Source organism: Corynebacterium simulans, assembly GCF_001586215.1.
Lineage (GTDB): Bacteria > Actinomycetota > Actinomycetes > Mycobacteriales > Mycobacteriaceae > Corynebacterium > Corynebacterium simulans.
On sequence record NZ_CP014634.1, the window covers coordinates 2,246,428 to 2,361,770 of the forward strand.

104 protein-coding genes, 2 tRNA genes, 1 other RNA gene and 1 pseudogene (2 of these 108 only partly in view) are annotated in these 115,343 nt (G+C 59.4%); 67 read left to right on the top strand and 41 right to left on the bottom strand.

Annotated features, from left to right (window positions below; all coding sequences use genetic code 11):
- Window positions 1–197 carry the end of an ABC transporter ATP-binding protein gene (locus tag WM42_RS10515; RefSeq protein WP_158510275.1) on the top strand. Its footprint begins 643 nt before the window's first position, so only the last 197 of its 840 coding nucleotides appear in the window; its start codon lies beyond the left edge, outside the window; its stop codon occupies window positions 195–197.
- A 93-nt stretch (window positions 198–290) separates the two neighbouring features.
- Here the strand turns inward: WM42_RS10515 and WM42_RS10520 are convergent, their stop codons facing one another.
- On the bottom strand, window positions 291–2,219 hold the full coding sequence (locus tag WM42_RS10520; protein WP_062038012.1) for a hypothetical protein: 1,929 nt from the start codon (window positions 2,217–2,219) through the stop codon (window positions 291–293).
- Window positions 2,220–2,245: 26 nt separating this feature from the next.
- Complete coding sequence (wecC, locus tag WM42_RS10525; protein ID WP_062038015.1) at window positions 2,246–3,499, bottom strand: UDP-N-acetyl-D-mannosamine dehydrogenase; 1,254 nt, start codon at window positions 3,497–3,499, stop codon at window positions 2,246–2,248.
- Window positions 3,500–3,795: 296 nt separating this feature from the next.
- Here wecC and WM42_RS10530 point away from each other — a divergent pair.
- Together WM42_RS10530 and WM42_RS13725 are read left to right on the top strand one after the other, a co-directional pair.
- A tRNA-Ile gene (locus WM42_RS10530) sits at window positions 3,796–3,869 on the top strand.
- Between the two features lie 93 nt (window positions 3,870–3,962).
- Window positions 3,963–4,484 carry an excalibur calcium-binding domain-containing protein gene (locus WM42_RS13725; RefSeq protein WP_082787690.1) on the top strand — a complete coding sequence of 174 codons (522 nt, stop codon included), beginning with the start codon at window positions 3,963–3,965 and terminating at the stop codon, window positions 4,482–4,484.
- A gap of 73 nt (window positions 4,485–4,557) precedes the next feature.
- Here the strand turns inward: WM42_RS13725 and WM42_RS10540 are convergent, their stop codons facing one another.
- On the bottom strand, window positions 4,558–4,800 hold the full coding sequence (locus tag WM42_RS10540; RefSeq protein WP_061923861.1) for a hypothetical protein: 243 nt from the start codon (window positions 4,798–4,800) through the stop codon (window positions 4,558–4,560).
- A 242-nt stretch (window positions 4,801–5,042) separates the two neighbouring features.
- Here WM42_RS10540 and WM42_RS10545 point away from each other — a divergent pair, with 242 nt between their 5' ends.
- The 4 genes from WM42_RS10545 to WM42_RS13105 all read left to right on the top strand — a co-directional run bounded on the left by WM42_RS10545 (window position 5,043) and on the right by WM42_RS13105 (window position 6,827).
- Window positions 5,043–5,570 (top strand): hypothetical protein, encoded by a 528-nt coding sequence (locus WM42_RS10545; protein ID WP_062038018.1) that lies wholly within the window; start codon window positions 5,043–5,045, stop codon window positions 5,568–5,570.
- 67 nt (window positions 5,571–5,637) lie between these two features.
- The gene (locus WM42_RS10550) at window positions 5,638–6,120 is read left to right on the top strand and encodes a helix-turn-helix domain-containing protein (protein ID WP_062038021.1); all 483 of its coding nucleotides are present in this window, start codon (window positions 5,638–5,640) and stop codon (window positions 6,118–6,120) included.
- The gene (locus WM42_RS10555) at window positions 6,113–6,532 is read left to right on the top strand and encodes a hypothetical protein (RefSeq protein WP_145915065.1); all 420 of its coding nucleotides are present in this window, start codon (window positions 6,113–6,115) and stop codon (window positions 6,530–6,532) included. Before WM42_RS10550 ends, WM42_RS10555 begins: the two co-directional genes overlap by 8 nt.
- Window positions 6,533–6,611: 79 nt before the next feature.
- Window positions 6,612–6,827, top strand: a complete 216-nt coding sequence (locus WM42_RS13105; protein ID WP_082787691.1) for a tryptophan-rich sensory protein — start codon at window positions 6,612–6,614, stop codon at window positions 6,825–6,827.
- A 13-nt stretch (window positions 6,828–6,840) separates the two neighbouring features.
- On the opposite strand, the gene WM42_RS10560 is transcribed toward WM42_RS13105, so the two are convergent.
- Together WM42_RS10560 and WM42_RS10570 are read right to left on the bottom strand one after the other, a co-directional pair.
- The gene (locus WM42_RS10560; RefSeq protein ID WP_062038027.1) at window positions 6,841–7,479 is read right to left on the bottom strand and encodes a hypothetical protein; all 639 of its coding nucleotides are present in this window, start codon (window positions 7,477–7,479) and stop codon (window positions 6,841–6,843) included.
- A gap of 122 nt (window positions 7,480–7,601) precedes the next feature.
- Window positions 7,602–8,174: pseudogene (locus WM42_RS10570) on the bottom strand (transposase); the annotation flags it as partial.
- Window positions 8,175–8,213: 39 nt separating this feature from the next.
- Here WM42_RS10570 and WM42_RS10575 point away from each other — a divergent pair.
- Complete coding sequence (locus WM42_RS10575) at window positions 8,214–8,810, top strand: hypothetical protein (protein ID WP_235591258.1); 597 nt, start codon at window positions 8,214–8,216, stop codon at window positions 8,808–8,810.
- Between the two features lie 48 nt (window positions 8,811–8,858).
- Here WM42_RS10575 and WM42_RS10580 read toward each other — a convergent pair whose 3' ends face one another.
- The 6 genes from WM42_RS10580 to WM42_RS10605 form a co-directional block, all read right to left on the bottom strand.
- On the bottom strand, window positions 8,859–9,995 hold the full coding sequence (locus WM42_RS10580) for a DUF3322 domain-containing protein (RefSeq protein WP_062038033.1): 1,137 nt from the start codon (window positions 9,993–9,995) through the stop codon (window positions 8,859–8,861).
- Window positions 9,982–13,350 carry an ATP-binding protein gene (locus tag WM42_RS10585; RefSeq protein WP_062038037.1) on the bottom strand — a complete coding sequence of 1,123 codons (3,369 nt, stop codon included), beginning with the start codon at window positions 13,348–13,350 and terminating at the stop codon, window positions 9,982–9,984. Before WM42_RS10585 ends, WM42_RS10580 begins: the two co-directional genes overlap by 14 nt.
- The gene (locus tag WM42_RS10590; protein WP_062038040.1) at window positions 13,343–13,993 is read right to left on the bottom strand and encodes a DUF4194 domain-containing protein; all 651 of its coding nucleotides are present in this window, start codon (window positions 13,991–13,993) and stop codon (window positions 13,343–13,345) included. Before WM42_RS10590 ends, WM42_RS10585 begins: the two co-directional genes overlap by 8 nt.
- Window positions 13,990–15,462, bottom strand: a complete 1,473-nt coding sequence (locus WM42_RS10595) for a DUF3375 domain-containing protein (protein ID WP_062038043.1) — start codon at window positions 15,460–15,462, stop codon at window positions 13,990–13,992. Before WM42_RS10595 ends, WM42_RS10590 begins: the two co-directional genes overlap by 4 nt.
- 142 nt (window positions 15,463–15,604) lie before the next feature.
- Entirely contained in the window at window positions 15,605–16,024 is a 420-nt protein-coding gene (locus tag WM42_RS10600; protein WP_062038046.1) for an organic hydroperoxide resistance protein, read from the bottom strand.
- A gap of 183 nt (window positions 16,025–16,207) precedes the next feature.
- Window positions 16,208–17,446: a hypothetical protein gene (locus WM42_RS10605; RefSeq protein ID WP_062038049.1), complete on the bottom strand. Its 1,239-nt coding sequence runs from the start codon at window positions 17,444–17,446 to the stop codon at window positions 16,208–16,210.
- Window positions 17,447–17,800: 354 nt separating this feature from the next.
- Here WM42_RS10605 and WM42_RS13110 point away from each other — a divergent pair, with 354 nt between their 5' ends.
- Entirely contained in the window at window positions 17,801–18,064 is a 264-nt protein-coding gene (locus tag WM42_RS13110; RefSeq protein WP_235591259.1) for a sugar phosphate isomerase family, read from the top strand.
- Here WM42_RS13110 and WM42_RS10610 read toward each other — a convergent pair.
- Window positions 18,061–18,363, bottom strand: a complete 303-nt coding sequence (locus WM42_RS10610; RefSeq protein WP_062038052.1) for a YrhK family protein — start codon at window positions 18,361–18,363, stop codon at window positions 18,061–18,063. The genes WM42_RS13110 and WM42_RS10610 overlap by 4 nt on opposite strands.
- Window positions 18,364–18,424: 61 nt before the next feature.
- Here WM42_RS10610 and WM42_RS10615 point away from each other — a divergent pair, with 61 nt between their 5' ends.
- Together WM42_RS10615 and WM42_RS10620 are read left to right on the top strand one after the other, a co-directional pair.
- Window positions 18,425–18,823 (top strand): helix-turn-helix domain-containing protein, encoded by a 399-nt coding sequence (locus tag WM42_RS10615; protein WP_062038055.1) that lies wholly within the window; start codon window positions 18,425–18,427, stop codon window positions 18,821–18,823.
- A gap of 60 nt (window positions 18,824–18,883) precedes the next feature.
- A complete protein-coding gene (locus WM42_RS10620; RefSeq protein WP_158510276.1) occupies window positions 18,884–19,876 on the top strand; it encodes a DUF3039 domain-containing protein in 993 nt (330 codons plus the stop codon).
- Window positions 19,877–20,071: 195 nt separating this feature from the next.
- Here WM42_RS10620 and WM42_RS10625 read toward each other — a convergent pair whose 3' ends face one another.
- Entirely contained in the window at window positions 20,072–20,725 is a 654-nt protein-coding gene (locus tag WM42_RS10625) for a hypothetical protein (protein WP_062038061.1), read from the bottom strand.
- 90 nt (window positions 20,726–20,815) lie between these two features.
- The gene (locus WM42_RS10630; protein ID WP_062038064.1) at window positions 20,816–22,171 is read right to left on the bottom strand and encodes a lipase family protein; all 1,356 of its coding nucleotides are present in this window, start codon (window positions 22,169–22,171) and stop codon (window positions 20,816–20,818) included.
- A gap of 219 nt (window positions 22,172–22,390) precedes the next feature.
- On the opposite strand from WM42_RS10630, the gene WM42_RS10635 reads away from it, so the two are divergent.
- The 9 genes from WM42_RS10635 to WM42_RS10675 all read left to right on the top strand — a co-directional run bounded on the left by WM42_RS10635 (window position 22,391) and on the right by WM42_RS10675 (window position 33,825).
- Window positions 22,391–23,326 carry a sugar-binding transcriptional regulator gene (locus tag WM42_RS10635; protein ID WP_062038067.1) on the top strand — a complete coding sequence of 312 codons (936 nt, stop codon included), beginning with the start codon at window positions 22,391–22,393 and terminating at the stop codon, window positions 23,324–23,326.
- 104 nt (window positions 23,327–23,430) lie between these two features.
- Window positions 23,431–24,180, top strand: a complete 750-nt coding sequence (deoD, locus tag WM42_RS10640; RefSeq protein ID WP_062038070.1) for a purine-nucleoside phosphorylase — start codon at window positions 23,431–23,433, stop codon at window positions 24,178–24,180.
- A 20-nt stretch (window positions 24,181–24,200) separates the two neighbouring features.
- Window positions 24,201–25,610, top strand: coding sequence for an MFS transporter (locus WM42_RS10645; RefSeq protein WP_062038073.1), 1,410 nt, complete (start codon window positions 24,201–24,203; stop codon window positions 25,608–25,610).
- A 10-nt stretch (window positions 25,611–25,620) separates the two neighbouring features.
- Window positions 25,621–26,268, top strand: a complete 648-nt coding sequence (gene deoC / locus WM42_RS10650; RefSeq protein ID WP_061923817.1) for a deoxyribose-phosphate aldolase — start codon at window positions 25,621–25,623, stop codon at window positions 26,266–26,268.
- A 27-nt stretch (window positions 26,269–26,295) separates the two neighbouring features.
- A complete protein-coding gene (locus WM42_RS10655; RefSeq protein WP_061923814.1) occupies window positions 26,296–27,873 on the top strand; it encodes a phospho-sugar mutase in 1,578 nt (525 codons plus the stop codon).
- A gap of 326 nt (window positions 27,874–28,199) precedes the next feature.
- Window positions 28,200–29,126, top strand: coding sequence for a PRC and DUF2382 domain-containing protein (locus WM42_RS10660; RefSeq protein WP_061923810.1), 927 nt, complete (start codon window positions 28,200–28,202; stop codon window positions 29,124–29,126).
- A gap of 171 nt (window positions 29,127–29,297) precedes the next feature.
- Window positions 29,298–30,434, top strand: a complete 1,137-nt coding sequence (locus tag WM42_RS10665) for a trimeric intracellular cation channel family protein (protein WP_061923808.1) — start codon at window positions 29,298–29,300, stop codon at window positions 30,432–30,434.
- A gap of 132 nt (window positions 30,435–30,566) precedes the next feature.
- On the top strand, window positions 30,567–32,153 hold the full coding sequence (locus tag WM42_RS10670) for a peptide ABC transporter substrate-binding protein (RefSeq protein ID WP_070456102.1): 1,587 nt from the start codon (window positions 30,567–30,569) through the stop codon (window positions 32,151–32,153).
- Window positions 32,154–32,211: 58 nt separating this feature from the next.
- A complete protein-coding gene (locus tag WM42_RS10675) occupies window positions 32,212–33,825 on the top strand; it encodes a mechanosensitive ion channel domain-containing protein (RefSeq protein ID WP_062038076.1) in 1,614 nt (537 codons plus the stop codon).
- A 153-nt stretch (window positions 33,826–33,978) separates the two neighbouring features.
- Here the strand turns inward: WM42_RS10675 and WM42_RS10680 are convergent, their stop codons facing one another.
- Window positions 33,979–35,685 carry an alkaline phosphatase D family protein gene (locus tag WM42_RS10680; protein WP_062038079.1) on the bottom strand — a complete coding sequence of 569 codons (1,707 nt, stop codon included), beginning with the start codon at window positions 35,683–35,685 and terminating at the stop codon, window positions 33,979–33,981.
- 129 nt (window positions 35,686–35,814) lie between these two features.
- Here WM42_RS10680 and WM42_RS10685 point away from each other — a divergent pair, with 129 nt between their 5' ends.
- Both WM42_RS10685 and WM42_RS10690 read left to right on the top strand, forming a co-directional pair.
- Window positions 35,815–36,618 carry a serine hydrolase domain-containing protein gene (locus WM42_RS10685; protein ID WP_062038082.1) on the top strand — a complete coding sequence of 268 codons (804 nt, stop codon included), beginning with the start codon at window positions 35,815–35,817 and terminating at the stop codon, window positions 36,616–36,618.
- Between the two features lie 258 nt (window positions 36,619–36,876).
- The gene (locus WM42_RS10690) at window positions 36,877–37,275 is read left to right on the top strand and encodes a hypothetical protein (protein WP_062038085.1); all 399 of its coding nucleotides are present in this window, start codon (window positions 36,877–36,879) and stop codon (window positions 37,273–37,275) included.
- Window positions 37,276–37,291: 16 nt separating this feature from the next.
- Here WM42_RS10690 and WM42_RS10695 read toward each other — a convergent pair whose 3' ends face one another.
- Window positions 37,292–38,074: an HAD-IIA family hydrolase gene (locus tag WM42_RS10695; RefSeq protein ID WP_061923793.1), complete on the bottom strand. Its 783-nt coding sequence runs from the start codon at window positions 38,072–38,074 to the stop codon at window positions 37,292–37,294.
- Window positions 38,075–38,076: 2 nt separating this feature from the next.
- Window positions 38,077–38,376, bottom strand: a complete 300-nt coding sequence (locus WM42_RS10700; RefSeq protein WP_061923789.1) for an acyl carrier protein — start codon at window positions 38,374–38,376, stop codon at window positions 38,077–38,079.
- A 53-nt stretch (window positions 38,377–38,429) separates the two neighbouring features.
- Between WM42_RS10700 and WM42_RS10705 the strand changes: the two genes are divergently transcribed.
- Window positions 38,430–39,440: an alpha/beta fold hydrolase gene (locus WM42_RS10705; RefSeq protein WP_061923786.1), complete on the top strand. Its 1,011-nt coding sequence runs from the start codon at window positions 38,430–38,432 to the stop codon at window positions 39,438–39,440.
- A gap of 352 nt (window positions 39,441–39,792) precedes the next feature.
- On the opposite strand, the gene aceE is transcribed toward WM42_RS10705, so the two are convergent.
- Window positions 39,793–42,549 carry a pyruvate dehydrogenase (acetyl-transferring), homodimeric type gene (gene aceE / locus WM42_RS10710; protein ID WP_061923784.1) on the bottom strand — a complete coding sequence of 919 codons (2,757 nt, stop codon included), beginning with the start codon at window positions 42,547–42,549 and terminating at the stop codon, window positions 39,793–39,795.
- Between the two features lie 184 nt (window positions 42,550–42,733).
- On the opposite strand from aceE, the gene WM42_RS10715 reads away from it, so the two are divergent.
- The gene (locus WM42_RS10715; protein ID WP_070497700.1) at window positions 42,734–43,171 is read left to right on the top strand and encodes a DUF3052 domain-containing protein; all 438 of its coding nucleotides are present in this window, start codon (window positions 42,734–42,736) and stop codon (window positions 43,169–43,171) included.
- 65 nt (window positions 43,172–43,236) lie between these two features.
- Window positions 43,237–43,312 (top strand) — tRNA-Val (locus WM42_RS10720).
- A gap of 458 nt (window positions 43,313–43,770) precedes the next feature.
- On the opposite strand, the gene WM42_RS10725 is transcribed toward WM42_RS10720, so the two are convergent.
- The gene (locus WM42_RS10725) at window positions 43,771–44,760 is read right to left on the bottom strand and encodes an SURF1 family cytochrome oxidase biogenesis protein (protein WP_062038088.1); all 990 of its coding nucleotides are present in this window, start codon (window positions 44,758–44,760) and stop codon (window positions 43,771–43,773) included.
- 9 nt (window positions 44,761–44,769) lie between these two features.
- Entirely contained in the window at window positions 44,770–45,258 is a 489-nt protein-coding gene (locus tag WM42_RS10730; RefSeq protein ID WP_062038091.1) for a low molecular weight protein-tyrosine-phosphatase, read from the bottom strand.
- 115 nt (window positions 45,259–45,373) lie between these two features.
- Between WM42_RS10730 and WM42_RS10735 the strand changes: the two genes are divergently transcribed.
- From WM42_RS10735 to WM42_RS10755, 5 genes are all read left to right on the top strand, one after another.
- The gene (locus tag WM42_RS10735) at window positions 45,374–46,204 is read left to right on the top strand and encodes a Nif3-like dinuclear metal center hexameric protein (protein ID WP_062038094.1); all 831 of its coding nucleotides are present in this window, start codon (window positions 45,374–45,376) and stop codon (window positions 46,202–46,204) included.
- Window positions 46,205–46,238: 34 nt separating this feature from the next.
- Entirely contained in the window at window positions 46,239–46,952 is a 714-nt protein-coding gene (locus tag WM42_RS10740; RefSeq protein ID WP_062038097.1) for a zinc ribbon domain-containing protein, read from the top strand.
- A complete protein-coding gene (locus WM42_RS10745) occupies window positions 46,952–48,130 on the top strand; it encodes a bifunctional RNase H/acid phosphatase (protein WP_062038100.1) in 1,179 nt (392 codons plus the stop codon). Before WM42_RS10740 ends, WM42_RS10745 begins: the two co-directional genes overlap by 1 nt.
- A gap of 15 nt (window positions 48,131–48,145) precedes the next feature.
- Window positions 48,146–48,586, top strand: an RNA gene (gene rnpB, locus WM42_RS10750) — RNase P RNA component class A.
- Window positions 48,587–48,613: 27 nt separating this feature from the next.
- Window positions 48,614–50,017 carry a ribonuclease catalytic domain-containing protein gene (locus WM42_RS10755; RefSeq protein WP_062038103.1) on the top strand — a complete coding sequence of 468 codons (1,404 nt, stop codon included), beginning with the start codon at window positions 48,614–48,616 and terminating at the stop codon, window positions 50,015–50,017.
- Between the two features lie 23 nt (window positions 50,018–50,040).
- Here WM42_RS10755 and WM42_RS10760 read toward each other — a convergent pair whose 3' ends face one another.
- Window positions 50,041–51,309 carry a galactokinase family protein gene (locus tag WM42_RS10760; RefSeq protein ID WP_062038106.1) on the bottom strand — a complete coding sequence of 423 codons (1,269 nt, stop codon included), beginning with the start codon at window positions 51,307–51,309 and terminating at the stop codon, window positions 50,041–50,043.
- Between the two features lie 199 nt (window positions 51,310–51,508).
- On the opposite strand from WM42_RS10760, the gene WM42_RS10765 reads away from it, so the two are divergent.
- On the top strand, window positions 51,509–51,694 hold the full coding sequence (locus WM42_RS10765; protein WP_061923761.1) for a hypothetical protein: 186 nt from the start codon (window positions 51,509–51,511) through the stop codon (window positions 51,692–51,694).
- 9 nt (window positions 51,695–51,703) lie between these two features.
- On the opposite strand, the gene WM42_RS10770 is transcribed toward WM42_RS10765, so the two are convergent.
- Window positions 51,704–53,470, bottom strand: coding sequence for a CYTH and CHAD domain-containing protein (locus WM42_RS10770; RefSeq protein ID WP_062038109.1), 1,767 nt, complete (start codon window positions 53,468–53,470; stop codon window positions 51,704–51,706).
- Between the two features lie 96 nt (window positions 53,471–53,566).
- Window positions 53,567–54,652 (bottom strand): DUF2786 domain-containing protein, encoded by a 1,086-nt coding sequence (locus WM42_RS10775; protein WP_062038112.1) that lies wholly within the window; start codon window positions 54,650–54,652, stop codon window positions 53,567–53,569.
- 181 nt (window positions 54,653–54,833) lie between these two features.
- On the opposite strand from WM42_RS10775, the gene WM42_RS10780 reads away from it, so the two are divergent.
- The 6 genes from WM42_RS10780 to WM42_RS10805 all read left to right on the top strand — a co-directional run bounded on the left by WM42_RS10780 (window position 54,834) and on the right by WM42_RS10805 (window position 61,201).
- Window positions 54,834–56,165 (top strand): glutamine synthetase family protein, encoded by a 1,332-nt coding sequence (locus WM42_RS10780; protein ID WP_062038115.1) that lies wholly within the window; start codon window positions 54,834–54,836, stop codon window positions 56,163–56,165.
- A gap of 22 nt (window positions 56,166–56,187) precedes the next feature.
- On the top strand, window positions 56,188–59,259 hold the full coding sequence (locus WM42_RS10785; protein WP_062038118.1) for a bifunctional [glutamine synthetase] adenylyltransferase/[glutamine synthetase]-adenylyl-L-tyrosine phosphorylase: 3,072 nt from the start codon (window positions 56,188–56,190) through the stop codon (window positions 59,257–59,259).
- A 59-nt stretch (window positions 59,260–59,318) separates the two neighbouring features.
- The gene (locus tag WM42_RS10790) at window positions 59,319–59,678 is read left to right on the top strand and encodes a hypothetical protein (protein ID WP_061923747.1); all 360 of its coding nucleotides are present in this window, start codon (window positions 59,319–59,321) and stop codon (window positions 59,676–59,678) included.
- A 33-nt stretch (window positions 59,679–59,711) separates the two neighbouring features.
- Complete coding sequence (locus tag WM42_RS10795) at window positions 59,712–60,137, top strand: hypothetical protein (protein WP_062038121.1); 426 nt, start codon at window positions 59,712–59,714, stop codon at window positions 60,135–60,137.
- Between the two features lie 116 nt (window positions 60,138–60,253).
- Window positions 60,254–60,472 (top strand): hypothetical protein, encoded by a 219-nt coding sequence (locus tag WM42_RS10800; RefSeq protein ID WP_062038124.1) that lies wholly within the window; start codon window positions 60,254–60,256, stop codon window positions 60,470–60,472.
- Window positions 60,473–60,481: 9 nt separating this feature from the next.
- Entirely contained in the window at window positions 60,482–61,201 is a 720-nt protein-coding gene (locus WM42_RS10805; protein WP_062038127.1) for an AAA family ATPase, read from the top strand.
- Here the strand turns inward: WM42_RS10805 and WM42_RS10810 are convergent.
- Entirely contained in the window at window positions 61,198–62,499 is a 1,302-nt protein-coding gene (locus WM42_RS10810; RefSeq protein WP_062038130.1) for an MFS transporter, read from the bottom strand. The genes WM42_RS10805 and WM42_RS10810 overlap by 4 nt on opposite strands.
- 38 nt (window positions 62,500–62,537) lie before the next feature.
- Here WM42_RS10810 and thrC point away from each other — a divergent pair, with 38 nt between their 5' ends.
- The 5 genes from thrC to pyrG all read left to right on the top strand — a co-directional run bounded on the left by thrC (window position 62,538) and on the right by pyrG (window position 67,495).
- The gene (thrC, locus tag WM42_RS10815) at window positions 62,538–64,004 is read left to right on the top strand and encodes a threonine synthase (protein ID WP_062039424.1); all 1,467 of its coding nucleotides are present in this window, start codon (window positions 62,538–62,540) and stop codon (window positions 64,002–64,004) included.
- 3 nt (window positions 64,005–64,007) lie between these two features.
- A complete protein-coding gene (locus WM42_RS13475; protein ID WP_162839576.1) occupies window positions 64,008–64,160 on the top strand; it encodes a hypothetical protein in 153 nt (50 codons plus the stop codon).
- 28 nt (window positions 64,161–64,188) lie between these two features.
- Window positions 64,189–65,088, top strand: coding sequence for a trypsin-like serine protease (locus tag WM42_RS10820; RefSeq protein ID WP_235591260.1), 900 nt, complete (start codon window positions 64,189–64,191; stop codon window positions 65,086–65,088).
- Between the two features lie 48 nt (window positions 65,089–65,136).
- The gene (locus tag WM42_RS10825) at window positions 65,137–65,667 is read left to right on the top strand and encodes an NUDIX hydrolase (RefSeq protein ID WP_061923922.1); all 531 of its coding nucleotides are present in this window, start codon (window positions 65,137–65,139) and stop codon (window positions 65,665–65,667) included.
- 193 nt (window positions 65,668–65,860) lie between these two features.
- A complete protein-coding gene (gene pyrG, locus WM42_RS10830; RefSeq protein ID WP_062038136.1) occupies window positions 65,861–67,495 on the top strand; it encodes a CTP synthase in 1,635 nt (544 codons plus the stop codon).
- A 102-nt stretch (window positions 67,496–67,597) separates the two neighbouring features.
- Here the strand turns inward: pyrG and glnA are convergent, their stop codons facing one another.
- Window positions 67,598–69,031, bottom strand: coding sequence for a type I glutamate--ammonia ligase (glnA, locus tag WM42_RS10835; protein ID WP_062038139.1), 1,434 nt, complete (start codon window positions 69,029–69,031; stop codon window positions 67,598–67,600).
- Between the two features lie 139 nt (window positions 69,032–69,170).
- On the opposite strand from glnA, the gene WM42_RS10840 reads away from it, so the two are divergent.
- A complete protein-coding gene (locus WM42_RS10840; protein WP_061923726.1) occupies window positions 69,171–69,644 on the top strand; it encodes an RDD family protein in 474 nt (157 codons plus the stop codon).
- A gap of 96 nt (window positions 69,645–69,740) precedes the next feature.
- Here WM42_RS10840 and WM42_RS10845 read toward each other — a convergent pair whose 3' ends face one another.
- The 7 genes from WM42_RS10845 to sucB all read right to left on the bottom strand — a co-directional run bounded on the left by WM42_RS10845 (window position 69,741) and on the right by sucB (window position 79,575).
- Window positions 69,741–70,523, bottom strand: a complete 783-nt coding sequence (locus WM42_RS10845; protein WP_062038142.1) for a DUF4191 domain-containing protein — start codon at window positions 70,521–70,523, stop codon at window positions 69,741–69,743.
- Window positions 70,524–70,553: 30 nt separating this feature from the next.
- A complete protein-coding gene (gene lipA / locus WM42_RS10850; protein ID WP_061923719.1) occupies window positions 70,554–71,618 on the bottom strand; it encodes a lipoyl synthase in 1,065 nt (354 codons plus the stop codon).
- A gap of 88 nt (window positions 71,619–71,706) precedes the next feature.
- The gene (lipB, locus tag WM42_RS10855; protein WP_061923716.1) at window positions 71,707–72,510 is read right to left on the bottom strand and encodes a lipoyl(octanoyl) transferase LipB; all 804 of its coding nucleotides are present in this window, start codon (window positions 72,508–72,510) and stop codon (window positions 71,707–71,709) included.
- A 158-nt stretch (window positions 72,511–72,668) separates the two neighbouring features.
- Complete coding sequence (gene gcvH, locus WM42_RS10860) at window positions 72,669–73,058, bottom strand: glycine cleavage system protein GcvH (protein ID WP_061923713.1); 390 nt, start codon at window positions 73,056–73,058, stop codon at window positions 72,669–72,671.
- 66 nt (window positions 73,059–73,124) lie between these two features.
- On the bottom strand, window positions 73,125–74,237 hold the full coding sequence (gene gcvT, locus WM42_RS10865) for a glycine cleavage system aminomethyltransferase GcvT (RefSeq protein WP_062038145.1): 1,113 nt from the start codon (window positions 74,235–74,237) through the stop codon (window positions 73,125–73,127).
- A 39-nt stretch (window positions 74,238–74,276) separates the two neighbouring features.
- A complete protein-coding gene (gene gcvP / locus WM42_RS10870) occupies window positions 74,277–77,141 on the bottom strand; it encodes an aminomethyl-transferring glycine dehydrogenase (RefSeq protein ID WP_062039427.1) in 2,865 nt (954 codons plus the stop codon).
- A 370-nt stretch (window positions 77,142–77,511) separates the two neighbouring features.
- A complete protein-coding gene (sucB, locus tag WM42_RS10875) occupies window positions 77,512–79,575 on the bottom strand; it encodes a 2-oxoglutarate dehydrogenase, E2 component, dihydrolipoamide succinyltransferase (protein WP_062038148.1) in 2,064 nt (687 codons plus the stop codon).
- Window positions 79,576–79,714: 139 nt separating this feature from the next.
- Between sucB and WM42_RS10880 the strand changes: the two genes are divergently transcribed.
- Window positions 79,715–80,107 (top strand): hypothetical protein, encoded by a 393-nt coding sequence (locus tag WM42_RS10880; protein WP_061923587.1) that lies wholly within the window; start codon window positions 79,715–79,717, stop codon window positions 80,105–80,107.
- A gap of 22 nt (window positions 80,108–80,129) precedes the next feature.
- Here the strand turns inward: WM42_RS10880 and WM42_RS10885 are convergent, their stop codons facing one another.
- On the bottom strand, window positions 80,130–81,629 hold the full coding sequence (locus tag WM42_RS10885; RefSeq protein WP_062038150.1) for a leucyl aminopeptidase: 1,500 nt from the start codon (window positions 81,627–81,629) through the stop codon (window positions 80,130–80,132).
- Between the two features lie 121 nt (window positions 81,630–81,750).
- Here WM42_RS10885 and WM42_RS10890 point away from each other — a divergent pair, with 121 nt between their 5' ends.
- Complete coding sequence (locus WM42_RS10890; protein WP_061923579.1) at window positions 81,751–82,857, top strand: branched-chain amino acid aminotransferase; 1,107 nt, start codon at window positions 81,751–81,753, stop codon at window positions 82,855–82,857.
- Between the two features lie 21 nt (window positions 82,858–82,878).
- On the opposite strand, the gene WM42_RS10895 is transcribed toward WM42_RS10890, so the two are convergent.
- Together WM42_RS10895 and WM42_RS10900 are read right to left on the bottom strand one after the other, a co-directional pair.
- Window positions 82,879–83,892, bottom strand: coding sequence for a nicotinate-nucleotide--dimethylbenzimidazole phosphoribosyltransferase (locus WM42_RS10895; RefSeq protein ID WP_062038165.1), 1,014 nt, complete (start codon window positions 83,890–83,892; stop codon window positions 82,879–82,881).
- Window positions 83,893–83,946: 54 nt separating this feature from the next.
- Entirely contained in the window at window positions 83,947–84,648 is a 702-nt protein-coding gene (locus WM42_RS10900; protein ID WP_062038168.1) for a DUF3043 domain-containing protein, read from the bottom strand.
- Window positions 84,649–84,801: 153 nt separating this feature from the next.
- Here WM42_RS10900 and WM42_RS10905 point away from each other — a divergent pair, with 153 nt between their 5' ends.
- Window positions 84,802–85,146, top strand: coding sequence for a HesB/IscA family protein (locus tag WM42_RS10905; RefSeq protein ID WP_061923570.1), 345 nt, complete (start codon window positions 84,802–84,804; stop codon window positions 85,144–85,146).
- A gap of 170 nt (window positions 85,147–85,316) precedes the next feature.
- Here the strand turns inward: WM42_RS10905 and asnB are convergent, their stop codons facing one another.
- Window positions 85,317–87,239, bottom strand: coding sequence for an asparagine synthase (glutamine-hydrolyzing) (gene asnB / locus WM42_RS10910; protein ID WP_062038171.1), 1,923 nt, complete (start codon window positions 87,237–87,239; stop codon window positions 85,317–85,319).
- A gap of 410 nt (window positions 87,240–87,649) precedes the next feature.
- Between asnB and ctaC the strand changes: the two genes are divergently transcribed.
- The 14 genes from ctaC (at window position 87,650) to WM42_RS10980 (ending at window position 103,112) form a co-directional block, all read left to right on the top strand.
- A complete protein-coding gene (gene ctaC, locus WM42_RS10915) occupies window positions 87,650–88,726 on the top strand; it encodes an aa3-type cytochrome oxidase subunit II (RefSeq protein ID WP_061923561.1) in 1,077 nt (358 codons plus the stop codon).
- A gap of 23 nt (window positions 88,727–88,749) precedes the next feature.
- Complete coding sequence (ctaF, locus tag WM42_RS10920; protein WP_061923558.1) at window positions 88,750–89,181, top strand: aa3-type cytochrome oxidase subunit IV; 432 nt, start codon at window positions 88,750–88,752, stop codon at window positions 89,179–89,181.
- Window positions 89,182–89,766: 585 nt separating this feature from the next.
- Window positions 89,767–90,378: an aa3-type cytochrome oxidase subunit III gene (ctaE, locus tag WM42_RS10925; protein WP_431732860.1), complete on the top strand. Its 612-nt coding sequence runs from the start codon at window positions 89,767–89,769 to the stop codon at window positions 90,376–90,378.
- A 71-nt stretch (window positions 90,379–90,449) separates the two neighbouring features.
- The gene (gene qcrC, locus WM42_RS10930) at window positions 90,450–91,337 is read left to right on the top strand and encodes a cytochrome bc1 complex diheme cytochrome c subunit (protein ID WP_062038174.1); all 888 of its coding nucleotides are present in this window, start codon (window positions 90,450–90,452) and stop codon (window positions 91,335–91,337) included.
- Complete coding sequence (gene qcrA, locus WM42_RS10935; RefSeq protein WP_062038177.1) at window positions 91,334–92,554, top strand: cytochrome bc1 complex Rieske iron-sulfur subunit; 1,221 nt, start codon at window positions 91,334–91,336, stop codon at window positions 92,552–92,554. The genes qcrC and qcrA overlap by 4 nt, the downstream gene beginning before the upstream one ends.
- Window positions 92,554–94,176 (top strand): cytochrome bc1 complex cytochrome b subunit, encoded by a 1,623-nt coding sequence (qcrB, locus tag WM42_RS10940; protein ID WP_062038180.1) that lies wholly within the window; start codon window positions 92,554–92,556, stop codon window positions 94,174–94,176. The genes qcrA and qcrB overlap by 1 nt, the downstream gene beginning before the upstream one ends.
- Before the next feature lie 824 nt (window positions 94,177–95,000).
- Window positions 95,001–95,624, top strand: a complete 624-nt coding sequence (locus WM42_RS10945) for a C40 family peptidase (protein ID WP_062038183.1) — start codon at window positions 95,001–95,003, stop codon at window positions 95,622–95,624.
- Between the two features lie 169 nt (window positions 95,625–95,793).
- Window positions 95,794–96,903, top strand: a complete 1,110-nt coding sequence (locus tag WM42_RS10950) for a C40 family peptidase (protein ID WP_235591261.1) — start codon at window positions 95,794–95,796, stop codon at window positions 96,901–96,903.
- A 10-nt stretch (window positions 96,904–96,913) separates the two neighbouring features.
- Complete coding sequence (locus WM42_RS10955; protein ID WP_062038185.1) at window positions 96,914–98,035, top strand: glycosyltransferase family 4 protein; 1,122 nt, start codon at window positions 96,914–96,916, stop codon at window positions 98,033–98,035.
- An 83-nt stretch (window positions 98,036–98,118) separates the two neighbouring features.
- Window positions 98,119–99,072, top strand: a complete 954-nt coding sequence (locus tag WM42_RS10960) for an ROK family protein (RefSeq protein WP_062038188.1) — start codon at window positions 98,119–98,121, stop codon at window positions 99,070–99,072.
- Between the two features lie 21 nt (window positions 99,073–99,093).
- Window positions 99,094–99,840 (top strand): lysophospholipid acyltransferase family protein, encoded by a 747-nt coding sequence (locus tag WM42_RS10965; protein WP_062038191.1) that lies wholly within the window; start codon window positions 99,094–99,096, stop codon window positions 99,838–99,840.
- Window positions 99,841–99,843: 3 nt separating this feature from the next.
- Complete coding sequence (locus WM42_RS10970) at window positions 99,844–101,061, top strand: acyltransferase family protein (RefSeq protein WP_082787693.1); 1,218 nt, start codon at window positions 99,844–99,846, stop codon at window positions 101,059–101,061.
- 108 nt (window positions 101,062–101,169) lie between these two features.
- Window positions 101,170–101,679, top strand: coding sequence for a polyadenylate-specific 3'-exoribonuclease AS (locus WM42_RS10975; RefSeq protein ID WP_062038194.1), 510 nt, complete (start codon window positions 101,170–101,172; stop codon window positions 101,677–101,679).
- A gap of 44 nt (window positions 101,680–101,723) precedes the next feature.
- Complete coding sequence (locus WM42_RS10980; RefSeq protein WP_061923528.1) at window positions 101,724–103,112, top strand: class II 3-deoxy-7-phosphoheptulonate synthase; 1,389 nt, start codon at window positions 101,724–101,726, stop codon at window positions 103,110–103,112.
- A 16-nt stretch (window positions 103,113–103,128) separates the two neighbouring features.
- On the opposite strand, the gene WM42_RS10985 is transcribed toward WM42_RS10980, so the two are convergent.
- Together WM42_RS10985 and WM42_RS10990 are read right to left on the bottom strand one after the other, a co-directional pair.
- Window positions 103,129–104,493: a protein kinase domain-containing protein gene (locus tag WM42_RS10985; protein ID WP_062038197.1), complete on the bottom strand. Its 1,365-nt coding sequence runs from the start codon at window positions 104,491–104,493 to the stop codon at window positions 103,129–103,131.
- A 171-nt stretch (window positions 104,494–104,664) separates the two neighbouring features.
- Window positions 104,665–105,881, bottom strand: a protein-coding gene (locus WM42_RS10990; RefSeq protein ID WP_115021451.1) for an IS3 family transposase whose coding sequence is annotated in 2 segments (ribosomal slippage) — window positions 104,665–105,620 and window positions 105,620–105,881 — 1,218 coding nt in all. Because the reading frame shifts where the segments join, the coding sequence is not laid out codon by codon here.
- A 67-nt stretch (window positions 105,882–105,948) separates the two neighbouring features.
- Here WM42_RS10990 and WM42_RS11000 point away from each other — a divergent pair.
- Window positions 105,949–106,272 carry an Rv2175c family DNA-binding protein gene (locus WM42_RS11000; protein ID WP_062038200.1) on the top strand — a complete coding sequence of 108 codons (324 nt, stop codon included), beginning with the start codon at window positions 105,949–105,951 and terminating at the stop codon, window positions 106,270–106,272.
- Here the strand turns inward: WM42_RS11000 and WM42_RS11005 are convergent.
- The 3 genes from WM42_RS11005 to WM42_RS11015 are packed head-to-tail and all read right to left on the bottom strand — an operon-like array spanning window position 106,269 to window position 109,525.
- Window positions 106,269–107,828: an alpha-(1->6)-mannopyranosyltransferase A gene (locus WM42_RS11005; RefSeq protein ID WP_062038203.1), complete on the bottom strand. Its 1,560-nt coding sequence runs from the start codon at window positions 107,826–107,828 to the stop codon at window positions 106,269–106,271. The two genes, WM42_RS11000 and WM42_RS11005, sit on opposite strands and share 4 nt — an antisense overlap.
- A 5-nt stretch (window positions 107,829–107,833) precedes the next feature.
- The gene (locus tag WM42_RS11010; RefSeq protein ID WP_235591262.1) at window positions 107,834–108,925 is read right to left on the bottom strand and encodes a polyprenyl synthetase family protein; all 1,092 of its coding nucleotides are present in this window, start codon (window positions 108,923–108,925) and stop codon (window positions 107,834–107,836) included.
- Between the two features lie 36 nt (window positions 108,926–108,961).
- Entirely contained in the window at window positions 108,962–109,525 is a 564-nt protein-coding gene (locus WM42_RS11015) for a GNAT family N-acetyltransferase (protein WP_062038209.1), read from the bottom strand.
- A 217-nt stretch (window positions 109,526–109,742) separates the two neighbouring features.
- Between WM42_RS11015 and WM42_RS11020 the strand changes: the two genes are divergently transcribed.
- The 6 genes from WM42_RS11020 to WM42_RS11045 form a co-directional block, all read left to right on the top strand.
- Window positions 109,743–110,183 carry an SAV_6107 family HEPN domain-containing protein gene (locus WM42_RS11020; RefSeq protein ID WP_061923512.1) on the top strand — a complete coding sequence of 147 codons (441 nt, stop codon included), beginning with the start codon at window positions 109,743–109,745 and terminating at the stop codon, window positions 110,181–110,183.
- Between the two features lie 216 nt (window positions 110,184–110,399).
- Window positions 110,400–110,771, top strand: a complete 372-nt coding sequence (locus WM42_RS11025; RefSeq protein WP_061923507.1) for a DUF3040 domain-containing protein — start codon at window positions 110,400–110,402, stop codon at window positions 110,769–110,771.
- A 735-nt stretch (window positions 110,772–111,506) separates the two neighbouring features.
- Entirely contained in the window at window positions 111,507–111,941 is a 435-nt protein-coding gene (gene mraZ, locus WM42_RS11030; protein WP_061923504.1) for a division/cell wall cluster transcriptional repressor MraZ, read from the top strand.
- A gap of 155 nt (window positions 111,942–112,096) precedes the next feature.
- Complete coding sequence (gene rsmH / locus WM42_RS11035) at window positions 112,097–113,143, top strand: 16S rRNA (cytosine(1402)-N(4))-methyltransferase RsmH (RefSeq protein ID WP_062038212.1); 1,047 nt, start codon at window positions 112,097–112,099, stop codon at window positions 113,141–113,143.
- A complete protein-coding gene (gene ftsL, locus WM42_RS13480) occupies window positions 113,140–113,949 on the top strand; it encodes a cell division protein FtsL (RefSeq protein WP_235591263.1) in 810 nt (269 codons plus the stop codon). The genes rsmH and ftsL overlap by 4 nt, the downstream gene beginning before the upstream one ends.
- A 466-nt stretch (window positions 113,950–114,415) precedes the next feature.
- Window positions 114,416–115,343 carry the 5' portion of a peptidoglycan D,D-transpeptidase FtsI family protein gene (locus WM42_RS11045; RefSeq protein WP_062039437.1) on the top strand. The gene runs 905 nt beyond the window's last position, so only the first 928 of its 1,833 coding nucleotides appear in the window; the start codon lies at window positions 114,416–114,418; its stop codon lies beyond the right edge, outside the window.

Here is a 115,343-nt window from a genome sequence, read left to right on the forward strand (position 1 = left end):
TAATTTGGCTACACGACGGCAAAATTATTGCCGATGGTGACGTCGATGCAATTACGTTGCTTTACAACAAGTGGACAGCGAGAAGCGCACGTAAGAATTTTGAAGCTGCGAATGATCTAATTAAAAACGTGCGCAGTGCGTACTCGAAACCCAACGTGTTGCTTCAGAGCGAAGTCACACCGTACCTAGGTGGATAAGCGTCGGCAGCGGGCACTAAGGGCTAATTAGACGAAAATTAAAGACCTCGTTAGCGATTAAACAATCACTAACGAGGTCTTTAATTTTTGAGTTTAGGGGAGGTGTAAAGGATTGGTCGATGAAATATCCAGATCAGTCTCGGCTTTAGCCTCGTATTCCTTCCAGGAAATCAGTCTCGTCTTACTGACGTTAGACCATGCCTTTCCGACTGAGCGCGTCGGGCGAATTCCGGCGTCTACGGTATCGCCGCATTGCAGACCGCGGATAGTTACAGTCCAAGGGGCGTTGCCGTTGCCTAGGTAGCTCGCGCCGAGCACCTTGTCATTTACTCTTACAAAGAGTTCCAATGCATTGGCTTCTCGGCCAATGTCGTAGCTATTCTCCAACGTGAACTGCAGTGAACCCTTTGTATTTTTAAAGTCTCCTTGAAAGAACACCTCAAATCCCGATTCCAATTCAGGCTCTTCGAGCTGAATGACATCAGGTAAGTTCTGCTCCCTAACATTCGTACTTGAGCTATGGGGGTGCCGCTCGCATACGCTTACGTTGGGGGTCAGATCGAAAGCAGATTGGAAGAACGGCTTTCCGTTTACGTCGAATGCCGCGATAGGGGGATACACAGTCGCGATGAACTTTCGAGCGAAGAGGTTGTTCTTTCTGTCATAGAAGTTCATGTCTTGAGCGGCTTCGAAAACTTTCCTAATCGCAAGGGGATTAATAGGTAGGAAAGCGGTAGATTGACAATTGATAGCTTCTGACTGGAAACGACCAGCTCGAAGCTCCCAGAATAGACAGTTGGCTATTGGAAGGCCGCTATCGCGAACTCGGTTGAAGTCGTACTTGTTCCAAAACTCCATTGCTTCTTCTGGTGCAAGGGTGTGCCCGCGCTTTTGCTCCGAAAAGCCAGCAATGCTACCTACCAGCCTTTTGAAAATTTCCTTGCTGGACATCGGTTTGGCAATGCTTACAAAGTAGTCTTTGAAAATTTCCATTCCACTGCCTACATAGCAAACTGAAGGTTGCTTACCAAGAATATTCTCGTAAAGGCCCTGGAAATTAAGCGCGTGTTTGCCGATGTAGTTTTGGGAAAGAGTATCCCTTTCTGCTTGCGAAAGGCGATGATTTCCTGCTTCTTCGATTGGCAGTACGACGTTCGGAACCTCCAATGCCGTCGCGATGCGATTCGCCATTTGAACGTCCTGTTTATAGGAACGGGCCGTCGTTGCATCGTCTGCAGATGGTGCACTAGTGCTGCCATAGGTTACGAAAGTCAGGTCTTTCGTCACGGACAGAGCAGCAGCGGCGCAAAGACGCGTGTCCATTCCTGCGGTTAAAGCACAGTATTTTTTCTCCGGACGGGACTGCCAGTACCGAATGGAATTGCCGGCAAGCAAAGTAGCTTGCTCCAAAACTTCGGTTGCGGAAGAATCGCCTATCTTTGTCTCCGAGTGTGGGTAAAAACGGACGATTTTGTTTTCTGTGAAATCGTATTTGAAATTCGGGGGAATTGCACAGACCCTGGGATCTTCTGTTTCGTCCCATAACTTGTGCTGTCCGAGTTGCGTCAGTTCAGCAGTCGGATATCCGCGTGCGTCGATCTCTTTGGAGATGAGCGGCAAATGGGAACCAATCAGGAAGGACTCTTTGTGTACATACACGGGCTGGCTTGCAAGCGTGTCGTTGTAGACGAAGTATTGTCCGTCCATTGCGACACAGCATGCCCAGCGCCCAACTACAAAGTCAAGGAATTGTTCGAACTCCCCAATCCCTTTAGACAGAGCTGAAAAGGCATCAACAATGATGTGCTCGCTATTTAATGAATTTTGAGCATTCGTTGCGTGACCAAGCCAGACTATCCCTCGTTCTGAGTCACCTTTAACGGCGACGGGCTCGTCATTTTGAGCGTACAAAAATAGTTTGTCGAGGACTTTGGACTCAGTAAACCCCATAGTTTCGAAATTTTCCAAAGACAGTGGGGCGTCTGTGAGAACGAAGCCGAACGGGTATAGGCGAATGGCCACGGGGGAGCTCCTATTGCGTGTGTTAGTTAGTTCCAAAGACCCTTTGTATCCACAACGGCCTTTCCGGTCAGCTGTGCGCTGGAAAGTTCCTTGAACTCCTTGTGATCGACGAGCAGGACGATGACGTCGGCCTGCTCGAGAGCGTTGGTGTAGCTGACCAATTCGACGTTATCGAAGCCCTTGAGTCGCTTTGGAAGCTCGCTAACGTTTGGCTCGACAGCGAGAATCTGCTTATCCTCGAGTTCTTCTGCAAGATCGACGGCGATGTTAAGAGCCGGGGACTCGCGCAGGTCGTCGATATCTGCCTTGAATGCCAGACCGAAGACAGCAACCTTGGAAGCGTTGGACTCTGCCACAGCCTCCTTGACCTTCTGCTTAACCCATTCCGGCTTACCGTCGTTTACCTTGCGGGCGGTGTGGATCAGCTTCGAGTTCTCCGGGTCAGCGGCAACGATGAACCACGGATCGACTGCGATGCAGTGGCCACCGACGCCAGGGCCTGGCTGCAGGATGTTCACGCGTGGGTGGTGGTTTGCAAGGTTAATGAGCTCCCAGACGTCGATGCCTAGTTTGTCGCTGATGAGGGAGAGCTCGTTCGCGAACGCGATATTGACGTCGCGGAAAGAGTTCTCCGTAAGCTTTGCCATTTCGGCGGTGACATCGTTGGTCGGCAGAAGCTCGCCCTTGCAGAAGGTTGCGTAAATCTCGGTTGCGCGGCGGGTGGCCTCTGGGGTTTGGCCGCCAATAATACGGTCATTCGTGCGCAATTCTTCCATTGCGTACCCAGGGAGGATGCGCTCAGGGCAGTGTGCGAAATATATGACTGGCTTGTCATCAGGATTGTCGGCGCCATCAGCAACGAGGTCAGTGCGGATTTCGAGAATACGCTCAGCCATCTTTGCGGTGGTCTGTGGAGGAGAGGTGGACTCGAGAACAATGAGTTCATCGCCAACAAGCTGAGGGGCGATTGCCTCTGCCGCCGAGTAGATGAACTTCATGTCAACGTCGTAGGAATCGGTGAACGGGGTTGGAACCGCGATGATGTAAGCATCGGCGTGAACCTGCTCAGTGGTAGCGCGGAAACGACCGGAAGAAAGTGCCTCATTCAATTCTTCCTGGAGGCCTGGCTCGACGATAGTCACTTCACCGCGGTTGATTTTCTCCACGTTTGCAGCATTTACGTCGACTCCCGTTACGTCAACACCGGAGTTTGCCATTACTACAGCCGTTGGAAGGCCAATGTAGCCAAGTCCGACGAATGCAACTTTCTGTTTTGTCATTTTGGAGTTCCTAACCTACCTGCGTGCAGTTTTGAAACCGAGTCCCGTGTGGAAGAAACGGCTAACAGGAAGAACTTAGCACTTTTTATTCGTCTTTTTTGATTTAGGGAGAAAATGAGGTGACGAGCGCTCGGAACTGTTAGATGCTTTGTGTCACTGGGTTAATTCGGCTTAAACAATGCCTTAAGGCGGGGGATTCAATTCTGAGATTTTATAACGGGCAGGCAGTTTAAGGGTCGTGTGTGGGAGTCTTACACCGTGCATGTATTCTAGGTGAGCATCCCAGCATGCAATTAGGGGCTATAGCTCAGTCGGTTAGAGCCGCGGACTCATAATCCGCTGGTCCCGGGTTCGAGCCCCGGTGGCCCCACCCTTTGGGATTCTTATCACAAAGTGCCAGCGCACAGGGGGAGCCTTTGTAATCTGAAGAAGATTTATTTCTTCTCTTTCGGAGGTTCTCCCGATGTCTCGCTCTCTTGGTTTGATGGTAACTACTCTGGGCGCTGCCACACTACTTGTAGGCTGCGGTGGAGGAGATTCAGATTCTCAGCCCACGTCGGAGCCAACGACAACGGCGACGACATCGCAGACCACCATTTCCTCCTCTAGCTCGGCTACTTCCACGACTTCTTCTTCTACGCCAGCTTCTGAAGGAACCCCCTCACCGACGGAACCGGCAGCACAGCTAGAGGTAAGTCCGGCTCAGGTAACGGAAGAAACCGTCCAGCAACAAGAAGCATTTTTGGCTCCACCAGCGGGCGTCGATGCAAATGTCGATCCTGATGCAGGCGCCTACGTTGAACAGCCGGCTCCGGAAGCACCAGCTGTTGAGGAACAGCAGGCTCCAGCGCCGGCGCCAGCGGCTGCTTACTATCCGAACTGTGCAGCGGTTCGTGCTGCTGGTGCAGCCCCGATCTATGCGGGAGATCCTGGCTACAGCTCCGATCTCGATCACGACGGTGACGGCGTAGCTTGTGAAAAATAGCTAAACGGTAACTGTGAAGGAGAGGGCATTTGCGCGGCGTCGCCAAGCATGTGCCCTTTCTTGTTGTGTCTGCCTAGTTGATAAACAGTGGCAGCAGGAACGCCATGCCTGTGTTCCTGACAAGGTGGATGTTCCAGACAAGGTGGAGCGTGGTGGCGGAGATGAGGTTGCTGGCGCGGCGGGCTTCGAGTGTGGCGATGCCGCCGATGAGTACAGATATCACGAGCAGTAGGGGAATGCCCATGGCGACGGTCACGGCGATGTAGAGGCCGACCTGCGCAATCAGTGATGCAATGGGCTGGTGCGTGAGTGGCATCGACGTGCGGTATGAAGGCCTTTAACAGTGGGGAAATCAAAGAGGGGCTCGACGCGGGAGGTCATTATTTAGTGTAATCGCGTACTGTCGAAAGTATTGACAACATCGCACTCGTCGACGTGTGCCGGGGCCAGGAGAAAACATGAATAACGATACCGCTGTGCAGGCACGGCTGGCGCTTGTCACGGGGGGAAGGTGAGATTTGAAGGGCATATCTGCGTAGGGGAGTTCGGGAGGAACTAGTGGATGATTTCGAGTTTCCGGAGATGCCTCACGTGTATCTGCCGGCAGTCAATGCGGACGAGGGGCTGACGCGTTGGGAGTTCTTGCCGGGGGCGTTGGATGAGTTTCAGAAGCTTGAGGGAATCGATGAAGATGCTTTTCTCGAGATGCAACAACTTTTGCTGCGTTGGGGTGAGCGTGGCGCCCGAGAGGATGACGTTGCATTGGTGGAGCCATCGGGCAGGAGGGTTCTCAATGAAATTCTGAACCCGCCATGGTTAGGCGAGTTGAAAGGGTGGGGAACTGGTGGCAATGGCGAGGACCGTCATTTTCGACTGTACTTCCTCGATATCTCTTTGAGGCCGGGTGAACCGGCCCACCAGATGCTTGTGAGCTTGTGTAAAGAAAAGCGGATCTTTGATGACACGCGTCAGGGGGCTCGTAAGACTAACGAGGCGCAGGATCGAGACATTTTGCTGGCTATGCGTCTAGGTAAGCAATGGTGTCAGAAAAATCGGGTCACTTTTCGGCAATGGCCGCCGAAATAGGGATGTGCATTAAAATGCACATAGCTTATGATGGGATGAAACATAGGGAATCAGGGGTGAATTGGTAATGGCGAAGTTAACGATCAAGCCGAAGGATGCGTTGCCCGGGGACCTCATCGGGTCGCAAATGGACCTCATTGAGCAACTCGTGGAGTTTCGAAAACTGCGAGGCATGACGCAAAGCGAGGTGGCATCGCGCATGGGTGTCGATCGCTCTGTTGTCACCAAGTTTGAATCATTGGTGGGACTTGGGAAGAAGAACCACACAATGAAGATGATTCGTGCGTACGCAAACTCTGTTGAAGCGTATGTGGCGCACGTTGTGGTAGATGGTCGTATCCAGCATGGACGTGCTCCCTATGCCGAGCTTAAAGAAGAAATTGCTCGGCGGATTACTGCTTTGGCAAACGCGAATGAGGCTCACGAACAATTCTCTGAGGCTGGCCGTGGTCAGCTGGAAACGGACTTTGTATTCGCTGCCCCGGTAGAGTCCGCTGAAACAGGAGTACTGCAGCAGATGGACTACACAATGGAGGGGACTCTTGTCTAAAGAACAACGGGCTGGCTATGCGACGTGGCAGTTGCTTCGCGCTGAGGGGCAGCGCATCGGGGAACAACAGTCGAAGGATGTAGTGCAAACGAAAGGCCAAGTATCTTTCCAGGTTTCGCAAGGTCAGACTCGTGAGACTCTGGTGCTTGAAGTTCGCATTGATGTTGACGTGCCGGCGCGCGCGAAGTTGGCGCTGGCCCTGCGTGGTAACTGGCCAAAGCCGGAGCATAAAGAGTTAACGCCGGAAGAATTGGCTCAGCTTCTCTTGGGCTACAAGCTTGATGAGCTCGTTGCCGTGGTCAATTACGAATTGCAAAACCTAGCGCCTAAGTTTGGCGTGTCAGCACCCTCGATTCCGCAAGAGAAATTGGAAGCCCTACGCCAAGACGCTTCGGACAAGGAAACGGAGTAGTCCGTGCCGTTCCTTGGGATAAGGCGGATGGCCTTTCCAAGCGCGCAAGCATGCCGCGGCTCTCGGTGCGAACCTCGCATTGAACGCCGGCTGGAGCGGCCTCTTCTTCCGCTCGAAGCATAAGAGACTGGCCACCGCTTGGGCCGGCGCCCTAGGCGCAAGCTCCGCAGACCTCGTGCGCCGCGCCTGGAAGTCTGCACCCGAGCGCGGTGCGTTGCTAGCACCCTATGTGGCATGGACGGGCTTTGTCACCGTGCTCAGTGCGGAGATTGCGCGATTGAATCGCAGACACTAGCACTGCGACTGCGCTAGAGGATTGTGACCCGGCCATGCCAGAACGGCCCGCTATTTACGGTAAATGAGGCGCCGGAGTTGTGATCACCGTCTTTTTCGCAGCCAAGGGTGTCGCCAGCGGAACCGATGCTGCAATCGACGTTGTAGGTCTGGCCAGTGGTTGGGCTGGTGACTGTCACGGTCGTTTTCGGGACGGAAGTGACTTGAGGTTTGTATGGACCATAGGTGTAGGTCGCTGCGGTTGCTGCCTTGTAGAGCTCCGCTACATAGGCACAGGAACTCATGCTGCCAGGGCGAACGGTGATGTCTGCGGGGAAGTCGTAGCAGTCGGTTGAAGCGATGGCATCGCCGTTGGGATAGATGTTGCTGCCAGACTGGGTATCTGGATTTGCGGCAGCCCCGCTAGCGTCTTGGGCGTTGGCGCCCTCGCCGCTATTGCCCAGAGTTGGCTGTGGACCTTGATGTTCCTTTGCAGTGTCTTCGCTGGAGGTTGAACGGGCATCGGATTGCGTAGCGCCGGCAGCTTGAGAGAAAGAGGTTTCGGGCAATGCTTCGGAGGAATGCTCGCTGTTGTCGCTGCCATTGCTACAACCGGTCAAAAGAAGTGTTGCGGCAAGGGGCAGGGAAAGTAGGAGAGAAGAGAGTTTGTGCATAGGTGTATTCTAAGGCGATTGCCCAGCGCACTGCGGGAAACGGGGAATCTTCCCCTATGTGCGTTCCTTGCCTAAATTCGGCTTCGCGGAGCGTGTCAAGTTTTGTGTGGGGTTTGGTTTTCTTAGAGGTATTTATTGAAGCGGTCGGGGTATGCCACAGCCATTTGGTTGCTGGCTTGCTTCCAGCCGGAAGCCTTTCCGCCCTCGACAAGTCGGCTCGCTGACGCTGCGGCCCGTTTTCCTTTCTTGGCGCGTTGATCAGCGCGTTTGTCTTCAATAGTGCAGATCATCAACTACAGTGTCTATAGCGCGGATTCGTCGTTGGTAGGTTGCACTCGGTTGCGGGTGGCTTTACGCAGCTCATTGTTAAACGACTCGATAGAGTTCGTCGTGTAGATGACTTTCTTCAACGCCGCTGACACTTTCTTCCGGTCCCCGTAGGCTACCCACCGGTTGGCGGCACGTATCAGGTGCACGACACAGGTTTGCACCATGAAACCAGGCGACCGCGTCAGGTAAGCCTTCAGCCCATCACAGCAGACAATTAAGACGTTCTTAACCCCACGGTTCGACAAGTTAGAGCTCACTTGTGCCCAAAACGACACTCCTTCTTCTTTAGCTATCCATAGTCCCAAGATGTGCTTGATTGCTTCGATATCAACGCCGATGGCCATGTAGGCAGACTTGTTGATCACCCAGTGAAGTGCCCCGAGTTTTGTTCCTAGGCATTTGCCTTGATTTCTATTATTTCCTGTGGCGGGATCTACTTCCAAAAGGTCAAGTCCGCGTCCGTGGTTCGGGCGCTTGCCCGCATCAATATTTTTGTTTTCGTCCCACGCCGCACCCCTGCAGACGCTGGTAGCGTTTATACATACCGCAACCGACAGCCACGGGAGGCCTATTCTATGGACGGCGATGTTACTGTGCTGCTTGTATGCGCCGGGTTAGTGCTTGTCATGGTGCTCTACTGGACCTACTACATTAGGTGCGTGCGGAGGCAACCCAGATCGGAAAAGTGGTACGACGATGTCGACTTTGTAGGCGCAGAAAGTGATGGGGTCCTTTTCATTTATCCTTACTGCTCGCTCATTATGGGCGCTGGCGGCGCCATGGGGTTGGTCGCAAGTGCCAACCCTCCCGAGTTTGTCTACACGGTGCTGAAGGTTCCGCTCGTGGCAGCTTTCGTTGTCGGAGTCATTGGATTTACGGGCGCGGTCGGGGTTCCGCTTCCGTGGCCTTTTGTTCCTCGTTGGGTCGTCGATATCCGCAAAGCAAAGCGTGCCCGAAGGCGTGAGCGCAGACAAGCCAGAAAAAGGGAAAAGGAAGAATAGCTACTGCAGGAAGAGGCCATTTTGTGCAGCGTTCGCGGGGTGGCAGCGTCACGCTGCTGCGAGCGTTGCATGAATCACCGCATTCACATGAGCAAATGGAATCCGCTCCTGCTCAATGCGCAGCCGGCCCGCAGTGAAGAGAAGGCGGTAGGCGCGCTGCTCTTCGGTGGTGAGGTGGGTAAGGGTGGCGGAGCCGTCGCCGGGGTCGGGGACAGCCAGGTGCTGGAATTCGGTGACGGTGGCTGTGTCCATGAGCAGTGACGTCGTGTGGGGGAAATGGGCGCGCACGGCGTTGAGGATGGCAAAGCCGGCGGCGTCGAGGTCGCCCCAGTAGGTGATGTCGATGAGGTTAAGCCAGTCCAGTGCGTGGAGTTGGTGGGCGGCGGTGCCGGCACCGAGGAGGGCGACGGTGGGAGGGGAGGTGTCCGGAAGCGTGGGCAAAGCCAGGAAGGTTTGTTTGTTCTCCACGATGAGGACGCGGGGAGGGGTATGCGGGAAAAGCGTGGCGGCGTGAGCTAGGGGGATTTCGATATCGCTGAGCGCTGGAGCGTGGTTGAGGTAGCGCAGGCGGATTCGGGCGTCGCTGCGGCGCAGGCCTAAGTCTGTGATGCCAAACGGCGCGAGGAGTGTGAGGAGTAGGCGGCGGTGGGTACCAATCCATTTGCCGTCCACACCTTTGACCGGCACGGCGCGCTCCCACTCGCCGGAGTCAGGGTTGGCGCGCAGCCAGGTCAGGCACGGTTCTAGGCATTTCAGATCATAGGCGCTTAAATCCTTCCATTGGGTATAGCTGCGGCGGACGGTGTGGGCGAAGTCGGGGGAATCGGGAAAGACGGCAGCGATGCTGTGCGCTCGTTCACGGGCGCGGGCGTACTCGAGGTTAAGGCCCGCGGCGGTGGCGATGCGTTCGGCACCGTTGATTGTGATGCGAGCCGGTATGTTGTTCGTGCCCAGGCCCGCGCGCGACCAATTGCGGGACTCGTAGATGACGTCCTCCTGGTGGGGCCAGCGCTGCCAGGCACGGATAAAGCCCTGCGTGGCGTCGATATCGCGGGCGGCAGCAGTGGCAGTGGGCGGGTGCAGGGGCCAGTCGACGCGCACAGAATCCGGGTCAGCCAGTGCTTCGGCAAAGTGATTGCGCAGGTATTTTGACGCGTGTGCTTGCAGGTCTTTAGGGCTGCGCATAGTCGGGGTCCTGGTAGGTGGAGGCGTCGATAAGCGAATAGCCCGTGCGCGCCCGCGGGCGGCCATTGATGATGGGCTCATCGTACTTGACCACAATCGTGCCATCCACGTAAGGAGACAGCGTCTGGATGAGCTTGAAAGGCGTGGCCAGAATCATGTGGAAACCAAAAGACGTAAAGACGGACATGGCAGTGCGGGTAAAGGTGGGATCGGCGCGGTCAAAGGCCTCATCCAGAATGATGGAACCATAGGTGGGCACGTCTTGGTCCGGCTCCGCCAGCCGGAAGCGCAGGGCCGCAGCCAGGCAGAAGAAGACGAGCTTTTGCGCTTGGCCGCCAGACAGCGAGGCGGAATCCTGATAGGTATTGGCTGTCGTTCCGTCGGGGTACAACTCACGGCCGATAAAGCTCACGTGCCGGCGGGTATCTAGCACCACGTTGCGCCAGCGGAGATCCTCTGGCTGGCTCGAGCCCAAACGGCTCAAGATCTTGTCCAACGCGTGGTAGCGCGCAAGGGCAGCCTCTGTATCATCGGAGCCGAATTCGCCCAAGCTGTGGGAGGTGGCGGCATCAAGATCCCGCTGGAAATCCTGGACCACCTGGCCGCGAGCATCCTTGACGTCGATGCGCAGGGTGCGCTCACCGTTGAAGGGAGAGCGCTCCAGGGACTTGTTGATGAATTCCATGCGCCTCTCAATATCACTGCGAGCACGGCGCAGGTCTGTGGTGAGGTGGGAGAGGTTTCGCACGGTGGAGCCGTTGAGAAGCTCGAGGAAGCGGGCGCGGAAATCCGCCAGGCGGTCGGCGCGTAGGAACTTGAGCTTCTCGATGCCCTCGCCAGCGAAGCTCGCCTGCGGCTCAAGGTCCGCGGCCTCCGCCGGCCACTGGGCCAGATATGTGTGGAGGACAGAGACAATTTTGGCGTTGGCGTCTTCGATGCGCCGCGTGGCGGTGCGGGCGGTGTTCTGAAGACTAGCCTGCACCTCATCGCGCCGGGCATCGATGTCATCAATGGTGAGCTTGCGCTTGCCCTTGTGCAGGGCATCTTCGACTGCTTTCGCGATGTCCTGGTCCTCGATGGCGGGCACAATACCGATGCTACGGCGGCGCTCGGTTGAGCGCTCAAGCTCGCCTTCGACGTTGCCCAGGTTCTTCTGGGCGGCGTTCAGCCTGGCGCGTGCGGCCTTGAGCTTGGCCTTGGCTTGCTCGTGGGCTGCGGCGAGGGCTTGGGCCTCCGGGGAGGAGGCCAGCGAGTCATACTGCTCCTGCAGATCCTGCCGGTGAGCCTCGGCGGAGGCGGTGTCGATATCCGGGAAGGAGGTTTCCAGCACCTGCTGGGCTTTATCGCGCTGGGAGCGCAGAACGTCCATCTTCCGGTTGAGGTTCTGGACCTGCTTGGCCGTGGCACGAGCAGTGGCCTTGGCCTGCGTGAGCTGGGCGCGTAAGAGCTCAATCTTGGCGGTGTTGGTGGAACCCACCCGGTACCAGGTAGTGCCGCTAAAACGCTTGCGGTCATCCTTGATGAAGCGGGTTGAGCCGTCTTTATCCTTGGGGCGGCTTTCCAGGCCATCGCGCGTTACCGCCGGGGTGGTGGTGACATGGTCCAGTTCCGCAACCGAGTCCACACACTCGTAGTTGAAGCGGCGCGAAATATGTTGGCGAATCCAGTGCGCCATGGCGTGGTCTTGGAATTCCAGTTTGTGGATAAGCTGCCGCGGGCTGTGCGCGGAGGCCTGCGGTGATGCAAACTCCGGAATGGTGCGGTACTCCAAACGGGTGCCCACGTTGCGCGAATTGACCCACTGGTTGATGGTGTCGCGGGCAGCTTCAGGAACGAGCAGGGTGGCGGCAAAGCCGTGGAGGAGCTTTTGAATCACCGGCTCCCATTCGGCCTGCTGCGGGCTGATATCGATGAGCTCGCCGGCGAAGGGAAGCTCGGATTCGCCATAGCCGGTATCGCGAGCCAGCTGCGCGCGCAGTTCAACTAGAGCCTTGTCGATGTTGGTGCGCCGCGAGCTAAATGAGCGCAGCTCGCTATCGAGCGCGGCACAGGCGGTGGCAGCGTCCCGGGCGGCCACGCCAGCTTCTTGTTGCTCGTTGATGAGGTTGGCGAAGTCAACCTTAAAATCTGCGATGCGCAGCTTCGCGGTGGCCTGCAGCTCGGCGAAGCCGTGTGGACTGAACTCGTAATCATCAGTCCACGCTCCAGCGGCCGCAGCCAACCGTTGGAATTCCTTCGTGCGGTGCTCAATTTCTTTGTCCGCAGTTTCTATCTTGGCGCTTAAGGCATCGAGCTCGCCAGCGCTGAGCTGGGTAACAGCCACCGCGGCCAGGCGCTCGGCATCATCCAGGTGTGCGACCTCAGCGTTGAGGGTCTCCGACTGCGACTGGGCCTCCGATAGCTGTGCTGTGAGCGCACGGATGCGGAAGTCTAGTTCCTCTGTCACCAGGCGGGCGCGTACGGCCGGCAGCGCCTCACTCATCGCCTCTGCTTTCTCCTTATCCGCTTCAGCACTAGACCGCTGAGAGTGAAGTTGGGGCAGCGGCCCGAGCGTATCAATCTGCGCCTTGACGTCCTCAACCCGCAGGTAGGCCTGGCGCAAATCCTCAAACTGTTCCACGGCCTCATCCGCTCTGGTGAAGGTATCCGGCACATCCAGCATGTAATCCCTAAAGAGCTGGTCCAGGCTGGACAGGGACTTCGCGGATTGAGTGCGGTGAAGAAGAAGCTGGCCCTCCACATTCTTAATCCCCAAGCGTTTGCGGAAGCGGTCCGCAAACGTGGCATAGGTCGGCGTAAAGAACGCGCCGGGGCCCTTATACAGGGCCCTGATCTTGCGGCTATCCAAGCTGCGGGTGAGCAAGGGGCTGAGCTTATCGATGTCCTCATCGCCCGGCACCAGCCCATACAACTTCTTGATCTGGCCTACGGAGTTCTCACCGCCGTTGAGGCGAAAAATGGCGATGAGGGTGTGCTGCTTGCCCTGGCCATTGTCGTAAGTCAACGCCACCACTGAGTTGGTCGCACTTTCACGCAGGTATTCCGGGGTAATCTCACCAGTCTGTGTATTCTCCTGCTGCCGCCACGCTCCGCGCACGTAGGAGACCAAGTTACGGCCGTTGTGCCGACCGAGGTCTTGCTGCGAGGCGGCGTTGAACTTCACGTGATTCTGGGGGACAAGGACGGCTGACATGGCATCCAGCAGTGTGGATTTACCTGATCCTGAGCCACCCGTAATGAGGAAACCTTTCCGCGCTACCGGGATGGAAAAATAGCCATGGAAGGTGCCCCAGTTAATCAGCTGGATGCGGCTGATGCGATACTGGCCTGGGTAAAGCTCCGTGTGCTTAGTCATCTGAGGTGTCCTCCTCGGTATCCTCGGCTCGCGCCAGGCGGGCGTATTCATCCCGGATGGCGGTGACCGTGGAGGCATCGAAAAGCTGGCGCAGCACCGGCGAGACCTCCAACCGGCCTTCTGTCTCCGTGGTGCTGAGCAGGGAATAGTCATTCTGGATGCGCTTAATAGCCGCGTTGAAGCGCTTGGTGAATCCGGCCTCGTCGCGGTTATCCACCGCGCGGACATAGCCGATGCTCTCCCGGAGATCTTCTACGTCCACGATGACGCGCTCGCCGGGCAGAGCCAGCCCCAGCTCCTGGCGCAGGTTCAACAAGATAGCGGTATCGATGTGCTTGAGCTTGTCCGTGCGCAGCACCTGCGGGATGCTCAGGCTGTCTTCTTCCACCATGCGGGTAAAGGCAAAGCCCTCGGTCTCATCGATGACGAGCTCCAAAAATACCTCGTGCAGCCTGGCACGCAGATTTTCTTCGTCAGAGATAATTGCTGACCACAGCACTGGTTCCTTCTGCACGCGGATAAGTGGTCCTTGGAGCAGCTGCACTAAGGCGCGGCGCGAGTGGTAAGTCAACGTTCCTTTGTCGTGCTCCCATAGCGGGGGCTCGTGCGTAGAATCCACGCGGGGGCTGTTGGCGGTGGTCACTGAAGCTCCTCAACGGTTGTGTGATCGAAATACATAGTGGGAATCTGTGCGGCACGTACAGCACCGTCTTCTTCAGTCCACGTGATTTTTTCTTGCGACTCCCGTACAGCAGGCAGCGGATGTTGATCAGCAATATGGACCAATCCCACCACGCTGGCTAGGCCTTGTGTTGGGGGATGAGCTTGCAATACCTGCGCAATGGTGCACGGGCCAGAGTCGCTCACTGTCTGCCGAATCGCCTCGTGCAACTCCTCAAAGTCGATCTCGGACTCGCGTACCAGCTCATAAAGGGCGTGTGCGTCGTCCTCGCCCGGTTGGTAGGCCACGGGTGCTTCCTCCACGACCTCCCGTCCAGGGTTAGCCAGACGAATGCGGGAGACCGAGTGAATAGACATGCCGATGCGCTGTAGCGGCGTGTCCATCCGGTGGAAGGCCTTGAGTTCTGAGCCTTGCGCGGCATCAATAGCCATGCCGCGGGCTTCTCGCAGCAGCTCAATCATGCGCCGGTCCTCCGCGAACTGCTCCGAGGACACGTAGTGGCGCAGACTCCGTGCCAAGCCCGTCATGGTCTGGTTGACCTCAAAGCTGGTTTCTTCCATATCGCGAAAGAGACGACGCAGCTGCCGTCTTCTCTCCGGTGCCACATCTTGGCCCGCTTCACTATCGAGCACCTGTTCAATCCACTGGTCCAACCAGACGCTGCGTTCCCTATCCATAAGGAGGGAATAAAAGCCTTGGAAGCTGCGGCCCGCATCTGATTCTGCGATGTGGTCTACGCCGTTGAAGATCTCCTCCAACACATCACCGCGGTAGCCTTCCGGATCCAAAAGCTGCCGGCGCAGCTGGTGGTTGAGCGCTTCAAGATCGTGGCGAACTCTGGCGAAATCGCTCGGCACCGCCATAGCCATATTGAGCACATCCTGGACTCGTTCCTCAGTCTCGGCGGCGGTGAGCCTTTCAAACTGACCCAGCTGTGCTTTTTCAATCTCGCGGTCAATGCGCGCGCGTTCTGCCTCCAAACTGGCCACGCGGCTGGCGATGTCCTCATTGGTATCCCGCGCCAACCTCTGCAGAGCCGAGCTAATGGATTCAACACGCGAGGCCGTCACCGTGGTCACCGGTTGTTCCCAGCGCTCAATGGCTTCCAACGCGGATAGGGCTTCCTCGCTGGGCTCGAGTGTTTCACCACGCGAACTCCTTCCGGATTTACGCACTAGCCAACCGGCCTTGACCCAGTCATTGCAATAGTTTTGTGGGGTGCGCGGCATGGGAAACTCGCTGGCAATCACTTCGAAATCGGTGACCATGAGCTCATAGACTTCCGCCGCCGGACGCGCCCGGGTGCCGCGTGGAAAGTACTCCGCAATCAGCGCCAGAATCACCGGCGCATTATCCGCGGCGAGGAGCCGAATCGCGGCGGAATCATGCATCAAGCGCCGGAGTGACAAAGCGCGTGCTTCAACAGACATGACTCGATTCTGACAGGTGGGACGGACATATGCAGGGAAATATGGCTCAATAGTTCGAACAACACCCTGCCATGATAAGGGTCCACTTGTGAGTGAAAAGCGCGAGGCATTGAAAGCTCTCGCGCGTCAGTAGACCACCTTCTTAGTCCTGTGCAACACCAACGTTGACTTCGATGTTGCCGCGGGTGGCCTTGGAGTAAGGGCACATCTGGTGTGCGGCGTCGGCAAGCTCCTGTGCCTTGGCGTCCTCAACACCTGGGATGGTGACCTCGAGGTCGACGCCGAGGTAGAAGCCCTCGTCGTTCTTGCCCAAGTTAACGCGGGCACCGACGGTGGAATTCTCGGCATCTACGCCCTTGTCCTTGGCCACTGCCTTGAGCGCGGAGTGGTAGCAGGCGGCGTAACCGGCAGCGAAAAGCTGCTCGGGGTTGGCGCCCTCACCGCTGCCGCCCATTTCCTTTGGAGCGGTCATGGTGAAATCCAGATCGGAATCCTTAACTACAGCTCGGCCGTCGCGGCCTGCGCCGGTGGAGAGCGCTTCGGTGCTATAAACGGCGTCCATAATGACTCCTTTTCTATCGGGTCTTTGTACGTCCGCCGATTGTACGCAAGAACGCTAGTCTGAAAACCTGGGGCACTTCACGTAGTGGATGTTGAGTTTGCTGGGCACGGCAGTCAGGTCGAAAAACTTCCATAAGTGTGAGAGGTGTGCGCCGGAACCTGTCTAATCCTCGAAGAGGGGGGTTCAATTCGACCTCGGGGTGGTGCGCTCGATGCGAATACGCCAGGGGATCTTACCGAGTGCTTCGTTGTAGGTGTCGACGACGCCGTCGCCGGCGCGTTCGGCGGTGCGTTTGATGGCGTCGCTCCAGCCGGTCGACTCTATGGACTCGCGGGTGTAGGCGTCGATTCCGGCGACGGTAGCAAACTCATTGAGCTGGTGGACGAGGCGGTTGCCCGCTTCGGCGGCCTTGGTATTGCCGCCGAGGCGGAGGACGAGTTGAAGATCCTTGAACGTGGCGGAGTCGTTGGCTTTGTCGGCGATGGCGTTAAGAGCGTTGATGATGCGTTCCTCACGCTTGGCCTTTGCTTCGGCGATGCCCTGGCGGTGTTGCTCGAGGTGGTCGGGTTCGCTGGCGGCGACGCGGTTGAGCTCGAGAATATTCAGCTGATTTTGGAGAACCATGACTCGGGCAAGCTGGAAAATCCAGTACGTGGCGTTTTCCTCGGCCTCAGTGAAAGCCTGGTAGGCCTTCTTGGGATTGGTGGCCTTCTTCGCAATTTCCTTGGCTACTTCGTCGAGTTCTCCAATGATCTGTCCCTGAAGCCGTTTGAGGTCGACATCGAGGTCATCGACCTTGCTCCACGTCACGGCGCCGACTTCGCCGGTCTTTTGGAGCAGACTGAACGCCTCTTCGATGGCCTCAGTGAAGCCGTTGATATCGCCGTTTACTTCGGTCTTGCGTTGCTGGATGAGCTTCTGGACGTTCTCGGAGACTTCTTCGAGGTAGTCGAGCACCTGGTCCATTTGTGCTTGTGCAGCGCTTTCTTCGAGGATGGCGGCGACCGCGAGAGGAGCCGCTGGTGTGGCGAGAAGTGCGGTGTTTTCGAACTTCAGGTGCTTGACGATGGACCCGGCATTTCCTTTGGCGCCGGGGAGGTCGCCGACGCGGAGGACACCCGCGCGGATCTTTTCGGCGGCTACCTTGTTCTCTTTGAGGAATTGCGCACTGTCCTTTGAGAGTTTGAGGTAGCGGCCGCTGTTTTCTTGGAATTGGCTCAGCGTGCGGGCGGACTTGCTCAGGTTATGCGCCACCTTCGGGGCGACGCGAGCGAGCTTCTCCTGAGGAGAAGACTCATCGAGTCGTGTCAGAGCGGATTCAGAGCCGAGGAACATGAGTGAGTCCCCGTGGAGGATGACCTGGAGTTCGGCGTCGCTCGCGCCAGGATTCTGGGGAAGTGCGGAACTTGGTGAATCAGACATGGGGTAAGGTTCCTCGGTGCGTGAGACTTTTTAAGGGGATGTATGTAGCTTACTGGAGCTGTGCGCCTGGATACTAAGTTGTCGAAAGTAAACTCGCGGGCCTTGTTCGCCGTTTCGGCGATGTCCGTGTGGAGCGCGGTCGGCACGATTCGTTGAGGGACACCCCGGTGAACGTGCAGCCAAGGTGGTGGAGGCGAAGCGCCGCGCTATCGGCGTCGGCAGTGCAGACTGCAGCCTGGATGGGATCGGGGGCTTGAGGGACCGGTTGGTGTGGCAGGATGAAGTAAGCGTGACGGTCGCACACATGGTGGGGCGCGTCGGGTCGAGCGGCGCGGGACGCCTAAGCCTTTCAGGGTGCGGCAGGCAGAAGACTCGGAGGCGAAGGCGGCGATCGCGCGGGCGGCATCGGAGTTAATTGGAGATGACGACGCGGTCATTTTTGACAACGGCACGACGGCGCAAGCCATTGCACAGCGGCTGGCTGGCCGGCCCATTACGGCGATATCGAGGATCTGCATCAGCTGGTCACGACCACGGACGCGCCAGCGGAGCTCCTCGCGCAGATTCGCGACCTTGGGGTGCAGGTCATTACTGTGCCCGCGGGTAAGTAAGGCTTAGTAGTAGGAGCCTTCCTCGTTCGTGACCTCGCGGTCGGCGCCGATCTTTTGCAGGTACATGCGGCGGTGTAAGCGGATGGCGGCGCGGGCGGCCATGGCGAGGCTGTCCAGGAGGAAGAAGACGGTTCCTACCTTGGTGAGGCTGAACAAGAAGAGGAGGGAACCTGCGATAAAGACCACGGAGATGGAGACATCGACGGCGATGGAGGCCGTCTCAAAGCGGTTGCGGATAACGAATTCGTTGTGGTGGGGTGTCGCGTCACTTTGCTTTACACTTTCCCATCTTACCGGTAGTGTCACTTACGACAGATAGTGTAGTGAGATTGCTACACACTATGTTGTGTTGAAGCAGAGGTTGACCATGCGTATTCTCCAGGACGAAAAGCTGACTCCTCAGCAGCTGGAGGAGTTTGATGCGCTTGCGAAAGCGAGCGAATCGCCGGTTGTACGTACTCTTATGCAGAACATCGCAGAGGTGCTTCGTAACGGTGGCAATTTGCTGAGTGCAGAGGAAGATGCTGCGTTGTCGCCGAATGAAGCAGCTAAGCAGCTCGGCATGAGCCGTACATTTCTCAATCGCCTCCTTGATCAGGGAAAAATCCCCTACTTTAAGGTGGGGACGCATCGACGCATCCGTGTAGTCGATCTCGCTCTATTCGAGCAGCAGCGCGATTCGGATCGTATTGAATTGGCACAGCGTCTGGCACGCCAGCAGCAAACCACGCGTGCAGTAGACGCGACGATTGCGGACTTGCTCTAGTTTTGGTTCTGCGGTACGAAAAGGGCTATGCATAGTAGGCGCGGGCGTCCCACGCTTCGAGTGCTTAAAGAGGACTTGAGGGACGGATGGCAAGAACCGTTCGTCATGCGTGCGGTGGGTGATGAGCGTTACGAAGATTTGTTGCCGTTAAGCGAGCTTGCACATCCTATCGTAAGGAAGACCGCTGATTCCTTCACCGACACCGCAGCCGCCGATAACTACGTGGGAGCTATTGGGAGTGCTGTCTCCATTCGTCTGCTAGAGATTAAGCAGTCCCAGTGGCGAGGCGGGGTGTGGACCGATCCTGAAACTGGAGTGCGCTGGCTGGTTGCTGCAGGACTTGCAAAAGGCGGTCATGAGGACAATGACGATTTCTATAAATTTGTGGAGCGTGAGGAACACAACGGTACTATTACTCGGCTATTGCCGACAGAAGACGATAAACGCTTGCTGAAGTTGGAGACGGCGGCGCGTATTCGTACGGAGTGGGAACTCAATATCCAGCGTGAGGTGCTGGCTGCGTTGCAGGAGATTCGCGGCGGTGGGGCAGCGCGCTTTGACGTAAACCATCCGCTAGCACGATTGGGTAGGTTCGCTACCATCGAGTTATACGTGGAATTGGTGCGGGGCGAGGACCGCATTGCCACAGATGAAGTCATCGTTGAGTTCTTTCCGCAGCGTGGAGTCAACTTCAGCGAGGAGCTCTACTGGCAGCTCATCGTTCGTGTATTAGCTTCGGTCTACCCGCCCGCACAGGGCTGGGATCGTGCTGGGGACGAGTTTCACCAAATGGAAGAATCGGGGAGTCTCGACAAGCGCATTTCCGAGCTAGAAACGCATGATGTGAAGCGCACCCTCGCGGAGGTTGAGCTCGGAGCCGTCGCACACTTCACCCACCGTGAACATTTAGCAAGCAAGATCATAGATGGGACTGGTGTGCGTTCCTTGTGCGGAGTCTATTTTGTTCCCGCACAAGACGCAGACTCGTTGCCAACATGTCCGCAGTGCGACGTGCTGTATGCTGCATTGCCGAAGCTACCCTTGGGCGATTAGCGGCGAAAATGTCACTCTCCGTAGTGCATTCGGTGTCTCAGCTACTTGCGTTCCTGGGGGGGAGGACCGTTCCTTCGTAGTGAACCGCATTGTGGATGAATTTGAAACTACCCCGCGGCGGCAGTGATTTACTGCGCCGCGGGGTGGCTATCTGAAGAAGAAGTACTTTCGTGCTTTGTCTGACTTTCTGCCGCTTTAGCGGTCGGCGGTCAGGGTGATGCCGTTGGTCTCGGCGGTCTGCTGCAGTGCAGTGAGAGCCTTGGCGTCCTTTTGCAGGTCGTAGGTCTCAGCGAAGCCAACATGGACGTGAGTTGAATCGTTGACGTCCAGCTCGAACAGCTTGTGGCCGGCTTCCTGCTCCAGCTGTGCGGCCTTGTGCTTCAAGGCGTTGATGCCGGTTGGCAGGTTCTCCTTGTTGGAGTCGGTGTTTTCACCGGCGTTGTCGCCAGCTTCGGCCTGCCCGTCGGTAGTGGCGGCCTGTGCCTGGGCGTCGGTGTTACCGCCGAGGAGCTCAGAGAAGTCCGGGCGGTTGCCGCCGAGCAGGGAGCTGCCTAGCTGCAGGAGGGCAGCAGGGTCGGCAGAGGACAGCTGGTTCAGCGGGGTGTCCGCGTCGATGCCTGCGGTGTTAGCAGTGCCAGTGGCATCGGAGTCTGCAGCCGGATTTGTTGCGGCGCCGTCGGCAGCCGGCGCGGTTGCGGTGGTGCCGGTGGTGGTGGCGGCAGCCGGGTTTGTTACGGCGCCGTCGGCAGCGGTGGTCTCAGCGGCGGTGGCGTTGGCGGCACCGGCGATTACAACTGCGGGAAGTGCGGCGGCAATGGTTGCGCGGCGCAGGGCGTTCATGGAACGCATAGGATAAATCCTTTCTATCGTTGCGGTCTTTCGGACCACGGGTGATGTTAGGAAGCGTTTCTGTGGCGAAGCTGGCTTCTAGCTGTCGGCTTATTGCAAAGCAGACTCGATTGCTTTCAGGGATTCCTTGATGTGCGGGATGGTGCCTGCCACATGCGAGCCGGCATCGTTCGGGATGAAGGTGACGTTGCCGCCGCGCTCAGACCACTCCTTGGCCAGCTGCTCAGCAGTGGAGAAAGGAATCACATCGTCGCCGCGGCCGTGGGTGATGACCACCGGGATGGATGGGGCGTCGTAGCCAATGTGCTGGTCGGCCAGGATCTTGTCGTAAGGTGCCTCAGCGATGAACTCGTCGACGTTCTTGCCGTCGATGCTGACGTCTTCAATCTTCTTGCCCGCGAAGCTGGTCAGACCCAAGGTGCAGGAGTTGGTGGCGTTCTGCAGGACGGTCTTGCCCTCCTCATTGAGGTGGGAGTACAGGTCCTCGTCGTAGGAGCTGCTCAGACCCAGCAGGGCGAAGGACTCGAAGAGGAAGTAAAGCGTGCCGTCGAGAGCCGGCGGCAGCAAGGTCAGATCCGCAGGAGCGGCGCCGACGGTGGCGAGCTTGACGTTGAGCTCTGGGGCGTAGTCGTCGTAAAGCTCAGCGGCAGCAGCGGCGGCGCCGCCGCCCTGCGAGTAACCGTTGATGATGACCGGGTTATCGGCGTTGATATCCCAGCCTTCTAGCTGGCGGGCAGCGCGGGCGCTATCGAGCACGGCGTGTGCCTGCGAGACACGGTCCATGTAGGTATGCATGCCCGGGGTGCCCAGGCCCTCGTAATCGGTGACCACGACGGCGTAGCCCTTCTTCAGGTACTGCTCAAAGAAGAGCTGCTCGTAGTCACCCACGCCGTCGGCAATCTTGCGTGAAGGTGCGCAGCGGTCGGCCACACCCTGGGTTCCCGGTGCGAAGGCGATGAGCGGGCGTGGACCGTTGCCGGTCCACTCCGCCTTCGGCTCAATCACGATGCCGCTGACCGGAATCTTCTCACCCTTGCGGTTGGTGGAGGAGTACAGGATGCGCTGTGCCTTGTACGGGCCCACGTTGGTAATGCCCAGCGTGTTGGCGGGGTTGCGCACGGCATCGGAGCGGAAGAGCTGGCCTGGCTCAGAGCCTTCGAGCTCAACTGGGTCGTGGTAGAAGGCCTTGTACTCGTCGCCGACATTGTTATCGGAAGGTGCCTCGGTGCTTGGCGCGGCGTCGTCAAGCTCCTTGGCGTCGGTTGCGATGTCGGAGGCCTCAGCCGGGCTCTCGTCAGCGACTGGATCTTCGAGGGCCTTTTCAATGAGGGCGCTTTCAGGCAGCTCGGTGTTCGGAGCATCGGCAGCGACGGCGGCGGGGCAGATGCTGAAGGTCAGGCAAGCAGAAGCAAGCAGTGGCAGGTAGGTGCGCAGTGATTTTTGCACGGCAACGTCCTTTCTAGAGATCGGAGGAGTCTTAGTGTTTGTCTGGCTACGCCGTTAGGGGGCGGGGAGAGCGCTGCGCGGTGGAGCTGACACCGATTATTATTGGTTTAATTTTGCTAACTAACAATGGGAAAATGAATTTAATCCGTTTGTACAGGCCCGTATAGGGGTGTACACCGTTAGCATTACGTTTCCGGGCGGGCGTGCTTGAATGGAATCATGATTGATGCGCGCGATAGTCAGGCCCTCGATGTGGCCAAGCTGTACTACAACTCGCACCTATCCCAAGCGGAGGTAGCGCAGTGTCTGGGTATTTCGCGCCCTACCGTCTCCAAGCTTTTGCAGCATGCGCACGACCAGGGCTTCGTGGTCATCAGCATCAACGATCCTCGCGAACGCTCCGATGAGCTGGTGCGTGAGCTAAAGGAGCACTTCGCGCTTGCCGACGCCCGCGTGGTCACCACCCCACGCGGCGGCAACCTCATGCAGGACCTAGGCGCAGCTGGCGCCGCGCTGCTCGAAGAGCTCGTCCACGACGGCTCCAGCGTCGGCGTGTCCTGGGGCCAGACCATGTCCGCCGTGGCAGAGCACCTGCGCCAGCTGCCGCTCGAGGGGGTAAAGGTGGTGCAGCTCAAGGGCGGGCACTCGCACACGCGGCGCTCCACCAAGGACTTCGCCACCCTCCAGGGCTTTGCGCGCGCCTTCAATGCGGAGACCTTTATGCTGCCGCTGCCTGTCATTTTCGATTCGGCCGAGACGAAGCAATGGGTGGAAAAAGATCGCCACATTGCCCACATCGTGGAGATGGGCTCTCATGTCGACGTCGCGGTGTTCACGGTGGGCGCGGCCGCGCGCGAGTCTTTGGCGCTGAACCTGGGCTATCTCAGCGAAGAAGAAACGCAGCTTATCTTGGAGCGCGCGGTGGGGGATGTCTGCTCCCGCTTCTTTGACACTGAAGGCCGCGTGGCCGTGCCCGAGGTGGACGCGCGAACGGTGAGCATTACTTTCGACGCCCTGGCGGCGCGGCCGGCACGCGTCCTCGTTGCCGGCGGGCCGGAAAAGGCCGGCGCCATCCGGGTAGTACTCGAGCAAGGATTGGCCACGCATTTGGTCATCGATCACAACACGGCGCAGCGCGTTCTGACAGGGGAGTGAGTCGTATCATAAAGGTGAACAAATGTAAATAGCGTCATTGACATTTGTGCTGGCTGGAGTAGGGTAATGCCTGAAAGTCATTATCCTTCCGATAGGAGTTCACCGTGTCTGAAGCCGCACACGCAAACGAATTTTCCACCGAAATCGCCACCCCGCACATCAACCCCAAGGGCGCGGAAATCGCAGAGACCATCCTGCTGCCAGGTGACCCACTGCGTGCAAAGTTCATCGCCGATACCTTCCTAGAGGACGTCGTCCAGTTCAACGAAGTCCGCAACATTCTCGGATTCACCGGCACCTACCAGGGCCACCGCGTCTCCGTCATGGGCACCGGCATGGGCATGCCTTCCATCGGCATCTACTCCTGGGAGCTCATCCACAACTACGGCGTGAAGAACCTCATCCGCGTCGGCTCCATCGGCGCGCTGCAGGAGGACATCGACCTGCACGACGTCATCGTCGCCTCCGCCGCTTCCACCGACTCCAACTTCCTGAGCCAGTACAACCTGCCGGGCCAGTACTCTCCGACGGCTTCGTGGAAGCTGCTCAAGGGCCTTGTCGATGAGGCAGAAAAGCAGGATGCCCACATCCACGTCGGCAATGTCTTGAGCTCCGATGTCTTCTACAACTTCGACCAGACCGTCAATGACCGTTGGGCACACATGGGCGTGCTCGGCGTCGAGATGGAATCCGCTGCGCTTTATGCCACCGCTGCCGAGGCAGGCGTGAACGCCCTCGGCCTGTTCACCGTCTCTGACAACATTGCTGCCGATACCCACCTTTCGGCTGAGGAGCGCCAGACCGCATTCCACACCATGATGAAGCTCGCGCTGCCACTGGCAGGCCTGGACTAGGAAGGATGGCTTAAAAAGCCATGTCAAAAGCTACAAACGCTAAGCCATCGGGCGTCGTAAAGCGCGGCGTCGATGCAGCCCTCAACCCTAAGGCAGCCGTACCGGTGCTGCTATTCTGCTTCGTCTTTTCCCTCGTGGTGGATAATGGTTTTAAGACCATGACCATGCCGATTGCGCAAGGCTTGGGCATTGATGACAACACCGCCTCGCTGCAGGCATCCCTTGCCGGCGTCATCATCGGCATCGGCGCCGTCGTCTACGCGGCGCTGGCGGACTCCGTGTCCATCCGCAAGCTCATGATCACCGGTGTGCTCCTCGTGGCCGTCGGCTCGATTATTGGTTTCGTGGGCTCAGGCTCTTGGCCCATCGTGCTGGCCGCCCGCCTAATCCAGACCACCGGCCTGGCCGCCGCGGAAACCCTGTACGTCATCTACGTGACCAAGCACCTATCTGAAGCAGACCAAAAGACCTACCTCGGCTTTTCCACCGCCGCCTTCCAAGCTGGCCTGCTGATTGGCGCGCTGACCTCCGGCTTTATCTCCACCTACATCTCGTGGACCGCGATGTTCCTCGTGCCGCTCATCCTCGTGCTGTGCATCCCGGCCATCCACAAGATGGTGCCCGAGGACGAAGCAGTGGAGTCAAACCTGGACGTGCTCGGCCTTATCCTGGTGGGACTTTTCGCCACCGCGCTGACCATGTTCATGCAGGCGTTCAACTGGAAGTGGCTCCTCCTGGCCGTCGTGGCAGTGATTGGATTTACGCTGCACATCCGCTCCGCTAAGGCGCCCGTGGTGCGCCCGGAATTCTTCACCAACGGCCGCTACGTGTGGGCAATCACCCTGGTGTTCTTCATCTACTCCACGCAGCTGGGCTACATCTTCCTGTTGCCATTTGCGGCCAACGAGCTGCACGGCATGAGCATTGACCGCGCCAGCCTGCTGATGATTCCGGGCTACATCTGCGCCATCTTGGTCGGTGTCTTCTCCGGCAAGATCGGCAAAGTCCTGAACTCCCGCCAGACTATCTACACCGCAATTGTCATGATCGTCGGCTCCCTGGCCGTAGCCGCTCTCTTCGTGCAGGAGCACGTCGCCGTGCTGGCCGTGACCATCGTGACCTTCGCTTCTGGCTTCGCGCTGATGTATGCACCGCTGGTCAACACTGCGCTGCAAAATATCCCGGCCGCGAAGTCCGGCATTGCCATCGGCTTCTACAACCTGACCATCAACATCGCCATCCCGCTCGGCATCGCGTACACCGCAAAGCTCATTGACGTAAGCGATGGCTTCAACCTCGCCCTCGGCGTGCTGACCGCCGTTGGCGCATGTGGCGCCGTCCTCTACGTCGTGGCCGACCGCATCATGGCCCGCAAGGCGCGAGATGTTTCTCGCGCGAAATCTGTAGATGCTTCCGAAACACTCGCTTAAAGGAGAAGAAATGTCATCCAACGTCGCATCCATGATCGACCACACCCTGCTCAAGCCGGAAGCCACCGCGCAGGACGTCGCCGCACTCATCGAGGAAGCCCAGCGCCTGGGCACCTACTCGGTGTGCATTTCCCCGTCCCAGCTGCCGGTCGAGGTTCCCGAGGGTCTACACGTGGCAACCGTGGTGGGCTTTCCCTCCGGCGCGGTCAAGCCGGAGATCAAGGCCGCCGAGGCAGGCCTTGCCGTGGACAATGGCGCCGAAGAAATCGACATGGTCATCAACATCGCGCTGGCCATTGAGGGCCGCTTCGACGCACTCGAGGAAGAGATCCGCACCGTGCGCAGCGCCTGCCAGGGCAAGGTCTTGAAGGTCATCATCGAGTCCGCCGCGCTTTCCGACGACGCGATTGTCGCCGCCTGCCGCGCCGCCGAGGCTGCCAGCGCTGACTTCGTCAAGACCTCCACCGGCTTCCACCCAGCCGGCGGCGCCAGCGTTCACGCAGTAAAGCTCATGGCAGATACCGTGGGCGGCCGTCTCGGCGTGAAGGCCTCCGGCGGCATCCGTACTGGCGCGGACGCGCAGGCGATGATCGACGCCGGCGCCACCCGCCTCGGCCTGTCTTCCTCCGCCGCGGTGCTGGCGGACCTAGAAAACTAGTGGCTTAGAAGCTGAATCGAGGAAACAATGTCACTTGTTGAATACGCTCGCACGTGGGCCGAACACGACCCAGACCCGTTAACCCGTGACGAGGTCTTGGGCTGGATTGAAGCTGGCGACGAAGCCGCGCTGTCCGGCGCCTTCGCCGGCCCGCTGGCCTTCGGCACCGCCGGACTGCGCGCCGCCGTTGGGGCAGGCGAGTCCCGCATGAACCGTGCCGTGGTCATCCGCACCACCTATGGTTTGGTTTCGTGGCTAAAACAGCAGGTTGAAAACCCAGTCGTGGTCATCGGCTGCGATGCCCGCTACGGCTCGGCCGATTTCTACCAGGATGCTGCGGAGGTTATCTCCGCTGCCGGTGGCCGTGCCCTGGTGCTGCCCAAGCAGAACCCCACGCCGTTGACCGCCTATAGCGTGCGCGAGCTCGGCGCCGACGCCGGCATCATGGTCACCGCCTCCCACAACCCTCCAGCCGATAACGGCTACAAGGTTTACCTGGGCGGCCGCGTGGCCACCGGTGACGCCAACGGCGTGCAGCTTGTCTCCCCGGCGGACGCAGAGATCTCAGCGGCGATTGCTGCGGCGCCGTTTGCCAACGAAGTCCCGCGTTCCACAGACAACATCGAGGAAGTCGATACCCGCGCGCAATACCTCGAGCGCGCCGCCAAGCTGGTGGGGGAGTCCACCAGCGCCAAGATTGCGCTGACTGCCATGCATGGCGTGGGCGCAAAGCTGGGCACCGCGCTGCTCGAGAAGGTCGGCTTCGAGGTTTCCCTCGTGCCGGAACAGGCCGAGCCGGACCCGGATTTCCCAACCGTTTCCTTTCCCAACCCGGAAGAGCCCGGCGCTCTGGACCTGGGCAAGGCGCACGCGGAAAAGATCGGCGCAGACATCCTCATCGCATACGATCCGGATGCTGACCGTTGCGCGGCCGCCATTCCGACGCACGGTGCGCAAGGCGGCGTCGTCTGGCGTCAGCTCACCGGCGACGAAACCGGCGCCCTGCTGGGTGACTACCTGGCGCGCCGGGGCGTGGGCGGAACGTTTGCAAACTCGCTGGTTTCCTCGCGTTTGCTGGGCCGCATTGCCGCGCACTACGGCCTGCCGCATGAGGAAACGCTCACCGGTTTCAAGTGGATTGCCCGCACGCATGACTTGAGCTTTGGTTACGAGGAAGCCATCGGCTTCTGCCCCGACCCGCAGGCCGTGCGCGACAAAGACGGCGTTGCCACCTCGGTGGTTCTGGCCAGCCTGGCCTCGGAGTGCAAGGACGCAGGCATCACCCTGCAGGACCGCCTCGCGGAGATTTACTCCACCGTGGGCCGCCTGGCCACCGCTCCGCTGACCTTCCGTGTGGAAGACCTTTCGCTGATTACCCGCGGCATGGAAAAGATCACCTCGACCCCACCGACTCAACTGGCGGGCTCGGAGATTGCAAAGGCAGAGAAGTTTGCCCAAGGCATGAAGCTCTACACCGTGGACGATGACCGCGTCATCGTGCGCCCGTCTGGCACCGAGCCGAAGCTCAAGTGCTACTTGGAGTCCCCGGATCCGGCCCGCCTGGATGCCATTGCAGAGGATCTGCGGGTCTTCTTCGACATGTAGCTGCAAGTTCTTTGCCCTAGGCCGTGATGCCTGGAAGGAGATGGGGCGTAACGCTGAGTGCGTTACGCCCGCTTTTCGCGTCTGGTGCCATTAATTTTAAGAAATTTATGGGTTGTGACCTAACCGTTATCTAGCCCTATAAGCTGGCTTTTAACGCCTAAATGAAGACATTTCACAGGTTTATGACAGGCGATGTTCACACATTGAGGTGGCGGAATCTCGCGACTTCCGTACTGTGGGTTTCGGCGCCGTAAAGAGAGCTAGCACAAACGCTTAGTTTTTCCAAACGGCCTGATAGTTGCCCATTTTTAAAGGAAGAGGAAATTATGACTAACCAGAATGCACGCGATATCAAGGACCTGTTCAACAAGACCGCATACGACGTAAACGGCGACAAGCTGGGTTCCGTCAAGGAAGTATTCGTTGATGACAACTCCGGTCAGCCAACCTTCGTTGAGGTTAGCCACGGTCTGTTTGGTATGAGCGAGTCCATCGTTCCGATGCGCGGCCACAAGTTCGCTGGCGAAGACGACCTCATCCTCGCATTCGACAAGGAGCGCATCAAGGATGCTCCAAGCGTTGACACCGACAAGGCTCTTAGCGCAAACGACCAGAACGAAATCTTCCGCCACTACGGCGTTGACACCATGAAGGACGAGCAGGCCTACACCGGTGGCCGCCACGACGTTTCCGATAAGAACAAGGCTGGCCTGGCTGCTGGTGCAGGTGCAGGTGCAGGCGTTGGCGCTGCTGCTGGTGCAGAGCACGCTGCTGGTGCAGAGCACAAGGAGCACGCTCACAAGGACCACGTTGCTGGCACCGAGGCTGCAGACCACACCAAGAACGCTGGCCACACCCACGCTGACGTTGATGGCCGCGATTCCCTGGTTCGTTCCGAGGAGCAGCTGGACGTTAACAAGGAGCGCGTCGAGACCGGTGAGGTTCGCCTGCGCAAGTATGTCGTAACCGAGACCGAGAACGTTGAGGTTCCGGTTACCCGCGAAGAGGTTCGCGTCGAGCGCACCCCAATCTCCGAGGAAGAGGCTGCTTCCTTGCGCGGCAAGAATAACCTGACCGATGACGAAGCATCCGTCACCCTCCACGAGGAGCGCGTCCGCGTTGAGAAGGACACCGTTCCGGTTGAGAAGGTTGAGCTGAACAAGAAGCAAGTTACCGACACCGAGCGCGTCTCCGAGGATCTGCGCAAGGAGCGCATCGAGACCGAGGGTGTAGACGGCAAGACCACCAAGTAAAAACTTGGATAGTACTAGGTAGCTAGTACCTAGTACAGACACCTCCTAAATAGGCCGCTGGCAGTATTGCCGGCGGCCTATTTGTCTTTATGTCTTTCTCGCTTCCTCCCGCGTTCGGAAAAGACTAGGAACTTCCCTGCCGTAGGGCGCCTCTGCCCATAGACTGGAATCATGAATGTTGAGGTGGATCCGCTGATTGAGGCGCTGTACTACTGGTCCGACGTCAGCGGCGTGTTATTGATGGGGATCATCGGTGGCACGCTTGCTCGCCAGCGCGGCTATGACATTGTGGGCTTTTTCTTTATCGCGATGTTCTCAGCCTTGGGCGGCGGCATGATCCGTGACGTCCTCATCAACCGCGGCACTGTCGCTGCCATGTCGCAGCCGGAATACCTCTACCTTGCTTTCGCCGGCGCGCTGATTGCACGATTCTTCTACTTCAAAGGCAGAACCTGGGACTATATTCAATCTCACGGGGATGCCATAGTCTCCGCGCTGTGGGCAGCCACCGGTACCGTGAAGGCGCTGACCTATGGCCTGCCGCTTATCCCATGCGTGATGATGGGCGTGTTTACTGCAACGGGCGGTTCCATGATCCGTGACATCAGTATGGGCCGCGAGCCAGCCGTCTTCGGCGATAATCAGCCCACGGTGATCCCCGCGGTGGCCTGTGCCGCAGTGGTGCTCGTGGCCGATTCCTTCGACCACCTGGCCACTGGCATGCTGGTGGGGCCGGTCGTTTCCTTCATCCTGACCTTGTTCGGCATCTGGGCCGGCTGGCGCATTCCTGCCCGCCAGGAATGGGCGCCGCTGAACGATACTGCGGCGCAGGTCATGCTGCTCGCGCGTAAGGCCGAGAACAAAGGCCGGGCAGTGGGGCGTCGCCTAGAGCCCACCAAGGTGCGCAGCTGGCGGCACCAACAGATGGAAAAAGCCCTGCAGCGCCGCATCGAAAAGCAAGTGCAAAATGGTCGCCTCCGTGCGGCCGCCACCAGCGATGCCACCGAGCTGCTTGAGTCCTTCACCGACACCATGGAGCAGCTCCACGGCGAGGCCATCCCAGCCACCGACTCCGATTCTGCCGCGAAGAATGAGGAAGCTCTAAGCCAAGAATCCAAGGGCATCCTGCAGGAAATCGGCGTGGACTTAAGCGGCGATTCCTATGAGGACTATGACGAGGATGAACCGCTGCTCGATCCAGAAATGCTCAAGGAGCAGCGTGAGAACCTAGACATCGTGCTCTCGGATGAAAAGCTGACCGATGAGTTGGTGGAGCACTTAGTCCAGCGCTATAAGAAGCAGAATTAAAAAGTGGATACTTAAGTGTAAAAACTCACCTTTTCTTCTGCTTTAGCTGGGCAATCATATAAGCTTATGCGGTGGAATCATTCAGGACTTTCCGAGGCGATTCCTTATATAAGTGGAAAGGGGGAAAACGTCATGTTAAAGCGCGTATTAAGCGTTAGCGCAGCCGCCACCCTGGTATTGGCATTATCGGCGTGTGTTCCCCCAGACCAGACCCCGGATATCTCGGGCGTTGACTTCATCACCACTGACGGCGCGGAGCCGCAGAACCCGCTGCTGCCAGCGGATATCAACGATGTGCCGGCCGCGACCATCGTTAATCTCATCTACTCCGGCTTGGTCTACCTCAACGAGGAAGGCGAGGCGGAATACGACGTTGCTCAGAAGATTACCCAGACCTCGCCTACTGAATACGACGTCGTCTTGCGTGAGGATGCGAAGTTCTCCGACGGCTCTTCAGTTCGTGCGCGTGACTTCGTGGATTCCTGGAACGCAGCTGTTCAAAACAACATGCTTTCCTCCTACTTCTTCAAGCCGATTCTGGGATTTGGGGAGGGCGAGCCCACCATGCGTGGTCTTAAGGTAACAGGCGATAGAACCTTCCACATTGAGCTGGCCGAGCCTACCGCGAACTTCGTGAAACGCCTGGGCCATTCGGTCTTTTTCCCCATGCATCCTTCAGCCGAGAAGGGCTATGACGCATATGGCATGAACCCCATCGGCAACGGTCCGTACCGCCTGGCGCGCTGGGATAGGGATGAAAAGATCAACCTTATCCCAAACGCGGAATATGTCGGCCCGCGAAAGTCCCGTAACGAGGGGCTGGAGTTTCGCTTTTATGAGACCGAAGAGGAATCTTATGCTGCCCTGCAGCGCGGCGAGCTGGACTTGGTCACGGATGTGCCGATCACGCATATCCACCGCTTTGAGGAGGAACTGGACGGGCGAAGCTTCAACGAGACTTCCGCCATGTTCAGCTTCATCACCATCCCGGCCAATGACCCGATGTTCCGCGGAGAGGCCGGCGCTTTGCGACGCCGCGCCATCTCCATGTCCTTCGATCGCACCCGCATCGCGCACGAAGTCTTGGACGATACTGTCACTCCGGTTACATGTTTTGCCACCCAAAAATATTGCCCTGAGATGGGGATGATTCCGGGTCAGGAAGTGCTGGTTTATAACCCAGAAAAGGCACGCGAACTGTGGGCAAAGGCTGATGCCATCTCGCCGTGGACGGGGCCATTTCTTCTGGGATATAACGCGGATGGCGGGCATGCGGAATGGGTCGATGCGGTAACTAAACAGGTTTCAGAGACACTTGGTATCGAGGCTTATGGCCGTGCTTTCTCGACCTTTAAGAAGTACCGGCAAGCCGTAACGGACCGTCAGATGCGCGGTTCCTTCCGTTCCAGCTGGCAGGCTGCGTACCCCTCGGAGGTCAACTTTCTGGAGCCGGTCTTCGCATCTAGCTCGTTGCTCAACGAGTCCGGCTTTAATAACCCGGAATTCGACAGGCTGCTCAAGGAAGCCAATTCCGAACTCGATAAAAAGGTCCAAGAGCAAAAACTGCTTGCAGCGCAGTCCATCCTTTTGCATGACCTGCCGGCGCTGCCGCTGTGGGAATCCAACGTGGTTGGCGGCTATGACACCGATATCGCGCGTCCACATTTCAGCTGGAAGGGAAAGCCGTTTTACTTTGAGCTGACTCGCGACAAAGGCTAACAGCGCATTTTTAGCTTTTAGCCGGTTGTCGTTGCGGAATCCTGGCTAATCTAAAAATATGAACCTCGTTGGCTACTTCTTTTATCGGATGTGGCAGGTCGGAATCGACCATGTCCTGCCGCTTGTCGCGTTGTTGCTGCTGGGCATGTTGGTGCCGCGGCTGGGTCGGCTGGCCATCCGCGTCCTGGAATCGCGGCTCGAGGAAGGCGAAGAGTCCACGAAGGCGCGCCTGGCCTTGGGCGGAGCTTTGGTCTACGTATTGCAGGCGGTGGCATATTTCTTGCTCGTGCTGGCCGCACTCTCGAACGTGGGCGTGCCGGCGCTGGGCGCGGCAATCCCGGCGACGGTGGTTTCTGCCGCCCTTGGTTTTGGTGCACAGAAGATAATCGGGGACTTCCTCGCGGGCTTTTTCATCCTTTCGGAAAAGCAATTCGGCGTCGGTGACTACGTGAGCTTTGAGGGCACAACGGGCGTGGAAGGAACCGTGGTGGCGCTGACCCTGCGCACCACGAAGGTACGTACGCCCACGGGCGAGGTGGTCATGGTTCCCAATGGCTCGGCGGGCGTTATCACCAACTTCTCGCAGGATTGGTCCCGCGCTGTAGTGGACCTTTCGGTGCCGCTCCACGAGGGCGAGACCCTTGAGGAAATCACTTCCCAGGTGCGTACGATTTCCCAGCAGGCCATCAAGGATCCGGCCATTGCTGGCGACGTCGCCGGCGAGCTCGAGATCCTTTCTGCCACCGGCATCGTGGAACCAACTGTTGCGGGTCAGCCTTGGCAGGTTAAATACCGCGTGCTCGTGCAGGTCAACCCTTCGCGGCAGTGGGCGGTTGAGCGCGCAATCCGCTCCGCGCTGCTCTCGGCGTTTTGGGATCACTACAACCTACCCAGCAACGCGACCGGCGTATTTCCTGCAGGTCCTTCCAGCTCCGTGGAAAAGCCCGGTATCGAGCGCACCCCTGAAACCGCGGCGGAAAAGGGGCTGGGCGCGGCAGTGGCGGCGTCGGCAAGCACAGATGGCGTCGCAGCGCGCGCTAGCGCCCACAACGCAGACAATGATGACACCGCCCTGGAGGAAGTTGCCAAAGCCAAGGACCATGGCCCCGGCAAGCCCGCGAGTGCGGATGTGGAAAAGGAAGAAAAGCCGGCCACCGGCATCTGGCGTGCGGATACCCCAAGCAGCAAGTTCCAGTACGTGTGGACTGCCGGTGGGCGCGTTCGTTCTTCTACCACCACGCTGCTGGCGGCACTTGCGATTACCGGACTGCTCATCTTTGCCTCCTGGAATCCGGAGGACGCCGGCACCGGTTGGCTAAACCCTGCCTACTGGTCACAGCGCGACGCCGCCACCTCGGAAGCGCCCGCCCCAGTCGCGCCGGGGGAGGAGGCCGACTCCTCGGCGGAGACCCCGCCTGCCCCGGGGACCACCACCCCGACCGAGGCCGCGGAGCCAACCACAAGCGCGGAAAGCTCTGCCGATTACGGCTCCAGTGAGGACGGCTCTAGTGAGGACGGCTCTCGGGCGGACTCGCGCTCGGGCTCCTCGGGCGCTGACTCCGACGCCGCCACCACCGTACCTGCTGAAACCGCAACACAGAGCGCGGTGCCTAGCGCGGAGCCCACCGCGGCAGAAGAAAGCGCCGCCGCTGGGGGAAGCGACGGCGCTTGAGCGATAGGGAGGATAGGGCAATAAGTGAAGGGGAATAGGGGGAGATTCCCAACGGCGCCCGCGCGCCGCGTAATGGATATCGAAACGCGCAGGGAAATGTTAACAAGCAACCAGATTGGGGGTAACCGGGGGTAAATTCCTTATTTAAAGCCCCTATTTGAAGCCCTGCCCCTTGCGCCACGTCATCGTGAGGCTATCGCGAACTGGCGAGCCGGGAGTCAAGATGTCATCCACGCGCAACCAATGCATCTCCGCTTCCTCGCGACGCACGGTGACGAAGGAATAACCGTGGTTATCCAGGTCCACGTGCTTGCAGTGTGGGTTGGCGCTGCGCAGGATGTGCTCGGCGGCGTCGGAAAGCGCGTTATTTTGCGGAAGCTTCAACTGCTCGTTGATGTTCGGTGCCGTAACCGAAGCGCACACCAGCTCCGCGCCGATGATGTTGCCTTGGTGGGTGATGTTGTGTGCCCACTCGGTGTGGATATCGCCGGTGACGAAGAGCGCCTGGGAGCCCTTGGCGGCCAGTGCCTCGATGACGCGGCGTCGCTCAGCGCTGTAGCCATCCCACTGATCACCGTTGACGGGGATGCCCGTGATGTTGGAAGAAAGCGCCGAAGATACCTTTTCGGTCTGCGGATCCTGCTGCAGCGTAATCAGGTTCAGCGGGGAAAACATCACGGAATTGCCCAGCATATTCCACGCGGTCTGCGAGGTTTCCAGCTTGCCGAGCAGCCATTCATATTGCTCGGAGCCCAGCATCGTGCGGTCCTCCTTGGCAAAGCCCGCCGGGTCCCAGGAAAGCTCCTTGTCGCGGTAGGTACGCAGATCCATCATGGTCAGCTCCACCAAATCACCGAAGGTAAGTGAACGGTAGATGTGGCCATCCTGAGAAGGATTCGTCATGCGCACCGGCATCCACTCGAAGTAGGCCTGCATCGCGCCGGCGCGCCGGGAATTCCAGTCGCCCTCGGTTGCCGGATCGTGGTTCTCGGCGCCGCCGGCCCAGGAGTCATTGGCTGTTTCGTGGTCATCCCACACCACAATCCAAGGCAGTGCGCCGTGGGCTGCCTGCAACTCTGGGTCTGTGCGGTAGCGGCCGAAGCGCACGCGGTAATCCTGCAGCGAAACAATCTCGTGCGCCGGGTGATGGTGGCGCACCGGTCCAAAGCCCGAGTACTCGCCGACGCCGTATTCGTAGATGTAATCGCCCAAGAAAATCATGTAATCCAGCTGGCCAGCGCGCGCCCGCTTGGCGATGTCCGTATAAGCACTGAAAAAGCCCGACTCCCAGTTCGCGCAGGAGCCCACACCAAAGGTTAGCTGTTCCGGGGAAGCGTTCGCCGCTGGGGCGGTCTTCGTGCGTCCGACCGGGCTTGCCTTGCCCGCGTGCTCGCCGTCGGTGACGCGAAAGCGGAAGAAGTACGTGGTCTCGGGGTTAAGCCCGTGCGGGTCCACGTTGACGGTATGGTCGCGCTCGGCTGTGGCTACCACGTTGCCACGCTTGACGACGTCGCGCATCTCCTCATCCGTGGCCACCTCCCACTCGAGCGTGATGTCGGGACCCACGCCGGAGCCAGGCATTGCCTCAGGGGAGGCGGTAACGCGGGTCCACAGGATGACGGAATCCGGAATCGGATCGCCGGAGGCCACGCCGTGCAGGAAAGGTAGCTCGCCCTTTGGTGGCTCGATGAGCTGGCGTTTGTTGCCGGGAAGTGAGCTCTGCGCGTTGGCCGGGCTAAGCCCGCCCGCGGTCAGCGCCGCGGCGGAGGCGACGCTGCTGGTTTGGAGGAAGCGGCGGCGGTTAAAACCGCGGCGGGCAGGCGCATCATTCTGAGGGTTGTTTCGCGGAAAAATATTCATGTTCCCCAAATATTCTCCGGTTTGGAAAGCTCGCAACTCGGGGAGAAAGATTTATTTTTGCCTTTACTTGCGGTTTACGTAGCGTTTTTCTGGCCTTTCGAAAGGATGGGGCTGGGTACGCTGGAATGCATGAGTGAGTTCTCCAAGATTTCCGAATGGCCAGCTGACAATATCGCTGGGGCGCTGCTGCATCGCGGCGAAATCGTTGAGTCGGTGGGCGCGCTGGACAGGGCCTTCTCCGTCGCATCGGTGACCAAACCGGTGGTGGCCTATGGCGTTGCCATGGCCGTGGAGGAAGGCGCGGTGGACCTCGATATGCCCGCCGGGCCAGAAGGCTCGACTTTGCGGCACCTGCTGGCGCATGCTTCGGGCGTGAAGTTTGATTCCCGCGAGCAGCAAAAGCCGGTGGGCGAGCGGCGCATCTACTCCTCGGCCGGATACGAGTGGGCGGCAGAGGTGGTGGAAGAGGCTACGGAGATGCCTTTTCCAGAGTACCTGCGCGAGGGTGTGTTTGCTCCGCTGGGGATGGGCTCGACGCACCTTGAGGGCTCTGCCGGCCACGGTTTGGTGACCACGGTCAGTGACCTTGCGGCCTTTACCGCCGAAGTCTATTCGCCACAGCTATTGCACCCAGGCACTGTGGCCGAGATGTGCCGCGTGCAATTTCCTGGCCTGCGTGGAATTGTGCCGGGCTATGGAAGCTTCAAGGATTGCACCTGGGGCTTGGGCTTTGAGATCCACGGCGAGAAACGGCAGTGGATGGGCGCGCTGCCTTCCAGCGCTGTAGGCCACTTCGGTATGTCTGGCACCTATCTGTGGCTGGCGGGGGATTGGGCCATGGTGGCTCTGACGGATCGCGATTTTGGCGACTGGGCCAAGCCTTTGTGGGCGGAGGCGAACACGGCGATTTGGAAAGAGTGTCAGGCGCGATAGGTGTTACTGGTGAGGCTCCCGAAAACCCTTGTTAACTAATGTTTCTTGTGTGAATTTTCAACCTTTGGTTGAGGTTTATCGAACGGGGGTTGAAGTGGTTGTTTAGGGTTGATGGGACTCATGTGACGCGGGAGAATCGGCCCCAACGCGCAGACAGTTCGTTGGGGAAGACGAAGCTCGTCTGGCAGCACTTGGAGGCCGCCCCTTTTTAGGGAGGTCTGCGAAGCGCTGCTTTAAACATGTCGAAGGAGAATCGGCGTGAATACTCGCGTTCACGAAGCCGTCGCCACTGCAACGGCACCCAGCGCCTGGCCGCACCGCAATGCCGGTCAGGTGCACACCGCCGTGCTCACCATTGCGGGGATGCCCCGCAAACTGCGCCCGGCAGTAGAGCGTGCCATGGCACGCTGCATCACCACTGAGTCAGAGTTCATCGTCCCCGGCGACGATCCACTCACCGCCCAGTGGTGCACACGGTGGTACCGGGACATGCCCGGTGACGCCGAACTTGTGCGCGCCGTCGTACCGGCACGCGTGGGTATCGGCTGCCGCCAAGTCATCACCGGCACGCAAAAAGAGCTCGCCGCCCTCGAAAGGGAAGTCGAGCTCTTATCAAGCGAGCACGCATTCAGCGCGCGCGTTGACGTAACAATCTAGCCTTAGCTCCGAAGAACTAGTCCTCGGGGAAGGGGCTAGTGACGCGATCAGCCAAATCTGCCACCGAATCCAGCACCTGGTTCGGGCGGAATGGATAGCGCTGGATTTCGCGATCGTCGCTAATGCCAGTGCGCACCAAGATGGTCCGCAGGCCGGCCTCCAAGCCGGACTTCACATCGGTGTCCATGCGGTCACCAATCATGACCGTGTTCTCGGAATGCGCGCCTATGTTATTGAGCGCCGAGCGCATCATGACCGGGTTTGGCTTGCCCACGTAATAAGGCTCGCGGTTGGTTGCCGCGGTAATCAGTGCCGCGACCGCACCCGTTGCCGGCAACACGCCCTGCGGCGCCGGGCCCGTGACATCAGGGTTGGTGGCAATAAAGCGCGCGCCGCTGCGGATGAGATTAATGGCGGTGGTAATAGCCTCGAAGGAGTAGGTGCGCGTTTCGCCCAGGACCACGAAGTCTGGGTCGTTGTCGGTGAGTACCCAACCTGCTTCATGGAGGGCCGTCGTCAAGCCGGATTCGCCCACCACATAAGCCTTGCCCTCGCCCGTCTGGGTGGTCAAAAATGCTGCGGTGGCGGTGGCGGAAGTCCAGATGCGCTCGGCCGGAATCTTCAGGCCCGTGTTGTGCAGGCGCGCGGACAAATCTCGCGGAGTGGACATCGAGTTATTCGTCAGCACCATGAACTCGATGTCATTGTCATAGAGCGCCTGGATGAACTTATCAGCGCCGGGCACCATCTCGCCCTCTTTGATGAGGACGCCGTCCATATCGGATAGGTAAGAAATCAAAGCTAAACCTCCATGTGCTTATCTAGGTATTCGGTAAGTTGGCCGACGGTGTGGATGTCTTTCATTGCGGCCTCGTCAAAGCGCACCTTGAAGCGTTCCTCGGCGCGCACAGCCAGCTCGATGCGCTCGAGCGAATCCACGCCCAAGTCCTCGAGGGCGGCCTCACGCTCTACGCCCTCCGCGCTGCCAGTGACTTTCTTGATGAGCTCAGCCACCGCGCCGAAAGTGTCTTGGCGCTTATCCTCCTTTTCAGGGGCTTGGTTGAAGCGAGCTTGCAGTTGCGCGGAAAGGTCGTTTGCCATGCGTCCTAGTCTAATAGGGTCATATAGGTAGGTGCGGCTATTATGGGAAGGTCATGATTTATAGGGCTCGAGCAAAGACGATTGCGCACAGTTGGGCGCGCCGTTTGCGGCCGACGCGTCGCAACGAACAGCACCTCATGTACGAGTCCTTGCACAATCACACGGACGAGCCTGGGCTGACTGGAATCGATTCCTTGGGCACCGTGCGCAACGATGGCCTGGACATCGCGTGGTACGAGGTCGGCCCGCAGGACTCGGACATCACTGTGGTGTTCATCCACGGCTACTGCCTGTCCGCGGAGGCCTACTACAGTCAGGTGGACTACATGCGCCGGCATTTCCCGGAGGCACGCTGCCTGCTTGTCGACATCCGCGGCCACGGCCTTTCCCCCGAAGTCACCCCCGCGCAGTGCACGGTGGACGCCGCGGCTGACGACGTCCTCGCTGTCCTTTCCAAGCGCGCCTCCCGTGGCAAGCTCGTGGTCGTGGGGCACTCTTTGGGCGGAATGGTGGCGCTCAATGTGATTCGCCGCGCGCCGGACGAGGTGTACCAGCGCGTTGACTCGGCGCTGTTAATTGCGACGTCGATGCGCCGCTTTGCGGCGAAGGGTGTGGCGCAGATTCTCGAGTCGAAGGCGCTGGGCAGTTTGTATAACGCGTGCATGCGGCTGCCGAGGCGGATGGACCGCATCCGCTTTGAGGTCGCGCAGTGGGTTGCGCCGCTGTTTGCTGCTTTGCTGGCGGGTTTTCCGCAGATGGAGAAGCTGCAGTTCCACGTGGCCATGCTGATGGACACGCCGCTGTCCAGTTACACGGGCTTCTTTGACGACCTTCTCGACCACTCTGAGTATGCTGCCGCCGACCGTCTGGCCCGCCTGCGAGGCGAGGTCATCGTGGGTTCAGCCGACATCGTAACCCCGCGCAGCCAGTCGGACGTCATCTTGGAACACTGGCCGGCCGCCCGGCTGACTGAGGTGGACGGCGCAGGCCACATGGTCATCCTCGAGGAGCCCGAGGCCATCTCGGAGGCGCTTGGCCGACTCTTGGTTCCGTTGGTGGACTAGCGTTGCCGCGGCCGCCGGCCCTTTGCCGGCCCTCTACCGACCACCGCGCGCCTCCGCTTGTTTCCCAGAACCCCCGTAGGTTTGGTCCCATTCGTTTGGTCCCATTCGTTTGGTCCGTTTGTGGGGTAAAGGGACCACTAGCGGCTTCTGCCCGGAACCGGTTACTCGTAAAACTACCCTTAGTAGGGGACCCAACCAATGGGACCAGTTGGCCGGTCGGCCAGCGAGTTCGTTGTACGACAAGCCTGCGCCCTTCTGTGCCCCGGCCGCAACGCAAAACGAGAAGACCGCCCCTTGGCGCCCTGCTAGGAGGGCAACCGAGGAGCGGCCTAAACCGTCCTAGAGCGAGTTATTACTCCTCGTCAGAGGAGGTGGACTCGGTGGCGGTCGGGTCATCGAGCTTCAGCTTCTTCGCTGCTTCCTCGACGACGGAACGCTCCACCTTGCCCTCGCGTGCCAAGCCCTCGAGGACTGCCACGACGATGGACTCGGCATCGATGTTGAAGAAGCGACGAGCGCCCTCGCGGGTGTCGGAGAAGCCGAAGCCGTCTGCGCCCAGAGCGATGTAGGTGCCCGGAACGTAAGGGCGAATCTGCTCCTGCAGGTCGGTGGTGAAGTCAGAAACACCAACGAACGGACCATCAAAGCCCTTGAGCTGCGTGGTGGCGAATGCCTCGGTCGGCTCGACGCCCTTCTGCAGCGCCTCCTTGTTGCGGCGCGCGCCGTCGCGAGCCAGCTCAACCCAGGAGGTGACAGAGAACAGGGAAGCCTTGACGTCGTAGTCCTTGGCCAGGATGTCCTGTGCGCGCAGCGCCTCGTGCACGCCCACACCGGAAGCCAGGATGTTGGCCGGGATGGAGCCGGACTCAGCGGTGTTGTAGTGGTAGATGCCCTTGTGCAGGCCCTCGATGTCGAGGTCCTCCGGCTCAGCTGGCTGGGAGACCGGCTCGTTGTACACGGTCAGGTAGTACATGACTGCCTCGGAGTCTTCGCCGTACATGCGGTTGATGCCGCGGTGGATCAGGTGAGCCACCTCGTAGCCGAATGCTGGGTCGTAGGAAATAACAGCCGGGTTGGTGGAAGCCAGAACCGGGGAGTGACCATCCATGTGCTGCAGACCCTCACCGGTCAGGGTGGTGCGGCCTGCGGTAGCGCCGATGATGAAGCCGCGGCCCAGCTGGTCGCCGGCTGCCCAGAAAGAGTCGCCGGTGCGCTGGAAACCGAACATCGAGTAGAAGATGTACAGCGGGATCATGGCCTCACCATGGGTGGCGTACGAGGTTGCAGCCGCGGTGAAGGACGCAGTAGCGCCTGCCTCGGAAATGCCCTCGTGCATGATCTGGCCGTCGGTAGCCTCGCGGTAGGAGAGCATGAGCTCGTTGTCCACTGGCACGTAGTTCTGGCCGCGTGGATTCCAGATCTTCATGGTTGGGAACCAGGAGTCCATACCGAAGGTACGAGCCTCGTCCGGGATGATCGGAACGATGCGCTTGCCCAGCTCCTTATCACGCATGAGCTCCTTGAAGGTACGCACAAGCGCCATGGTGGTAGCAACGTTCTGCTTGCCCGAGCCCTTACGCACGGAGCGCAGCTTCTCGATGCCCGGAGTGACCAGCGGGGTGAACTTGTCACGGCGCTCCGGCAAGAAGCCGCCGAGTTCTTTACGACGCTCCAGCATGTACTTGATTTCCGGTGCGTCCTCGCCTGGGTGGTAGTACGGCGGTGCGTAAGGATCCTGCTCGAGAACTTCGTCGGAGATCGGGATTTCCTGCTTGTCGCGGAAGAGCTTCAGATCCTCCAGAGTCAGCTTCTTCATCTGGTGGGTTGCGTTGCGGCCCTCGAAGTTGTGGCCCAGGCCGTAGCCCTTAATGGTGTGGGCCAGGATGACGGTCGGCTTGCCAGTGCCCTTGTTGGACAGTGCCTTCGCGTAAGCAGCGTAGATCTTGCGGTAGTCGTGGCCACCGCGGCGCAGGGCCCAGACCTCGTCATCGGAAAGATCCTCAACCAGCTTGAGGGTGCGCTCGTCGCGGCCGAAGAAGTGCTCGCGGACATACGCGCCGTCGTTTGCCTTGAAGGTCTGGTAGTCACCATCCGAGGTGGTGTTCATGATGTTGACCAGGGCGCCTTCTTTATCGGCGTCGAGAAGCTTGTCCCAACCGCGGCCCCAGATGACCTTGATGACGTTCCAGCCAGCGCCGCGGAAGAAGGACTCTAGCTCCTGGATGATCTGGGTATTGCCGCGGACCGGGCCGTCGAGACGCTGCAGGTTGCAGTTGATGACGAAGGTGAGGTTATCGAGCTCGTAGAGCGCGGCGGTCTGCAGGAGGCCGCGGGACTCTGGCTCGTCCATCTCACCGTCACCCAGGAAGGCCCAGACGTGCTGATCGGAGGTGTCCTTGATGCCGCGGGTCTCCAGGTACTTGTTAAAGCGTGCCTGGTAGATAGCGTTCATCGGGCCGATGCCCATGGAAACGGTTGGGAACTCCCAGAAGTCAGGCATCAGACGCGGGTGCGGGTAGGAAGGCAGACCCTTGCCTTCGCCGCGGGAAACTTCCTGGCGGAATCCGTCGAGGTCTTCTTCGCTGAGGCGGCCTTCCATGAACGCGCGGGCGTACATGCCCGGGGAAGCGTGACCCTGGAAGAAGATCTGGTCACCGCCGGAAGGATCGTCCTTGCCTTTGAAGAAGTGGTTCAGGCCGACCTCGTAAAGCGGGGCCGCGCCCGCGTAGGTGGAAATGTGGCCGCCGACGCCGATGCCTGGGCGCTGCGCGCGGTGCACCATGATTGCTGCGTTCCAACGGATCCAGCGGCGGTAGCGCTTCTCCAGCTCTTCGTCACCTGGGAACTCCGGCTCCATGTTGGTCGGGATGGTGTTGACGAAGTCAGTGGAGGTCAGGGCGGGCATCGGAACGCGCTTGGCGGTCGCACGCTCGAGCAGGCGGAGCATGAGGAAGCGGGCGCGTTCTGGATCGGCGTGATCCAGCAGGCCGTCGAGGGATTCCATCCACTCGCGGGTTTCCTCGGGATCGCTGTCGTGCAGGTAAGAAGCAACTCCGTCGCGGACGATCGGGAAGTTGGACTCATCCTTTACGGCGTCCTGGTCGGCCATTTAAACCTCCTAGATTGGTTTTACACAGTTTGCATCCCAGGATACGCGTACCCTGATCATCTGTGTGTGTGAAGGGGGTTAATAGTCATATGTGGCCGGTGAAAGGTGCTATTTGCTAACTTTGCAAAACTTCTGTGTGCAGTAAATCTCCTGTGTAATCGCGAAAACTACTGTGTAAGGCGTTATGATCTTGCTCATGCCAGAAAATGGAAGGAATAAAGCAGTGGCTGATGCGGCCAGCAAGCTCGGAATCACCGAGGGGCAGATTGCCCTTGAACTCGGGTGGGACGAGGATTGCGATTCCAGCATCTCCGAATCTATTGAGGATGTCCTTGGAGAGGATTTCCTCGATGAAGAAACCGACGAGCTTTGCGACGTCGTGCTTCTTTGGTGGCGCGCCGAAGACGGCGACCTCGTCGATGGTCTTGTCGATGCAACCCGCCCGCTAGGGGACTCTGGCCGGATCTGGCTTATGACCCCAGGGGCAGGCAAGCCGGGCAACCTCGCGCCGGGTGACATCTCCGAGTCCGCTCAGCTCGCAGGCTTGGTGCAGACTAAAGCGGAGCGCCTAGGCGAGTGGCAAGGTTCTTGTTTGGTTGCTCGCGGATATACCAAGAAATAACTTTTACCAGGCGATTTGTTAGCTAACGCTTGTGTGGGCTAATCTTATGCAAGCGTTAACGCAATGCGGCTTTAGCTCAGCTGGAAGAGCAACTGGTTTACACCCAGTAGGTCGGGGGTTCGATCCCCTCAGGCCGCACCATTGTGAAGTCTCGAGACATCGTTCCTTTGGATGGTGTCTCGAGACTTTTTGTTTCCTTCAAACGCCCTTCGCATTGCCAGGCGTGGTTTCATGTACCGATATATGTAAATAGCGGCCAGAAACCTGGTGATTCAGGCACGCTAAATACACACAGAGGTACACACGCCGTGGACTGTCTTCAGTTTCCTTAATATGGGCTGCCTACGCGGTATTCTGCTCTAGCCATGCGTTGATGCCGCCGCGCAGGGAGTAGACCTGCGTGTAGCCGCGCTCGCGCAGTGGGGCGACGGCTTGGGCGGAGCGGCTGTCTGGGCGGAAGCCCGCAAATGGTGAGGAGGGATGGGTATATCCAGGCTACTCACGTCACACTGGTTGCTTTGAGGAACAAGAGTTGCGGGGCGACCTCACCATTTGGATGCAAAGGGCGCTAAGCCGCCGTAAATGGTGAGGTCGGCGGCTTAGAAGCGTTCCTGGCCGCGTTCGCGGATCTTTTCATAAAAATCCGGCTTGGAGTCGCCGTAGCGGGAACGGCTGCGACGCGAAGGCGTCGTGTCTGCACGCGGGGTGGATTCCGCGGCGGCCGCGGGCTCCGTGGTTTCCTTTACGGAATCCGTGGAAGGGCTTGCAGTGGGGGCAGAGTCTGCAGCAGAGCCAGGGCCTGCAGTGGGGGCAGAAGCGCCCTCTGCGCTGGTGGCAGCCCGTAATGCCGCTTCTTCCTCGAGGGCCCGGCGGCGTTCGCGGATTTCGGACCACACGAAGTAGCCCAAGCCCAGCGGCGCCATGATGCCGAAGGCAATCCACTGGTAGCCATAAGACAAGTGGTTACCGCGGTCGAGCTGCGGGACCTCCAAGGCGGTCAGCTCACCGGGTTGCTCAGGCGAGAGCTGGATGTAGTCGTGGCCCAACTTTGTATCGGTAAGCGAGGCTACCTCTTCGGTGTGAATTGAGTAGACCTGCTCGTAGCCTTCTTGATCAATCGGCGCAGAGGAGTGCTTCGGCTCGTCCGCGCGAATCATTCCGACAATTGTGGTCTCTCCGGCAGGAGCCTTAGGAATCGAGGGCACGGTGTTTCCCTCACCAGCGGCAATCCAGCCGCGGTTGACCAGCATGGTCAGGCCAGAGTCCGTGCGGAAGGGTACCAATGACTGGTATACCGCACCCGAAGAAACCGGACGCAGGCGCAGTAGCACTTCCTCATCAGCCAAGTAGCGTCCGTGGAGGGTAGCGCGGGACCATTCATCATCTGCGATGGCACCCTCAGAATCAACGACCTCAGAAAGCGGGCGTGGGTCCGCCTCATAAGCCTGGGCGATGAGATGATTGCGTTCCACAATTTGGTCATCTTTGCCCAGCTGCCAGGGCGCTAGCACCGTGAAAGCAAAGTAGGAAAAGGTCACCACGAAGATGAGCAGCAGAACCCATCCCGGCTTGAGGAACGTCTTTAACATGCCCTTATCCTAGACCCGCTGCTCGCGAATCCAATCCAGCAGGCCAGGCACGGCTGCTTCGATTTCCTTGCGCGTTCGCGCGAAGTCCTCCTCCGTGCCGTAGTAAGGATCCTCCACGTCGAGCTCCTCGGCATTCGGGTCGAAGCTGCGCATCAAACGAACGCGCTCCGGGTCGATACCTCGCTCGATGAGGGCGTCGCGGTGGCCGGAATCCATCGCGATAAAAAGATCCGCATCCATGTGCTCAGGGCCGAGTTTCGCCGCGCGGTGGGTTGCGCCGTCGTGGCCGCCGCTGCGCAGCTCCGCGATGGCGCGCGGGTCCGCGCCCTGGCCCACATGCCAGCCGCCCAATCCGCAGGAAGAGGTACGGGCGACGAGATCTAGCATGTCGGTCTCCATGGCATCGCGAACGATGATTTCCGCCATGGGGGAGCGGCAAATATTGCCCGTGCAGACGAACACGAGGTGCAATGCGGAGGGGTTGTCCTCAGAAGTCATGGGGGTTTAGACCTCTTATAAGCAAATAGAGCGATTTCTGAACGAAAGCTAGGATAGTGCAGCAGCGCGCAGAGAGCGAAAACATAGCGAATAATGCATTAAGGAGCCTTAAGTCATGGCGCAGACAACCGTTGGCGATATCCGCCGCGTCCTCGAGGAAGCCTACCCGCCGCACCTGGCCGAAAAGTGGGATGCCGTGGGCCTTATCTGCGGTGATCCGGAAGACGAGGTGGGAAAGGTGGCCTTCGCCCTCGACTGCACCCAGCAGGTTGCAGAAAAGGCAGTGGAGATGGGCGCGCAGATGCTAGTTGTGCACCACCCTTTGCTCCTGCGCGGGGTGACTTCCGTGGCAGCGGATACGCCAAAGGGCAAGGTCATCCATACCTTGCTCAAGGGCGGCGTCGCCTTGTTCGCAGCACACACTAATGCGGATAAGGCCCGCCCTGGCGTTAACGATAAGCTCGCTGAGCTGGTGGGCATCGAGCCGGGACGCCCGATTATCCCGCACGCGCTTTCCGACGCCGAGGTCAGCGAGACCAGCCTCGGCCTCGGGCGCATCGGCGAGCTGCCCGAGCCAATGACTCTGCGCGAATTTACGCAGCAGGTCGCAAACGCGCTTCCGGAGACGGCCTGGGGAATTCGCGCGGCGGGTGACCCAGATGGCGTCGTCAAGCGCGTGGCGGTCTCGAGTGGCTCCGGTGATTCCTTCCTGGATGCCGCTCGTGAGCTGGGCGTGGATGTGTATGTGACCTCGGATCTGCGCCACCACCCCGTGGACGAGCACCTGCGTGCAGGCGGACCTGCCGTGGTTGATACTGCCCACTGGGCCAGCGAATTTCCATGGACTACGCAGGCGCGCGATATCGTGGAAAAGGCTTACAAGGTGGATACTGAAATCATCGAGCTGCGCACCGACCCGTGGACATTGTCCGTCCACGGAAAATAATCGCCTCGGGAAGACCTGCCATAAGGAGAACTAAATGAAACTGTCGAAGCAACTGCAGTCTGTCCTGCTGGAACTTGCCAACCTCGAGCGTTCCCAGGGTGTTACGGGAGAAAAGACCATTCCGGAGCAGCAGGAGTACGAAAAGGCGCAGCTTGAGCACAAGCGGCTTGTCGACGCCGCCGGTTCCGCCCAGCTCGCCGTTGACGACATGGAGATGGAAATCCTGCGTATCCAGGCCGATGAGCGCAAGCTGCGCCAGCGCGAGCGCGACGATAAGGCTCAGTTGGGCGCCGAGGTTGACCCGGAGCGTCGTAAAGACTTGGAGCATGACTTGTATGCGGCAAAGTCTCGCATCGCGGATTTGATGAGCGAGCTGCAGGAAGCTCACAACGAGATTCATGCGCTGCGCTCGAACCGCGACGTGCACGGTGCGCGTGTGGATGAGTCCCAGCGCAAGTTGGAAAAGCTTGCGCGTGCTGCGGAGGCGGCGCAGGAAGCAGTGGATAACCGCCCGGATCCGGTAGTCCGCATTGCGGAGCTGCGCGAGCAGCTGCCTGCCGACGTCCTGGAAAGCTACGATTCCGTGCGCCACGAAAACGGTGTCGGTGCGGCGGCCTTCAAGGGTCGCGCATGTGGTGGCTGCTTCATCGTGCTGCCGCCGGCAGAGCAGAATGCGGTGCGTAACGCCCCCGCCGAGGTCCTGCCGCAGTGCGGCGATTGCGGCTCCTACCTGGTGCGCCCGGCCTAATGAAGCTGGTTATTTATGCCGATGGCGGTTCCCGCGGCAACCCGGGAATCGCGGGTTCCGGCACCGCTGTCTATTCCGCCGACCGCCAGCAGCTGCTGCGCGAAATCGCATATGTAGTAGGTACGAAGTCCACCAATAACGTGGCCGAGTACCACGGCTTGCTGCGTGGGCTCGAGGCCGCGGTGGAGCTAGGCGCCGACGAAGTTGATTTCTTCATGGACTCTAAGCTCGTGGTCGAGCAGATGAACGGGCGCTGGAAGATCAAGCACCCAGACATGCAGGCCCTAGCGTTGGAGGCACGCAAACTCATCGACCAAATCGGCACGTTCAACCTGAGCTGGGTGCCGCGTGCCAAGAACAAGGTCGCGGATGCGTTGTCGAACGTGGCGATGGATGCCGCCGCCGCGGGCGAGCCGGTGGGTTTTGTCGGCGATACTGAGCAGGCGGATCAGGCTCCTGCGGTGCAGGAGACCGCCAGTGTGGAACTGGGAGAGCCGGCCGCTGCGAGCCAGCCCAGCGATTGGATGGCCGAGCAAGGCCCGGTCACGCGTTTCATCCTGGTTCGCCACGGACAAACCGCGATGTCGGTGGCCAAGCAGTACTCAGGCCATGCCGATCCAGAGCTGACCGAGTTCGGCCGCAAGCAGGCACTCGCAGCTGCCCAGGCGCTGGCCGATACGCCAGTCGATGCCATCGTCTGCTCACCGCTCAAGCGCTGCCAGCAGACCGCACAGGCGATTGCGCGCAGCGTGCGCCCGGCCGGAGCTGATAAAGATGCTCTTGAGGTGGAAACCGTAGAGGGCTTAATCGAGGTCGACTTTGGGCTGTGGGAAGGCAAGACCTTCGCCGAGGCTCACGCTGCCGATGGCGAGCTGCACGGCCAGTGGTTAGAGGATGCCTCCGTGGCCTGCCCCGGCGGCGAGTCCTTGCAGCAGGTTCACCGCCGCGTGCGCAAGACCCGCCAGGAGTTGCAGGAAAAGTATGCGGGCAAGACCGTCGTGGTGGTCTCGCATGTCAATCCGATCAAGTCCTTTATCAGGCAGAGCTTGGACGCAGGTCCGGTGACTTTTAATCGCCTCTTTTTGGACTTGGCGTCGATAAGCATTGCGGAATTCTGGGACGGCGGCTCGATGCTGCGCGGTTTCAACGATGTGGGCCATTTGCAGTCACTGGGCTAGACTGTAACGCGCGAATGAGCCGACCGGGTGAACGCGTCCTTTCCGAACCAACCTCCATGAGGGGTAAGGCGGGGGACGAGGAAAGTCCGGACTCCACAGAGCACAGTGGTTGCTAACGGCAACCCGGGGCGACCCGCGGGCAAGTGCAACAGAAAGTAGACCGCCGAACGACTTCGCTACGCCTCGTCGTACGAAGATCCGTGAGGTAAGGGTGAAACGGTGAGTTAAGAGCTCACCAGCACCGTCAGTGATGGCGGTGGCTGGGTAAACCCCACTGGGAGCAAGGCATCATGGTCGGCATTTTTGCGGGCTTGATCAGGCGTTCGAAGGCTGCTCGCTTTAGCCTGAAGGTAGCTGCTTGAACCAACTGGCAACGGTTGGTCTAGATGGATGTTCACCGCCGCACGCTTGATGCGTGTGGGAAGACAGAATCCGGCTTATAGGCCGACTCATTCGCCCATTTTTCTGGAACAATGGGGCGGCATGAAGCTCTATGCCGCCCCATTAGATTTCCGCTCCGTCGCCGCTGAATTCGGTGTGCCCACCGATTTTAGTGAGGAACTGTGTGCGGCGGCCGCGGCCGCGCAGGATCGTTTCGTCACCTCGCGCCGCGATGCGCGTGAAATCCCGCTGGTTACCATCGACCCATTGGGCTCCAAAGACTTGGACCAAGCCGTGTGCATTGAGGCGCGCGTGGAGGGCTACCGGGTGTATTACGCTATTGCCGACGTCGCGGCTTTTATCGAGCCCGGCAGCGCCCTGGAGGAGGAGACCTTCCGCCGCGGGCAGACCATCTATCTGCCCGATGAACCAGCGCGTTTGCATCCCGCGGTGTTGTCGGAGGACAAGGCCTCCTTGCTGGAGGGCGTGGATCGCCCAGCCGTGTTGTGGACCATCGACCTCGATGGGGCGGGCGAGGTTCTGGACTTTACTTTGGCGCGAGCATTGGTGCGCTCGAGGGCGCGGCTGGATTATGAAGGCGTGCACGCGGATCTGGCAGCGGGCAGCATGCATTCCTCGATTGCTTTGTTGCCGCAAGTAGGAAAGCTGCGGCAGGCTTCCTCGCTGCGCCGGGAGGCGATTAATCTGCGGCTTCCTTCCCAGAGTGTCGAGGAATTCGAGGAAGATTGCCAACACCGCTATGAACTGGTCATTGAGCCGCGGTACGAGGTCATGGACTATAACTCGGAGATTTCTCTGCTGACCGGGATGTGCGCGGGGCAGCTGATGGAAAAGCACGGCGTGGGGTTGCTGCGCACGCTGCCTGCGGCCACGGCGGAAGCTGAGGAGGAGTTCCGCACTGAGGTTGCGGCCTTGGGCTATTCGCTTGACGACGCCTCGATTACTCAGTTCCTGCAAACACTCGATGCGGATTCGCCGCGGGGCATGGCCGCAATGCGGGAAGCGCAGCGCCTGCTGCGCGGTGCCGGCTACGTGTGGCTGGAGGAATCGCCCGCGGAGGTACACGCGGGCATCGGCGGCTACTACGCGCATGTGACTGCGCCGCTGCGGCGGTTGGCGGATCGATTCGCCACGGAGGTTTGCCTCGCGCTCGCACACGGCGAATCTGTGCCGGAATGGATTAGTTCGCGCGCCGGGGACTTAACTCGCACGATGGCCACGACCTCGCAGCTGGCCTCCCAAGTGGATAAAGCCTGTCTGAACCTGACAGAGGCAACCGTTCTCGAGCCATGGGTGGGAACGAACTTTGAAGCGATCGTGGTCCAGGGTGGGCCAACGCGTGAGAAAGCCCGCATCTTTGTGACGCAACCTCCGGTATTTGCGGAGGCTGTCGGGCACCCAGATACGGGCAGTGAGTCTAACTTCTCTCTGGTCAAAGCTGACGTGGCAGAGCGCGACGTGCTTTTTGCGTGGCCTGCTGACTAGTTGTGGTTAGTTCGCTGCTGTGGCTAGAAGGTATTAGCTTGCTCGCCGTCGAGCAGTGGAACCACCAGCAGTCCGTCCTCGGCGAGGTCCGCTGCGAAGTTATCGGCCTTGGCCGCAGGCACGAAAGCGATGACGGACTGGGAAGTACCAGCGTGTGCTGAACGCGCAGAGCGTGCGCCGCGCACCGTGGCTAGCTCGGCAATCTTTTCCGCGGAGTGCAGGCCATAAACCGTGGTTAGTGCTTGCTGCGACTGGTTAAGCAGCGGGAAGAGATCGGTGCCGCGGCGCGAACGCAGGGCGCGGGCGAGCTCTTGGGCGCGCTCGGTTTCTTCCGAATAGAACACCAACCACTCGGCGGCTTCGGCCAAGGTGGGCTGGTTGGCCGAGCCATGTACCTTGTGAACTGCCTTCAGCCAATCCAGCACGCGCTGGGATGCGTCGGGCAAAAGCCGCAACGACTCAGCGCCGAAAGCATGGCAGGCATCATCGATGAAACGCTCACGCTGGCGAATCGCGGCGATGCCTGGTGTGGCATCGAAATCGCCGGGGACGGTAACAGCAAACGCAGCAATCTCGCGGGTAACTGGGTGGGGCGCCTGGGTGACGGAGCCATCCGCGTAGTCCACGATTGTTACTGTCTCGCCCACGCCTCGGAGCGCGGCAGTGTGGCGGGCACGCAGGGCGGGGTATTCGCCGAAGGTGCCGACCGACTGGGAGCAGACATCGGCGATGCGTGCGCGCAGGGGAGCGGAGTGAAGCTCTTCGGCATCGCCGAGCAACGCTAACGCTACAGCGACATCTCCCGCGGCAAGCGCACCAAGACCGGCTGCGAAAGGAATATCGCTAACCACCGTAATGTCCATGCCGGCGGTTTCACGAGAAAGCAGCTGGCGGTTAATCATGGTGTGTGCGATGCCGCCCCAACGGGCTGCGAAGCCACCGACCGGAGCCGACGGGATGATGGGCTGGCCCTCAGAATCTATTGACGGCAGCTGCTCTGCGGCACGGGATGCCAGTTCGGTGAAACTGATGGCGTCGTTGATGGTCTCGCCCTCGTGCGGAACAAGGTGAACCGCAATGGTGCCGTCGGTACGTGGGCTAACCGCTGCGGCAACACGCATCTGCGCCAAGCCCATTATGGCGACGCCACCAAAGTGGTCAATGTGATCGCCAATGAGCGAGAAAGTCGCGGGCGCACTAGCGCAGTGTGCCGGTTCCGTGCCTACTAGTTCGAGGTGGGCAGCGTGGATTCGCTCCGCTGCGGGGGAAGAAGGCGTGGACCACATCGGCATGGTGCGAGGAACTCCTTGGTGCTGCTTGGGGACTTTGGACTTTCATAGTCTAGCGTTTACGCGCCAGACGCCTATTGGGATGTGCCTGTAAAGTGGTGGCACCCCTTAAACGCCCTAGTGTGGCCGCCGGCCACCGCTACCCGCAACATGGGGTGCGGACAGTAACAGCAGAAGGGCTAGTTAAGAAAAGGAGCCTTTTATGAGCAACCCAGACGAGCAGTGGTACTACGACACCGCCACCGGCAAGGTAACCCAGGGCGCTGAAAGCGGTTGGGATAACCGCATGGGCCCGTACGCCACCCGCGAGGAAGCAGAGCACGCTATCGAGATTGCGAAGGCTCGCAACGAAGCCGCTGATGCTTACGACGCGGAAGATGACGCTTAAGACTCGATCTTATTTCTTGAGCTTCTTGCTCAGCGGCTTGAACGCGGACTTGATGGCCTTGAAGGATTCGGCATAATCGTCGAGTGCATCGAGGCCAATATTGCGTTCACGCTGGTAAAGCAGACCGTAACCAAAAGTGTCTTCACCGCGGCGGCGAGCGGTGTTGGCCAGCTCTAGGAGCTTGTCACGGGAAGTGACGGAGTCCTGGAAATCACCCAAGACCGACTGCATCTGCTTGCAAGCCTTGTACAGGCCCTTGGTCTTTAGGTTCGTCGCAGAACCGGCAGCCTCTGCTGCATAACGCAGCTTCTTAGCGGCCTTGCGCATGTCGTGGAAGTAATCCTCACGCTCGTGCAGCGATAGTTCTGGGTTATCCCAGTTCTTGATTGCCTTCTCATGACGCTTGACCAGCTTCTTGTACGCCTCGTTGAGGTGCATCGCCATGACCTGGTCCATGGACGGAGCTTCCTGCTTCTTGGCGGCAGCGTCCTTCTTTTTCTTCGGCGCGGTGTCCGTAGCCTCCGCTTCTTGGGCGGTCTCTTCCGAAACCGAGGCCTCAGCAGCGTCCGCGGCTTCTGCGGCTGGGGTAACGGTGGAAACTACTGCGGCGTCTTCGGTCTCTTCGGCATCATCTGCAGGCGCTTCCTCGGAGTCCTGTGCTACTGGTGGGTTGGCTAGTAGCTCATCAAGCGAATCCAGCAGCTCCAAGTAGCGCTCCGAATCGAGCGCGGCAACCACGTGGCGGTGAGCGCGGCGGTATGCGGTGCCCATGTCGCGTGAGATGTGCTCGCGCGTTGCCTCGTCCAATGTGTCGGAATCTTCGGAGGCAAGCAAGCTCTGCCAGCGTTCTTCAACAACCTCAGCGTCGCGTGCTACGCCTAGGATGCCGGCGAGAAGCTTTAGCTCAGATTCGATGCGCTCGATTTCCGGGCCAACGACAATGCCGTGGAAGGTTTGAATGTGGCTGCGCAGCTCGCGGGTAGCCACGCGCATCTGGTGGACAGAATCCCATTCGTTGCGACGGACGCGGGGGTCGTAGTCGACAAGCTTGTCACGGTTCGCCTTCAGTGCGCTGACCACCGCGGCGGCAGCGGAATCCGGTTCCACGCTCGAAGTCTGCAGTGCTGGAGGAAGGGGAGCGTTGCGGATGGAATCGCCTAAAGCGGACTTCAGCTTGGACGGGGAGGAGGAAACGCGTGCGCCGGCGCCGATGAGGAGGGATGTGGCTTCGCGGATGAAGCGGCTTCCTTCATTGGTGCCTGGTAGGTCGCCGGCGAGCTCCACTTCCCACTCACGCCAGGTATGCTGCCCGCCTCCTTGCAGGAAGGAGAAAGCGGTGACGTGGTCATCGCAGAATTCAGCAACCGGTTTTCCCTCGGCGTTAGCAAGAACCATCTCAGTACGGTTGTTATCAACCTGGGCGATGGGGGCAAGCGGGTGATTGCGGATAACGGAGCGAACCTCGTGGAGAAGCTCTGCTGGGACCTCGTAACGGCCATCTACTGGCTCGCCGAGCTCGGCATGAATCTCCGTTCGGCCTTGGCTGCCCGGAATCTTAATGTGCCAGCCATCATCATTTCCGCCCGTACGACGACGCAACGTGATCTTTGCATGGGTCAGACGCAGGTCTTCGGTGTCGTAGTAGATGGCAGAAAGTGCGTGGTGGTGGGTTTCAGCGATGTGGTCCACGCCAGCGAGCCGGGTGAGCTCAGGCAATTGGATGGATTCAGCGACTGCGAACTTTGCTTCGACTTCGAGGAAAGTCTTCGTAGACATGCACACACCTTTAATCAATACGTATTTAAGGAAAGAAGAGTTACTAAACGAAAGCCTACCCGTCAGCGTAGGTTAATGGGGCAGGCTTTCCAGACGTTAACTGGCGATCTGCCGCTGGCTGCTTGAGTCTATGGAATCGCCTGCAAGATGCGATTTTTCAGCCGCACTCGCACCATCGTGTACTCCGGCCCAACTACTGGCAGAAAGCGTCATTGCGGAAAGGTGAGGGAACAAGCGGTTGCGGGCTTCCTCGGAACCAACTTGGCGCTCATACAGCGCCGGGATTGCCTGCCGGGCAAGGCTGCGGCCATCGGCTTCATTGCCGGTTTCTGCCGTACGGGCATCTGCTGCTTCAGACATTCCGGTGAAGTTAGCTTCATCGAGCAACTCCGATATGCGGGCGGCATAGGACAACCAGAAACTACGGCGGTAGGCGGCGGTCTCGCCGCGGCTGCGCGCCTGGGCTGCGCCGTCGCCGGAGCGCATGTACCAGTCGCATTGGCGGCTCAAGGAATCGAAGAGCTGGGCCACATGCGCGGAATCTTCCGCCGTGCCAACAACGCAGGCGATGCCCTTTTCGTGCGCGAGGATTGAAGCGCAACCATTGTGATAGGCCACAACGCCCAGCAAACTCGCTTGGTGCTTTACATACGGGGCGTGGATATGCACGCGCCGAGCAAGGAAATCTGGAGCGTGCTCAGCAAGCACATCTTCCACGCGGTAGCGCTGTTGCAAGGACTGCGCATTGGCAATGAGCGCATCCGCTTCATTCTCAAAGGGAGTGGATTCCGCTTTCCGTAGGAGGTTGTTTATCTTCTCGCACATCTTTGCTCGCTTCGGATCAGTATCCGCTTGGCGGTCCTTGGCGGCCGCGATCAAAAGCTCAGTATCACGCAGCATAGGAAGTCGTAACAGCTCCAGGCTTAGCTTGCGAAGTGTTTCCTCCGGGAGAATCAGCGAGCCCGAAGGCGGTGGCGCTATTTGCAGCCATTGCTTGCGCAGTACCGGTGAAGAAATGCGCGCCGGGACGCGTGGTGCGGCGCGATAGAGCAGGGGATGGACTTTAGGACCTAGAACGTGGACGATATCGGCCGGTGCCCAGCCTTTCTCGGCGGCCCAGACAGCGTTGATGAGAGCTTCGTTGTGGAGAGCGCGGTGGGAGTGGTCAGTGTCTTGGTACATGGTCTTCCTTTCGGTTGTGTTCGAATGTGTGTTCAGCAAAGCACGCCGCCCAGACATCACTTCCACGCATCGCCCCCACCTTTTGCCCCCGAGATACTTTGCTGAAATGGTTAAACGCCGCCCAAAGTAGTGTCTAATAGAGTGCGCAATGTACGCGTGTATCGCAGGTAAGGTTTAGAGCATGAACAGCCAACATGAATTCGTCCTCCGCACAGTCGAAGAACGCGATATTCGCTTCATCCGCCTGTGGTTCACCGACATCTTGGGCGCACTCAAGTCCGTTGTCATGAGCCCCTCCGAGCTGGAATCGGCATTTGAGGAGGGCGTGGGTTTCGACGGTTCATCTATCGAAGGCTTTTCCCGCATCTCTGAGTCGGATACTCTCGCCCTGCCGGATCCTTCGACCTTTCAGATCATGCCTTTCGACCAAGATGAGCCGGAGATTGCTTCGGCGCGCATGTTCTGCGATATTGCCCAACCAGACGGCCAGCCTTCCATGGTGGATCCGCGCCATATCCTGCGCCGCCAGGTCACCGAAAGCGCCAACGAGGGCTTTACCTGCATGGCTGCACCAGAAATCGAGTTCTACCTGCTGGAGCAATCGCCGGATAATACAAATCTCATCGCGACGGACAATGGCGGTTACTTCGACCAAGCCACCCATGACCGCGCGCCGAGCTTCCGCCGTCGCTCCATGTCGGCGCTAGAGGCCTTGAGTATTGCCACAGAATTTAGCCACCATGAGACCGCGCCGGGCCAGCAGGAAATCGATCTGCGCCATGCCGACGTGATGACCATGGCCGATAACATCATGACCTTCCGCCACGTCATAAAACAGGTGGCTGCTGACCAAAAAGTCCAGGCCACGTTCATGCCGAAGCCTTTTGAGTACTTGCCAGGTTCTGGCATGCACACTCACTTGAGCCTGTTTGAAGGGGAGCACAATGCTTTCCACGATCCCGACGATGAATTTTCCTTGTCCCAAACCGCCAAGCAGTTCATTGCGGGCATTTTGGAGCACTCCGTTGAGTTGACTGCTGTGACCAACCAATGGACCAATTCCTATAAGCGCCTGATGTTCGGCAACGAGGCGCCGGGCTCAGCAACCTGGGGCGTTTCGAATCGTTCCGCGCTCGTCCGCGTGCCTACCTACCGTCTGGGCAAGGCGGAGTCGCGCCGCGTGGAGATCCGTTCGCTGGATTCTGCGATGAACCCATACTTGGGTTATGCCGTCTTGCTGGCAGCAGGCCTGCGCGGTATCAAGGAAGGCTACGAGTTGGGCGAGCCAGCAGAGGACGATGTCCATCAGCTCACTCGCCGCGAGCGCCGCGCTATGGGCTACCGCGACCTGCCCGTCAGCTTGGACCAGGCCCTGCGTGAGTTTGAAAAGTCGGAGTTTATGGCGGAAGTCCTAGGCGAGCATGTCTTCGAGTATTTCTTGCGTGCCAAGTGGGATGAATGGCACTCCTATCAGCAGCAAATCACCAGCTTTGAGCTCAACCTCAACTACTAGTTAGGCACTTTAAAGGATTTTGATGCGCCCTATTGCAGTTCCCTCGCCGGCCACCCTAGGCCTTACTCGAGCGACGGCAGCTAAAGATCTTGAACAACTGGGCTGGGATAATCCCGAGTCGCTAGAGCTTTTGTGGACGCTCGCAGCTTCGGGTGATCCGGACCTTGCGCTGAACACGCTAATCCGCATGTATGAGGCTGTTCCCGAGCTCGATGGGCAGCTGCGTAGCAGCGAGGAATTGCGCGTGCGCACCTTAGCTTTGCTCGGGGCGTCGACAGCATTTGGTGATCACTTGGCTGCTAATCCCGAGCTTTGGCGGGAGCTGGCCAAGCCCTTGCCCACGCCAACTGAGATGCTGCAGGAGATGCTTGGTGCAGTGGGCGCTCAACCTGCGGAATTTACTGAGGACGCGCAAGAGGAACGCCCCGATACAGCCACGCCGGATTTGAACACGGCCGGCACCTACCGAGCCGCCGCAGGGGACCACAAGGCGGTGCTTAAGTCCACCTATCGCACGCTCATGATGCGCATCGCCGCTCATGATCTTGCGGGCACGTTTTTCTCCCGCAAGGGGCAGTCTGCGCCGCAGCCGCGCTTGGAGTTCCAGGTTGTCACGCGGCTTTTGACTGCGCTTGCCGACGCCGCCCTTACTGCCGCGCTCGCCGTCGCCATCCGCAACGTCTACGGCGACGACCCCGTCGACGCGAAACTGGCAGTCATGGCGATGGGCAAGTGCGGAGCTGGCGAGCTGAATTACATTTCCGACGTCGATGTCATCTTCTTATCTGACGTCGTTACGCCGAAGATTACGCGGGTGGCCTCCGAGTTTAATCGAATCGGCTCGGCCTCCTTCTTCGAAGTCGATGCCAACCTGCGCCCCGAGGGAAAGTCCGGCGCGCTGGTGCGCACCTTGGAATCCCACGTTGCTTATTACAAGCGGTGGGCAGAGACTTGGGAGTTTCAGGCTCAGCTCAAAGCACGTCCACAGACCGGCTACTTGCCGCTCGGCGAGGATTACCTGGCCCAGATCGGTCCTATGGTGTGGACCGCATCCCAGCGTGATTCGTTTGTGGAAGATGTCCAAGCCATGCGCCGCCGCGTGCTGGATAATGTGCCAAATAAGTTGCGGCAACGCGAGCTGAAACTGGGAGAGGGCGGGCTGCGCGACGTCGAGTTTGCGGTGCAGCTGCTTCAGCTGGTGCACGGCCGCTCCGATGAGACCCTGCGCGTTCTTTCTACGGTGGATGCGCTCACCGCCCTGGTCAGCGCTGGATACGTGGGGCGTGAAGATGGCACGCAGTTAATCGAGGCCTATGAGTTTCTCCGCTTGCTAGAACACCGTCTGCAGCTTGAGCGCTTCCGCCGCACTCACGTCTTGCCTCCCGCCGATGATAAGCAGGCCCTTAAATGGCTTGCCATCATCTCCGGGTTCACCCCGCAGGGCAATAAGTCCGCCGCCGAGCGCTTGGACCAGTACCTGAAGACCACGCGCTTGCGAATTCAGGATCTCCACTCCCGCCTGTTCTACCGGCCGCTGCTTAATTCGGTGGTCTCCATGTCCGCCGACGAGCTCAAGCTTTCTCCGGAGGCGGCAAAGCTGCAGCTGGCAGCACTTGGCTATGTCTATCCCGACCGCGCCTTTGAGCACCTGACCTCCTTGGCTGCGGGCACGTCGCGAAAAGCTAGGATTCAAGCCATCTTGCTGCCTACGCTCATGGGTTGGCTTTCCTCGACCGCAGACCCAGATATGGGCCTGCTTAACTATCGCAAGCTCTCTGAGGCCGCGTATGACCGGCAATGGTTCCTGCGCATGCTGCGCGACGAAGGCATCGTGGGGCAGCGTCTAATGATCATCTTGGGCACCTCGCCCTTTGCTTCGGACCTCATCATTAGCGCTCCCGACGTCGTCAAGCAGCTCTCCGACGGCGCTTCGGGCCCGAAGCTGCTGGAAACCAAGCCCGAGCAGGTATCGAAGGCGTTGGTTAATTCCACCAAGCGTCATGCAGACCCCGACAAGGCGGTGGCGGTGGCCCGTAGCTTGCGCCGCGTGGAATTAGCGCGCATTGCCGCGGCGGACTTGCTCGGATTTATGTCAGTGCAGCAGGTGTGTTACGAACTATCCACGATTTGGGATGCCGTGCTGGAGGCAGCGCTGCGCGCGGAGATTCGTGCTTGGCTTGGCGACGCCGCGCAAGAGGAACCGCCCGCACGCATCGCCGTCATCGGTATGGGGCGCCTGGGCGGAATGGAGCTGGGCTTCGGCTCTGACGCCGACGTCATCGTGGTGGCCGAACCTAGCGAGGGCATGGACGAGACGGAAGCCGTCAAGTGGGCAATCGGGATCGTCGATAAGCTGCGGCGTCGGCTTTCTAAACCTTCCGGCGATCCGCCGCTCGACGTTGACCTGGGGCTGCGCCCAGAAGGCCGTTCCGGTGCCGTAGTGCGCACGATTGCCTCTTATGAGCGTTATTACCGCGAGTGGGGCGAGGCCTGGGAGATGCAGGCGCTGCTGCGTGCGGCCTTCGTCGCTGGCGATCGCAGCGTGGGGGAGAAGTTCCTAGCTATGGTCGATGGTTTCCGCTATCCCGATGATGGCGTTAGCGAAAAGACCTTGCGCGCGATTCGTCGTATGAAAGCTCGCGTGGATAACGAGCGTCTGCCGCGCGGTGCTGATCGCAACACCCATACCAAGCTGGGTCGCGGCGGGTTGTCCGACATCGAGTGGACCGTACAGCTTTTGACCATGATGCATGCCCATGATTACCCGGACCTCCACGATCCTTCGACGTTGCGCGTGCTGGACGCGGTGGAAAAACACGAGCTGATTCCGCCGGAGAAGGTTCAGGTGCTGCGGGATGCCTGGCTGCTGGCAACCGACGCCCGCAATGCCTTGGTGCTCGTGCGCGGCAAGCGCGTGGATCAGCTGCCGACGCCGGGACCACAGTTGGCCCAGGTGGCCGGTGCTGCCGGCTGGGCACCGGAGGACAACCAGGAATTCCTGGATACCTATCTCAAGACCACGCGGCATGCCCGCAAGGTGGTCGACGAGGTCTTCTGGGGTGAGGCGGAGACCTTCGAGCACGAAAATGCCTAGGCTGGGAAGGCAGAGAATGAAAACTGTCCCAGCATTGAGCTTAAAGAATTGAGAAAGCCATGTCTTTGAATTTGTCGCTTGATATCACCACCGCCACCTTGGCTGACTTGGAGGCCTTCCTAGCCGCCGCTCGGGCAGCCGGGGCCACAGGCAGCGACGCGCTAGAGCTGGAAGACGCGCAGCTTCGCGTAAGCATCACGAAGCCGAGGCCAGAAGAAAATATTCACGCCCCGGCAGATGAACCAGCCACCACACAACCAACACAGCCGCAGGCTCCGCGTCATTCCCAGCAGCCGCGTAGCGCGTGGGAGCGCACCTTGGGCGATAATGCACTTCGCTCTGTCATCGATATTCTTTCTGAGCGTCTCGACCCACCACGTGGCGGCAGCTCCTTTGGTAACTTCGGCCCAAGTATTTAGAACCGCTCTTAGCCAGGATTAGACTTCAAAACCGTGTATCGCAATAAGATCGTCGCCGTGTGGGCGATTGTGGCCGTGCTGGCCATCCTCGCACTGGGCATTGGCGTGTTTGCCACCACCCGGGATAATCCACCGGCTGGTGCGCAGACCGTGGCAGAGGCCATCGGCGGCGGTGTGCTGCAAAATGACAATTCGGCAGCGCCGTCGAATATCGATGAAGAGCGCATGTACTCGCTGGCTGAAGCGCTTGGCATTCCCCCCGAGTCGATGCCGCGCGACATGCTCGAATCCGCGAATCGTTCCGAGTCCCGCGGAACCATGATCCAGGTTTTGCGCAAAGCAATCGAGCAAGGCGTCCTCAATGATGAGGAGGCCGCCATTATCCTCAAGGCCTTTGATCTGGGCCTGGTCAACCCGGCCGTCGATACCATCGTCGCGGAAAGCTCCCCCGCGCAGTAATCACAGGAACACACAGGTGCCGTGCAGGCCCACGCGAAGCATCTGGCAGGTGCCAGACTTAATGTAATCCTCGTAAATATAACGAATGCATAACGCATTGCGTGTGGAGGAGGAACATGAGCTGGCGCGAGAAACTTGGCACCGCGATCGGTGTTTCATTGGCCGTAGCAATTCCGGTCACTGGCGGACTCGGCGTTTCCTATGCGGTCAACGCCATGCCAATAGAATCCAGTGCGGAAATTCCCATTAACTCTGATGAAGTTTCGCAAAGCCCGTTGAAGGAGCCCGGCCAGGAACTCGGGGAAGCGTTGCGTAGCTTCCATCCCGGCCTATAGTGGGCGAGTATGTTGCTGCGCTCGATCTCGCTAAAGAAACAGGAACTGGATAGCTACTTGCTCCAGCTGCCCATGGTGCAATACCTGCAGGACCTGCCTTACTTCGAGTTCACCTCCCCCGTGACCTGCTTGGTGGGTGAAAACGGGGCGGGCAAGTCCACGCTTCTAGAGGCAATCGCGGTGCGCTTGCGCTTTTCGCCCTTTGGCGGGCGCTACGACGACGCCAAGCGCATCCGCGCGCCTTTTCGCGGCCTGTCCGCGGGGCTGAACTGTAAGCTCGACGAGAATCTACAACGTGGCTATTTCTTACGCGCCGAAACGCATGAGTCCGTGCTTGAGGCGGCTAATACCCCGGACGAACGCGCTGGGCGTAATACCTTGCCGCGCGAGGTGGACTTGGAGCATCGCTCCCACGGCGAGTCTGTCTTCGACGTGCTGGGCGAGCATATCGACGGCCGCGGGCTCTATATCCTTGACGAGCCCGAAGCCGGATTGTCCGTCGTGCGGCAGATGGCGCTCGTGGCCGAAATTCATCAAGCCGCAGAGCGCGGCGCCCAGTTCCTCATTGCCACGCACTCGCCGATTCTGCTTGCCGTGCCGGGCGCGGACATCGTCGAGCTTGGCGACGCCGGTTTCGAGAGGATTTCCTTCGACGCAGCCGAGCCCGTGGCGGCCACCCGGGAATTCCTGGAGGCGCCAGAGGAAACGATAAAGTTCCTGATTACCTAGGAGACGCTGACAACCTTGACCTTCGGGCCAGTGCCTCCGCCGCGCTTGCGCAGGAAGTGCGTGACAGCTATGCCGAGCATGCCCGCAAGCCAAATGATGAGGGAAGTTACAGCGGCCGCGTGGAAGTCACCCAGTTCGTAGTGTGGCGCGTGGCCACGGCTATCGAGCACCATGCCAAAAATTTGCGCTGCCACCATCGAAGAGATGAATCCACCCATGTTGGCCAAGCCTGTTGCCGTGGCCACCACACTGCGTTCCATGTTCTCGCGCACGATGTCGAAGCCATAGTTCGAGCACGGAGAGCATAACGAAATAGCCACCATGAGGATGAAAAGGCTGAAGAAGCTGTTGCCCCAGAGGAAGAAAGCTGTCCACGACATTATGTTGAGTGTCGTGAAAAACAGTGCCATCCAGTCGCGGAAACCCTGTGCACGCGAGGAAATCTTGCCGTGGATTGGCCCTAACGCAATCATGCAGATCGTATAAAAGGTCAGCACCGTTCCGGCCTGCACCTTGGAGATTCCTAGTCCCTCCGTCATGAACGGCATTCCCCACAACATGACAAATACAGTCGCACCCAAAAGGCCACAGAAGTGGATGAAAAATCCCTGCCATGCAACGGGGGAACGCAGCACCATGGCCAGTCTGGCGGCCAAGGAATGCGCCTGCGAATTGGGTTGCTCGGCGGGAGTTTCGATGATGCCTAGAGCTTCAGGCGTGTCCGCTACGGCAACCGCCGCAGCTAATGCGATGAGGATGCCCGCCGCACCCAAAGCTACAAAGGCCGTGGTCCATCCGGTCCACCCCAAAAGCGCAGCGAAAGGAATAGCGGAGACGAACTGGCCGAGCTGACCCAACGACGAGGTCACCTGGGTAAACATTGGCGTGCGGTGCAAAGGGAACCAATATGGCAGGATGCGCATCACGGATAAGAAGGCCGTGGCGTCGCCCGCGCCAATCAAAAGCCGAGCGGCAATAGCCATCCAATAATTTGCGGTTAAGCCCAGCGCTACCTGCCCCACGCCCATGATGACAGCGCCAATTACGAGCAGTTTGCGAGGGCCATACTTATCAATGAGTACACCCGTAGGAATCTGTGCGAACGCATAGATGCCCAACTGCACCGAGGTGAAGACCGCAATGCGAGAGGCATCGACGTCGAAACGCTCCATCGCTTCCAGCCCCGCCACACCAAAAGAGGTACGCCCGGTAATCGCCACGATGTAGACAAGTATCGCGGCAACCCAAATGGATAAGGCCTTGGTGGTCACAACTTCCCGTGGATTTGGCACAGACATGGCTGATACTTTACGCGTGCCCGACTATGATGCAGGGGGTGAAGTACATTTCTACGCGCGACGCTAACCGTCAGCCCGCTTCTTTTACCGATATTCTCTTAGGCGGGCTTGCCCCTGACGGCGGCCTTTACCTGCCGGAATCCTATCCGCAACTAAACGGCGCTGTGCTTAACGAATGGCGTCAGTTGCTCGCTGAGGAAGGCTACGCGGCGCTTGCGGCAGAAGTACTCAAGCTTTTCGTGGATGATATTCCAACTGATGATCTGGAGGCCATCGCGCAGCGCGCGTACACCCATCCCAAGTTCGCGAGCGAGGAAATTGTCCCCGTGACCGCGCTGGGTGATGGCCTTTTTATCGGCCACCTCTCCGAAGGACCTACCGCTGCCTTCAAGGACATGGCCATGCAGCTGCTCGGCGAGCTCTTCGAGTACGAGCTGGGCCGCCGCGATGAAACCCTCAACATCTTGGGCGCTACCTCGGGCGATACTGGCTCTTCTGCGGAATATGCCATGCGCGGGCGCACCGGAATCCGCGTCTTCATGCTGACCCCGGCAGGCCGCATGACTGCTTTCCAGCAGGCTCAGATGTTCGGCCTTGATGATCCGAATATCTTCAACATCGCGCTCGATGGTGTCTTCGATGATTGCCAGGATGTGGTTAAGGCAACCTCCAACGATGCCGGGTTTAAGAAGGAATTCCGCATCGGCGCCGTTAATTCCATCAACTGGGCACGCCTTATGGCGCAGGTCATTTACTACATCAACTGCTACCTGAAGGTCACCTCTGACAACGAGCAGAAGGTCTCTTTCTCCGTGCCCACCGGCAACTTCGGTGATATCTGCGCCGGCCATATCGCCCGTTCGATGGGGCTTCCCATCGACAAACTCATCGTCGCTACCAACGAAAACGACGTGCTCGATGAGTTCTTCCGCACCGGCAACTACCGTCCGCGCCCGGCGGAGGAGACCTACAAGACCTCCTCGCCGTCGATGGATATCTCCCGCGCCTCGAACTTTGAGCGCTTCGTCTTCGACTTACTTGACCGTGATGCCTCCCGCACCGCGGAGCTCTTTGGCCCCAAGCTGAAGGAAGGCGGATTCCAGCTGTCTGCCGCAGAGCTCGATGCCGCGCGCGATGAGTACGGCTTTAGTTCCGGCGCCTCCACGCATGCTGACCGCCTAGCAATCATTGCATCGGTCAAGGAGCGTTATGGCTACCTGGTGGATCCGCACACCGCGGACGGCATCAAGGTCGCCCGCCAGGTGCAAAAGGAAGAGGACATCAAGACACCGATCATCTGCCTGGAGACCGCCCTGCCGGTGAAGTTCTCCGAGACTATCGTCGAGGCCATCGGAACCGAGCCAGCAGTTCCGGAGCGTTTTGCTGGCATCATGGATGCACAAAGGCATGTCACGGATCTGCCCAACGACGTCGCTGCAGTCCAAGACTTCATCCGCCGCTCCATAGCACAGACCGACGTGAAACAGCACCCCAGAGGAGCATAAAAGATGGCACAGGAACAGTTCTCCGGACCGGAATACTTCACCGAGTTCGACCCAGAGAAGTTCATCCGCGATCTCAAGGAGATGGCGGAGATGGAAAAGGAAAACAAGCAAGCTTCCGAAGCAGACAAGAACACCGATGGTGATGGCACGGTCTAGCTCGCGGGTACCACAGATAGCAGCCGCCGTGGCTTTAGCAATTGGCCTCGGCGGCTGCTCTTTGATCCCCACTCAGACGGTGCAACACGCGCTTGGCGACGCCGCGGCCACCCTCGCTGGCGAATCCGCCGCACCGGAGGCGTCGGAAAGCGATGCTCAGGTAAACAACGAGGGTGACGCGGAAGCCACGCCAGCGCAGCCGGAAATCCCCGCCGCGAGCCCCGGTACCTCGCGGCCTGCGCTCTCGCCCATGCCGGCGGGAACCGCGTTGGATATCTCCTCCCAGGAACCGAAACCGGGAGAGTATTTTGACTTCCAGATGTGCACCGCAGCATGGTCTTTCTCGTTGGAAGATGGCCGCAACTTCGCGGTGACCGCATCGCACTGCGGCAAACCCGGCGACCGTGTGTGGGCCGGAAACGCGCATCGCACCTTTACTTTCCCAGCAGAACCAATCGGGGAAGTGGTCTATTCGGACTTGTATTCCGATACCACCCACGGCCTCGACTTCGCGCTCATCGAGCTGCATGCCGACGTGGGTTACTACACGCCGAAATACATGGAGGCCGGCGTGGCCACAACGGGCGAGCTCCCACAACAGCTGTGCAAGCTAGGGCGGATCACTGGGGAGACCTGTGGCGAGCTAAGCCATGGCCCGGAAAAGGGCGGGCTGAAGTCCGGCGAGATCCGCATGGAAACCACGGCCGCTCGGGCGCGCCTGTGCGGTACCCAAGGCGATTCCGGCGGGCCGATGTACGCCCAACTGCCAGGAGGACCCGCAATCGTCGGCGTAGTCTCTGGCACCACGCAGGAGCTAAAAGGTCAGTGCGCCGAAGCGTCGGACATGGAGCTTTCCTTTACCCCTGCAGCCGATATCGTAGCGCTCATCCCGGAGATTTTGGGCTCTGAAATAGCGCAGGCGGCCTAGCGCGGGCGCGGCCAAAAGCGGACAAAGCTAGCGGCTAGGGTAGTAGGCATGGCAACCCCTGAATACATCCTCAACCTCCGTGAGAAGGTGGGCCACCAGCAGCTATTCCTGCCGGCGTGCACCGCAGTTATTGTCCGCGATGTTCCCATGAACGCGGCGCTATGGGAAGTCCCATCGGTGCTGCTGGTGCAACGCGCCGACAATGAGACCTGGGCGCCCGTCGAGGGCATCTGCGAGCCTGGCGAGGAAATCACCACCACAGCCATCCGTGAGGTCAAGGAAGAAGTCGGACTCGATGCCACCGCGGAAGCGCTGCTTGGCGTGGGGCAGGTAGGCCCTGTCACCTACGACAATGGCGACGAGTGCATGTTCATGTCCACCGCACTGCGGCTTTCGGTTCCAGAAGGCGCGGAGCCGGTGGTCTCTGACGAGGAAAACCTCGCGGCGCAGTGGTTCTCCGTGGCCCAAATGCCGGCTTCGGTAAGCGCCCGTAACCGTATGCTGATCGGTGATGCCGTGGCACAAATGAAGCACCCGAAGGGCTTTCGCCCCCGCATGGGATTTGTAAAACGCAACTAGCAATCGCGTATGCCTAAAACCACCGCCAACCTGGATTTCTGTCAGCTCATTGTTTCTATTTGATGGCTGGTGATAGTCTGAAGATCCGTAGGTCGCCGCGCGAGGCGTCCCGCGGATTTTTTGATCTTCAAGGGGTGTCTCGTTGCGCTGAGCTTGCCGCATCAGCAATCAAATTCCTCGAAAGGTGCATGCCATGCCACCTCGTTCCAACCAGAACACCAAATTCATTTTCGTCACCGGAGGAGTTGTCTCCTCCCTGGGCAAAGGCTTAACAGCGGCATCGCTGGGGCAGCTGCTTTCTGCCCGCGGACTCTCGGTGACCATGCAGAAGCTCGACCCATATCTCAACGTCGACCCAGGCACCATGAACCCGTTCGAGCACGGCGAGGTCTTTGTCACCGAAGACGGTGCCGAGACCGACCTCGACCTGGGCCACTACGAGCGCTTCTTGGACCGCAACCTCACGAAGAACGCGAATGTGACCACGGGCAAGGTGTACTCCTCGGTCATCGCGAAGGAGCGCCGTGGCGAGTACTTGGGCAAGACCGTGCAGGTCATCCCGCACATCACCGATGAGATCAAGGATCGCGTGCTCGCGATGGCCGCGCCCGATGCCTCCGGCAATGTGCCGGACGTGGTCATCTCCGAAATCGGCGGCACCGTGGGCGATATCGAATCGCAGCCCTTCCTGGAGGCCGCACGGCAGGTACGTCATGCCGTCGGCCGCGAGAATATCTTCTTCATCCACTGCTCGTTGGTGCCATACCTCGGCACTTCGGGGGAGCTGAAGACGAAGCCGACCCAGCACTCCGTGGCGGAGCTGCGCTCCATCGGCATCGTGCCGGACGCAGTGGTGCTGCGGTGTGACCGCGACGTTCCGGATGGCTTAAAACACAAGATTGCGCTGATGACCGACGTCGAGGAAGAAGGCGTGGTGTCCTGCCCTGATTCGCCGTCCATCTATGACATCCCGGAGGTGCTCTACCGCGAGCACCTGGACACCTTCGTCATCCGCAAACTAGGCCTGCCTTTCCGCGATGTGGATTGGACCCAATGGGGCGAGCTACTGGATCGCGTCCGCAACCCGCGTCATGAGGTCACCGTGGGCATCGTGGGCAAGTACATCGACCTCCAGGATGCGTACCTTTCCGTGGCAGAGGCAATCCGGCATGCGGCCTTTGCTCACCACGCGAAGGCGAAAATCAAGTGGATCACCTCGGATGACTGCGAAGCAGACTCAGCCACTCCGCTGGGCGATCTCGACGCCATCGTGGTGCCAGGCGGCTTCGGAGTGCGCGGCATCGAGGGCAAGATCGCCGCGGTGAGCTACGCCCGAGAGAACAAGATTCCTTTCCTGGGCCTGTGCCTGGGTCTGCAGTGCACCGTGCTGGAGGCGGCCCGCCAGGCAGGCATTGCCGACGCCTCCTCGACAGAGTTTGACCCCGAGACCTCTGCGCCAGTCATCGCCACGATGGAGGAGCAGCAGGCGGCCGTCTCCGGCGAGGCGGATCTCGGCGGCACCATGCGCCTGGGCGCTTATCCAGCTGTGCTCGCTGAAGACTCCGTCGTGGCGAAGGCATACGGCACCACTGAGGTCTCTGAGCGCCACCGCCACCGCTACGAGGTCAACAACGCCTACCGTGCGCAGATCGAGCAAGGCTCCGGCCTGGTCTTCTCCGGCACCTCGCCCGACGGCAACCTGGTCGAATTCGTGGAGTACCCCGAGCACCCATTCATGGTGGCCACCCAAGCCCACCCCGAGTACAAGTCGCGCCCGACTAACCCGCACCCGCTCTTTGACGGGCTGATTGCAGCGGCGCTGAGCTAAGGGCCGCTGGCCGCTAAGCAAGCGGCCTAAAACGCGTAAAATCCCTGCGGAGAGCTTGTGCTTCCGCAGGGATTTTCTTTGCTCCCTAATTAGCAGTCCTAATTAGCAGTCGTAGTACATCTCAAACTCCTGCGGGGTTGGGCGCAGGCGGGAAGGAGCGATTTCCTTTTCGTTCTTGTACTGCAGGTAGGTCTCGATGAGGTCCTCGGTGAAGACATCGCCTTCGGTCAGGAACTCGTTGTCTTCCTCCAGGGCGCGCAGGGAAGCCTCAAGGCTGGTTGGTGCCTGCGGGATGGAAGCCTGCTCTGCCGGTGGCAGCTCGTAGAGGTCCTTATCTACCGGAGCGTGTGGCTCGATGCGGTTCTTGATGCCATCGAGGCCAGCCATCATCATCGCAGCGAAACCGAAGTACGGGTTACCTGATGGGTCCGGAGCGCGGAACTCGATGCGCTTTGCCTTCGGGTTGGAGCCGGTGATCGGAATGCGGATTGCCGCGGAGCGGTTGCGCTGGGAGTAGACCAGGTTAATCGGGGCCTCAAAGCCCGGAACCAGGCGGTGGTAGGAGTTCAGAGTTGGGTTGGTAAACGCCAGAACTGCCGGTGCGTGGTGGAGGATGCCGCCGATGTAGTAGCGCGCGATATCGGAAAGGCCACCGTAGCCTGCCTCATCGTAGAACAGCGGCTTGCCGTCCTTCCACAGGGACATGTGGGCGTGCATGCCGGAGCCGTTGTCACCCGCGAGCGGCTTTGGCATGAAGGTTGCGGACTTGCCGTACTCAGCGGCGGTGTTCTTGATGATGTACTTGAAGGTCTGAATATCATCAGCCGCGTGCAGCAGGGAGTTGAAGCGGTAGTTGATCTCATTTTGACCCGCGCCCACCTCGTGGTGGAAGCGCTCGATCTGGAAGCCGGCGTTCTGCAGGTTGCGCACCATGGCATCGCGGACTTCGCCATGCTTGTCGACGGGCGCGGTGGGGAAGTAGCCGCCCTTGACGCGGGTCTTGAAACCGGTGTTCGGGGTGCCGTCGAAGTTGGCCTCGTTGCCGCGGTTCCACCAGCCCTCGTCGGTGTCTACCTCGTAGAAACCATGGTCGATGTCGGTGGAGTAGCGCACGGAATCGAAGAGGTAGAACTCGGCCTCGGCGCCGAAGTTGCACACGTCCGCGATGCCGGTGGAAGCAAGGTATTCCTCGGCCTTCATTGCGACGTTGCGTGGGTCGCGGGAGAAAGGCTCCAAGGTGAACGGATCGTTGACGAAGAACTTGATGTTCAGCGTCTTGGAGGAGCGGAAAGGATCCACCATCGCGGTTGCTGGGTCTGGCAGCAGGGTCATGTCAGACTCATCGATGGAGGTAAAGCCACGGATGGAAGAACCGTCGAATGCGAGGCCTTCTTCAGCGGCGGCCTCGGTGAACTCCGAAGCGGGAATTGAAAAGTGGTGCTCGGTGCCGGGAACGTCAGTAAAACGAATATCGACGAACTTTACGTCTTCATCCTCGATGAACTTGACGATTTCCTGGACGGACTCGAAAGACACTGTTTGTCTCCTCAGGGGTTTAGAAAAATGTTCTTCATCGAAGTTTACTAGCTTTATTTGGCCTTCGGACGTTAACCCATCGATCTATAGATATATTTCGTTTTCGTGTCTGCATGCAGGGGGCACTAGATTGGTCAACATGGCTGATAAGCGAACATGGCTCGATGGACCCGCAATCCCGGGCGAAAATGATGACTTCGAAGGCCCCGGCGCATGGCCGGGCGAAAAGCTCGGACTTCCTGAGTCTGGCTCCGGGGCGCTGGCGCCGGTGGCCCGCCGTGCAGGGGCGGTTCTCATCGACTGGATCGTGTGCATGCTGCTGGCCAATCTCATCGTGATGTTCACCCACGCGCTGGGCGGCCCTGCATTCCTGGGCTACATGCTGTGGGTCATCGTCGGCATCCTCTGCGGCTGGCTCTTCGCTCGCACTCCGGGCATGCTTTTGCTGGGCATGGGCGTGGCGCGTCTCGACGCCCCGGGGCAAACGGTGGGCTTCTGGCGCGCGGCAGTGCGCACCATCCTCACCGGCTTCCTCTTCCCAGCCGCAATGGTCGATACCGACGGCCGCGGTATCCACGACCGCGCAACCGGCACCGCAGTGATCATGGTCTAGTTCCTCTATCTTGCGGCGTCGCAGGGCGCTTCCTACAAAACCTAAAAGCGGCCCTTCCTTGGTGGATTCCAAGGAAGGGCCGCTTTTGCACAAGTATTATTTGCCCTTACGCTGCTGTGCGCGGCGCATGCGGCGGTTCATGCCAGCCATGTTCTGCGCCTGGCGCGGCATCGGGCCCTTCGGCAGACCCGGGGTGGTGCCTGGCAGGTCATCCATAGCCTCAATCTTGCGGATGGTTGCGTAGGTCTCATCCTTTTTGAAGTTACGCGGGAACTTCATCACGTGATTGCGCAGCTTGGACACTGGAACCTCGTCCTCGCCGTTGCCCACCCAGACCTCGTAGACCGGAACGCCGCCGGCGAGCTTATCCACGCGCTTTTTCAGGGTGTTGAGAACCGGAGTCAGGCGCTTGCGGTTACCTTCGCAGACGAAGATGACGCCGGCATTGCCGATGACGCGGTGGATGAGGTCCTGATGGCGGGTAACGCCGACCGCGGTCTTGACCTTCCAGACGATGCCCACGGTGTTGCGCAGCTGCTGCTCCAGCGCCCACCCCGCAACGCCCGGCTGATCCTCGACCTTTTTGTACATGTCGCGCTCAAGGCGGCGGGTAAACAGCCACATCGCCAGCAAAGCGCCGATGCCGAGACCCAGGATGAGCATGAACCACTCGCCGTTGAAGAGCAGGCCGATAAGGAAGAACAACAGGCCCATGCCGAGGAAAGCGGCGAGCATGATAGGAATCAATGCCTTGTCATGCTTGCGCTGCATATTGAACGCTTGCCACATCTGGGAACGGGTTTGCTTGCGCTGCTCGCGTTTTGCGGCGCGCTCTTGCTTCTTTGCAGCCTTCAGGCTTGCCTTATCGTCTTGTGCCATGGTTCCTACTTTAAAGGTCAGCGCTGCAAATTAACGAATTGCAGCGGCAGCGGAGTCAGCGTTTGCCGGGGTCTTTACCATGCGGGTCGTTACCGGGGTTTCCTGGGAAGGGCCGTACTTCTCGAGCAGCGTCGAAGCCTCTTGGGCGGTAGCGCCCTTCGAGGTCTCAGCCAGGTGCTGCAAATTTTCTGGCAATTCGAAGCCGCGGGCCTCCATAGCCTGCACGTACAGGCGGCCAGCGCGGTAAGAAGAACGCACCAGTGGGCCAGACATGACGCCGCCGAAGCCGAGCTCCTTGGCCAGCTTGGAGTGTTCGACGAACTCCTCCGGGCGGACCCAACGCTCGATCGGGTGGAAGCGCGGGCCTGGGCGCAGGTACTGGGTAATGGTGATGATGTCGCAGCCAGCAGAGCGCAGGTCGCGCAGAGCTTCCTCGATCTCATCCTTGGTCTCGCCCATGCCCAGGATCAGGTTGGACTTGGTGATGAGACCAAAGTCGTGAGCCTGGCGAATTACGTCGAGGGAGCGCTCGTAGCGGAAGGCCGGGCGGATGCGCTTGAAGATGCGCGGCACGGTCTCCAGGTTGTGAGCGAAGACCTCAGGGCGAGCCTCGAAGACCTCCTGCAGAAGGTCCGGCTTGCCGGAGAAGTCAGGGGTCAGGTTTTCCACACCGGTGTGCGGGTTGAGCTCGTGAATCTTGCGCACGACCTCGGCGTAGAGCCACGCGCCTTCATCCGGCAGATCGTCGCGGGTAACACCGGTGATGGTGGTGTAGTTCAGGTCCATCTCCTGGATGTTTTCTGCAACGCGGCGCGGCTCGTCGCGGTCCAACTCCGCCGGCTTACCGGTGGCAATGTCGCAGAAATCGCAGCGGCGGGTGCACTTATCGCCACCGATGAGGAAGGTGGCCTCACGAGATTCCCAGCACTCGTGGATATTCGGGCAACCAGCCTCCTGGCACACGGTGTGCAGGGAAGCGCCGGACACGCGGGACTTCATATCCTCGTAGCCCGGGCCGGTGCGGACCTGGTTGCGGATCCAGCGCGGCTTTTGTTCGATGGGGGATTCCGCATTCTTCTTCTCAATGCGGAGCATCTTGCGTCCTTCAGGCTTAACAGTCACAAAAACTCACTCTACGGGGTTGGGATTGTCTCTTACTAATACAAGGCCGGTGTGTGGAGGTTTATTCCGCACTCTGGGCACGCTTTTGGCGGGCCTTCTCGTTGGCGACCTTAATCGGGTCTGGCGCTGAACCAAATGTGTGGTCCGCGACGGTGAGTTCACCAGAAAGCGCGCGCTGCAGGGCGTCGAGAAGCGGTGTCGCAGCCTCCTCCATAGTGACATCGCGGCCAAGCTCGAGGCTCAGCGTGGTCACGTCGGCGTCGTCAATGCCGCAGGCCACGATGTGCTCGTAATACTCCAGCGTGTTGGTGCAATTAAGCGCAAGACCATGCATGGTCACGCCGCGAGTGATGCGGATTCCCAGCGCCGCAATTTTGCGATCGCGCTTGGGGGCCTGCGGGTCCGTGGCCTGGGTGGTGGAGGGCACCCACACACCAGACCGGCCGTCGATGCGGCCGGCGGTACGAACGCCAAGCTCGCGCACCGTCTGGATGATTGCCTCTTCGAGCCGGCGGACATAGTCCACGACGTCGACAGGCTCCGCGAGCTTCAAGATGGGGTAGACCACCAGCTGCCCCTCACCATGCCAAGTAATCCGCCCGCCGCGATCCACCGTGATGACCGGCAGACCATTGTCCGGCATATCCTCCGGCTGCGTGCGTTTGCCAGCGGTGTAGATGTTGGGGTGCTCGACCACGAGGATGATGTCCCCGCGCTCGCCTTTTGCGCGCTGGGCGGCAAGCTCGGCCTGGAGATCCCACGCCTGTTGGTAATCCATGCGGCCGAGGTGGCGGATTTCCAGCGCTTCCTGTGACGCGCGAATACTGCGATCAGCGGGGAAGAAGGGCTCACGAGGAGCTGTCATGTGTGATGCTTCCTTAATCTAATAAAACGCGGGGGTCGATACTGATAGTGCCACCCAGGCCAATGCCGGCCCAACACCGGGGTGAGGGGGCAGGTGGAGGCGTAGTCGGAGGCAAAAGAAAAAGCGGGAGGAAACCTCCCGCTTTAGCAGTAAGTGGCTTAAACGCCGTTTGCCGCAGCGTACTCTTCTGCGGTCATCAGCTCGCCGGTCTCAGAAACCTCGACCTCGAAGAGCCATCCTTCACCGAATGGGTCGTTGTTGATGACTGCGTAGTCATCGTGAACAGCCTCGTTAACAGCGGTGACGGTGCCGGTAATTGGGGCGTAGAGATCGGATACGGACTTGGTGGATTCGACCTCACCGCAGGTATCGCCAGCGGTAACAGTGTCACCGACTGCCGGCAGCTCAGCGAAGACGACCTCGCCCAGACGGTCAGCAGCAACGGAGGTGATGCCAACGCGGACGGTTGCGCCCCGTGCGGCGTCAGCAGAAGAATTGATCCACTCGTGGTCCTCGGAGTAGGAGAAATCTGCAGGAAGGTTAGCCATTGTGATGGGAGTCCTTTCGGAAGATGGTATGTGCTTTTATCTTAACGGTTGTCACGCGTCCGCGAACTACTTTTCGCGCTTGTAGAACGGAAGGGCCGCGACGCTAAACGGGTAGCGCTTGCCGCGGATGTCTACCTCGACGGCGTCGCCAGGCTGCAGGTTTGCAGAGGTATCCAGCAGCGCGATGGCAACCGGGTGGCCCAGGGTCGGGGAAGGCTGACCGGAGGTGACAGAACCGACCTTGGTTTCGCCAACGAAGACCTCAGCACCGGCGCGGGCGGCGCGGCGCTGATCGGAGACCAAGCCGGTGATGGCGACCTGCGGGCCTTCCTCTGCACGAGCGCGGATGACCTCAGCGCCAACGAAGTCGGCTTCCTTCTTAGCAAAAGCACGCGCCATGCCGGCCTCAACCGGGGTGATGTCGCGGGAGAGCTCGTTGCCGTAGAGCGGCATGCCCGCTTCCAAGCGCAGGGAGTCACGCGCTGCGAGGCCACATGGCAGGATGTCGTACTCGGCACCGGCCTTGAGCAGCTCCTCCCATAGCTCCGGGGCATCGGAGTTGTAGACGATGAGCTCGAAGCCATCTTCGCCGGTGTAGCCGGTGCGGCAGATGAAGGCGTACTTGCGCGCTACCTTGCCGGTCATCGCTGCGTAGTAAGGCAGTTCCATGACGGCTTCCTGCTTGTTGTCCTCGACCAGCGGGATGAGGATTTCTGCTGCCTTCGGGCCCTGGATGGCAATCATTGCTACGTCGCGGGACTCGTTGTTGAGGTCCACATCGAAGCCCTCAGCGCGCTCGTTGAGTTCCTCCCAGACCACGTCAGCGTTGCCGGCGTTTGGCACGACCAAGAACTTGGTCTCGCCCAGGCGGTAGGTGATGAGGTCATCGATGATGCCGCCATCTGCGGCGCAGATCATCGAGTACTTTGCCTTGCCCACCTTGAGGGTGGTCATATCGGAGATTAGGCAGTAGGACAGGAACTTTGCGGCATCCTCGCCGTTGACCCAAACTTCGCCCATGTGGGACAGGTCGAAAAGGCCAGCGGAGTTGCGAACCGCGCGGTGCTCTTCGAGCTCGTTGTTGTACTTCAGGGGCATGTTCCACGGGCCGAAAGCCGTAAAGGATGCGCCAAGCTTTTCATGCTCTGCATGCAGCGGGGAGTTGAGCAGTTCAGACATTTTTCTCCTTTAGAGTTCTTCTCTGCTAGTTCGATTCTGTTAGTTGGTCTCCGCGTCAGCGGAGAGCTCGAATGCTTCTGGCGGCGGGCAAGCGCAAACCAGGTTGCGGTCACCGTAAGCCTCGTCGATGCGGCGGACTGGTGGGAAGTACTTGTTAGCGCGCAGGGAGGCAACCGGGTAGGCGGCTTCCTGGCGGGTGAAGGAGTACTCCCAGTTATCGGAGGTCACTGCCGCTGCGGTGTACGGAGCGTTGTGGATGACGGATGCCTCGTACTCAACCTTGCCGTCGATGATGTCCTGGATTTCGGCGCGGATTGCGCGCATAGCCTCGATGAAGCGGTCCAGCTCGGCGAGGTCTTCGGACTCGGTCGGTTCCACCATGAGGGTGCCGGCCACCGGGAAGGATAGGGTCGGTGCGTGGAAGCCGTAGTCCACGAGGCGCTTTGCGACGTCCGCCGCAGTAACGCCGGAGGCATCGGTCAGCTCGCGCAGATCGAAGATGCACTCGTGCGCGACCAGGCCAGCGTTGCCGGTGTAGAGAACCGGGAAGGAATCCTGCAGGAACTTTGCCAGGTAGTTTGCGCCCAGGATGGCGTGGCTGGTGGCCTGTGCAACGCCCTCGGTGCCGACCATGGCCAGGTAGGCCCAGGAGATAGGCAGCACGCCGGCGGAGCCAAACTTGCTGGCGGTAGAAGGAACGCCCTTTTCAATCGAGGTAGCCTGCTGCGGGTCGATGGAGGAATCGTTCGCATCGGTGGGCAGGAATGGCACCAGGTGCTTGGCGACGCCTACCGGGCCAACGCCCGGGCCACCGCCGCCGTGCGGGATGGTGAAGGTCTTGTGCAAGTTCAGGTGGCTGACGTCGCCGCCGAACTCGCCCGGGCGTGCCCAGCCGGTTAGTGCGTTCATGTTCGCGCCGTCGATGTAGACCTGGCCGCCTGCCGCGTGGACCTTGTCGCACACGTCGCGGACCTCAGGGTCGAAGACGCCGTGGGTGGATGGGTAGGTGATCATGATGCCGGCGATGTGCTCACCGTGTTGCTCGATCTTGGCATCCAGGTCCGCCAAGTCGATGGAGCCATCGTCCGCGGTAGCAACGACGACCACGCGCAGGTTGGCCAGGGTAGCAGAGGCCGCGTTGGTGCCGTGCGCGGAAGATGGAATGAGGATGACGTCGCGGCCAGCGTCGCCGTTGGCAACGTGGTAGCGGCGGATGGCCAGCAGGCCTGCGAGCTCACCCTGGGAGCCAGCGTTGGGCTGGATGGAGACCTTGGCATAGCCGGTCAGCTCGGCCAACCAGCCCTCGAGCTCCTCGATGAGCGCGCGCCAGCCGGCGGTGGTCTCTTCCGGTGCATATGGGTGAATGCCCGCGAACTCTGGCCAGGAGATCGGCTCCATGGCGGCAGTGGGGTTCAGCTTCATGGTGCAAGAACCCAGCGGAATCATGGTGCGGTCCAGCGCCAAGTCCTTGTCTGCCAGAGTGCGCAGGTAGCGCAGCATCTGGGTCTCGGAGTGGATGGAGTTGAAGATTGCGTGATCCAGCGGAGCTTCCTCGCGAACGAGCGCGGAAGGCAGGGCATTAACGGCGGACTCGGCGTTGTCCTTGTCTGCGGACTCTGCGCCGAATGCGGCGGCGAGCTTGGCGACGTCATCAAGCGTTGCGGACTCACCAAAGGAGACGGAGATTTTCTCGGAGCCGATAGCGCGCACGAGGTAACCCTGTTCCTGAAGGGATGCCTTGATGGCTGCAGCGTCGACGTCGGTGACAGTGACGGTGTCGAAGAACTCGTCAGCGACCAGGGTCTTGCCTGCGCCCTTTACAGCAGCGGCGAAGGAAGCGGCGAGCCCGTGAACGTGCTCAGCGATCTTCTTCAGGCCCTCTGGGCCGTGGTAGACAGCGTACATGGACGCTACGTTGGCCAGCAGTGCCTGCGCGGTACAGATGTTGGAGGTAGCGCGTTCACGGCGGATGTGCTGCTCGCGGGTCTGCAGAGCCAGGCGGTATGCCGGGCGGCCGTCTGCATCCTTGGAAACACCGACAATGCGGCCCGGCATCTGGCGCTTAAGCTTGTCAGTAACGGCCATGTATGCCGCGTGCGGGCCACCGAAGAACATTGGGACGCCGAAGCGCTGTGCGGAGCCCAGCACGATGTCCGCGCCCAGCTTGCCCGGTGCTTCCAACAGGAGGAGGGAGAGTGGGTCGGCGACGACGGAGACAACCGCACCGCGGGTGTGCAGCTCCTCGATGATGCCGCGTGGGTCAAAGACGTCGCCCTCGGTGCCGGTGTACGCGATGACGGCGCCGATGAGGTCTTCGCCCACGAGGCCCTCGCGGATATCGAGGATTTCCACCTCGAGCTCGATGGCGCGAGCGCGCTCCGCCGCCACAGCGAGCACCTGTGGATGCAGGCGGGAGTCCAGGATGACGCGGCGGCCCTTCTTGACCGCGCGGGACATCAGGCCGACTGCCTCAGCGGTAGCGGAAGCCTCGTCGAGCAGGGAAGCGTTTGCAATCGGCAGACCAGTCAGGGATTCGATCATGGTCTGGAAGTTCAGCAGTGCTTCCAGACGGCCCTGGGAGATCTCCGGCTGGTACGGGGTATAAGCGGTGTACCAACCAGCATCCTCCAGCAGGCCGCGGCGGATGACGGCCGGGGTGAGCGTGTCGGAGTAGCCCTGGCCATAGAAGGACTTCAACACGATGTTCTGGCTGGCGTATTCGCGCAGCTTGTCCTGCGCTTCATTCTCGCTCAAGGCATCTGGCAATTGCGGTGCCGATGCGGCGCGGATGGTTGTGGGAAGTGCTGCGTCGACAAGCGCGTCCACGCTGTTGTATCCCAGTGCGTTGAGCATCGTCGCTTGCTCGGAAGAATTTGGTCCGAGGTGGCGCGAGATGAAATCCATAAGTTCAATCTCCTTTGAAAGAAGCTCCGTGAAGGACGTCATGGTGAATGCCTAAAACATGGCCTAAACCGACCCCAAGTATAAAGCCTATGGCTGTGACCTAAATCGGTTTATAGAAGTCTTTTCGTGCACCACACAGCAACGGCGTGGCCCATGGACGCGTAGGGAGCCTAAAAGTGCCGAATAGAATCCCTACGCAGCCCGTGGGCGAGGAACAGGGCTGAGAAATCGCCGGACAGATTCGGGCAGGCCTAACACCCCCGTTTGAGGGGGAGATATGTGAAAACCCCGCAGGCTCCCGAGTATCCACAGCAGTGGAAACAGGGGAGCCTGCGGGGCGGAAACCCTAAACTACTAAGGGCTTAACTCCTTAGACCTCGAGGTCAGCCTCGAAGTCGGCGGTCTCAAGGCGGTCCTTGATGGTGGTGATGAAGCGACCTGCGTCTGCACCATCGACAACCTGGTGGTCATAGGTGAACGGCAGGTAGCACATCTGGCGGATAGCGATTGCGTCCTGGCCATTCTCGTTGACAACAACTGCGCGCTTGGTGATAGCGGCGGTGCCCAGGATGCCGGCCTGTGGCGGAACCAGAATCGGGGTATCGAGGAGTGCGCCCTCGGAGCCGATGTTGGTGACGGTGAAGGTGGCACCGGTGAGGTCGTTCGGCTTCAGCTTGTTGTTGCGGGCCTTGTCAGCCAGCTCAGCAATAGCCTTTGCGATCTCTGGCAGGGACATGTCCTGTGCTTTGTGGATGACCGGCGTCAGCAGGCCACGTGGGGTATCGACGGCGATAGCCACGTTGACGTCTGCGTGGTAGGTCATCTCCTTGGTCTCAGGGTTGTAAGAAGCGTTGACGTTCGGGTGGGAAACCAGAGCCTCAACGGTTGCCTTAACGATGAACGGCAGGAAGGACAGGTTAGCGCCGTGCTTGTCGATGAAGGCCTGCTTGGACTTCTTGCGCATATCCCAGATGGCAGTCATGTCGACTTCCTGGACGTGGGTCAGCTGTGCGGAAATCTGCAGAGCCTCAACCATCTTTGCAGCGGTGATCTCGCGGATACGGTTGACCTTCTGGGTGGTGCCGATGAGCTCCTGCTTTTCCGGATCCACGGACTTGGTGGACCAGCGTGCGCGTGGGTTGGAGGAGCCGGCTGCCGACGCCGCCGGTGCCTCGCCCTCGCCTGCAGCTGCCAGGACATCCTGCTTGCGGATGCGGCCGCCAACGCCGGTGCCGGAAACGGTGGAAAGGTCAACGCCGTGCTTTTCCGCCAGCTTGCGTACCAGCGGGGTGACGTAAGGAACGTTATCGCCGTTGTTGATCTTGGAAGAGCCCTCGGAAGCAGCCGGGGTGGAGGAAGCGTCTGCAGACTTCTCAGCCTTTGGCTCTTCCTTCTTCTCTTCAGCCTTCGGCTCTGCCTTTTCCTCAGCCTTTGGCTCTTCCTTGGCTTCTTCCTTTTCGGAGGAAGCTGCAGGGGCAGCGTTGCCGTCGCCGATGCGGGCGATGATGGCTCCGACGTCGACGGTGTCGTCTTCGTCGGCGAGGATCTCGGTCAGGGTGCCGGCGACTGGGGATGGGATTTCGGTGTCGACCTTGTCGGTGGAGACCTCGAGGAGTGGTTCGTCGACCTCGACCGTGTCACCTACGGACTTCAGCCACTGGGTAATGGTGCCCTCGGTGACGGACTCGCCGAGCTCTGGCATAGCTACGTCGGTTGCGGAGCCGGAAGCAGCCGGTGCAGAAGCCTCTTCCTTCTTCTCTTCAGCCTTCGGCTCTGCCTTTTCCTCAGCCTTTGGCTCTTCCTTGGCTTCTTCCTTTTCGGAGGAAGCTGCAGGGGCAGCGTTGCCGTCGCCGATGCGGGCGATGATGGCTCCGACGTCGACGGTGTCGTCTTCGTCGGCGAGAATCTCGGTCAGGGTGCCGGCGACTGGGGATGGGATTTCGGTGTCGACCTTGTCGGTGGAGACCTCGAGGAGTGGTTCGTCGACCTCGACCGTGTCACCTACGGACTTCAGCCACTGGGTAATGGTGCCCTCGGTGACGGACTCGCCGAGCTCTGGCATAGCTACGTCGGTTGCGGAGCCGGAAGCAGCCGGTGCAGAAGCCTCTTCCTTCTTCTCTTCAGCCTTCGGCTCTTCTTTGGCTTCTTCCTTTTCCTCGGCTGGCTTTTCAGCGGAAGAATCGGAAGCAGACTCGCCCTCGTCACCAATGATGGCGATGACGGAGCCGACCTCTACGTCGTCATCTTCGTCAGCCTTGATTTCGAGGATGGTGCCCGCAACGGGGGAAGGGATTTCGGTGTCGACCTTATCGGTGGAGACCTCGAGCAATGGTTCGTCGACCTCGACCGTGTCACCCACGGACTTAAGCCACTGGGTAATCGTGCCTTCGGTTACGGATTCGCCCAGTTCGGGCATCACAACAGAGTGTGCCATAAGTAATAAGACTCCTCGGAAGTCGGAATTGTTTAACGCTGATGCTCAATCCTACCGCGTGTGTGCGACTAGCGTGCACATCTGGGTCCACCAGTCCGTTTTAAGTGCGTAAGTACACGGGGGAGTAGACTCATGGCCTATGTTTAATCCCTTCCGTCGAAACAGATCTAGGTCCCAGCTGCGGCCCCCACGTGGGCCTGGCGAGACGATCCGGAAGGAAGACGCAGCAGCCCTTTCTGAGTGGGCGCGCGGACGCGCCTATATCGAAGCATTTGTAGAACCCGAAACGGTGGTCAACGAGATGTCCGTGGTTGTCGTGGATGAGACTGGCCAGTTCATCCGCCGCCGGATCGGAGGGCCGAAGGGCATCGATGCCGTGGCGAAACTGCTGCAATGCGATGTCTACGACGTAGAAGAAACCGGCTACCCCCAGCGCATGCGCGAGCGTATGGAGCGCGAACGCATCTTGCGCAAGCGAGAAGAACAAAGACAGCGCCGCGCCCGCTTTGAGCGTGAGCACGGCGCTGAGTAGAAGCCCAAGCTAGGGCTGCGGTTTAGGACTCTGCGATTTCGCGCAGCGCTGCAACCACGGTGCGAACCGGAACGCCGGTGGCGCGCTTCGGGGTGTAGCCGTGCGGTGCGCCGTTGTTCCAGGACGGGCCGGCGACGTCGATGTGCGCCCACTCGATGCCCTCGCCGACGAACTTCTGCAGGTAGGTACCGGCAAATTCCATGCCGCCCTCGCGCTTAGCGTTGATATTGCGGATATCGGCAGCCTGGGACTTGACCTCTTCGTCGTGCTCCTCGAGCAGCGGCATTGCCCATGCGTTCTCACCGACCTCGCGGCCAATCTCAGCAATGCGGTCGCGGAAGAGATCGGAGCCCATGACGCCAGCGGTACGGGTACCCAGCGCGACAATCTGCGCGCCGGTAAGCGTAGCGGTCTCGATGAGGTACTCCGGCTTATCCGCGCTGGCGCGAGCAATGGCATCTGCCAAAACGAGGCGGCCTTCGGCGTCGGTGTTGAGCACCTCAGAGGTGATTCCGCCGTAGTGAGTAATCACATCGCCTGGGCGGGTAGCACCTGGTCCTGGCATGTTTTCAGCAAATGGCAGGGTAGCGGTGACCTTGACCGGGATCTCCAGCTTGGCGGCCGCAATGATGGCAGCGGCCATGGCTGCGGAGCCACCCATGTCGGAGATCATGTCCCACATGCCGGCGCCCGGCTTCAAGGAGATGCCGCCGGTATCGAAGGTGATGCCCTTGCCCACCAGAGCAACGGTGCTGGTGGCATCCTTCGGCGCCCAGGTAAGTCGCACTAGGCGTGGTGGGCGCTTGGAGCCTTTGCCCACGGAGATGATGCCGCCGTAGCCTTCCTTCTTCAGCTGCTTTTCATCTAGTACCTCTACCTCCAGGCCTGCCGCGGCAGCCTCGTTGGAGATGAATTCGGCATAAGACTCGGGGTAGAGCTCGTTAGCCGGGGTATTTACCAGATCGCGGGCGAGGTTCACAGCCTCAGCGGCAACGCGCGCGGCCTCGAACTCTTCGGCTGCCTTCTTGTTTGCGATAACGCTGAAGGAAGCCGGCGACTCGGAGTCGTTGGTCTCGCCGGAACGGATGCCGCGGTAAGCGTAGCCGCCAAGGATGAGGCCCTCGACGGTGGCGGTCAGGCCAAAGTCCGCAAGGGTGGTGACCACGGTGCCAGCGCCGGTGAGCGCACGCGCGGCGGTGCCGGCGTGGCGGCGCAGCATCTCGTCGTCGAGAAGCTCAGCGTCACCCAAGCCGACAGCGACGATGAGCGGCGCGATGGAATCCTGCGGTGCAGGGATGCGGGTGATTTCGCCCGCGCGGCCAGTTGCGCCTACCGCAGCAAGCGCCTCGTAGGTAGCGCGCAGCGCAGCGGAATCCAGAGCGTCGCTTCCCGGAACCTCAAGGCCATCCTCGCCGCTGAAGGCTGCGATGAGCAATGCGTCGGCCTTCTTTGGGGCCTTCTTTGCCAGTTCAACAGATGGGAAGCTGCCGCGGGCGGGCAGGGTAAACGCGGACTTTGCCACGATTTCCTCCTTGCATTCGGGATTGAAAATGGTTTTACCTCACACACCCTACCCGTCTAGCTCACATCTTTAGGCGAATTTTGCCTGCCCTCCTATAGAAAAAGGGAGTAGCGTGTGGGGCATGTTGAATTACACCGTAACGCGTACTGAGCACCCCACTTCAACTGAAAAACTGGCCGAGATTCTCCAGGATCCTGGCTTTGGCAAAAAGTTCACCGACCACATGGTGACCATTGACTGGAACGAAGAAAAAGGCTGGCATGACGCGCAGGTGCGTCCATATGCACCGTTTAGCATGGACCCAGCCTCCAACATCTTCCACTACGGCCAGGCCATCTTCGAAGGTATTAAGGCCTACCGCCAGCTGGATGGCTCCATCGCCACTTTCCGCCCGGAAGAAAACGCGCAGCGTTTCATCGATTCTGCGGCGCGTTTGGCCATGCCGGAGCTGCCGCAGGAAGAGTTCATCGAGTCGCTGCGCCAGCTAGTCGACGTCGATCAGGCGTGGGTTCCAGCCGCGGGCGGCGAGGAGGCGCTGTACCTGCGCCCCTTTATGATTTCCACTGAGGTCTCCTTGGGCGTTCACCCGGCGAATTCTTATCGCTACGTGCTGATTGCTTCACCGGCAGGCGCATATTTTTCCGGTGGCATCAAACCGGTATCGGTTTGGCTGTGCACCGACTATGTGCGTGCGGCTCCAGGTGGCACTGGTGCGGCGAAGTTCGCTGGCAATTATGCAGGCTCCCTGCTTGCGCAGGCACAGGCTGCGGAGAAGGGATGCGACCAGGTGGTCTGGCTCGATGCCATCGAACACAAGTACATCGAAGAGATGGGCGGGATGAACCTAGCGTTTATCTACGGCGAGGAAGGAAACCAGGCCCTGGTTACCCCAGAGCTATCCGGCTCCTTGCTGCCGGGCATTACCCGTAAGTCCTTGCTGCAGGTAGCACAGGATATGGGGCTTAAAGTTGAGGAGCGCCGCATCACTGCGCAACAGTGGCGCGATGATGTTGCATCGGGTGCGATGACGGAAGCCTTTGCTTGCGGCACCGCCGCCGTTATCACTCCAGTGGGCCATGTCATGGGCGACGACGTTGACTTCAAGGTCAACGGCAACGAAGCCGGCAAGACCACGATGGCGCTGCGCGAGCGGCTCACTGGCATCCAGCGTGGTTGCGTAGAAGATAACCACGGCTGGCTGCACACGCTGGTTGAGAAGGCCGACTAATCCTGCGGCGCCTGTTTGGGCCTATTCTTGAGCCGATTCTAGAGTCGGCTCTTGAGCTGCTGCGAGAACATTGAGTTCGTCCGCGGCAAGTTCGAGGGCGGACTGAATGAGCGGCAACGCGGCCAGTGCGCCCAGGCCTTGTCCGGCGCGCATCTCAAGCTCAAGCAGTGGGCGCAGCTCCAGCAGCTGCAAGGCCTTAATGTGTGCCGGCTCCGTGGTGACATTCGCCGCGAGCAGCCACTGCTTTACGCCTGGTGCGAGGGACTCGGCGAAGACTGCGGCGGCGGCGCACAGCGGGCCGTCGATAAGCAGCGGCGTGCGGCGCGCAGTGGCCTGACAGATAAAGCCCACCAACGCCGCAAAGCTAGGCGAGGATGCGGCTTGAATAACCTCCGCGCCCTCCAAGTTGCGGATGCGGAACATGGCGTCGCGGATCACGGTGACCTTGGTCTTCCACATTGCATCCGTGGTGCCCGAGCCAGGACCCACGATGGCGACCGGCTCAGTGCTGGTGAAATGACCCATGAGCGCTGCGGCAACGGTGGTAGCACCAACGCCCACCTCGGCGGGAATGAGCAGATCGGCGCCGGAATCAATCTCGGCGTCGGCAGTGGCTTGGCCCAAAGAAAACGCCGCCTCGAACTCCTCGTTGCCCATCGCCGGCTCGGCGTCGATAGGGGCGGAGGGCGCACAATCGACGACCGTGATGCTGGCGCTTGCGCGGCGTGCCAAGCTGTGGCTCGGTCCGGTGCCTTCCTTTAATTCAGCAATCTGCTGCGCGTCGGATTCGGGCGCGAAAGCAGAAAGGCCGACACCTTCGAAAGTGCGGGTAGCGATGCCATGCGAACCAGCGAAGACGACAACGCGTGGGCGGCGCAAAGCCGCCGCTGGTACGACACCCTGACAAGCAGCAAGCCAGCTCGCGACGCCGCTCAACCTACCGAAAGAATCTCCGCGTACAGAGGAAGCCAACGCGTCGGCGACGGCGCGGCCTGCTTGCTGATCAGGCTGCGGAACCGGCGTGAGCTCAGACATCGCTACTCCTTAATAACTACCTAGAAATAACTACCTAGATTAAGTAAGACTGCCTTAGACGGTAGCGCCGCGCTCGACGCGTGGCTTTGGGGTACGCCACTTGCGCGGCTGGGAAGCGCGCGTATATGCGTAGAAGCCCAAGCCGAAGCCAGCCTCGGTGGTTCCCGGGAACTTCAGGCGCACTGCGTTGTTGCACTGACGAGCCAGCCAGAAACCCTCGATGGCGATTACCGCGATAACCACCATGGCGAAGATATTGACCCAGTTGGCAACGTTGGGGCTGAAGTTGGCCAGCATCATAACCACAAGCAGAAGCAGCATCGCAGGCATCATCCACTCGTTGATGAATTTGCGGGAATCTACCCAGTCACGCACGTAGCGGCGGACTTCGCCCTTATCGCGGGGCAGCAGGTAGCGCTCGTCGCCGCTCGCCATGCGCTCCTGGGCAAGGCGGTTAGCCGCACGAGATTCCTCGCGCTCCTTGCGCTTATAGGCCTTCCATTCCTCCTTGGACATGGAAGCCTTCATCTCCTTGCGGTGCTGGTAGCGCTGGGCTTCGGACATGCCGTGCGGATCGCGCTTGACGCCGCGGGCGATCTCTTGCTGATCGCGCTTCGGCGTGGGACGACCCTTCGGCGGGGTGTAACCCTTGCGGTGTTCCTCCGGCTTTTTAGCAGCCGGGGTTTCGCTCATCTGAGAAGCGGGGAGGGCGGCGCTACCGTCCGCCTTTTCATCTTTTTGCCACGGAAGTTTCACGTTGATCAGACTACAAGGTTGTGGCCGTTAAATGGGAATAGGCCCGCCCTGCCCGGTGTTGTGAAAGACGTAAGCGAGGTCAACCTTTCCACCTTCGAAACATTGAGGGTAGGGTAGAGGCCAGAAAAACCCGTACTTAATAGAGGAGAAGACATGACCGCTCCAGCTTCCGCTACCGGCGTCATCCTGACTGAGGCAGCAGCCGCAAAGGCAAAGGCACTGCTCGAGCAGGAAGGCCGTGATGACCTGTCTCTGCGTATTGCCGTCCAGCCAGGTGGTTGCGCTGGCCTGCGTTACCAGCTGTACTTCGACGACCGCAGCCTCGATGGTGACAAGGTCGACAACGTTGATGGCGTAAACCTCGTCGTTGACAAGATGTCCGTTCCTTACCTCACTGGCGCAAAGATCGACTTCGCTGACACCATTGAGTCTCAGGGCTTTACCATTGACAACCCGAATGCCGGTGGCTCCTGCGCTTGTGGTGACTCCTTTAACTAAATAGCGCGCTTTTAAGCGTTTCAGCTTAAAGCGTCTTGGCTTAAGGCCCTTCGTGGCTGCAAGCACGAAAAGTGCCCGCCGCTTTCCTCTGTTCCTCCCTTTGAAAGATAAGGGAGACAGGGCAAGCGGCGGGCACTTTTTGGATAAACGTCAAAGTGACGAAACCAGGCTTATAGCTTTACCGGATAGTCGCGTTGTTCGATCTGCGGATCGATGCGATTTTCTACGAAGATGCCGTGCCAGATCATGAACGAGAGGACCGTCCACAGGCGGCGCGAGTGATCGCTCACGCCGTCGCGGTGCTCCTTGAGCATCTCCAGAACTTCCTTCTTGTTGAAGATGTCCTCGGTCTGGGACTCGTTGATCTGGTCCTGTGCCCAGCCGTAGAGCTCGTCACCAGCCAGCCAGTGGCGCATTGGAACTGGGAAGCCGAGCTTCTTGCGGTGCAGAACGTGTGGCGGAACAATCTGCTCCATTGCCTTGCGCAGAGCGTACTTGGTGGTGCCGTGGGAAATCTTCAGATCGCGCGGAATGGTTTCTGCCACCTTGAAGACTTCCTTGTCCAAGAACGGCACGCGCAGCTCCAGGGAATTAGCCATATTCATCTTGTCGGCCTTGACCAAGATGTCGCCGCGCATCCACGTAAACAGGTCGAGGTGCTGCATGCGGGCAACTGGGTCGAAGTCACGGGACTGCGCATAAATGGGCGCCGTGACCTCACGGTGGTCCCATTCCTCCTTGGCCCACGGAATAACGCGCTGCATTTGCTCGAAGTTAAAGGAGCGGGCGTTGCCGTAGTAACGCTCTTCCATGGTCATGGAGCCACGGTTGAGTAGGGACTTACCCTTCATGCCTTCTGGGAGAACTTTAGACAGCTGGCCTAAGCCACGGCGCAGCGGGGAAGGGATCTTCTCAAATGGTGCTAGCGAAAGCGGCTCCTTATAAATGGTGTAGCCGCCGAACAGCTCGTCCGCGCCCTCGCCGGAGAGAACGACCTTGACGTGTTTGCGAGCCTCCTGGGCTACGAAGTACAGCGGAACCAGGGAAGGATCGGCCACCGGGTTGTCCAGGTACCACATGATTTTTGGAACCGCGGTGGCGTATTCCTCTGGGGAGACAATCTTGACGATGTGCTCAACGCCGATTGCTTCAGCAGATTCTGCGGCGACGTCGACCTCGGAGTAGCCTTCGCGCTCGAAGCCGGTGGTGAAAGTCAAAAGATCCGGATTGTGGCGCTTCGCCAGGGTTGCAATCGCGGTGGAGTCGATGCCTCCGGACAGGAAAGAGCCAACCGTGACGTCTGCACGCATGTGCTTTTCGACGGAGTCCTCCAGCGCCTTAGCAATCTTGTCGAAGAGCTGCTGTTCGCTGCCTTCTGCCACCTTCTGGACCGGGAAGCGCGGCTTGAAGTAGCGATCGTTTATCACCTTCTGGCCCGGGCGCAGCGTGACGGTAGAGCCGGATTCGACGCGGCGAATATTAGCGTGCAGGGATTCCGGTTCCGGAACGTACTGTAGATCGACGTAGTGCTCAATTGCACGCTTGTCGAGGCTGAGGTCTAGACCCAGCGGCTCGGCCATGTCGAGGATGCACTTCATCTCGGAGGCGAAGATGGTGCCTGCCTCGGTGGTGGCGTAATACAGCGGCTTGATGCCGAACTGGTCGCGGGCGGCAAACATCGTCTTGGTTTCGGTGTCCCAGATAACGAAGCCAAACATGCCCCGCAGGTGATTGACTACATCCTCGCCCCAGTGGTGATAGCCCACGACGATGGGCTCGCCGTCGCCTTCGGTGTTGAACTTCAGGCCAGCTGCCTTAAGCTCCTCGCGCAGCTCGATGTAGTTGTAGATCTCGCCGTTGAAGGTCAGGGCATAACGCTCTGGATTATCTTCTGGGCCCCAGCGCAGTGGCTGGTGGGAGTGCTCAAGGTCAATGATGGACAGGCGGTTGAAGCCAAAGACGACGTCGTCGTCATGCCAGGTGCCCGCTGCATCCGGGCCGCGGTGGTGCATGCACTGCAAGGACTGTTCGAGGGCATCTACGTACTTGGCCGCGTCGTGATTAGCGGTCAGTAGTCCGCAAAGTCCGCACATAGGGTGGTTGCTCCTTATTAATCAAGGGTCTTTTTCTTCCGAATACTTTACGGGGCTTAAATCCTAAATGGAGTTACGCGCGCCGAGTTACAAGCTTCGTGGCAGTCTTTGTCCAGCAATCGGGGAGGGGTTGGCGCAGCTTACCCGTTAGGGTGCGAACTTTCGGATGATTTAGCCGCATGGCCTTTGTGAATTGGGTCATAGGCTAAACCCGCCATTCGAGGGGTTGGTTCTGCCCTTGTGCAGGTGGGCCGGTAACATGCAGTGCGTTCGCAGTTTGCAGAGTGTTTCGGAAGGCCTGTGAAGCTATCAAATGCTTAAGAAACGCAGGCTCCATCCACTATCCTGATTGGATAGGAATGCTCTGTGAGTATTCGAGAAGTTTGTGTGGACAGAAAGGCAGAACACACGTGGGACAGCGTAAGCAGCGCAACTTTGCCCGTAAGGCGGGCCTAGCTGGCGCAATCGCTCTTGGCGGCTTCGCATTGGCCGGTTGTGACGTAGAAGCTCCAACCGCCGTTGAGAACCTCTTGGGCTTTGGTTGGCCAAAGGGTATTACCCCTGAGGCGGAGTCTATGTACAACTTCTGGATTTGGGTCTGGGTTGCAGCATGGATTGTTGGTTTCATCATGTGGGGGCTCTTCCTCACCGCCATCTTCAAGTGGAACGCGAAGAAGGCTGAAAAGGATGGCAAGGGCGAGTTCCCTAAGCAGCTGCAGTACAACGTGCCGCTGGAGATGACTCTGACCATCGTGCCAATTCTTATCATCATGGGCCTGTTCTTCTTTACCGTTCAGGCGCAGCAGAAGGTCACCGCACTGGACAAGAACCCAGAGGTTACCGTCGATGTCACCGCTTACCAGTGGAACTGGAAGTTCGGTTACGCCGAGAACAAGGTAGACGGCGAGAACTACAACGGCGAGGACACCGAGCGTAAGAAGATTGCTGAAGAATCCTCCGTTGACCCGGAGGGCGTGGAGAACCCGAACCCAATTCACGGCAAGTCCATGGGGGACATCTCCTACCTGAACTTCAACAAGATCGAGACTGTTGGCTCCACCGAGGAGGTTCCGGTTCTGGTTCTTCCTTCCGAGACCCCGATTGAGTTCCGTCTCGCTTCCGGTGACGTCTCCCACGCATTCTGGGTTCCGGAATTCCTCTTCAAGCGCGACGTTTACGCGCACCCAGAGGCTAACGCTCAGGAGCGTCGCTTCCAGATTGAGAAGATTGATGAGGAAGGCGCATTCGTTGGCCGCTGTGCCGAGATGTGCGGTACCTACCACTCCATGATGAACTTCGAGATCCGTGTTGTTAACCGCGATGACTTCAATAAGTACCTGAAGTTCCGTGAGCAGAACCCGGAGGCAACCAACGCTGAGGCTCTTGAGCACATCGGCCAGGATCCTTACGCAGTGACCACCTCTCCGTTCAACTCTCAGCGCGATACCCGCACCGGTGACAACTTCGTTGACACCCCGAAGGCATAAGTAGAAAAGGACTGAATTTCACAATGCGTGCAACATCTAAGGTCTTCTACTCGATTGCGACCTACCTGTTTGTTTCCCTGATTGTTTACGTCCTCGGCGTGAACTTCGTGAAGGATGACGGCTACCTGTACGGTCCGGAGTGGGCAGGCATCGTCGGCCTTACCCTGGCGTTCCTGCTGTGCATCATGCTCGGCGTGTACATCAGCTTCACCGATTCCCGCGTCGACGTCGCTCCTGAGGACTGGGAAGAGGCAGAGACTGAGGACGGCGCTGGCATCCTCGGCTTCTTCTCCCCGGGTTCCATCTGGCCGCTGGCTATGACCGGCTCCATCGCGCTGCTTGGTCTGGGCATCATCTTCCTGTACTTCTGGCTCATCGTTCTCGGCGCTGCTTGCCTGGTGGCTTCCGTTACCGGTCTGTCCCTGCAGTACGGTCTGCCGAAGGAAAAGCACTAACTTTCCTTGCGCGTTAGTGGCGGCCTATCCCGGCAGCCCATAACGCCCGCCTAAAACTTCTCGCGTCCCCCATCACTTTCCGTGGTGGGGGACTTTGGCGATCTCTGCGTCGGATGGAAGGTTCCAAAAGTTCCCACAAAATCTAAAAGATTTTCTAAAGCGGATGTAGCGGGGGAGGAGACGATAGTGAAAGCTGCTCTCAACGCGCGCTATATCGCCGAGTAATGGCACGTTAGGGGCTATTTTCGCGGGGGTCAACCGAAAGTTGGAAACCTGCTATTTTTAGCAGCGACCGTTTTGTGATTTATATCATCGACCTAATTGCTCAATTCGGTTGCAAAGCGCATCTTAAGTGTTCAAATTTTCCGACGATTTCGCGGTCCTTTCGGCGGTTAACCGGCCAATAAGCTGTTTACCTGCACGGATGGGACGTCGTAAAGCAGTAGCAAAAGTTCCCGCTAGCAGCCGATTTTTCTCCAAAATTAACCTTTGCTGGCAAAGCGCTGTGGCATGGCGAAAAGTAGCTTCAAAAAATCGGGGGGAATTAAAGTGACTTCACGTCTCTGACCGGCCATACTGTTATGCGTGACGAGCGTAGTTTCAAACCAAGGTATGGCAGCACCACGTGTTGCCGCGCTGAACCGACCCAACATGGTCAGCGTTGGCACCATCGTGTTCCTGTCTCAGGAATTGATGTTCTTTGCCGGACTGTTCGCGATGTGGTTCACCTCGCGTGCAAACGGCCAGGAAGGCGACTGGGCGGAGCATACCGCCCATATCAACGTGCCGATGGGATTCATCATCACGGCAGTGCTGATTTCGTCTTCCGTGACCTCCCAGTTCGGCGTATTCGCAGCAGAAAGGGGTGACGTATACAAGCTCCGACTCTGGTACTCAGTGACCTTGCTGTTGGGTGTTGTCTTCTTGGGCATCATGGCATTTGAGTGGACAGAGTTGATCACGCACGGTGTGACTGTTCAGTCCAGCGTCTTCGGTTCGGTCTTTTACATCCTGACCGGCTTCCACGCTGCACACGTGACTGCAGGCCTTATCTCCTTCGCGATCATTCTGGCGCGTATTGCTAAGTCCAAGTTCACGCCAGCACAGGCAACCGCAGCGATGGCAGTGTCCTACTACTGGCACTTCGTCGACGTTGTCTGGATTGGCGTGTTCGTAGTCATCTACCTAGTCCAGTAGGCCGTAGGAGCCCGGGAGCAGGCTCTCGGCCTACAGCCATCCATTTCCGTGTACGAGTTATCTAAAGGAAAATGATGGATAACATTCAGCAAACCGCCGCAGTGGAAGAGACCACTGCCGCGGCTAAGAAGACCCGCCGTCGCCGCAAGGCGAAGCGCACTCTTGCCGGCGCCTTCGCTCTGAGCATCGGTCTGACTGGTGCTGGTGTCCTGGCTTCCGCCTTGACCCCAGACGCGCAGATCGCAACCGCTCAGAAGGATGACCAGGCTCTCGTTCAAGAGGGCAAGGACATCTACGACGTTGCTTGTATCACCTGCCACGGTGCCAACCTGCAGGGCATCGAGGGCCGCGGCCCGTCCCTCGTTGGCATCGGTGCTGGCTCCGTGTACTTCCAGGTACACTCCGGCCGCATGCCGATGATGTCCAACGACGCACAGGCTGAGCGCAAGACCCCGCGTTACACCGAGCAGCAGACCCAGGCGCTTGCAGCTTATGTTGCAGCAAATGGTGGCGGCGCTGACATCGTCTACAACGAAGACGGCACCATTGCTCAGGAATCTCTTCGTGGCGCTAACTACAACGGCCAGATCCAGGCCGAGGACGTAGCTAAGGGTTCCGAGCTGTTCCGCATGAACTGTGCATCCTGCCACAACTTCACCGGCCAGGGCGGCGCTTTGTCCTCCGGTAAGTACGCTCCGCCGCTGGCTCCGGCCAACGAGCAGGAGATCTACCAGGCAATGCTGACTGGTCCGCAGAACATGCCTAAGTTCTCCGACCGTCAGCTTTCCGCAGACGAGAAGAAGGACATCATCGCCTACCTCAAGTCTGCAAAGGAAACCCCGTCTCCAGCAGGCTGGGACCTTGGTGGATTGGGCCCGGTTGCTGAGGGTCTCGCAATGTGGATCATCGGCATCAGCGCTTTGTGCGTTGCCGCTATGTGGATTGGATCGCGCTCATGAGCAATGTAAAGAAGAACTACACCAACGCAGAGCTCGACAAGATGAGCAACGATGAGCTTGCCGCTCTCGGCACCGAGCTCGATGACGTAACCGTTGCGTTCCGCAAGGAGCGTTTCCCGGTTGATGGCGACCCAGCTGAAAAGCGCGCCGCCGGTAACGTCACCTTCTGGCTGGCACTGTCTGTCATCGCTGGTATCGCCTTCCTTGGCGTTTACCTTTTCTGGCCTTGGCAGTACAAGATGCTGGGAGAGGACGGCATCTGGTGGCATACCCTTTACACCCCGTTGCTGGGTGTTACCGCTGGCCTGGCTATTTTGGCCCTGGGCTTTGCCATCGTTCAGTACGTTAAGAAGATTCTGCCTGAAGAGATTTCCGTTCAGCGTCGTCACGACGGCCCTTCCGAGGAAGTTGACCGCCGCACCCTGACTGCTCTTCTGAACGATTCTTGGAAGACCTCCACTCTGGGTCGTCGCAAAACCATCATGGGTCTGCTCGGCGGCGCAGGCGTTCTGTTTGGTCTGTCCGTTATTGCTCCGCTGGGCGGCGCAATCAACAACCCATGGAAGAAGCGCCACGAGCTTAACTACGCTGGCGACGGCACTCTGTGGACCTCCGGTTGGACCATGCACGAGAAGGGCGTGAAGCTCTACCTGGCTCGCGATACCTCTACTATTGCGGAAAAGCACGAGGGCGAGTCCGGTACCCACTACACCACCCGTGGCCTCGCTCGTCTGGTTCGCGTGCGTCCTGAGGACCTCGCTGCCGGCGGCATGGAGACTGTCTTCCCGCTTGCTGCGGAAGACGTCAACGATGGTGACCTGTGGTCTGAGGATAAGGACGTCTACGAAAACCACATGCACTCCATTCACGGCAACCGCAACGCCGTGATGCTCATCCGCCTGCGTCACTCCGACGCACAGAAGGCAATTGAGCGTGCTGGTCAGGAAGACTTCCACTACGGCGACTACTACGCCTACTCCAAGATCTGTACCCACATTGGTTGCCCGACCTCTCTGTACGAGGCTCAGACCAACCGCATTCTGTGCCCGTGCCACCAGTCGCAGTTCGACGCTTTGCACTACGGCAAGCCGGTCTTCGGACCTGCAGCCCGTGCACTGCCGCAGCTGCCGATCGGCGTGGACGAAGAGGGCTACCTCGTTGCCAAGGGCAACTTTATCGAGCCTGTCGGACCTGCATTCTGGGAGCGTAAGTCATAATGAGTAACAAACTTGCCAAGATGGGCAACAACATGGATTCGCGCTACTCCGCAGCCGGAGTACTGCGAACCCAGCTGAACAAGGTCTTTCCGACCCACTGGTCCTTCATGCTCGGTGAGATGGCTCTTTACAGCTTCATCATCCTGCTGCTGACCGGTATCTACCTGGCACTGTTCTTCGACCCTTCCATCACGAAGGTCATCTACGACGGTGCATACACCCCGCTGAACGGCGTTGAGATGTCCCGCGCTTACGCAACTGCGCTGGATCTTTCCTTCGAGGTTCGCGGCGGCCTGTTTATCCGCCAGATGCACCACTGGGCAGCACTGATGTTCATGATGTCCATGGTTGCTCACATGCTCCGCATCTTCTTCACCGGTGCGTTCCGTCGCCCGCGTGAGGCCAACTGGATCATCGGTTGTGCACTGATTCTCCTGGGCATGGTCGAGGGCTTCCTCGGCTACTCCCTCCCGGACGATCTGCTCTCCGGCGTTGGTCTGCGAATCATGTCCGCTATCATCCTGGGCCTGCCTATTATCGGCACCTGGCTGCACTGGGCAATCTTCGGCGGCGACTTCCCGTCCGACCTCATGCTGGACCGTTTCTACATCCTGCACGTTCTGGTTATCCCGGGCATTATCCTGGGTCTGGTTGCCGCTCACCTCATCATGGTTTGGTTCCAGAAGCACACCCAGTTCCCTGGACCAGGCCGCGCAGAAAACAACGTTGTCGGCGTCCGCATTATGCCGGTCTTCGCTACGAAGGCAATCGGCATGGGAATGATGGTTGCTGGCGTTCTGGCTTTGATGTCTGGTCTGCTGACCATCAACGCCATCTGGCTGCTTGGCCCGTACAACCCGTCTCAGGTCTCCGCTGGTTCCCAGCCGGATATCTACATGCTGTGGACTGACGGTGTTGCTCGTGTCATGCCGGCATGGGAGCTGTACCTCGGCAACTACACCATTCCTTCCGCATTCTGGGTTGCACTGCTTTGTGGTGCGATGGTCGTCCTGCTGTTCGCTTACCCATTCCTGGAGAAGAAGTTCACTGGCGACGACGCTCACCACAACCTGCTGCAGCGTCCGCGCGACGTTCCGGTTCGCTCCGCTATCGGCGCAATGGCAATCACCTTCTTCCTGCTGGTGACCCTGTCCGGTGGTAACGACCACGTCGCACACTTCTTCCAGATCTCGCTGAACGCAATGACCTGGGTTGGTCGTATCGGCCTCATCGTCTTGCCTCCAATCGCTTACTTCATGACCTACCGCATCTGCGTTGGTCTGCAGCGTTCCGACCGCGAGGTCTTGGAGCATGGCATCGAGACCGGTGTTATCAAGCAGCTGCCGAATGGTGCCTTCATCGAGGTCCACCAGCCGCTTGGCCCGGTCGACGAGCACGGCCACCCGGTTCCGCTGGAGTACGCTGGCGCTCAGGTTCCGAAGCAGCTCAACCAGCTTGGCTTCGCTGACTCTGAGACCCAGGGTATTTTCTCCCCGGATGACTCCGCACTCATGCACCGTGTCCACGAAATTCACGAGGAGAACCACGCTGAGGAGGCAGAAATGTTCCGCCGCCTCAACGAGGCAAACCGTCGCGAAGACGAAGAGCACGGCCGCATCTAAGGCTTCTATATAAGAGCCTGAAACTCGCTCACAAGCCCTCGTCTTTCCTACTGCTAGTAGGAGAGGCGGGGGCTTTAGCGATCCCCACATCGGCCCGCTAGGCGCCTGTGTTGCTTGCCGTTTTCTACTCTTTATATATAGGAAGCAATCCATTCAGTCTTTAAGGAGAGAGCTCTGGGGATAAAGAGCACGCTTTAAGGGGGGGAAGTAGCGCATTCTCCGAGCGCATAAACTCGCCAAAACTGAGTTCAAATGTGTGTGAAAATTGGGGCTGGTGAGCCTCCAATTCTGGCCCAAAACTGAGCTGTGAGGAAGGTCACTGTCTCAATTTTTACGCTAAATTTGGTTCAAAAGTTGATGATAATGAGTTTCCCGCAAACGGCATTAGCGGCCATTATTTTCGCAGGTTAGGCTTTGTCTCAAAGTGATAACGGGGAGCGTTCCCCGGCTAAAGGTCTGAAACATTTCGGAAATGTCAATGGAAGATAACGGGACGATAACGGCCGTGGTTTTGGGTCGGTGATTCGACATTGGCCGTGACAGTTTCGTAACCTATTTGAGACATTGAGTTACCGACGAAGTGGTGCTCAATAACGAACTGAAGATTTAAGTGCCGCATCTGGCCCCTCCTAAACCGGGGGCCGAGTGGAGATGCTCCTACAGGAACGGAGCATCAACGAACGCTAGGCCCGCCCCGGGTCAGAGCTCCGAATGGTTTGCAGAAATTGTGAACCAGAGCGTGAATCTTTACTTCCAGTATTTCTGCGAAGTAATTACGCGTGCTCATTCGAAGTAGGCACACAGGAAGATTTGGAGTTTAATTCGTGTCTAAGCACCGTCGTCAGGGCGCAATCACTACCCGCCGTATTGCAACCACCGCAGTTGCTGCAGCGTCCGCAGCAGTTGCAGTCCCAGCAGTTGCACAGGGTGCCGAGGTAGTCATTCCTAACACCGACTACCGCTTCGAGGTTGCGGGTCTGGAGAACGTCCCGAACATCAACCAGGTTCCGAACATCCAGCAGTATGTTCCGTCCCTGCAGCAGGAGAACGTAAACTACGCAGCGTCCGTACAGGCACCGGCTCCGGCCGCTGCTCCGGCACAGTCTGCAGGCCAGAAGGCTCTCGCAGCTGCACGCTCCGCCATTGGTGCACCGTACGTTTACGGCGCAAACGGCCCGAGCGCATTCGACTGCTCCGGTCTGACCTCTTGGGCATACCGCCAGGCTGGCGTTGAGATCCCACGCACCTCCCAGGCTCAGGCTGCTGCTGGCAAGCAGGTCTCCCTGGATGCTCTGCAGCCGGGCGACATCATCGTCTACTACTCTGGTGCATCCCACGTCGGTATCTACACCGGCAACGGCACCATCATCGACGCTTTGAACTCCGGTGTCCCGGTTCAGGAGCGCCCTCTGGATTACATGCCGATCCACTCCGCAGTTCGCTTCTAAGGCTTAAGCAGCTGCATTCGGCATTACTAGCCCTTGCCTCCAATTATTTATGGACGGCAGGGGCTATTTGTGGTTTTATAGTTCTTTGTTCGTATACTCGCTTTCAGTGCGAGATATACGCTAGTATCAAGCGGTCTATTATTATTTTTTAAGTTTGGGAACTTCTACCGTGCTTTCTTCCACTTTGCGGGCCCGCCGCACTTTCTACGCGGCATTGGCCGCAGCGCTTACCGTATCCACCGCTTGGGGCGTGGCGGTCGTGCCTCCCGCGACGGCACAAGAGGTCGAGCAAGTCCAGGAAGCACCGGCTGCCGCAGCGCCCGCGGAGGAACCTGGCAGTCCTGCGAGCGAGGACCTGCAGAAGTTGGTTGACCGTGTCGCGGACGTCGCCCAGCGCGTGGCCGCCAAGAACGAGGAAGTCAAGGCTTCCGAGGATGCACTGGCCGCTACCGAAAAGGAAGTAGAAGAACTCCAGAAGCGCGCCGATGACGCGCGCATAAAAGCGGATGCTGCAGCTGTTGCCGTAACAGACCAACAAGATCGCATCAACGGCATCGCCCAGTCGCGCTACCGCGGTGATTCCACCAGTGCCGTCGCAGCCGCTTTGGATGCCGCAGATCCTGGCACCGCTGTTGAACGTATGGGCTACCTTGGTGCGCTTTCGCGCACCGCGCAACGCAATCTTGATGACAAGGCTGCAGCCGCCGACGTCGCTCGTGGACTGCAAGACGAGGCCGCCGCTGCCGTAAAGGCCGCACAGGATAAGGCTGCGGAGCTTGAACGGCAGCGGGATCGCCTTCTCAAGGAGCAGGAAGAGCTCGAAACACAGAAGAAGGAGATCGAGGAAAAGGTCGATAGCCTAAGCGAGGAGCAGCGCGCTGCCTTTGTGGGCCGCTTCGGTGCTAAGGACGTTGACGTTGCCGCATTGTCCGACGGTTCCGGTTCCAAGGCCGTCGAAGCTGCCCTTACCCGCTTGGGTGCGCCGTATGGCTGGGGTGCTACGGGCCCTGACGTCTTTGACTGCTCGGGTCTTATGGTGTGGAGTTATCAGCAGATGGGCAAGTCCATTCCGCGTACCTCCCAGGCGCAGCTCGCAGGTGGCACCCAGGTCCCGCTCGATCAGCTCGAACCCGGTGACATCATCGGTTACTACCCAGGAGTTACCCACGTCGGCATGTACGTCGGCGATGGCAAGGTAGTACATGCTTCGACCTATGGCGTGCCGGTTCAGGTCGTTCCGGTGGACTCTATGCCGATCCAAGGAGCGGTGCGCTACTAGAGTAGGGCGCATGGCGCGCACACTACTGGTTAGCAATGACTTCCCGCCCACGATTGGCGGGATTCAGTCATATCTACGGGACTTCGTCTCCACCCTGGATCCTTCCGAGGTTGTCGTCTTTGCCTCGACGCAGGATGCTGAAGCCGCCGCGCTTTACGACGCCGCCCAGCCCTACCAGGTCATCCGTTGGCCGCGGCGCATCATGCTGCCTACTCCGGCAACCGTGCGCGAGATGCAGCGGCTTATCAAGGCCTATGACATCGACACCGTTTGGTTCGGTGCGGCAGCCCCTCTTGCATTGATGGGCAAGGCTGCCAAGGAAGCCGGCGCGACCAAGGTTGTGGCCACTACTCACGGCCACGAGGTGGGGTGGTCCATGCTTCCGGTTGCCCGTCAGGCGCTGCGGCGCATCGGAGATCACGCTGATGTTATTACGTATATCTCCGACTACACGCTGCGTCGCTTGCAAGCGCCCTTTGGCCCTGGGCCGGAGTGGGTGCATCTTCCCTCTGCGGTGAGCCTGGAGGATTTTCAGCCGGCCGATGAGCAGAAAAAGCAGGCTGCGCGTGCGCACTTCGGTTTGTCAGATGGTCCCGTCATCACGTGTATTTCCCGCTTGGTCCCGCGCAAGGGGCAAGACCAGCTGCTGCGAGCCCTTCCGAAGGTTCGCGCGCAATTTCCCAATGCACAACTGCTCATCATTGGTCGCGGCCGCTACCGGAAAGCTCTAGAGCGGCTCGCCGAAATCTATGCCCCCGACGTCAGCATCCGCGAGGCCAAAGACACTACGGAGCTGCAGATGGCCCTGCACGCCGCTGATGTCTTTGCCATGCCCGCGCGTACCCGTGGGGGAGGCCTCGACGTCGAGGGCCTGGGCATCGTCTACCTTGAGGCCCAGGCCTGCGGCGTGCCCGTCATTGCCGGTGACTCCGGCGGCGCACCGGAGACCGTCACGGATGACACCGGCATCGTGGTGCGCGGTTCAAGTGTTGCCGAATTGGAGGAGGCATTGTGCGCCTTGCTAGGCGATGCTCCTCGCGCCCGCCGCATGGGCCAGGCTGGCCGCAACCACGTGGAGACGGCATGGACGTGGGAAATTATGGGTGGGCGCCTGCGTGAAATCTTGGCTTAGTGACAGAGATTAATTTCTTTATCGATTCCGCTCGAACATGCAGAATGTGACCAATACCCCGGCGGGGGTATATCCTGTTGTGCATGCTTGAACACGCTCAACCTGCCGCGGACTCCGAATTCACCATTGGATTCGACATCGGCGGCACCAACCTACGCGCGGCGACCATCAGCGCGGAGGGCGACATTGTTGATTCGGTGAGCGTGCCAACCGCAGATAACGCCCGCCAGCTAGAAGATGACATCGTCCAGGCCGTAGACACCCTGCGTGAGAAGAATGAGATCTCCGCAGTCGGCTTGGCACTCGCCGGCTTTTTGGATCCCCAGTGCGAAACCGTGCGCTTTGCCCCGCACTTGCCGTGGCGCGATGCGCCGGTGCGCGAAATTTTGAGCAAGCGGCTCGGTCTACCCGTACGCCTCGAGCATGACGCTAACTCCGCAGCGTGGGGAGAGTGGCGCTTCGGTGCCGGTCGCGGCGCCAAGGACTGGGTGTTCTTCTCTGTCGGCACCGGCATTGGCGCAACCTTGATGACCGAGGACAAGATTTACCGCGGCGCGTTCGGCACGGCCCCAGAATTCGGCCACCTTACCGTGGTCCCGGGTGGACGCGAGTGCTCCTGCGGCAAGCGCGGCTGCCTAGAACGCTATGCCTCCGGTACCGCATTGCCCGATACCTGTGAGGAGCTGCGCCCAAGCTATTCCACCACGCTGCCAGTAGGTGCCGAGGGAGTAGAAATCACCACCGCCGCACGCGCCGGCGATCCTCTCGGCCTAGCCGTCATGGAGCACTTCGGAACCTGGCTGGGCCAGGGCCTTTCCATCGTGGCAGACGTCTTGGATCCCGAGCTGATCGTGATTGGCGGCGGCGTCGCCAATGATGCGGATCTCTACCTAGAAACCGCGCGCGAGAACATGGCGCGCCAGATAGTAGGGGCGGGGCATCGCCCGCTGGCCCGCGTGGCCACCGCAGATCTGGGCTCAGCGGCGGGTATGATTGGCGTAGCTGACCTAGCCCGCAATGGGCTTGCCGTAGGTTAATTAAACGACAGGGACAACGCGATGCGAAACAAGTGGTACTGGGCATTTAAGAACATCTTTTTCGGTCCTGCCTTGCGGTTGTGGAACCGCCCGTGGACTGAAGGCATGGATAATATTCCCGCTGCAGGTCCAGCGATTCTTGTCTCCACGCACCAAGCGGTGATGGACTCTTTCTTCTTCCCGCTGATGTGCCCGCGTCAGATCACCTTCTTGGCCAAGAGCGAGTATTTCACCACTCCGGGCCTGGTGGGCCGCGCGCAAGCGTGGTTCTTCAGCTCGGTCGGCCAGGTCCCCGTCGAGCGCGACAGTGACAACGCCAGCGATGCCATGCTGGAATCCGCACAGCAGATTTTGAATAGGGGAGACCTGTTTGGCATCTACCCGGAGGGCACCCGTTCTCCTGATGGCCGCATCTACAAAGGTCGTACTGGTATGGGGCGCATCGCCATGACCACTGGGAAGAAGGTCATCCCGATCGCCATGATCGGTACCCGCAAGGCCAATCCGATCGGCAGCTGGGTGCCGCGTCCGACCAAAGTCGGCATGCGCGTTGCCGAGCCGATCGATCCGCATGAGTGGGCAGCGGAACGCGGTTTGGACCCGAATGAGCATGACACCATTCGTGCTTTCACCGATTACATTATGCAGGAATTGGCCGAGCTTTCCGGCCAGCCATATGTTGATGTCTATGCCTCTGAGGTCAAAGCCTCCCTGCAAGCAGGCAAGGGCTATCCTGCAGGTGCGGAACCAAAATACGAGGCGCACTAGGCGGTGAGTTCCCCTAAGGCTCGATTAGCGTGGCCTGACATCGCCAAGGGTATTTCCATCCTTGGCGTTGTTCTTTTGCACGTCACGCTCACTGTTCCCGAATCCAGCGAGACCCGACTTGCGGCCCTCAACCTCTGGCTAGACCCGCTGCGTTTGCCCCTCTTCTTCCTCGTCAGCGGCTACTTTTCTACGAAGGTTTTTAACTTCACCTTCCCGCAGCTTTTCGCGCGCCGCCTGTGGTATTTCATCGTGCCCTATGTGGTGTGGATGGCCGTGGAATTGCAGGTAAAACGCCTCGAATTGCACTGGGTCTTCGAAAGCGACATCTTTGACCGCAACGAGATGCTGTTCAACATGGTCTTTGGCCATACGATGGCCTGGTTTATCCATTCTCTGATCTTCTTCAACATCTTCTTGTGGTGCGTACGCAAGCTGCCCGGCTGGCTGGCCGTGCTTTTAAGCTTTACGCCGCTGTTGTTCATGGCGTGGCAGGCGCACTTTACCTTCATTGCCAAGGCGATGATGTTCCTGCCGATGTTCGTAGCCGCGGCTTTCTTCCGGGATTGGATTACCCGCTTCGCCTCCGAAATCGAGGCACCTTTCAAGGGACACTTTGGCCTTTCCACCGTCTTCTTCTACGGCGGAACCATTGTGGCTTACCTCTGCGGCTCCTTTTTCCGCCGTGCTTGGGATTCTTATCCCGAGGAGGTCTTCATTCCGTGGCCGCTGCCCGGTGCGGAGTACCTGACCTCTAACGAGGTGCACATCTTGGTCCGCTTCGTGGAACAGGCCTTGGAGGTCCCGCTGGGCATTGTGCTTGCGATTTGGGTCTCTTATGTCCCGGTTCTGTCCAAGGGATTGCGCTTTATTGGCTCGCACACGCTGCCCATCTACTTGGCGCATCCCATCGGCCTTACAGTGGGCTATGGCTTCTTCATGGCTTGGTTCCCACATGAGGTCACTCTGCACGGCGAGCACTTGCTGGATAACACCTGGTTCTGGTTGATCGCCTGCTTCGTCTTTGCAGCCATTGCCTCTCTGGCGCTATGGGCGCTGGGGCGTGTGCCGATTGTAGGCTGGCTGCTCAAACCGCCAGATATCTCGCATCTCATCGACGTGCCTGCACAGCAGGATTATCATCCGGAAAACACTCCGCGGCAAGACCCAAAGGCCCACCGCCGCGAGAGGGCTCACTGCTGCAGCGCACGCCGCCGCGACTAGCAGGTGTATGCGTGGGAGCGGGGGTCGGGCGGCGTCGCCAAGCACCGCCTCTTGCACCCCAGACCCCAAGGCATGCTGAGAGAGGGAAGCCAAGTAAGATTAGGCCCCGTGCGCTACTTCTATGACACCGAGTTTATTGAGAATGGAAAGACCATCGAGCTGGTCTCCATTGGTATCGTCGGCGAAGATGGCAGCGAATTTTATGCGGTATCTACCGACTTCAACCCCGCGCATGCCAACGCGTGGGTGCGCGAGAACGTTCTCGATAAGCTGCCTTCCCCGAGCGATCCCGTTTGGAAGTCGCGCGATCGCATTCGCGAGGAGCTCATAGAGTTTCTCACCAAGCATTCCACTCCGGTCGAGCTCTGGGCTTGGGTGGGGGCCTATGACCACGTGGTTTTGGCCCAGTTGTGGGGCGATATGGCGGGCTTGCCCAAGCGCATCCCGCGCTATACCCGCGAGCTCAAGCAGTACTGGGAATTCGCCGGCTGCCCGAAGCTGCCGCCGGTGCCGCAGGGCAATCACGACGCGCTTGTCGACGCCCGCCATAACCTAACCAAGTTCCGCGCCTGCATGGAGGCACTACCCCTGACAAGGGCCAACCAAGTAACTATCTAGTACCAAACTATCCTGCGACAGGAGGCTAATGGTTAAATAGCCATGTGAGTTGGACAGTAGATATTCCTAAAGAAGCACTTCCGGATCTTCCACCTTTGCCTGCCGGCATCGAGGAGCGATTCCGGGATGCCATCGCACGCAATGCCAAGCAGCAGCCGAGCTGGGATCGCGCGCAGGCAGATAACGTGCGCAAGATTCTGGAATCCGTGCCGCCCATTGTCGTGGCGCCGGAGATTGAGGAGCTTAAGCGCAAGCTTGCCGACGTCGCGCTCGGCAAGGCATTTCTGCTGCAAGGCGGCGACTGCGCTGAGACCTTTGAATCCAATACCGAGCCGCACATCCGCGGCAACGTGAAAACCTTGCTGCAGATGGCAGTGGTGCTCACCTATGGCGCTTCGACCCCGGTTGTGAAGTTGGGTCGCATCGCCGGTCAGTACGCGAAGCCGCGTTCGGCGGACATGGACTCAAAAGGTTTGCTCAACTACCGCGGCGACATCGTCAACGGGGTTGAACCCACCGAAGAGGCCCGGCGTCACGACCCAGCCCGCATGATTCGCGCCTACGCTAATTCTTCAGCTGCCATGAACCTGGTGCGTTCGTTGACTTCCTCTGGCACCGCCGACCTGTACCGCCTGCACGAGTGGAACCGCGAATTCGTGGCCAACTCCTCGGCTGGTGCGCGCTACCAGGCGCTGGCCGATGAAATCGAAAACGGCTTGGCTTTCATGAACGCCTGCGGCGTTTCTGACGAGACCCTACGTTCTGCTGAGATCTACTGCTCCCACGAGGCCCTGTTGAAGGACTACGAGCGTTCCATGCTGCGCCTTGGCGTGGATACCAACGGCGAGACCAAGCTTTACGATCTTTCCGCCCACCAGCTGTGGATTGGTGAGCGTACCCGCGGCCTCGAGGACTTCCACGTCAACTTCGCCGCGCTCATCGGCAACCCCGTGGGCATCAAGCTTGGCCCTGGAGTTACCCCGGAGCAGGCGGTGGAGTACGCAGAAAAGCTCGACCCGAACCGCGAACCAGGACGCCTGACCATGATCACCCGCATGGGCCACGACAAGGTGCGTACCGTCTTGCCAGCAGTGGTCAAGGCAGTAGAAGACTCCGGGCACAAGGTAGTCTGGCAGTGCGATCCAATGCATGGCAACACCTTCACGGCGTCGAATGGTTACAAGACCCGTCACTTCGACAAGATCGTCGACGAGGTCCAAGGCTTCTTCGAGGTCCACCGCGAGCTGGGCACCCACCCAGGCGGCGTGCACCTTGAGTTCACCGGCGAGGACGTCACCGAGTGCTTGGGCGGCGCTGAGGACATCACCGACCTGGACCTGCCGGGTCGTTACGAGTCCGCAGTGGACCCGCGTCTTAACACCCAGCAGTCCCTGGAGTTGTCCTTCCTCATAGCGGAGATGCTGCGCAACTAGCGGCAAAGACCGCTACTTAGGCCAGGAACTGCGGCAAGAAGCCGTAGTTGCCTGAGCCAAACCACCAGCCGCCGATCGCCACGGCGGCGGTAGCTAGTGCCACGAGCGCCAGGAAAAGCAGCAGTGAGAAGACACTGCGGTTAGTTTCCCGGCGCTCTTCTGGTTCCTCCTCTGCGATGCGGGAGAGCTGATTGTGCTGTTGCGGGGCAGGAGCCGGCGCCTGCTGCGGCATTGGAGCCGGTGGAGTTTGTGGAGTCGGGGGCACCTGCCCGGCGTAGGGATCGATGCGTGTTTGCGATGGATAAGCCGCCGGCCGCGGGGCGGCTGGCGTATCGGCGCGCGTTTCGAAGCTAAGAGGTGCGCGCTGCGGCTGCTGCGGAACGTATTCGGTTGTCGGTTCTTCTTCGGCAGGCCGCGGCTGGGGCGCCGGGCTTTCCAACGCCGTGGTGGCATCGAAGACGTGGGTAGCTCCCGTACCGGAGAAATCCGTGGGCTGCTCGGCAGTGCGGGCGGCGGCAGCGTTGCGGGGGACAGGGACAGTGAAGTCGGGGAGTGCGAGCTCCCGTGTGACGTCGTCAAGCGCGTCTAAGAACTCGCCCGCGTCGGCAAAGCGCTCGGATTTCTCCCGCGCCGTGGCGGTGGCGACGAGGGCGTCGAAAAGCTTTGGCACTCCCGCAATGCGGGACGAAGGCGCCGGCACATCTGCCTGCAGGCGTGCCTGCGCGTGCTCCAATGGGGTAGCACCACGGAAAGGAACGCTGCCTGTCAGAAGCTCGAAGAGGACGATGCCGGCGGAATAAACATCGGAGGCCGCCGTAATCGGCTCACCGGTGACCTGCTCTGGCGAAAGATACGACACCGTACCGATGATTTGGCTCGAGCCCCGCTCCGCTGCGGCCGACCGCACTAGACCAAAATCCCCCACCTTCACGCGGCTCTGTGCGGTAATCAGCACGTTGTCTGGCTTGATATCGCGATGGACCAAAGCCGCGCGATGGACTTCATCCAAGCCCATGAGCATCGGGCGCATGACCGCCGCCGCGGCGTGTGCCGGCATGGGGCCGCGCTCGGCGAGCAGCTCGCGCAAGGTGCCGCCGGTGATAAGTTCCATGATGAGAAAAATCGGCACGCCATCGGAAGAGAAGTCATGCACTCCCACGAGATTTGGATGCTGCAGCTGCGCCATCGCGCGGGCCTCGCGCTCGAATCGCTTCACAAAAGCCGGATCGTCTTGATAGTGCTCATGCATCACCTTCGCCGCCACCGCACGGCCTAAACGCATGTCGACGCAGCGATAAACCGTGGACATGCCGCCCCGCGCGATCGGCCGATCGACGCGATAGCGGTCCTCGAGAATGTCGCCTACTTCCAGCCTTGTCATGTAATCCAGTATGGCTGATAGACGCAGCGATGTGGTATCCGGCTAAGGTTGTGTCTGTGACTAATCCACAGATGAATTCCGAACAGGCCAAGAACGAAGAAATCGCTGCCCTCCTGGAAGGCGAGTGGGGTTGCCCGCAAATCGTGGACACGTAGTGGAGCTACCTAGTGGTTAGGCAGCTATTTCTTTTCTACTGGTGGTTAGACCAATGTGGTTTTCGAAGTCGACGGGGCTGACCATCCCGAGTGCAGAGTGCCGGCGTCGGCGGTTGTAGACGACTTCAATCCAGTAGGCAACGGCCTTGCGTGCAGCATCACGGGTCGCCCAGCGCTGCCGGTCATAGAATTCAGTCTTTAGCGTCGACCAGAACGACTCAGCCATCGCGTTATCGAAGCACACACCAGTACGCCCCACAGACTGGGCAATGCCCAGGTTGCGGCAGACCTCCCAGAGCTTCTCACTGGTAAATTGCGTTCCGCGGTCAGCGTGAAACACCAGCCCATCAGGAACATCACCGCGTAGCGTATGCGCCATCCGCAGGGCCCGTTCAACCAGGTGTGTGTCTTGAACGCTATCCATAGCCCAGCCCAGTACCCTGCGGGAATGACCATCGCGGACCGCGCACAAGTACAACCAGCCCTCACCGGTGCGCAGGTAGGTAATATCTGACATCCACACTCGGTTGAGCTGACCAGTATCAAACATGCGCTTGACCAGGTCAGGAAGAGTTGACTTACGCTTGGCTTGAATCGTTGTCACCGGGACAAAGGCACGCGGTGAAATCCCTTCAATGCCCATCATGCGCATCCGTTTAGCCACAGTCTTGCGATTCAAGGTGATCTGGTAGCGCTCGGCAAGCTCTGCGGTGATCCGCGGAGCACCATAAACCTCATCGGAGTCTTTCCAAATCTGATGAATCTTTCGGTCAACATCATCGTAAAATGCTGCCCGATCATCTTCGCCGGATAGTCGTTTCTGCTGCGCATGGGCCCATTTGTAGTATCCAGACCGAGATACTTTTAATAGTCGTGCCATGCGCTTGATGCTGTAGTTCGCCTTCTCCTGCTGCATTAGTTCGAACTTTTCTGCTCGCGTTGCTTCGCGGCGAAGAAGGCTGTCGCTTTTGACAAAAACTCGTTATCCATCTTGGCTTCTGCCAGCTCCCGGCGCAGACGAGCATTCTCAGCTCGGAGGTCAGCCTCGCTCATCCCATCGGAGGATCCTCGGCGTTCACGTTCGAGTTTGACCCACCGGCCCAAAAGCCCGGCGGAAACACCGATTTCCTTAGCCACATGAGCGATCGGTCGCTCTGACTCGATTACCAGGTTCGCGGCTTCACGCCGGTACTCCGGCGTGTACTTCTTGCGCTGTTGACTCACAATGAACATCCTCTCTTACGGACACAAGATCCGTACAAATAGGGTGTCCACTAAACGAGGGTAACCTCACGAGGAGCTGTTGACGCTGCAAGAGGTGGCGGACAAGCTCGACCTGCAGATTACCCGCGTGTTTGATCTGCTGGGCGCCCGCAAGTTCATCGCGTGGCGCGACGCAGAAGGTACCCGCTTGGTGCCAGCTGCCTTCTTTAATCAGAAGGGCGTTATCTCCAAGTATGTTTCAGGCGTTATCACCGTGCTTAGCGACGGCGGTTTTAGTGACCAGGAGATCTTCATCCATCTTTTCACCGAAGATGAAACTCTCCCGGGCCGCCCAATCGACGCCTTGCACGGCCACCTGGCGCGCGAAGTTATCCGCCGCGCGCAGGCTTCTGCTTTCTAAGCAGTAGCTTTTGGTGCAGACTCTGCTTTTATGGGTTCTTGGGCTGCGTTCTTTCGCAGCCCATCGCCGATCTTGGGGCTGACACCAGCGAAGATCCACTGCGTTAAAGCCCACGCGGCAACAACCATGGCGATATCCCACCACCAGTTATAGAGCTGGTGGTTGCCATCGCCGGAGAAAGCGACGCCGATAAACAGCGAGACGCCGGTGGTTATCTTTAGCAGCAACAGCGGTGGGCGGAAGGTGCCCATCAGCGTCAGCACCGAGGCGTAGTACCAAGGCAGCGTCACCGAATTGAAGAGGAACGCCACCTGGTAGGCGCCCGCAGTGCCAGCGATGGCACGGCGCAAGCTGCCGCGGCCCAGCCACCACATGGCCACCAAGCCGATGAGCATCAAAGCCATCGAAATCGTGCGCAGTACGTTCAGCACGCCGTTGTAGGTGGTATCCGGGCTGAAGATCTGAATCAACGGAATCATGACATCCGCCGCAAAGGTAGGGCCAGCTAGGGGATTGACCACCTTAGAGTTGCCGCTGATCTGCGAAAGCCAGCCCCAAGAGCTGCCCGAAGCCCAGGTAATTGCAGCCACCGCAAGGCCTACCTCAGCTAAAGCCACGATGCCGGAGAGCACAAAAGCGCCAAGCCGGCGCCCGCGCGAGGCCGAGCCCGGCGCATAGTGCAGCACCATCATCCACACCACGAAGGGGGCTGCGAAGATAGCTGTGGCTTTAAGCGCCACCGCGACGCCGATGAGCAGCAAGCCAATGTGGAATCGTTTCTGCACCGCGGCCAGCAGCCCCAGGGACACCAAAGCCACCATCACGGACTCGTTGTGCATGCCAGCTACCAAGTGCAGAACCACAACCGGGTTGGCCACGCCGAGCCACAGCGCGAGGGCAGGATCGCCGTCAAGGGCGCGGGTGAGTTGCACAATCGCCCACGCGATGACCGCAAAGCCAAGCACGGAAATCGCCTTGTAGATGATGATGCCGGCGGCTACATTGTCCCCGACTACGCGCGTGACTGCCTCGGCCATCCACAAGTGCAGCGGGCCATATGGGGTAGTGGTGTTGCGCCAGTCATGGGAGACCTCTAGCAGGAACGGGCCTGGATTGACCGCCGCGCCTTCCGTATAAGGATCGAAGCCATCGCGTACCATGGCGCCCTGCATCAAATAGGAATAGACATCGCGCGAGGCCAGGGGAGCGGCGAAGAGCAAAGGCGCAATCCAAGCGCTCAACATAATGCGGATAGAGCGTAGGCCACCGTTGGGCTGAGGGTTCTTCAGCTGCGGATTAATGACCTGACGGCCTGCCAAAATCCAGGCTGCAACGAGGCCAAACAAGCCGACCCAGTAGAGCACCATGCCCACGTTGCGGCCATGGCCATAAGCCAAGAAACCGACGTTTAGCGCTTCGAGGAAACCGCCGCGATTGCGCGTGGCGCCGCCCGAAAACGAGGCAAAGGCCAAGATGATGCTGGCGATGATTCCCACTGGCAGCGCATTGGGCAGGCGCACGGTATAAATCTTGTGACCTTTCTCAGGTGCGGTCATAGTGCCTACATTCGACGGGCAGTGGACTTAATAGCCAATGCCTCGAGGGTCTCAGTGACTGCAGGATCAACATGGGCCTTGCGCAAGTGGCCCAAGCCGGACTCGGTTAGTGCCGAAATCTGCTCCTCCAGCATTTGCGGGGCGCCGGAGTCAGCGATGATTTGAGCCATCTGCGCGATTTCGGCTGGGTCTTCCGTGTTGCCAATGAGCGAGCGCAGCACCTTCGCGGATGCTGGGTCCTTTTCATCAGCGCGCTGCAAAGCCAGCGAGAGCAGCACGGTGCGCTTGCCTTCGCGCAGATCATCACCGGCGGGCTTGCCGGTGATTGCTGGGTCTCCAAAGACGCCTAGCTGGTCATCGCGCAGCTGGAAGGCGATGCCGATGTCGCGGCCGTAGCCACGGAAAGCGCTGATAAGCGCGGCGTCAGCACCTGCCACCGCGGCGCCCAAATGCAGCGGGCGCTCGATGGTATAGGCGGCCGTCTTATAACGGTTCACGGAATTGGCCAAAGCGGGGTCCTCAGAGCCCGCTGCCTCTAGCGAGATATCGAGCAGCTGGCCGCCGATGACTTCGGTGCGCATGCCCGCCCATGGGCCGCGCGCACGCTGCAAAGCCGCGCTGCTTAGACCTGAACCTTGCAGCATGTCTTCGGCCCAAGCCAGTGCGAGGTCACCGACGAGGATGGCAACCGACTGACCAAAGAAGTCTGCGTCACCGTGGAAGTTCTGTGCACGATGCTGCGCTGCGACGGCGCGATGCACCGTGGGGTTGCCGCGGCGGGTATCAGAGGAATCGATGATGTCATCGTGGATAAGCGCGCAGGCCTGAATGAATTCCAGCGACGATGCGGCGGTGGCCATGGCTTGCGGATCTTCTTCGCCGTCCAAGCCGCGTGCGCCCAAGAAACCCGCCCACGCGTAGGTGGGGCGGATACGCTTGCCGCCGTCGAGGACAAAGTTTTCCAGGTAAGACGTGGCGCCAACGACGGGGCCGCCGATTTCGGCGACCTCGGGGCGGCGCTGGTCTAAAAACTCTAGGAGCTTTTCGCGGGCGGTATCCGGGAACTGCTCTAGGGAAGGAATGCTGTTGTCTTTCACTCCCCACACGTTACCTGTTGAACCGGACATTCCCTGTTACGTGGTGGAAAGCGGCAGGCGTGCCGCGAGAATTGCAAAGGCACGGGAATCAGCGGGGTATTCCAACCCGCGCAGCACATCGAAGAATCCCACCTTACGGTAGAGCCCAAATGCCGCGTTGGCCTCGTCGGGGACCTCCGGTGTCGACAGCAAAAGGTAACTGGCAGGAGCGTTCCACGCCAGCTCCTTTATTAGCGCCAATCCCAGCCCATGGCCTTGCAGGTTCGGCGCGACATGAATCTCGGCGAGCTCAAAGTAGTTGTGGAGAATCTGCAGCTGCGCCTGAGTGGCCCCGCCGGCTTCGGCGAATCCCCTCCGCAGCTGCCGGTCCCACCAGGTGTCGGGCGAACCAATGAAGCCATAAGCGACGCCGCCGATTCCGTACTCATCTTCCGCGATCACCGCCGTAAAACCTGGCCGCATGATGTCTGCTTTCCATGCCTTGATTCGATTTGCACGCATGGTGGGGCTATATCCCATGGCGGCGATGTAAATATCGACCAAGGGGGGCGCCAGCATGGCGAACTCGTGCGGGCTCAAGCGACGAATACGAAAACTCACGTCTTTAATATCAGCAGATCTTGGCAGAGTTCGACAAGGAATTCCGGCAAAAGTTCCTGCCCTGCTTGGCGACGCCCCGATAAGGGGAGGGCATGTTCGAAAATGATTGTCTGTAGTGCGAAAACCATTGCCTTATTCGAACATTTGAACTAATCTGGAAGTAGATGTCCAGTGCACGCTCTAGATTTATGGTCAACAACAGCAAAGGAGGAGCATCATGGCACAGGTTATTTCTGCAACAGCGCAGTTCAGGGGGTCGCGCGCTGCCGCAGGCGCGTTCAAGCGTGACCGTTTTCTAACGCAAGCCGGAGACCTTCTGTCGCAGGCCCGCGCCATGGCTGCCACTGAGCGTTGGGACCAAGCTCTCGAGTTTGCATACCAGGCGGGTCTGCGCACTGCCGGTGCGCGTATCGCAGATTCCGCAGTGTCAAAGCGGCGCCGTTTGCCCTCGAGTGCGTGGGAGCAGCTGGCCATGGTGGGCGCTTCCGAGAAGGATTGGGCGGAGCGTTTCCATGGATATTCCCGCCTTCGTTCTCGTGTGGCCTCCGGGCTGGATGATGCGCCGGATGAAGAAGTCGTTGTAAAGCTAATGGCCTTGGCTGCGGAATTTTTGGCAGAGGTTGAAGAGGGGATTGTCTTCGGTTCTCTTGCTGCCTAGCTGCGTGGTTTCGGGGCCAGCTATTTACTCCGGGTGTGACGTTGCCCAATAGTGGTGGGGGCAGACTGTGCTTGCGGGAACTTACTGATTACTCTGGGCGTTAGATAGTTAGTAGTTCACGAATCATGGTGTAATCCAAAGCCTGCGCGGTGGCGCGTAGTTGCATTGCAGCGTGGATTTTTGGCCCGATGCCCATTGAGATCAATTGGAGGAAAAGTGTCGCTTTCCGAGCACGAGCAGCAGGCACTGCGTGAAATTGAACGATCCTTGATGCAGGATGATCCCAAGTTTGGTTCCTCCGTTACGGGTGACTCCGGCTTTGGTAACGGCGGCGCCATCACCCTGCGCGGGGTTGCCCTCATCGTTGTTGGCCTTTTGCTGATGGTTGGCGGCGTAGCTTTGGCGCAGCAGTCACTGTGGTTTGTGGCCTTGTCTGTGCTGGGCTTCCTCGTGATGTTCGGTGCTGGCGTGTGGATGCTGCGCGGCCGTAAAGAGGCTGTTAGCTATAGCGCGCCGCGCCGCCCGGCTGGCAACCGTCAAGGCGTGAGCTCCCGCCTTGAGGAGAACTTCCGCCGCCGTTTCGAATAAGCTACCCGCTTTTTGGCGCTAGGGCCCGCATCCTTCTGGATGCGGGCTTTTAGTTTTCTCTGAGCTTTATCTCCCACTTTTACCCATTCCGCCCACTTCGACCCACATTCCCCACTTTGTCCCACTGCGGGGTGAGTGCGGCCTTTTGCGTGCGTTGGGCGGCGGTGCGTATCCCGGCGGTGTGCGAGGCGGCTGTGGGTTGTTCAAGAGGATTACCAGCCCTGGAAAACCAGACCTCCTGTTCGTGGGTTAGCGCTCTATGGGGTGACTGAAAACCGACCATGAACTCTGGGTTTCCAGCCCTGGGTATTTGTCGAAACGGATATAAAGACGGGCCGCCAAACGTCGGTACCCGGGCAGGCGGCTGCAATTGGGGTAGTCGTAAACGTGCATCGCGGGCTGCGTGGGGACTGCACTAATCGCAACATGCGGGGTTTAAGGTGGCGGTGGGGCGCAATATGTTGGTGTGATTGGTGGGGTAGTTGAGGTGTTTGCAGGGTGTTGTCAAGGGGGTGGCTGGGGAATTCTTCCCACCATCAAAATGGTCTTCTACCTTGGCTGATTTGTCGGAAAGCTTTTAAACACGCAGCCGAAGGTGACAGAAGTGGGGGAAAGTGGGGTAGAGTGGGGCGCAGTGTGGAACCGAGGGTCTGTGGATGTGTGTTGAACATCTGCCGGCGCGAGGGGCTGCACAGAGGAATCCGGAGTTTCGAGTAACAGGAAGGTGGACCCGGGATGTTTCTCGGTACCTACACTCCCAAGCTCGATGACAAAGGGCGGCTAACGCTTCCAGCGAAGTTCCGTGAAGAGCTGGCGGGTGGCCTCATGGTCACCAAAGGTCAGGACCATTCCTTAGCGGTGTACCCGCGTGAGGAGTTTGCGGCGCGAGCGCGAAAAGCGGCGGCGGTATCTCGTACGAACCCAGATGCGCGTGCGTTTATCCGTAACTTGGCAGCAAGTGCGGATGAGCAAAGGCCAGACGGGCATGGGCGGATCACGCTTTCAGCAGCCCACCGCGAGTACGCAAGCCTCAAGAAGGAGTGCGTGGTTGTCGGTTCGGTGGACTTCCTCGAAATCTGGGACGCAGCCGCATGGGCTGAGTACCAGGCGCAAACTGAAGATGCTTACTCGGCGGCAGACGCCGATGACGTACTCGCTGGCTTGCTTTAGATATGCAGCTAGCGATGAGTGCGTGTACGGACTCTGCCCGAGGTGGATGCTCTGGTGTACTTCCCCGATATCAGAAACCTGCCTCGGACAGGGCCCTATACGCACTCTTTTTGCACAGTAAGACAATTTTTCAAAAGTGGGGGTGACTAGCAGCGATGACGGCTCAGGACAATAACTCGGCAGTAAATTACGACGTAGCGGATAATCACGGCCACGTGCCGGTTATGCGTGAGCGCATGGCACAGCTGCTAGAACCTTCTGTTGCGGGCGATAACGCAGTGCTTATCGACGGCACCTTGGGGGCCGGCGGGCACACCGAGTACTTCTTGAACAAGTTCCCCAATGTCCGCGTAATTGGTGTCGATCGCGATGGTGCCTCCTTGGCAGCAGCCACCGAACGCCTTGCGCCCTTCGGAGATCGCTTCGTCGGCGTCAATGCCCGCTTTGATGATGTGTGTGCAGAAATCGAGCGCGCAGAGGGCACGATTTTCGACGTCGCGCGTGAGCACGGAATCGCCGGAGCGCTCTTCGATTTGGGCGTTTCCTCGATGCAGCTTGACCAAGTCGAGCGCGGTTTTGCTTATAAGACCGACGCGCCTTTGGATATGCGCATGGACCCTTCGCATGGGATTACCGCTGCGGACATCCTCAATACTTATAGCCACGGCGATTTGGCGCGCATCTTGAAGACCTACGGCGACGAACGCTTCGCCGGAAAGATTGCCTCCGCCGTCCTCAAGGAGCGCGAGAAGGAGCCCTTTAGCAACTCTGAGCGCCTCGTTGAACTGCTTTATGCCACCATCCCGGCTGCCACCCGCCGCACTGGCGGGCACCCTGCAAAGCGCACTTTCCAGGCGCTGCGCGTGGAGGTTAACCGCGAGTTGGAGGCAATCGAGCAGGTTATTCCTGTCATCACTGACGCGCTCACCGTTGGCGGGCGTGCGGTGTTCATGAGCTATCAGTCGTTGGAAGATCGCATCGTCAAACAGGCTTTTGCCGAGCTGACGAAGTCGAAAACTCCCGCCGGTTTGCCAATGGATCTGCCGGGTACCGCTCCGAAGTTCAAGACCGTCACCCGCGGTGCGGAAAAGGCGAGTGCCGAAGAGATCGAGGAAAACTCCCGCGCTGCTTCGGTTCGCGTCCGTGCTATCGAGCGTCTTGAGGGCGAGCCTTCGCTGCACCCACCGGGAGGCACGTCATGAGTCTCAACGAACGTATCCCTGAACGTAACTACTCCGCACAGACTTTTCAGAACCCAGCACTAGGAAGGACCCGCACCATGGGGGCGAGCCGCGACTTTACTACCGGAACTGATACCGGAGCCGCCACGACTCTTCTCGAGCCAGGCCGCCGTGCGGTCCCACAATATACTCCGCGCCGCGCTCCGCATCGCACGCAAGTGCCGACGCGCCGCGGCAACCGCTTGGGTTCGAAGCAGGTCGTGTCTTTCCGCGGCCGCCGGCTTCCGCAGCAAACCACCAAGAAGAACTCGCTGTTTACCCGGCTATCTTTCATCGCAATCGGTTTGCTGATTTTCGGCGTGGTCGTCTCCATGTGGCTGTCCGGTATCTCCACCGCGCAGACCTTCGTGGTCAAGGATCTCACTGTCCAGGAGTCTGAGCTGGATAACCAGCTGGAGACTTTGAACCGCGACCTCGAAAACGTGCGTTCGGCATCCGACGTCGCGCGCCGTGCCAACGAGGCCAAGATGGGCGTTCCGACGCAGCCGGGCATCGTTGAGGTTGACCCAGAAGGTAACCCGCAGGAGAAGCGTCCAGCGGATCCGGCAACCGAAGCGATTGTTGACGTCAACGGCGCACCGGTTCGACCGGACCAGGCTTCCAGTGACCCGGATGCAACCAAGGATGTTTCTGGCAGCTTGAACGAGGTGCCGCAAGGCCGTCAGCGCACGGACCGCCAGCCAGCTGGTGAGGACGCACCAGCACCGGCACCGGGCGCGCAGGTGGAATTGCCAAACATTCCGGCGCAAGCGCCGTATGTCAACTAGCTGTGAATGTGGTTTCTTCGGATGTGCTCGCGCGTGCCTGCGCGAGCACTTCGCATTTATAGGGCAAAATCTTGATTCAAAACTGTCTGCAGCGCGATGAGCTGTAAAAAGATAATCGGCAAAAGGAAAAGGTGACTTTGTGACTCGACCCAATTCAGGTGACCGCCATGGCGGTTCCCGGAGGGACCAGGGGCGCGCCGGCAGGGGCACCCCTGCGGATCGCAATAACCAAAGCCGCCTGGGACGCAACGAAGGCTACCGTCAGGGCCGTCCCACTAACCGCACCCATCGAGGAGCCAACACTGGCTCTGCCATGCCGCGTGCCAATGCGCTGCGTCCGAGTGAGCGCGTCACTGCCGCCAGCCGTGATAAGCAAACCCGCGGTCCTGCGGCACCCGGCCGCTTCAAGTTCTTGCCGCAGAAGGAAATCCTTAGCAAGCGCGTTAAAACCGTCGTTTCTGCGCTGATGGTCGTCCTCGTTATCCTGGGCGGGCGCCTAGCCTGGGTACAGCTCGTGTGGGGCCCGGATCTTGCCGCGAAGGCGGTGGCACAGCGTTCCCGTGTCTACATCGACTCCGCCCGCCGCGGCGAGATTGTTGACCGCAACGGCCAGCGCCTTGCCTACACCATGAAGTCCCGCTCGCTGACCGTTTCCCCGACCCGCTTGCGCGAAGAGCTGCGGGAGCAGGAAGAGATTGAGGCAACTGGCGAGGATTCTTTCGACAGCATGGACGAAGCCTCCCGCAACAAGTTCTTAGATGACAAGGTTGAGTCCCGCCTGAAGGAGATGGCTGAGGGCATCCCAGACAAGATCAAGGCTGCGGGCCTTAGCACTGGCGACGTTAATTCCAAGCACATCCTCGATAAGCTCCACGCTGATACGCAGTACGAGGTCTTGGTCCGCAACGTCGATCCTGACGTTGCCGTAAAGATCGCCGAAGAGTACCACGGCTTGGCTGCCGACGAGCAGCAGATCCGCCAGTACCCTAACGGGGCAATCGCCGAAAACGTCATCGGTAAGGTTTCCATGGATGGCCAAGGCCAGTTCGGTTTCGAGGCCTCCGGCGATTCCACACTGACCGGTATCGACGGCAGCTCCACCGAGGACGTTTCCACCGGTGGCCAAGCCATCCCGGGCACCCTGCGCGATCAGGTTCCAGCTACCGATGGCAAGAACGTCACCTTGACCCTCGACCTAGACCTGCAGACATTCGTCCAGCAAAAGCTCGAAAAGGCCCGCGTGAACTCCAAGGCGAAGAACGCCCAGGCAGTCGTTCTCGACGTCGCTACCGGCGAGGTTCTTGCCATGGCTAACACGGGCACCATCGACCCAAACAAGGACATTGAAAAACAGCTCAAAGAAGACAAGGCCTTCGACAACCGCAGCGTGTCCC

Bases quoted from the DNA above. Each gene is read 5' to 3' on its own strand.
- wecC (WP_062038015.1), bottom strand. From the start codon at position 3,499: ATGACAAAACAGAAAGTTGCATTCGTCGGACTTGGCTACATTGGCCTT.
- WM42_RS13725 (WP_082787690.1), top strand. From the start codon at position 3,963: ATGTCTCGCTCTCTTGGTTTGATGGTAACTACTCTGGGCGCTGCCACA.
- WM42_RS10540 (WP_061923861.1), bottom strand. From the start codon at position 4,800: ATGCCACTCACGCACCAGCCCATTGCATCACTGATTGCGCAGGTCGGC.
- WM42_RS10550 (WP_062038021.1), top strand. From the start codon at position 5,638: ATGGCGAAGTTAACGATCAAGCCGAAGGATGCGTTGCCCGGGGACCTC.
- WM42_RS10560 (WP_062038027.1), bottom strand. From the start codon at position 7,479: ATGCACAAACTCTCTTCTCTCCTACTTTCCCTGCCCCTTGCCGCAACA.
- WM42_RS10580 (WP_062038033.1), bottom strand. From the start codon at position 9,995: ATGCGCAGCCCTAAAGACCTGCAAGCACACGCGTCAAAATACCTGCGC.
- WM42_RS10585 (WP_062038037.1), bottom strand. From the start codon at position 13,350: ATGACTAAGCACACGGAGCTTTACCCAGGCCAGTATCGCATCAGCCGC.
- WM42_RS10595 (WP_062038043.1), bottom strand. From the start codon at position 15,462: ATGTCTGTTGAAGCACGCGCTTTGTCACTCCGGCGCTTGATGCATGAT.
- WM42_RS10600 (WP_062038046.1), bottom strand. From the start codon at position 16,024: ATGGACGCCGTTTATAGCACCGAAGCGCTCTCCACCGGCGCAGGCCGC.
- WM42_RS10605 (WP_062038049.1), bottom strand. From the start codon at position 17,446: ATGTCTGATTCACCAAGTTCCGCACTTCCCCAGAATCCTGGCGCGAGC.
- WM42_RS10615 (WP_062038055.1), top strand. From the start codon at position 18,425: ATGCGTATTCTCCAGGACGAAAAGCTGACTCCTCAGCAGCTGGAGGAG.
- WM42_RS10625 (WP_062038061.1), bottom strand. From the start codon at position 20,725: ATGCGTTCCATGAACGCCCTGCGCCGCGCAACCATTGCCGCCGCACTT.
- WM42_RS10635 (WP_062038067.1), top strand. From the start codon at position 22,391: ATGATTGATGCGCGCGATAGTCAGGCCCTCGATGTGGCCAAGCTGTAC.
- WM42_RS10645 (WP_062038073.1), top strand. From the start codon at position 24,201: ATGTCAAAAGCTACAAACGCTAAGCCATCGGGCGTCGTAAAGCGCGGC.
- deoC (WP_061923817.1), top strand. From the start codon at position 25,621: ATGTCATCCAACGTCGCATCCATGATCGACCACACCCTGCTCAAGCCG.
- WM42_RS10655 (WP_061923814.1), top strand. From the start codon at position 26,296: ATGTCACTTGTTGAATACGCTCGCACGTGGGCCGAACACGACCCAGAC.
- WM42_RS10660 (WP_061923810.1), top strand. From the start codon at position 28,200: ATGACTAACCAGAATGCACGCGATATCAAGGACCTGTTCAACAAGACC.
- WM42_RS10665 (WP_061923808.1), top strand. From the start codon at position 29,298: ATGAATGTTGAGGTGGATCCGCTGATTGAGGCGCTGTACTACTGGTCC.
- WM42_RS10670 (WP_070456102.1), top strand. From the start codon at position 30,567: ATGTTAAAGCGCGTATTAAGCGTTAGCGCAGCCGCCACCCTGGTATTG.
- WM42_RS10675 (WP_062038076.1), top strand. From the start codon at position 32,212: ATGAACCTCGTTGGCTACTTCTTTTATCGGATGTGGCAGGTCGGAATC.
- WM42_RS10680 (WP_062038079.1), bottom strand. From the start codon at position 35,685: ATGAATATTTTTCCGCGAAACAACCCTCAGAATGATGCGCCTGCCCGC.
- WM42_RS10685 (WP_062038082.1), top strand. From the start codon at position 35,815: ATGAGTGAGTTCTCCAAGATTTCCGAATGGCCAGCTGACAATATCGCT.
- WM42_RS10700 (WP_061923789.1), bottom strand. From the start codon at position 38,376: ATGGCAAACGACCTTTCCGCGCAACTGCAAGCTCGCTTCAACCAAGCC.
- WM42_RS10705 (WP_061923786.1), top strand. From the start codon at position 38,430: ATGATTTATAGGGCTCGAGCAAAGACGATTGCGCACAGTTGGGCGCGC.
- aceE (WP_061923784.1), bottom strand. From the start codon at position 42,549: ATGGCCGACCAGGACGCCGTAAAGGATGAGTCCAACTTCCCGATCGTC.
- WM42_RS10715 (WP_070497700.1), top strand. From the start codon at position 42,734: ATGATCTTGCTCATGCCAGAAAATGGAAGGAATAAAGCAGTGGCTGAT.
- WM42_RS10725 (WP_062038088.1), bottom strand. From the start codon at position 44,760: ATGTTAAAGACGTTCCTCAAGCCGGGATGGGTTCTGCTGCTCATCTTC.
- WM42_RS10730 (WP_062038091.1), bottom strand. From the start codon at position 45,258: ATGACTTCTGAGGACAACCCCTCCGCATTGCACCTCGTGTTCGTCTGC.
- WM42_RS10735 (WP_062038094.1), top strand. From the start codon at position 45,374: ATGGCGCAGACAACCGTTGGCGATATCCGCCGCGTCCTCGAGGAAGCC.
- WM42_RS10740 (WP_062038097.1), top strand. From the start codon at position 46,239: ATGAAACTGTCGAAGCAACTGCAGTCTGTCCTGCTGGAACTTGCCAAC.
- WM42_RS10745 (WP_062038100.1), top strand. From the start codon at position 46,952: ATGAAGCTGGTTATTTATGCCGATGGCGGTTCCCGCGGCAACCCGGGA.
- WM42_RS10755 (WP_062038103.1), top strand. From the start codon at position 48,614: ATGAAGCTCTATGCCGCCCCATTAGATTTCCGCTCCGTCGCCGCTGAA.
- WM42_RS10760 (WP_062038106.1), bottom strand. From the start codon at position 51,309: ATGCCGATGTGGTCCACGCCTTCTTCCCCCGCAGCGGAGCGAATCCAC.
- WM42_RS10765 (WP_061923761.1), top strand. From the start codon at position 51,509: ATGAGCAACCCAGACGAGCAGTGGTACTACGACACCGCCACCGGCAAG.
- WM42_RS10770 (WP_062038109.1), bottom strand. From the start codon at position 53,470: ATGTCTACGAAGACTTTCCTCGAAGTCGAAGCAAAGTTCGCAGTCGCT.
- WM42_RS10775 (WP_062038112.1), bottom strand. From the start codon at position 54,652: ATGTACCAAGACACTGACCACTCCCACCGCGCTCTCCACAACGAAGCT.
- WM42_RS10780 (WP_062038115.1), top strand. From the start codon at position 54,834: ATGAACAGCCAACATGAATTCGTCCTCCGCACAGTCGAAGAACGCGAT.
- WM42_RS10785 (WP_062038118.1), top strand. From the start codon at position 56,188: ATGCGCCCTATTGCAGTTCCCTCGCCGGCCACCCTAGGCCTTACTCGA.
- WM42_RS10790 (WP_061923747.1), top strand. From the start codon at position 59,319: ATGTCTTTGAATTTGTCGCTTGATATCACCACCGCCACCTTGGCTGAC.
- WM42_RS10800 (WP_062038124.1), top strand. From the start codon at position 60,254: ATGAGCTGGCGCGAGAAACTTGGCACCGCGATCGGTGTTTCATTGGCC.
- WM42_RS10805 (WP_062038127.1), top strand. From the start codon at position 60,482: ATGTTGCTGCGCTCGATCTCGCTAAAGAAACAGGAACTGGATAGCTAC.
- WM42_RS10810 (WP_062038130.1), bottom strand. From the start codon at position 62,499: ATGTCTGTGCCAAATCCACGGGAAGTTGTGACCACCAAGGCCTTATCC.
- WM42_RS13475 (WP_162839576.1), top strand. From the start codon at position 64,008: ATGGCACAGGAACAGTTCTCCGGACCGGAATACTTCACCGAGTTCGAC.
- WM42_RS10825 (WP_061923922.1), top strand. From the start codon at position 65,137: ATGGCAACCCCTGAATACATCCTCAACCTCCGTGAGAAGGTGGGCCAC.
- pyrG (WP_062038136.1), top strand. From the start codon at position 65,861: ATGCCACCTCGTTCCAACCAGAACACCAAATTCATTTTCGTCACCGGA.
- WM42_RS10840 (WP_061923726.1), top strand. From the start codon at position 69,171: ATGGCTGATAAGCGAACATGGCTCGATGGACCCGCAATCCCGGGCGAA.
- WM42_RS10845 (WP_062038142.1), bottom strand. From the start codon at position 70,523: ATGGCACAAGACGATAAGGCAAGCCTGAAGGCTGCAAAGAAGCAAGAG.
- lipA (WP_061923719.1), bottom strand. From the start codon at position 71,618: ATGCTCCGCATTGAGAAGAAGAATGCGGAATCCCCCATCGAACAAAAG.
- lipB (WP_061923716.1), bottom strand. From the start codon at position 72,510: ATGACAGCTCCTCGTGAGCCCTTCTTCCCCGCTGATCGCAGTATTCGC.
- gcvH (WP_061923713.1), bottom strand. From the start codon at position 73,058: ATGGCTAACCTTCCTGCAGATTTCTCCTACTCCGAGGACCACGAGTGG.
- gcvT (WP_062038145.1), bottom strand. From the start codon at position 74,237: ATGTCTGAACTGCTCAACTCCCCGCTGCATGCAGAGCATGAAAAGCTT.
- gcvP (WP_062039427.1), bottom strand. From the start codon at position 77,141: ATGGATTTCATCTCGCGCCACCTCGGACCAAATTCTTCCGAGCAAGCG.
- sucB (WP_062038148.1), bottom strand. From the start codon at position 79,575: ATGGCACACTCTGTTGTGATGCCCGAACTGGGCGAATCCGTAACCGAA.
- WM42_RS10880 (WP_061923587.1), top strand. From the start codon at position 79,715: ATGTTTAATCCCTTCCGTCGAAACAGATCTAGGTCCCAGCTGCGGCCC.
- WM42_RS10890 (WP_061923579.1), top strand. From the start codon at position 81,751: ATGTTGAATTACACCGTAACGCGTACTGAGCACCCCACTTCAACTGAA.
- WM42_RS10895 (WP_062038165.1), bottom strand. From the start codon at position 83,892: ATGTCTGAGCTCACGCCGGTTCCGCAGCCTGATCAGCAAGCAGGCCGC.
- WM42_RS10905 (WP_061923570.1), top strand. From the start codon at position 84,802: ATGACCGCTCCAGCTTCCGCTACCGGCGTCATCCTGACTGAGGCAGCA.
- asnB (WP_062038171.1), bottom strand. From the start codon at position 87,239: ATGTGCGGACTTTGCGGACTACTGACCGCTAATCACGACGCGGCCAAG.
- ctaF (WP_061923558.1), top strand. From the start codon at position 88,750: ATGCGTGCAACATCTAAGGTCTTCTACTCGATTGCGACCTACCTGTTT.
- qcrC (WP_062038174.1), top strand. From the start codon at position 90,450: ATGATGGATAACATTCAGCAAACCGCCGCAGTGGAAGAGACCACTGCC.
- qcrA (WP_062038177.1), top strand. From the start codon at position 91,334: ATGAGCAATGTAAAGAAGAACTACACCAACGCAGAGCTCGACAAGATG.
- qcrB (WP_062038180.1), top strand. From the start codon at position 92,554: ATGAGTAACAAACTTGCCAAGATGGGCAACAACATGGATTCGCGCTAC.
- WM42_RS10955 (WP_062038185.1), top strand. From the start codon at position 96,914: ATGGCGCGCACACTACTGGTTAGCAATGACTTCCCGCCCACGATTGGC.
- WM42_RS10960 (WP_062038188.1), top strand. From the start codon at position 98,119: ATGCTTGAACACGCTCAACCTGCCGCGGACTCCGAATTCACCATTGGA.
- WM42_RS10965 (WP_062038191.1), top strand. From the start codon at position 99,094: ATGCGAAACAAGTGGTACTGGGCATTTAAGAACATCTTTTTCGGTCCT.
- WM42_RS10985 (WP_062038197.1), bottom strand. From the start codon at position 104,493: ATGACAAGGCTGGAAGTAGGCGACATTCTCGAGGACCGCTATCGCGTC.
- WM42_RS11005 (WP_062038203.1), bottom strand. From the start codon at position 107,828: ATGACCGCACCTGAGAAAGGTCACAAGATTTATACCGTGCGCCTGCCC.
- WM42_RS11020 (WP_061923512.1), top strand. From the start codon at position 109,743: ATGGCACAGGTTATTTCTGCAACAGCGCAGTTCAGGGGGTCGCGCGCT.
- mraZ (WP_061923504.1), top strand. From the start codon at position 111,507: ATGTTTCTCGGTACCTACACTCCCAAGCTCGATGACAAAGGGCGGCTA.
- rsmH (WP_062038212.1), top strand. From the start codon at position 112,097: ATGACGGCTCAGGACAATAACTCGGCAGTAAATTACGACGTAGCGGAT.
- ftsL (WP_235591263.1), top strand. From the start codon at position 113,140: ATGAGTCTCAACGAACGTATCCCTGAACGTAACTACTCCGCACAGACT.